The following is an 85582-nucleotide window of genomic DNA, read 5'->3' on the forward strand; positions in this document are numbered from 1 at the left end:
TAAAAGACATGGGAGTGTCCATCAGTATTGACGATTTCGGCACCGAGTTTTCATCGCTCAGCCGGATTAAGGACCTGCCGGTGGATCGCCTCAAAATCGATATGCAGTTCATCAAAGGCATTGGCGTTAACACCAGAGATGAATCCATCATTTCGGTGATGATCTATCTGGCCAAACGGCTGGGTCTCAAGATTATTGCCGAAGGCGTTGAAACCGCTGAGCAGATGGCATTTCTTCGCGATGAAAACTGTGATGAAATCCAGGGCTATTACTATTTTAAACCGCTATCAGCAGATGAAATTGCAAGAGAAATTTTCTACTGATTAGCTAGTCAATACAGCTAACGGTCATTGCGAAGCGCACAATCGTTTCGCAAAACCTGGCAAAAATAATTCTGGAAAGGAAGTGGGGTACTGTGAAAACTAGTGTTTTAGATGATGTTATTGCAAATAAGTATAATTTTGATTTGGATATGCTAAAAATCATTCTCGAATCGATTCCTGCCTGAATCTATTAAAAATGGGCCCTTTCATTTATAATACTGGCTTCTGCATCATCCCGGTACTGTTGATACAATGCCTGGATTGAAGCATTGGGCGGTTGGTCCAGTTCTTTTAGGAGCAGAGCCTTCAAATCTTCATAATGCCGGGTAAAAGAAACATAATCATCATCAAAACGAAAGACATTTAACAGGAGTTCATGAAATCTTTCGTTAAGATTATCCATTTCAATCAGTTTGTATAAGACGCGTTTTGTTGACAGGTAATCCCGTTTGAAAAAATAATGTCTGGCCAGCGCAAATACATACTTTTCAAACTGGTGTCGGTAAAAGGTGGACTGGGATGCCGCCCAGGGATAATCATTTTCGGCCAGAAGATCCCCTTCATATAACAATATCGCCCGTTCGATGTTTCGGGCTGACGCTGCATCAACCTCATCATAGGGATTCACAGCAGTATTTATCAAATTTTTAAATTCACCGAGATCAGAATAAAAACGATGCTTTTCATAAAAATATAAGCCATTGATGACTTCCAGGTTGAAGGTGATATTAGCAGTTTTTAAATTATTTTTGAGATTATAGATGGTGGTGTGAAGATATCTTGTGGCTTTCTCCAGCTCCACATCCGGCCATAGGGCTTCCAACAGTTCGTCTTTTGAAATGAACTGGTTTTCATTCTGCAGTAAAAATGCAAACAGTTCTTCAGTTTTAGTGGTTCGCCATTTTATGGGTTTTTCCTTGAGACTGGTCAATACCCTGTATTTTCCAAATAAATATACATAAAGTTCGGGTTCTGATTTCCTTGGCGATTTTTTCTTGTTTATGATTTTATACTGATTTCGAATGGTTTCAACCAGTTTTTTCTCATGTAGTTTTCGTTTATTGATGTCTCTGGATACACCAATACCCAGAATGTGATTGGTAGTCTCATCTATTTCCAGGCGTGTCGATATTTCAATATATTTAATGGAACCATCTTTACAGTATTGTTGAAATTCGCTGAGATTATAAACAATGTTGTCACTGCGGTCACCGTCCAGAAACCGCTGATAACGGCGAAGGAACCCGTTTTTCAGTTTCTGCAGAGATTCGGGGGTCAAACAATCTTCCAGTTTTTCCTGCATGGCCTCTTCCACGGTTAAACCTCTTAACTGGTAAATGGACGGGCTGATATACAAAAATTTCTTTGTGTTTAGATCGTAGACCCAAACGCATTCATTGAGTTTTTCTACCAGTATTTTAAAATCAATTGTCGAATGATTTGTCAGTTTATTTTGCATTGTGACTACCTCCATATATCATTGAATTGCTCTATACTTGTTGAGAAGTTGTTGAGTTGATTATAGTATAATCTTTAGGATTGCGGCTTACAAGATTAAATGTGAATAAATCCTGATAAATTTCTCTTCTTCTTAGATAGAAACAAGCTCAAATTAAGTTGGTTTAAATTTCGGGGACATAAAGAGTAAACATTACAAGGGAAAACAAAAAAATCATGGTACTGCATCCGAAAAAAACGAAAGGAATCAAAGAAATGAAAGCGGAAAGAAATGATTTACAAAAAAATCAGAATGGAGGCGAGTCGTTTACCATAAAAATGCATTTAACCACAAAGCTCATCCTTTTAACGGTGCTGACGCTGGCAGCTGCGATCATCGCCATGGGGAGTCTCATGGTCAATAGCGGGGCTGCCATTATTGATCAGTCAACAAAAGCTGATGCGCTGGAATATGTGGAGGAATCAGCCAACCACGTCGGAGCTGTCATCACAGGCAATCTGGATAAGCTCAACGAAGTGGCCCTCCGGGATCGAACCACCGGCATGGATTTTGCCATCCAGATGGCTTCTATTTCCGTAGATGTGCAACGGCTGGGGTATGAGGATATGGCGGTGATCGGCACCAATGGGCATGGGCAGTATGTCCTCAGCGGTGGTGCCTTTGATGTACCCAATGAAGTCTGGTATCAGGAAGCGCTGAAGGGAAATGGTTGTGTTTCGGACGTTGCCATCAGTCAGACAACCAAACAACCCGCAGTTTTTGAAGTGGTACCCATCAAAAAAGACAATCAGGTGGTGGGTGTCCTCCTAGGAAGACGAAATGCCAATTTCTTGAGCGCGATCACCAATACACTGGGTGATGGTGAAATTAAATACGGCTACGTGATCAATGCCAACGGCGAAATGATGGCGCATCCCAGTGAAGAGATTGTCCTGAGTCAGACCAATGTCTTTGAAAATATCGAAAAAGATGGTCCCAACGGATTTGGCGCTAGCTTCAAAAAACTGGGTTCAAATGATGTTGCCACTCTGGATTATCAATACAATAACGATACCAAAGTGGCCTATGTGGCACCGATCCCGGAAACCGACTGGACTCTGGTCATTACCGAATCCAAAACAGTCATGCTGGCCCCGATTATGCAGCTGCGCAATACCATCATCATATTTGCACTGATCATTCTGCTAGTCGGCGGCGTCATCTCTTATATCATTTCAAAACGCATCGCCAAGCCCGTGGTTTCGGCCGACGCGATGATCAAAGAAATCAATGCCGGGCATCTGAGCGAACGTCTGGAAATTACATCCAAGGATGAGGTGGGCGAAATGACCCAGTCACTCAATCAATTGGCAGATACGTTGGAATATGGAATTATCGGTTTGATGAGAAATATTTCTGACGGCGATGTTTCATCTGACATTGAAGTGGTGGATCCGACGAATGAAGTGACCCCGGTCTTAAAACAAACCGTAGAAACCATTCGGCGCTTAATTGCCGAAACCACCATGCTTTCTGATGCGGCACTGGCCGGTGAGTGGCAGGACCGGGGCGATGCGGATGCCTTTAACGGTGGATTTAAAGAAATTGTTAATGGGATTAACGCCACCCTCGATACCGTGGTGGATAAGATGGTCTGGTATGAGGCCATTATTGACTCCGTGCCATTTCCGTTGCACGTTACCGATAATGACATGAAATGGGCATTTATGAATAAGGCCTTTGAAGCTCTGATGGTAAAAAATAGTGTCATCAAAAATCGAACATCTGCCGTCGGCATGGATTGCTGCAATGCCGGTGCAACTATTTGCAAGAGCGAAAACTGCGGCATCAAACGCCTGGTTGATCAGGGCATCGGTGAAACCTACTTTGAATGGTGCGGCCTGAGCAATAAGCAGGACACAGCCTATCTGAAAAATGCCAAAGGTGAAAATGTCGGCTTTGTGGAAATTGTGACGGATCTGACGCCGATGATTCGGGTGAGCGATTACACAAAAAATGAAGTAACCCGACTGGCCAATAATCTGATTCAGCTGTCGGAAGGAAATCTGGATTTCGATCTGATGATCGGTGAGGCGGATGAATATACCACTGAAGTCAGTGCCGAGTTTTCTGAAATCCGCAACAGTCTATCTGCGGTGAAGGACTCGGTTGACAACCTGATCAGTGATGCCACCATGCTGGCCCAGGCCGGTATTGAAGGGCAACTGGATACCAGAGCGGATACCAGTCGCCATCAAGGAGACTTTGCCAAGATTGTGGACGGCGTCAATGCCACCCTGGACGCGGTCGTCGCACCGATCCAGGAAGCTTCGGCAACGCTGAAAGAACTGGCTCAGGGTAATCTCAGCACCGGTATGGTGGGGAATTACAACGGCGATTATACCCAGATCAAAGAGGATATGAACCAGACCGCCGCCTTCCTCAAACGCTATGTGGATGAAATCACACAGACACTTAATGAAATGGGACAGGGCAACCTGGATCAGGAAATCACCACTTATTATATGGGCGACTTCCAGGCCATTAAGATAGCACTCAATGAAATCACCGCCAATCTCAGCACCACCATGTCGGACATCAATGAATCGGCCGGTCAGGTGGAAGCCGGTGCCATCCAGATTTCTGACGGTGGACAGGCACTTGCTCAGGGAACCACGGAACAGGCCAGTTCCATTCAGGAACTGACGGCATCCATTGAAGAAGTGGCAGGGGAAACCAAACAAAACGCTAAAAATGCTAATGCTGCTAACGAACTGGCCATGGATGTCCGCAAAAATGCGGAAGTGGGCAATGCTCAAATGGCTCAGATGGTAACCGCCATGATTGACATTAATGAGGCATCCGGTAATATTTCAAAAATCATCAAGGTCATTGATGATATTGCCTTCCAGACTAATATTCTGGCTCTTAATGCGGCCGTGGAAGCAGCCCGGGCTGGTCAGCATGGCAAAGGTTTTGCGGTTGTCGCTGAAGAAGTCCGCACCCTGGCAGCCCGAAGCGCCGAGGCAGCCAAAGAAACGACAGCGATGATTGAAGGCTCCATTGCCAAAGCGGAAGCTGGAACAAAAATAGCCGGCCAGACAGCCGAAAGCCTCAAAGAAATTCTGGATGAAATTGGAAAAGTGACCGGTTTGGTAGGGAATATTGCCTTGGCATCCAACGATCAGGCCTCTGAAATTGCCCAGATCAATCAGGGGATTGAACAGGTTTCCCAGGTGGTGCAGACCAATTCTGCCACCGCCGAGGAAAGCGCCGCTGCCAGCGAGGAACTCTCCGGACAGGCGGAAATCCTCAAACACATGGTTGGGGCCTTCCGGCTCAAAGGAAAAAACACGGGAAGCAGCATGAAACCCGCTGCCAAACAGCCGGCACCAAAGCAGGCGAAAGCCCCGTCACCTCGAATTGACATCATCCTGGATGATGATGAGATGGATAAGTATTAATTGATTTGCAGGAAATTGTCATATCTTAAACCTGGAAGTATCAAGCTTCCAGGTTTTTTTACGGTAGAATAGTGTAGCTATATTATTGAAATTAAGGCAAAAGGAACTGACGGAAAAATATCTCAGTCCGAATATGCGATAGACAGCGGAAAACGGGTATAAAAAGATCAGACGCGTTGCTGTTTTTGAAGGGCTGGTTTATGTTTGAACGTGCAGTGCGAAAAATAACGTTATATTTTGTATTGAGGAGAAGGAGACGCCATGGATCAAACAACGATTAATGACAAGATTATGCTTGTAAATGCTGATGGCCTTGTACTTGGAGCTAGTGCTTCCTGTGCCGATTTACTAGAGAAAGACATTGAACAATTAACCGGTGTTTGTATTCTTGATTTGAATTTCGGATTGACTTTAACCCAATTTTTGGCCTATTTTGAGAAGATTAAAAAAGACAAATAATTCGAGTTCAAGACCTATTTTTCAAACAAAGCAAACCGTTTGATCAATATCGACGTGAGTGCTGTCTATGTGGATTCCCAGGAGTTGGCGTTGCTACATATTAATTTGGGCGCACCCGAGGAAGTGAAAAGTTTTTATGGGAATTCCAGACATCTGTTACTGGAAAACCCGACAGCACCCATCAACTTCAGCCTTGGGGAAGTAATGGACTCCGCTTTATTCCAGAATATCATGGATTATTTCTATAAATTGACGGGAATTCCGGTTGGGATTATCGATATGAATGGAACTATCATCGTGAAAGAGGGCTGGCAGGATATCTGCGTCAATTTTCATAGAGTCAATCCGGCCGCCTGCAAGAACTGTTTAGAAAGCGACTATGAAATTACCAGAGGCATTGCCGTGGGGGAATACCGACAGTACAAATGCAAAAATAATCTGTGGGATATTGCGACCCCGATTTATGTCGGAAATCAGCGGATGGGTCATATTTATTTAGGACAATTTTTTTACCAGGATGAGCCCATCGATTACGACTACTTCCGGGAACAGGCAAGGTCTTTCGGTTTTGATGAAGAAGCTTATCTGGACGCATTGTCCCAGGTGCCGCGATTTACTCATCTTCAGGTTGAAACGGCCATGAATTTCTATGCCGGAATGGCGAGTTACGTCTCTCAGCTCAGCTTCACCAACATCAAGATTCATGAAACCATGGATGAACTTTATAATGTGATGAACTTTCAAAATGCCTTGTTGAATGCCGTGCCTTCGCCAATTTTTTATAAGGATAAGGATTTGCGCTACCTCGGCGGCAATAAAGCGTTTGATGAAGCAAGCGGACTCTGTCCCTCTGAGTATATTGGCAAAACTGCGTTTGATATTTTTACGGATGAACAGGCTTGTGTTTATCATCAAACCGATTTGGAACTCCTTGAGAAGAAGGAAAAACAGGTCTATGAGTTTCATGTGAGGACCGTGTCCGGAAAAAAAAAGGATGTTATTTTCAATAAGGCCCTGTTCACCGATCTGACGGGAGAACCCGCCGGCATCATCGGCGTCATTCAGGACATTACGGATATCAAACACGCTGAGCAACGGCTGCTGAAGGCCAATGAAGAAATCATAGAGACTCAGAAAGAAGTCATTTATACCCTCGGTCAGATCATTGAAACCCGATCCAAAGAGGCCGCAAAACATGTCGTTCGAGTGGCTGAATATTCCTATCTTATTGGGCTCAAATATGGATTAAACAAGGAAGATACCACGTTGCTGAAAATTGCCGCCCCGATGCATGACGTCGGAAAAATCGGCATTCGTTAAAACAATGGCTTTTTTTTACTGCAGAAAAGTGCTGGTATTGGGACTCAGTCTGGCATTGATGCTGATGGTATTGTCGGGGTGCACCACAAAAGCAGCGTCCAAAAGTTATGAATAAACCATGGCGACGGCACGTTTGAAACTCAGGGCACCTTCTCTTATTTGAACGATCCCCACAAAGTTGTACCGGAAAAGATGAAAACGATCGTCCATCATCCAATCAGTCGATAAATAAAACGAGGAAAGAAATGAATAAATATATTGCTTTGCTCCGCAACGTCAATGTTGGCGGCAAAAACAGATCAGAAGTAATTAAGTCTTTTACATCTAATTGCTTAAATGTTCGATAGACGCCAGTACATCGTTAAGAATTGGCATCAGGTTGCGACCAGTTAAATCTGAGTGCGGCCAGAGAATGGCTTTAATTTGTTCCCAGGCCACTTAATAATCAGCTAGCGGACGTTTTTTTTTCAATATCGACGAAGTTTTTCTTCTCAAGTCGCGCCAAAATGGTATAAACTGTTCCATCCACAACATCAGCGAAACCGAGTGTATTTAAACGTCGTGTGATTTTATAGCCATAGGTTTCGCCAGCGGTAATAATTTCAAGGAAACAGCCCTCAAGCAGGCCTTTAAACATTTCTGTCAGGTTTTTTTCTTTACTTTAAGAACATGACAGGATAAAATATTACGTAGCAAATTCAAAGCGAACATATAAAAAAAGAAAAATATAACTACATATTGGATAGGCAATTGCGAAAATGCTGTACGCTGCGCTGCCCGGTTGCGCCTAACCATTAAAATTATTTGGAGGATATTGTGATGGAGAAAAAATATGAGTTTTCCTGGGATTTATTGGGTGATATTGAAGCAGGACGACCCAATATGGGTAACACAACTCGGGTTGAAATATATCGTTTAATGCAATTTACCTTTAGAGACATCATTGAAAAACATGTTGGCTGGGAAAAAACAAATGAAATATTTTATGATGCGGGACAATTGGCGGGAAAAGAATTCTATCTCCATATGTTAGAAAAAACGGACAATCTTAATGCTTTTATCAATCAGCTTCAAGATGTCTTAAAAGAACTGGGGATGGGTATTCTAAGAATCGAAGAAGCAGATATGGAAAAAGGTGAACTCACTCTAACTATATCGGAAGACCTTGACTGTTCCGGGCTGCCGGAAACTGGGTATGAAATCTGTACCTACGATGAAGGCTTTATTTCGGCATTACTTGAAAGCTTTGCCGGGATACCATTTATTGTTAAAGAAATTGACTGCTGGTGTACCGGTGATCGAACCTGTCGGTTTAGTGCAAAAGCTAAAAATGAAGGGAACCAAAGTGAAAAATGATCAGTAATGAGGCCAGATTATTATTGGATTATCTCGAAGCGCAGCTGTATGATGTCAAAACAAATCAGGATATTCCAACCAGTTTGGCAAATGATGAGGGCTTTTTACAGCTGGATAAAACTATAAAAATCATTAGAGCATCAGTGGTAGAACTGGGTAACGGCAATCTTTCCTATCAGATAAATGGGAAAGGTTATGTTTTGGGTTCGCTGAAATCCTTACAGGCGTCCCTCAGAAATTTAACCTGGAAAACAAAGGCCATTGCGGCGGGAGATTTTTCCCAGAGTGTTCATTGTCTCGGTGATTTTTCGGATTCTTTTAACAGCATGACCAAAAAGTTAGAAGTCTCCATTCATGAAATCAAGGAGATTCAGGAACACTTTAAAATGATTTTTGATACTATTCCGGACATGACCATTATTTCTAACATTGAAGATGGAACAGTGATTGCCTACAATCAGGCGTTTTTGGAAACCATGAAATTCACAAAAGAAGAATTAGAGAACAAAACGATCTTGATTACAGATTACTGCAATGATTTGGGTGAACACGCAAAATTTATTGAAAGGCTTAAGAAAGATAGTTTTATTAAAAATGCTGAGATGAATTTTCATGGTAAAAGTGATCAAATCATAACCGGTCTCGTTTCATCAAGAATCATTAAAATAAAAGGGGCTCCACATACTTTAAGTGTAATCCGGGACATCACCGAGTTAAAAGCAATTGAGAAAAAACTTCGGGAAAGTGAAGAACTGCATCGGCTTCTGGCAGATAATGCAGCAGATGTCATCTGGACCATGGGTCTGGATGGCAAATTTACCTACGTTAGCCCTTCCGTTGAAAAACTTCGGGGATATACAGTTGCGGAAGTCTTGGCACAATCACCGGAAGAAGTTCTCTGTCCTAGTTCATTAATCCATCTGCAGAAAGGCCTGGAAAATGCCATTCGATTGATACAGAACAATCTGCCGTTTAAAGTGTTCCGCGGCGAATTGGAACAGCCCTGTAAGAATGGCACCACTGTTTGGACAGAAGCAACCGTTTCGGGTATTTACAGCGAAGATGGAAGATTCATCGGAATGCTTGGGGTAACTCGGGATATTTCAGATCGGAAAATCATGGAAGAGGAAATCGTAAGGCTGTCTGTTACGGACAAACTGACCCAAAGTTACAACCGCTTGAAGCTGGATGAAACCATGGATGAACAATTAAAGTTGGCAAAAATTGCAACGGTGCCTTTTTCGATTCTAATTTTGGATATTGATCATTTTAAACGGGTCAACGATAACTATGGTCACCAGGTGGGGGATCGGGTCCTCGTGGAACTGGTGGCGATTCTGCAGAAACATGTCAGAAGCGATGATGTGGTCGGTCGTTGGGGTGGTGAAGAATTTCTTATCATCCTGCCGAATACCGACCTGGAAGGCGGCGTCGGGTTGGCAGAAAAGTTGCAAAAATTAGTTGGTGCCAATATATTTACCCGGGCCGGTCGGGTAACCATCAGCATCGGCGTTGCCGCTTATCAGGGTGATTTATCTCAGGAAAGCATTGTATCCAGAGCTGATTCCGCTCTTTATCTGGCCAAGAAAAATGGCCGCAATCGGGTTGAATATTTGAAATAATTGCGATAATCAGGAATCAGATCCAGGGGAGATAAAGCATCAACAATGGCAATAGCAGCCAAAATTTTGACAACCAGCGGGAGGTACCATTGAGTAACTACAATATCCATAGCGATTTTAAAAAATATCAAAATATGAAAACACCTTTAGTTCCGATACTTTTACCGTTGATGAATGGAGTGATCGAGAAAAGTTTCAATAACAGGAAGTCGGATCAAGGTGTGCGTGAGATCAGAAGAAGGATTCCCGGTTATCATGACGAACCGATTGAATTAAGAATTTATGAACCGGAGGCTGTTGAAGGGGAATTACCCTGTCTTATTTATTTGCATGGCGGGGCGTTTGTCCTGAAGTCAGCAGCATTCCATAAACATTTAGTCTGTCAATATGCATTAAGAACGCCATGCAAAGTGGTTTTTGTTGATTATCGGCTGGCACCGAAACAGCCATTCCCGGTTGGGGTTGAAGATTGTTTTGCAGCTTTGAAGTGGATTGATCAAAATGCGGCAGGAATCGGCATCGATCCCAATAAAATCGCCATTGGTGGCGATAGCGCCGGTGGGGCACTGGCGGCGGCTGTCTGCCTGATGGCTCGTGACCGAATTGCGCCGAAAATCTGTTTTCAGATGCTCATCTATCCGGTCACTGATGCCCGGCAGATGACCGAGTCAGTTAAAGAATTTACCGATACCCCGCTCTGGAACGCCAAACTGAATCAGAAAATGTGGAAGCTCTATCTCAGGCAGGGGTTCCATTCAAACAAAGAATATGCGTCCCCCATGGAAGCCACTTCATTAGAGAACCTGCCGGATGCCTATATTGAAGTCGCCGAATTTGACTGTTTGCGGGATGAAGGGATAAATTTTGCTGAAGCGTTAAAAAAAAGCGGGATTCAAGTTGAATTGAATCGGACTACCGGAACCATTCATGGTTTTGAAATCGCCGAAGACAGCGAAATCGTGCACCAGAGCGTCATAAAACGAGTTGTGGCATTGAAAAATGCTTTTGCTGACTAAGTTTAAGCGTGGCAGCGGAACGATTGGAATCTATATACATTGTTGACGGTTGTAATTCATACGATAGATGATTTTTGCAAAGCCCAAGCTCAAAATCATAACTAAAATATAAATGCCAATTAATCCGGAGCTCAGCTTGTCATAGAGCTGGCCGAACAGAACCTGCCCAATGGGCATGAAAGCGGTGGATAAAGCCGAGGTCAGCGCCATGGTTTTACCCATTAAATTCGGGGGAACCTGCTGCTGAATGAACGTCAAGGATTGGATATTGACATTGGCGACAAAAAACATCAGAATAAATCCGAAAAAGGTGAACAATCCGTATGCGGTTATTGTGCTGCCCAGTATCCAGGGAGTTAAGCACAGGCCCATCCCAAGAATGCCGAGTCCCATAAAAACAAAGAGTCGATGAAGCTTTTCAAAGGGATTGTACTTGGCAATGGTTGTCGATAGCATTGCGCCGACAATCATGCCAATCCCCAATATGGCTTCAGAGGTACCGTAGAGCTGGTTGGAAACACCCAGGACGATCTTTTCCACATAGGGAACGCCAACCGTGTAAAGTGGAGTCATGAAAAGATTGATTCCGGCGGCAATAAACAGAAGGTATAAAACGAAGGGCTTATCCCGGGAAAGAAATACTAGGGTTGATTTGATATCGCTGATATAAGTCACAATGGGTGAGGCTTCCATTTTTGTTTTTTTAAAGGGGATCAGTAGGAATAACTCCATGACGCCGGCCACAAAAAAACTGACCATATTGATAACGAGAATAACCTGCAGCCCAAAGAAGCCGTATAAAAATCCGGCTGAGATCGGTCCCAGCAACATCGTCAGGGCGCTGATCTGGCTGACCATGCTGTTGCCGGCATTGTAGTGCTCTTTCGGAATAACACTGGGAATACTGGCCCGAACGGTGGGCTCATAAATACTGTTGACGGTGGACAAGGCGAAGATTAACATTCCAATCCACAAGATTTGGTTATTATGGCCGTAAATAAAGACGGTAAAAAAACCGATGATCATGGCGCAGCAAAAATCCAGCACCACCATAATTCTTTTCTTACTCATCCGATCGGCAATCGCACCGCCGATCGGTGCCAGAATAATGGTAGGCAGGATGGCCAGGGATATAATCAGCGAAAACAAGGCGGCTGAGCCGGTGAGATCGAGAATATACAAGGAGAAGGCAAAGCGCTGTAGTGAATTGCCAAACATGCTGATGAGTTGTCCGATGCCGATCAGGGTGAAATTCTTATTAAAAAGTTTTGTAGCTTCCATACTACCTCCTAAAATGAACTTTAGTTCATTTCTTTAATCGAGTATATAACTCTGAAAAGATATTGTCAATAAAAACATGAACTAAAGTTCAATATTTATTGAGACCTTGCAAAAAAAACGGTTTCAGACTATCCTTAACATATGTTTAGATAGCAAACGTTTTTAGAGAGAAGATCGGAGTTGAAAATGGAGAAAGATAAAAAAATTCAAGAGCGGACCATTGTCAATCGAAAAAAAATCCTTGACTCCGCCCAGCAATTGTTTAATACCAAGGGCTATTACAATACCAATACCAAGGAAATTGCCAAACTGGCCGGTGTCTCAACCGGCAGCTTCTATAATTATTTTCCGGATAAATTGAGTATTTTTCAGGAGATTATGATTATTTTCCTTAATAGAAGTTATTTGGATTTATGTGAGCTGGCAAAAAAACTCGATCAACAACCGCAAATTGCCAAAGCCACGATCTTAAGGTTTGTCCAAAATGGAATGGATCATGCCTATGAAGATGTGGTTATGTTTCAGGATTTTGACAGCATTGTCATGGCGAATCCGGAATTAAACGATATTCAAGGCGAATTTTACGACAAAATCTTAAATGAAATTTATACTTTCTGCAATGAAAGTCCATATGTAAAACAGCGGACCGAAAATCCCCTGGTGATGTCTCGAATGGCTTATTTTCTGGTTCAGGGTACTTCCGCATTTGTCGCAAAATTACCGGATGATACTGATAAAAGTGAATATCAAGAACAATTGGTAGAAATTGTCTATTGGTATTTATTTGGCAGCTGAAAACTGCTTGCGGTCAGCCGAATCTGCACCTTTAAGCGATTGCACAGTCGGTGAATAGGGGGTATAATTTTGTTTGTTTTGGCAACAGTTTGACTTTTGGGTATAATGTTGCCCACAAAGAAAAATGGCATGTGATTGTAGAAAAGAAGACCGGGATCCGAATGCAAAACAGCGGAATTAACGGGGATACCACTAATGGGATGCTTGCCTGTATCCAACAACAGGTGTTTGCGGCAAAACCCGATGGGTTTATAGGGGTTATTTTATGAACACGTTGATTTCTCGGTATCTATTAGTTTTCAGATGAATAACCTGTTCTTAAATCATCGGATAAACTGTTATTTTCAGAAGTTGGGTGAGTTGGATATCGATTATATGAATACCCTGCGTAATAAGAACCCGAATTTTTGTCCTGAGGCCATTAATTAGCAGGAATTGGCAATATCAATGGCAAATAATTAAGGATTGAAGACATGAATCTAACATTCAAAATTATTTGGTGGATATCGCAATGGAGAGAAAATATAAGTTTCCATGGGATTTGTTGGGTGACATAGAAGAAGGATGTCCCCATATGGGTGACACAACTCGGGTTGAATATTTGAAATAATTTAAGTAATTGCAAAAAAGCGTACTATTGACAGTACGTTTTTATTATGATAAATTAGTTAATAATATTTAATTAAAATTTGTTAACTAATTTAGAAACGGTAATTGGAGGTTAGTTATGGAAGAGAAATTTGCTGCGCTTGTAAATTTATTATGGGAAGAATGTATACGAAATCTTAATACTACACTAACTGAGGAGGAAGCAGAAAAATTTTCTAATAATGACTATTACCATTTGCTAGTAATCCATTCATTACAGAGACCGAATTTCTCCCAAATAGCAGAAAAATTATCTTTGACTAAACCAGCGGTTTCTGCAATTATAAGAAAAATGATTAATATGAAACTAGTTGAAAAAATGCAATCGGCAGAGGATAAAAGAATTTTTTATGTTGAACTCACCACAAAGGGAAGCTCCATTTTGCAGGGAGATAAAGCAGTTTATAAATGGGTTACAGATACCATTAAAAGTATTGCAGCCAATGAAAAAGAAGTTATAATTGTTGAGCAGATTATTTCTTCTTTGGTAGAAAAATTGGAGAAAAAGAACATATGAAATATATGAAAACGAAAGAAGGAAAGTAAGATGATTTTTTGTTTTAGTGGAACAGGAAATTCTATGCATGTTGCTAATAAAATAGCGGAAAGAACAGGTGAAAGGCTAGTCGATATTTCGGAAAGCATCATTGAGAAAAATGAGACATATGAAATCGAAAAAAATGAAAAAATGGGATTTGTTTTTCCTGTTTATTGGTATTGTATGCCAAAAATAGTTGAGAAGTTTATAGTACAGTTAAAATTATCAGGATATCGGAAGCAATATGTTTATGCAATAACAACTTATGGGATAGCTGCGGGAAATGTGATGGACAGATTAATCCAAACCTTAAGAAATAAGCAAGTGCAATTAAATGGAATATTCGGCGTACAGATGATTGACAATTATGTGGTGGGATATAATATTATTAATGTAGAGAAACAAAGCACTATTTTGAAAAAGGCTGAGGTGGAAATAGATAAAATTATGTTGATGATCGAGTGTCGAGAAGATATTGAATATATAAAAAAGGGACGTATCCGGTTTGTTACTCCAATTACTGGATATGGCTATAGAAAAGCCAATCATATTAAGAAGTTTTTTGTTACACAAAAATGTAATGGTTGTAAACAGTGTGAAAATAGTTGTCCATGCAATACAATACATATGATGGATGGAAAACCTATGTGGTTAGGGGAATGTACATTCTGTCTAAAATGTATTAATGGATGCAAACAATCAGCAATTCAGTATGGTAAATTCACTGAGAAGAGAGATAGATATCAGTATAAATGAAAAAGGAATCTTATGTTTAAAAACGAATTGGTCAGCAAAGCCATCGATTATATTGTAGAAAATTTAAATGAGGAAATCTCCATTGAAGATGTAGCAGCTTATTGTCATCTTTCCAAGTATTATTTTTGCAGAGTTTTTAAGTCAGAAACAGGTGAAAGCATTTATGGGTTTATCAAACGTTTGAAAATGGAACAAAGCGCCATCGAAATGAAGCTGATAAAAAATAAATCCATTACCGATATCGGCGTTACCTACGGATACAGTTCATCGAATTACAGTTCAGCATTTAAGAAGCACCATCATGTTTCACCTGCGGCATTTCGAAAAAATGTGAATATGAACAGTGCTCCCCATCCTTTTATTCTGGAAAAGAAGGCGACGTTTCAATCATTTGATGAATACAACCAACAGATTCAAATAAAGGATTTGGATAATTTTAAGGTCATCTATGAACGGTATCTGGGAAATTACCTTGATCTGGGAAAAAACTGGTCTGAATTCACCGAAAAAAATCAGAATTATTTCAGAGAAGAGACCCTTTTGATTGAACGGTTCTTTGATGATCCTTCCATCACAAATGTTGGGCAATGTTTATATGACATCTGTATGACGGTCGACACAACCTCTCCCCTTGAAAATGTTATGACGATTCAGGGCGGAAAATTTGCCGTTTACAGCTTTGATGGGTTGATACCAGATATCTTTGAAGCTTTTCAAGGCGTATTTAATATCTGGATGCCAAACAGTGGTTATGAAATGGACGAAAGATATGGACTTAATATTTATCGCAAGATTGACAGAGATGAGCAGCATGTTGTCATGGATTTATGCATACCAGTTAAATAGAGCAAGAATTCAGAAGTATAAAATCAGGCTTTCTTATATAATCAGAACAGTCATCAAGACCGTGTTCGATTTTATAGAAGTCTGTTTTATGCTTTTTTGCAATTAAAAGGTGCATAAACGAATTTGTATTAACAACAGTCGATCACAATAAAGTGAAAAAATGGAGGATTGAAAATGTTCGATATCCGAAAAATTCAGGAGCAGGTTATTTATGAGGCGGTTAAAGATAGGAGTAATGAAGAAACGGCAAGAGAAATCGTATATGGATCGGATGAACAAGGGAACCCGGAAGATAATCCGACATGGGTAAAATCGACAATGAAGCGACTGGAAAACAAATTTGATCAATCGATTGTTCATCAGATTAGAAGGAATTGTCAGTGTGGGTACGGAATGGACGAGAAATTGGGACTTGTAAAAGAGCTGGTAGATGTATCTTCGAGCATGGAAGAATTCGGCAATCAGGACAAAGCAAAAGCCGCGGGACTGTTTTGTAATAATGGGGAACTCTATCTTCAGTTTAATTTTTGCACATGCCCAATGCTTGAAGGGGTTGACCGATTGGAGACAGATACCTGGTGTCAATGCACGACTGGCTACAGTAAAGTTCTTTTCGAAAAAGCGTTTATGTGTCAAGTTGAGGTGGAGTTGTTAAAAAGCATAAAAATGGGTGATGACAAATGTCTAATGAAAATCATCCCAGAAAATAATATCTGGAAATAAGCGTGGCATAGAAATGTTTGGATCTGGAAACATTGATTTGGTTATATTCTTTATTATCAGTGATCAAAAAACGATGAATAACACTTCACCGTTTGAATCCCGGCTCCAATGCCATGTTTTCTCTTGTTTTCACTACCTTGCTCAAAACAAGGTTTAATTTGATTGCTTTTGGGTATTAAGCAATTATATGGTTCATACTTGATGAGAGAGGATAACCTGAAAATTAAATATTTTAGAAAAAAAACAATTTTCAATAGCTAATAATAAAAGGAGGATATAATGAAAAAGATATATCAGGAAGCAGATGATCAACTGAAATCTCAGATTCTTGACCAAATTCCAACTCCAGTCATGGCAGTTAACAGAGAGCTTAAAGTGATCTATATGAATGAGGCGGGGAAAAAACTGCTGAAGAAATCTGCGGACAATATTATTGGTTTAGCCTGTAAGGATTTAATTGCTACTGAGCAGTGTGGTACTGAAGAGTGTGGTATGCTGAGAGCAATCAGTGACGGAAAATCTTTTAGCGGCCGGACTGAAATCAATACTGGAGAGAACAGGACCCCGGTTGAATATTCGGTTGTACCGCTGCAGGATGACAGCGGTGAAATTATCGGCGGCGTTGAATTTATCATGGATATCACCGAACGCGTTTTATATGAGAATCGGCTCAAAGAACAGAGTCATACCATCCGGGAAATGTCAACACCGACGATTAAACTCTGGGAAGGCGTTCTGGTTCTGCCGGTTGTCGGTGTAGTCGACTCCCTGCGGGCTCAGCATATGATGGAAAGCATGTTGAATAAAATTGCGGAAACTTATTCAAAAGTGATTATTCTGGATATCCACGGTGTTGCAGCGGTGGATACGGCCGTTGCCAACCATCTGATTAAAATCACCAAGGCAACCAAACTCATGGGTTGTGAATGCATCCTGTCAGGAATATCCCCGGCAGTCGCTCAGACTATCATACAGTTGGGAATTGATATGGCAGCTATCAATACCCAGGCAACGCTCAGTGATGCTCTTTCAGAAGCGTTCATCATACTGAGTCTGAAAGTCATCACAAAAGAATAATGAAGAAGATAGGATTGTGATGCGTATGTTTAAAGAAGGTAATAACACATTCATAACGGTAATCAATAATAATTTTATTGTGGCACTTCCGGAAGAAATGACCAACGAGACGATCAGAAAAATTGAAAATATGGTGACGGAGAAAGCCTACCGAAATGATATCAACGGTGCCATCCTCAATTTTTCGATGGTCTCTGTCATGGACACCTATACCTATCTTGCTTTTGTGCGAATAACCAATGTTTTTTCACTGATGGGGATTCATACCGTTTGGGTCGGCTTGCGCCCGGGAGTTGTTTCCGGACTGATGGATTTAGATGTTACAGTCAATTTAAAAATAAAAATGGCAATGAATCTTGAACTTGGTTTAGCATTGATTGATAATAACAAATACTGAAACGGCTGGTGACAGAAGATGAACCGAATTAATGATCCGTTTGAAACAGAATCCGATGAAAAAAACAAGCCTATCGAAACAAAAAAATTAGACCTTGTTTTGAGTCACGATAATGAGAACGTCGTGTTCTCAGTTCGTCAAATCGCAAAAAAAGCAGGATTCGGTTTGATTGATGAAGTAATGATCGCTGTGGCAGCATCAGAGTTATCCACGAATATTCTGCGTTATGCTGAAAAGGGTTTTATCGAAATAAATATTATCTGCGATACTGTCACCGGAATAACTGGCATTGAGCTTCTGGCAAATGATGCCGGACCGGGAATTAATAACATTGAACAGGCCCTGCAGGAAAATTACAGCACACAGATCAACAGCCTGGGGCAGGGTCTCCCCAGTGTAATCAAAATTATGGATGATTTCCATATCAAATCTGAACCGGGCAAAGGAACTCGTGTTCTCGCCCGCAAATGGCTGAAAAATGAAGAAAATTAAGTATATATTGGAATGGAAACATCGCTGAGGATGATGATTTAATCGCGGAAGGAATTCTTTGTTAACGAAAGAAGCAATATGTTCCCTTTATTCACATGAAATAGATAGTATAAGGGCAAAATGGAGGTCGTGTAATGATCGAACTGGGCCGAATTAAAGTTGACTCCAATAATTCCATGATTGAGGCCAGAAAAAAGGCACGCTCAATTGCTTTGAAACTGGGCTGTACAGAAGTGACCGCCACTCGGATCGAAGCAGCATTGTCAGATACAATCCGACAGCTTCTTGACAGTATGAGTGTGATTGATTTCTCCGTTTCAGTTAAAGAATCTGTTGGAGAAATTCCGATCAGAAATGGTATCAATATCGTTTTTGACAATCTGGATTATCTCCTCAATCCGAATTTCGAAGCGCAGCATTTTGAAAATTTTGTTTCTTCTGAAACGGTGAATGAAAAATATACATTCACGATCTTTTTGCCTTTTATCACAATCGATCCGGATTTCAGCTATTCTCTGGTCGAAGAACTGAAGAATGAAATTGAATCGCCTTCCAGAGCGGAATTGTTAAAAGAAATTGAGCAAAAAAACATTGAACTCGCAAATAGCAGACAGTTTATGGAATCGGTGCTGGAAAATCTTCAGGCTGCCGTTTATGCAAAAGATTTAAATGGCAACTACACCTATATCAACCGGCACTGGGAAGAAGCGACAGGTCACAAGCGGGATGAATGTATTGGCCGAACCGCAAAAGAAGTTTTTTCGTCAGACGGAGAGGCGTATGACCAAAACGATCAGGATGTTATCACGTTACAGGAAAACCAGGTAACCGAGGAATATTCCATAAAGGACAATCAGAAACGGACCTACCAATCAACAAAGGTGCCAATGAAACAAAACGGAGATATCGTCGGGCTATGCAGTATTTCCACGGATATTACACAAAGAAAGAAAATGGAGGAGGAATTATTTGAAGCCAAAATTCTTGCTGAAGAAGCGGCGAAATCCAAATCTTATTTTCTGGCCAATATGAGTCATGAGATACGCACACCGATGAATGCTATATTGGGAATGAGTTATCTCATCCAGAAAACCGATCTGTCGGTAAAACAGCAGGACTATGTCAATAAAATACAGCAGTCAGGACAGCACCTACTGGGTATTATCAATGATATTCTGGACTTTTCGAAAATCGAAGCTGGCAAACTAAATATCGAATCCATTAATTTCAAGCTCTACGAAGTGCTGGATAACCTCTCCAATTGTAACAGCGAGAAATGCCTTGCAAAAAATCTAGAGCTTGTGTTTGACGTCGGTCAGGATGTACCAAATGAATTATGCGGCGATCCGCTGAGAATCGGACAAATCCTGATCAACTATGTAAACAATGCCATCAAATTTACTGATCGGGGAAGAATTACGGTTAGAATCAGAAAAGATAAAGAATTCTCAGATGGATTTCAGTTGAAATTTGAAGTTCAGGATACCGGAATCGGTTTGAAAGAAGAGCAACAGTCAAAACTCTTTCAGTCATTTCAACAGGCTGATATATCCACAACCCGGAAATATGGCGGAACTGGTCTGGGCCTTGCCATTTCCAGGAAACTGGCAACTTTAATGGGTGGTGAAGTTGGTGTGAAATCTGAATTTGGGAAAGGCAGCATTTTCTGGTTTACTACCCATTTTTACGGCACAGAAAAAGCTTTGAAATCAAACGATAGTCAGGTGCTTTCTGGTCACGACAATCCCTGGGTTATGTATGAAACCGAACTCGGAATTCCTCAAAAAGGCATGAAGCATGAACCAGAAAAAAAAATTCCGGATTCCGTTACAGATCAGAAAAAACCGCAGGGCATTTACAATGCGAAAATCCTGCTGGTGGAAGATAATGAACTTAATCAGGAAGTCGCCGTCGAAATCCTCAGGGATGTAGGATTACAGGTTGATATAGCCGTCAATGGCGAAATTGCAGTTGCAATGGTTGAACAGAAAAAATATGATCTGGTCTTGATGGATATGCAGATGCCAGTTTTAGATGGGCTTGAAGCCACAAAAAAAATCCGTTCCCTCAATCGGTTCAGGGATTTGCCGATTGTTGCGATGACTGCCAATGCGATGGTCGGTGATCGGGAACAATGTCTTGCCGCCGGAATGAATGATCATTTACCGAAACCGATTGAACCTGTAGAGCTTTTCAAAATGTTGGTACGATGGATACCGCCATTCAATCATACTCCGGATTTTTGTGAACGCCGTATCGACATCGTCCATGAGGTGCCATTGGATCAGGAATCGGACATCAGAATAAGCGGACTGGATATCGAACTGGGTCTTGGTCGCGTCATGGGAAAGAAAAAATCCTACATGAATCTCCTGCGAAAATTTGTTTCAGGTCAAAAAAACGTACCGGATGACATTAAAAAAGCAATCAGTAATGGAGATTTTAACACGGCGGAACGGCTTGTACATACACTGAAGGGTGTTACTGCCAATATTGGAGCTATGGAAATAAATAAAAATGCCGAAATCCTTGAAACAGCTATCAGAGAAGAACCTGCCAGTGAAGCATTAAAACCGTTAATTCAGAATATTGATCTGCCACTAAAAAAAATGATCACTGCTCTGATAAATCAGTTGTCGGAAAAAGAAAATACCATTAAGACCAACTTTTCCGTAACCTCAAACGCGGCTCTGATTTCTTTTCTGGAAGAACTCAGGCAGTATATTCGAGCCCGAAAGCCAAAAAGATGTTCAGAAGTAATTGAATCCCACTATGAAATTTGCTGGCCGGATGAACTCAAAGACGAAGCAGCTGATCTCTTTCAATTTGTTGCCAAATATAAATTTAAGGAAGCGGATGAAAAGTTGGAGTCCTTATTAATCAGATTAAGTGAGGCTTGATGATATGAAGGCATTATCGGAATGCACTATTTTAATTGTGGATGATACGGAAATCAATATTGATATTCTGGTGGAAACGCTAGGCGATGATTATGAACTGTCCGTAGCCATGGATGGGGAATCCGCGCTCGAAATTGTGAATATGGAATGGCCGGATTTAATTCTGCTGGATATCATGATGCCGGGAATGAGCGGATATGAGGTTTGTGAAAAGCTGAAAAAGAATCCCGCAACAGCCGCGATACCGATTATTTTCCTGACTGCCATGACGGATATCGAAAGCAAAACAAGAGGATTTGAAGCAGGTGCGGTGGACTACATCACCAAACCGTTTGAAATTCTCGAAGTGAAGGCCCGTGTCCAGACCCATCTGTACATCACAATAGCCAGAAATGAACTGGCTAGGCAGAATGAGATCTTGGAAAAACGGGTTGCCGAACGAACTAGAGAATTATGTCTGACCCAGGAAATCACCATTGAAGCCATGGCTTCGCTTGCCGAGTATCGAGATCCCGATATGGGTGGGCACATCGAGCGGACTAAGAATTATGTGCGAATTCTTGCCGAAAAGCTGAGTACCTATGAAAAATACAAAACGATTCTGAATGACGAGATCATTCAGATTTTTTACAAATCTGCGCCTCTTCATGATATCGGTAAAATTGGGATAAAAGATGATATCCTGCTTAAACCGGGAAAGCTGACCCATGAAGAATTTGCAGAAATGAAACAGCATACTATCATCGGTTACGAGGCACTCCGCATCGCATCATTAAAGCTTGGCGAAAATTCGTTTCTTAAACATGCCATGGAATTTTCGAAATACCATCATGAAAAATGGGATGGTTCCGGTTATCCGGATGGTCTTTCGGGGTATGACATCCCCCTCGCTGGGAGAATCATGGCGATTGCGGATGTTTATGATGCCCTCATCAGTAAAAGAGTCTACAAACCGCCTTTTACCCATAAAAAAGCAGTGGAAATTATCAAGGAAGGCAGTGATAGTCATTTTGAGCCATTGATGGTGGCGGCATTTGAAGAAGTGCAAGAATTGTTGCGGCAAATCGCAATTAAATACGCAGATTATCCTGAGGAATTAGTATCCTTGAATGAAAAATAGTCTGTGAAAAACGATGCTACGCGATCTTTATCAAATTTCATAAGCGTTTCATCCGCGCTGTACCCCGGAATTTCTCTATAAACACTAGACAGGGTTGGCAACATATAATATTATATGTTGCCAATTTTTGGGTTTGTAATAGAAATTATATTTATTTGAGATTAAATTTTGTGCATAAAGATGTAAAAACGATCGCAATGTATTATAATAAAAGTCAAGCGAAACGGGTAGTCATCAAGGATGCTTCGTTGGTCATATTATCAGTCAGTAGTTGAGGACGGGTAGTCAAAAATCTCCCCGTTTCATTTTTATTACCAACTGAAAAGTGAGTGAACTATTGAAAATATAAGATAAAAAGAGCGCTGTATCTTGAATAATGGTTGCTTATTCTGGGACTGACTGACCAAACTAGGCTCAATTCATATGATACAGAGACTTTTAGAAAAAAGGAGATAATTGTGAAAATTGTTTGTTTTGGCGACAGTTTGACTTTTGGGTATAATGTCGCCCACAAAGAAAAATGGCATGTTCTCGCTGAAAAAGAGACTGGGATTAGATTGCAAAACAGCGGAATTAACGGGGATACCACTGATGGAATGCTTGTCCGTATCCAACAACAGGTGTTTGCGGCAAAAACCGATGGGGTTATTCTGATGGGCGGTTATAACGATATTTTCTTCAACCATTCCTGGCAGAGAGCCGCTCAAAACATGAAAATCATGGTTGACCGCTGCCGCGAACAAAAACTGCTGGTAGTTGTGGCGATTCCGCCTCCGATTCTGCTGCCGGTGGCCTTCAAAGACGGCGGCGAAGCCATCGATTTTAAAAAATCTGCGGTGATGGTCGAAGCGTATTGCCTGTGGCTAAGGGATTATACCGCAGCAGCGCAATTACCTGTCCTGGATTTCCGAAGCACTATCGATTGGACCGATCAAGATCTCTATCTCGACGGGATTCATCAAAGCCCGGCCGGCCATCAACGGATGGCCGATCGACTGATTGAGTTTATGGGAAAACAGTCCTGGTTATGAATTTTTTATTAAATCATCTAATTCTTTAGCTTTTTTTACAGCATCCATCTTTGCGTAAACAAAAAAAGCAATCGTGTGTAGTGTGATTGATAGAATCACCATGCCTGGAATCCATGGTGCAATTAAATAAAACATTTCTGAAGAGAGCAGCCAGACGGCTGTTAAGCCTCCCACAATATTTAAAATTGAAGAAATCAGAATATTGGTGATTGGTTTTAAAGTAAGGTAGTTCCACAAACCGCTGTAAATCACACCAAATAAAAGTGCGAAAATAGCGGAAATTCCAATTAAATTCCAAAGATAACTCAAGGCAATGGTTTGTCCGTTGAAAAAAATAGTGAGTAGCAGTGTTATCCATACCGATGTAACTGCGAATACTTGAAAGAATGATTGTTTCAAATCTTTTATCATGATAAAGCCCTCCTGAAATTTTTAATGTAATGTCTGCTTATAAAATATGTGGAACCGTCACTTAACGTTATTTCAATTCTGGCATTAGTTGTGGGTGCAAATTGTTGTACTTCCTTGATATTGACGATCGTTTGATTGTTTATCCGTATAAAGCCATTGTTAATGAAGTCTGCTTCCGCGTATTTTAGCCGTTTGGGGTATAAATACATCGCACCGGTAGTTAATCGCAAATTGCACATTCGTTCCTCTGATTCTACAATCAGGATTGCCTGAATCGGCACTTGGATATTCCGGTTATTCAACGTATTAAGTGCCGTTATTGTTTTTTCGTTTTTTTGTATAGCAATCTCAATCTGTTGTTTTACATCCTGTTCATTCGGATGAGTAAAAATAAGCGCGGTTTCTATCGCCATGTTTCTATCGGTTTTAAATATGAGTTTCATTCGTTTCCCTCCTACAAGCTACATACTATAGCATTTTTTTACTAAAAACCAGTTTTTTTCGTTTTGTTGCATTTTGGGTACAGTTTCCTGCAAAATATGAATGATATACGGGGATGATGATTTGGAGGTGAATATGTCAACAAAAGTAAAAATTAAGATCCAGGACGATACGTGGTTAAGAGAAATAATTGATACTGTATATGAAGAGTCTGATCAAATTATTTTAGCACGCTGGTCATTGGCGATGGCAAAACATATTTTAGAGCTGGTGAATATACCTTATGAAAATAACGATATTATTTTAGGCGGTTTTGATACAAATGTACAGTGGCAGAATGGGAAAGCCAGAATGCATGATGTGCGTCAGGCGGGTTTTAGAATTCACCAATTGGCAAGAAACAGTGAGAATGAAATTGAAAAAACTGCATTGAGAGTTGTGGGACAGGCTATCGGAAGCGGTCATATGCGAGAGCATGCAATGGTAGCAAGTGATTATTCGGTAAAAGTAATAAACCTTATCAAACCTGATTGTATCGAAGCTGTTTCCAATGAAAGACAGTGGCAATTGAATAAATTGATGGAATGTAAAGGATAATCTCAATGATTCCAGCATGAGTAAACTCTTTTAATGGATAATGATCAGTGGGTCTGTAAAAGATGCAGCCCCGTTGATTCTCCCTGGAGGGGATGTTTTTATGCAGTTAATCTTTTATTAGTAGCGATAAAATGATACAATGACTTCATTCAATCCGACTGAACTGTAAACCAAATGATGCCAAAATGGGAGTAAAAATATGCAAATAGTAAAAAATGTTTATCAACTTGATTGTTCCAGGCGCGGTCATGTGTTGTTGATTAAATCATCAGATGAAAGTATTTTGATTGACACCGGCATGCCGGGGCCGGAAAAAAAGATTATTTCGGAAATTGAGAGCCTTGATGTGCCAATTCAAACGATTCAAAAGATTCTTTTGACACACCATGATGTGGATCACATCGGTAATACTAAAGAATTACAGGAGGCTACTCAAGCCGAGCTTTGGGCTCCTAAAGAGGATCCCTTATATTGTCGGGACCCAAAATCGTCCGGGAATCAAGCGAATCATTCAAGCTGTCGCTCATCCTCAAAAGCCGGCCGTTTTTTAATTGGAAATACCCTTTTGCGTATGTTCAAGAAAACGGTTTGCTAAATAATGTGTTATGATCGAGCGTGTAATGATACCGACTACTTTACCTCCAGCAACTACCGGTGCCTTCTTGACACCTGCTTCACTTAACAGTTTGCACACATCTTCAATGGAGGCGTTTGCTGATATGGTGATCGGTTTATTGGTGCCAATTTCAAGCACATTTAAATCCATTATAGAATTCAACTTTTGTTCGAATTCTGTGTCAGGGTTCCAAAAACCCATGAATGATGCCGAACTGTCAATCGCAAATAAAGGACGATCATCCTCTCGCAAATAACGCATGATATCACCATCACTGATAAATCCGACCGCCGTGCCGTTTGCGGAAACAATGGGTGCACCATTGATATATTTATTTGAGAAACAGGCGATTATATCACGAACGGTTGCGTCTTCCTGTAATGAATATACCTCATGTTTCATATACTGTGACAAAAAATTAGAAGGATCACTATGAATACTGGAATTGCTGCTCAGCTTACAATAATAACGATCCACATAAGCGGCATAAACGATTCCTCCGATTACATATGAAACGGCAGTTAAAGCGAATCCTACCGACAGTCCAATAGTTTCCTGAATGTAGCCCATCAGGAGGGAACCGATGCCAATGCCAATATCGTAAGAAAGCAAATAGGTGGCATTCGCCACGCCTCGTTTTGGGGCCGGGGTTGTTCCGGTAACAAAAGATTGAAAAAGCGGCTGCAAAATACCGTACCCAAGTCCAAAAAAGAAACCGGCAATAAGCAAATGTATTCCGGTTGTCAAAAAAGCATAGCTGGCCATGGTAACAATTAAAATCGCCAAACTGACATAGACCAGAATGCGATGCTTGCCGTCATCAATCATTTTCTGTGTTGATAATTTGGAGACCAGCATACCGGCGACAAGGAAGATATAAAAGTATGGGATAACAGATGTTAGTTGCTTTTCCTGTGCCAACATGGAAGAATATGCGATTACAGCGCCGTATGGAATCATGAGAAACATCATATTGAACATAAATGGAAGCGCCGGATTGTATATCGCTTCCCTGAGTACGAACTTCTTTCGCTCCACCTTGGGATAACTGATTTTGCAGAAAGATACACAAATTAAGGCAGCTAACGTAATAGCAAAAATCACGAGGAAAGAGGCTTTGCTGCTCATGTGGTTCTGCACTTGAATGCCCACAAAAGGTCCAACGGCCATACCGATTGATATGGTAAAGGCAAATCGACTGATGCCCGGTGTAATTTTAGTACGAGGCAGAACATCGCTGGCTAATGTCATTGTTGCCGAGCCACACACAGAATACACGGCACCCATGAACAGACGGATCAAAATTAACAGTCCAAATACCGGGAATAAAATAAAGCTTGGAAAGGCAAGACAAAACAAACCTAAAAACAGTAAGTACACACGATAACGATTGAAATTATCCAGTAAGTATCCGGCAACTGGGCGAAACAGGACGGTTGTAACGGACATTGCCGTCAGTACGATTCCTATTTTGGATCCGGTGATTCCAATCTGCTGACAGTAAATAGGGATAATTGGAATCGATGCGTAAAACGCTGCGAGCACCAGCAGGTTGGTGATAAAGAGAAGAACAAAATTTTTGTTCCAAATTTTCTCCGTTTTTTCCATGAAAATGACACTCCTTTATACAGATGAATTTAGTGGCAAATGCCACCATTAAAATATAGCACATGAATTCGCGTGTGTCAACAACTGGTTGCAAGCGCCACCAAATAGGAGTAGAATAATCTCATAATATAAAGGAGGATCAAGCGATGTCAAACATTATGGATAATGCCTTTAAATCCATTTCAATTTTGTATCGGAAATCGCACATCTGGTTCAACGACGGTTGCGTACAATATGCCCTTACCGGTGCACAGGCTGTTGTAATTTTAATGGTTTGCGATTTCGAAGTGCTGACACAGGATGCTATTACAAAGCGGCTCGGACTTGACAAAAGTGTCATTGCAAAGACTGTGACAAAACTGGTGAAAATCGGATTTTTAGTTCGTACTACCAATGCCAAGGACAAACGAACCTATGATATCCGCCCCACCCAAAAGGCTTGGGACGTCTATTCGCTTGTGAAAGAGCAAGTGGATGTGTGTTTCAAGCGGATGACTCAGCAAATGACGGATATCGAACGAGCAGAATTTGCACGACTTCTGCTATTGGCGGCAGAAGGAGCGATCGCACTGGATGATTAATCAGCCGCTCCAGACTGGGAATTCCCTGGGATAATCCGGAAATGACTAAACCGGAAGACTGTCGGTACGATGTCTGCTTGATCGTGGCGAAAGATCAATTGATAAATCATAATGATATGAAAAAAGGTAAGCTCTGTAAAGGTGAATATGCTGTTTTTGAGATTGCGCATACGGCTGAAGCAGTTGCAGCGGCATGGAGTAAACTTATCACGGAACTCAGCATCCACAGTTATAAGATGGATGATTCGAGGCCGATTATCGAAAGATATGCAAATAAAATGGTTTAAAACCACCGCTGTAAAATCTGTGCGCCAATCTCCTGATGGTGTTCAAGACGCAAATTGAAAAACAGCGGTTGGACCAAATGAGAAAATTCTATAAACAAATATGAGAGGGAATGCCATGAATAACGAATATAAAACAAAAATCGAAACATTGGTTAACAATATTTCAGAGAGTTATAAAAAAGAGTCCTATATTGAACCGCATGATTGCGGCTTTTCACCAAATCGAAATGCGATTATAGATACCACCAAAGCATTGCGACAATTGGTTTTTCCCAGCTATTTTGGAAAAACTAATTTCCGCAGAGAAATTCAGGACTATCACATAGGTGATTTGTTGATTTGTATCATCGAAAGCTTGACGAAACAAATTACGTTGGCGTTGAAACATCAGGCAGCTGAAATGGAAAATTTTGGTGAAGAACATTATCACAAAGAAGCGCAACGAATCTGTTATGAATTTATGAGCAAGATCCCCCAAATCAGAGAGTTCCTGGCAACCGATGTTATTGCCGCTTTTGATGGGGATCCTGCGGCAAAGAGCAGAGATGAAATTATTTTCTGTTATCCCGGTGTTTTTGCCATCAGTGTTCACCGCTTGGCTCATGAACTGTATGACCTTTCAGTTCCGCTGATTCCAAGGATCATGAGCGAATATGCCCATAATATTACTGGAATCGATATTCACCCCGGTGCCACTATCGGGAAATACTTCTTCATCGATCATGGTACCGGCGTGGTTATCGGGGAAACCGCCGTCATTGGCGAGCATGTGAAAATATATCAGGGGGTAACATTAGGCGCTTTATCCACCAGAGGCGGTCAGAAGCTCAGAGGCGTGAGAAGACATCCTTGTTTGGAAGATGAGGTAACGGTTTATTCCGGGGCTTCAATTTTAGGCGGCGATACAATTGTTGGAAAAGGTTCTGTCATCGGCAGTAACGTTTTTATTACAAAATCAGTGCCAGAAGGAACCACGGTAAGCATCAAAACACCAGAGCTCCATTTCTCAGGTCAGGAGATAAAGAAAATTACGATGGAATCCTTTGACTGGGTGATATAAATGGAATTATTGTATCGGTGATCGCATTGGGATATGGTACCCAGGAATCTAAAATGCCAACCAAAAAAGCTACTGCGGATATTGTGAAGTTTTTCTAGGATATCAGTCAGCGAAAAAGTCGAGTGCATGTCAGGAGGATGAGGATGAAAAGAATATTTACACTGTTTTTAATTGTTAGTTTGATATTTATGTCTACGCCCATCGCATGGGCAGCGGAAATTGCCCATGAGCCCATCACACAAGAATTGGTTCTCATGGTGGAGCATAACCCTGAGCTGAAAACTCTGTTGATCAAATCGATTGAACAAGCCAAAGCGGCGAATCCGGATAAGAACAGCAATCCGGTGCAGTCTTTGGATGAATTTTATGACTTTGTTGACTGGGCAGATCATGCCTTGCCCTGGAGCATCTTGCCCAATGTTGAAAGTTCGTATCCTGGTCTCTATGATCAGATCGATCAAAGCCTGGATTATTTTTATTTCATTACTGATCAGCCTTTGGAAGAGCTGGAAGGTATGGGGTTTTACAATAATTCATTGCAATACTACGAACCCTATCGATCCTGGATGATTAAATTTACTAAACAATGGGGAGAATACCTGAGCACTCCCGAATCCTGGAATGAAGCATATTATCAGACTGCCTATAATAATCAGGATTTTGGATTGAAGAATGGGTGGTATGAAGATCCATCCAATTGGCACAGCTTTAATGATTTTTTCAGTCGCTTTCTCATTTCGCCTGCAGCTCGACCAATTGCCTCCCCAGACGACAATTCGGTCGTTGCCGCTCCGGCTGATTCAGTACCACAGGGTGTGTGGCAGATCGACAGTGACTCGCGGGTAGTTGGGGATGGCGTAAAAATAAAATCTCTGACTTTTGATTCAATACCCGCTCTCCTCGGTGAGGGAACCAGCTATGGTGATGCATTCGCCGGCGGAATATTGACCCATACCTTCCTTAATGTCCAAGATTATCATCGTTTCCACTTTCCGGTTAGCGGAACAATATTAGAGGTAAGAACTATTTATCAGGATGACGCAGTTGGCGGCATTACCTATTGGGACAAGGAAGCAAACCGATATATGCTCAATGCGGAAGATTATGGCTGGCAGGCAGTAGAAACACGGGGCTGTGTGATTATGAAGACTGAAGATTATGGTCTGGTGGCTTTGATGCCGGTTGGTATGTCACAGGTTTCCGCAGTTATGTTTGAGGATAACATAAAGCCGGGTACCGTTGTGAAAAAGGGCGATATGCTCGGATATTTCCTGTTCGGTGGATCGGATTATGTGATGATTTTTCAGAATGGTGCTGGCTTTGAAATGACAGCCTCTAAAAATGCCGATGGTGAAGGATACACGCACTTGTTAATGGGCGAATCTTATGGTATATTGACAGGCATTCCTACAGTGGTTGCCGATTCAAAAAGTAATACAGTTTGGGATGGCACAATGGCTATCATTTTAACGATTGTGCTGATTGGAGGCGTTGCATTCGCAGTAAGGAAAGGTAAACGCTAATAGATAAACAACAGGAATTTTTTTCTGGCCTTTAAAGATGATTGAAAATTTGATTTTAATGTTTAATAGCTGTGAAAAAAGGGTAAAATAATATCTACTAATGCATTAAAGAAAGGAATATATAATGAAAAAGATACTTGTACCGGTCGACGGTTCTGAAATTTCATTAAAAGGAGCCGACAAAGCTGTTGAATTGGCAAAGAAATTTGAGAGTGAAGTGACTTTTCTTTCTGTCATTGAAACAAAACCACTATTTTACGGGACTGGAGTAATTCCGACAAATTCATTAGAGTTGATAAAGCAAATTGAAGACAATCAGTCAGAAGAATTTGAAAAACTGTTGGGTTCTCTTTTGGAAAAATATAAAAGCTCGGGGCTGGTTCTTAAGAAAAAAGTGATAGCTGGCGCTGTGGATGCGGAAATTGAAGAGTTTGCTAAAGAAGAATATTTTGATTTGATCGTCATGGGAAAAAGGGGAATGAGTGCGGCAAAGCGTTTCTTTGTTGGTTCAAACACTCGAAAAATTATTGAAATTGCACCTTGCTCTGTTTTAGTTGTAAAAGATTAATCACACCATTTAATCTAATAAAAAGCGGTGCAAATCGACTGAAAGCGGTATAATGAATAAAAACCATATTCGGGAAATGCTGCCCATCAGCGATGATGAAATGATTATGTCAGTGATCGCCTTAGAATATGACACCCAAGAACCTAAAATGCCAAAAAGAAAAGCAGCGGAAGATATTGTCAAATTTTTCTAGCATCCCGGGGATGGGGCGAAATTCCACCCATACGTCGCATCAGCCACTTATTATTTAAATAAAAGCATCTTGCTAATTAACGAGGTGCTTTTATTTTTGATAAATAACGTTCGGCAAGCTGATGGGATGATGGATTTATTTCGATGAGTTTGTTTTAATCGAATTTAAAAATTGACTGACATCGTTGCTCATCGTTTCATAATTTGTCCAGTGCAAATAATGATGCCCTTCAAGAATGACAATCTGGCTGTTGTCCAATCCCGCCAGAGCCATTTCATAAAAGCTCTGGGTTGTTTTTCCATCTTCTCTGGGGGTGGTGCCTTCTTTTGCGAAAATCAGCACGGGTAGATCTTTGACAAATTTCATCGTTGAGGTTTTTTCAATATTTTTTTCAATTTCGTTTCCTTCGGCAACAACGTTTTTATTATAGGCCTGCCATGCCGATAATACTTTTGTGGTTTTTAAATTTTCATCAGAATAGATATGGGTCGGATCAATGGGCAGGAATCCATTCGGCATCATCAGGACAAGGAGTCTGGCGATGCCGGTGGGTACCAAAGCACTCAAATAAGATGGCATTGACGGGATACTTTCCCCGAAATAGGCACTCATTTCTGGCAGGGTACAGTCGATTCCAATGATCGCTTTAACTTCTTCCGGATAGGTATTGGCGTAATACATGGCATAAATTCCGGAAATTGAATGAGGCATTAAGACATAAGGGCCATTGATACCGGCAACACTTAATGCTGTTCTTAACTCTTCAGTGATATTTTCGACTGTCCGTTCATTATCGGTCAAGTCGCTCCAACCATAACCAAAGGGCTCAACCACCACGACTTTGTTTGTTTTAGCCAATTCGTCAATCAGCGGTTGAAAGTCCAGAACGGGAGCGGTTGTTCCAAGCCCCGGGGTTAAGACAATCGTATTTTCTCCTTCGCCCTGGGTATAGACATGCATTTGTCGGCCGGATACAGTGACCATTTCTCCAGGCGCAGGATAAATAGATTTTTCATAGGCAGTTAAAACCTGACTGATGATTACCCACAGTATCGATAGCAGTAAAATTCCAGCAATAAACGCTAAAAATACGTTTAAAACTTTATGAGTTCTTTTGGTGCTTTTTTTCATTTTTTCTCTCTTTCTCCATTTTGTTAGTAGGATGAAGTCACGCGCGGGTTTCGCGGTGAATTCACGTTCTTATTTATTATAGTTTTAGAAAGTTAATGAAGCCATCGATCGGGCTTACAAGAACGGAAGTATCCTTACATTTCTGTAAGACCAGGGTTATTGACAATAAAAGATAAATAACAGCAAGCAGAAAAGTCAAATAACTATCGACAAGATGATGCTAAGGATTAAACCAATCCTAAGGGCCGATCTTAATGCGATTGATCTTTTATTACCAGCAATAAAATGATACAATAAGTTTATTCGAAACGATTGTCTGGCGAGCTTGTCACTTTAATTAATGATCAGGATAAAAAATGAGGAGGAAAAGAAATGAAGTTTGAAGCACCTCTGCTGGTGGTGGACGACATCAATCGTTCACGGGCTTTTTATTGCGATGTTTTTGATTTAGAAGTGGTGATGGATTTTGGCGAAAATATCACCTTTAATGCGGGATTTTCTCTTCAGGATAAGGCCCTTTGGGCGAAATTTATCGATGCAAAAGAAAAGGAAATTGTCTATCGTGGAAACGATATGGAATTGTACTTTGAAGAAGATAATCTTGATGATTTTTTAGAGCACTTGAAAAAATTTGAGCATATTGAATATTTGCACGGCGTAAAAGAATATGCCTGGGGCCAGCGGGTTATCCGGTTTTATGACCTGGATTATCATATCATTGAAGTTGGAGAAAGTCTGACGATGGTTTGCCGGCGTTTCAACGCCCAGGGAATGACGGTGGCAGAAATAGTCGCGCGAACGATGCTGCCGGTTGAAGTTGTTAAGAGTTATTTTTAAAACAAAGCTGAATTTAATTGCCTTTGCGAATACTTTCAAACAGAAATTTGGAGGTATCAGCGCAGGTGTAAATAAGACAAATTTTTTTATTCAGAGGAATTCGCAAAAGAAGAAAGTGATGCTTTCATAAATGAGGAAAAGAAATGAAATCGACTGAGCCTGCTTCCATCGAATTAAAACTGCTGAAAAGCATTTTATGGGTCTATATTGTTCTCTGTATCATCATTGCCGGGCTGAATTTTGGCTATGTCAGCCGGGCGACACCCGCGGTTGCGGCATTTATTACCTGGCTTTGGGGTTTTTATGAAAACTGGGTCAAGACCCTATTTATTGTAATCGGCAGTTTTCTCACCTTGCGAATTATTGGTTCATCCCAACGAACGGCGATGCGCAAGCGGAATCTGATCGGATTCATGTCAATGGCTTTGGTCGTCCATATTTTGGGGCCACTCCTCTTAAACAACAAGGAATTGTACTTCTTCGCGATGCCTTTGCCCTGGAGCACCATCCCTTTACAGCTTTTGGATACGGGGTCGGCCTTTTACCTGAAATATCTGCCGATTTTTGGACTCACAGGTATTTCACTGGCATTAATCTTTTATTTAATCATTACCATTGTCGTTTTTGCTGGTACACTTCTTTTCGGCCGCCGATGGCAATGTTCGACGCTATGTTTATTTAATGGTTTTGCGGCAGAGGTTTTTGATCCAGTGATTCCCCTGATTGGAAAAAAGAAAAAAGTTACAGCTAAAGGTCTAAAAATCTTTGCGATCCTGCGATGGCTTTTTTTTGCCTTGGCCTTGTGCTTCACCTTTTATTGGATATTAATCCTCCTGGGAATGCCAATGGCTTACAGTGATGCGATTGCAAAAATTGAAAACTATAAATATCTGACGGCGGAACTGCTGATGGCCATGTTTTTCTGGATTGCGTTTGTTGGGCGGGGATATTGTTACTATTGTCCCTTGGGAACGGTCCTTGGTTTAGTTGGCAAAATTGCCGGCCAGCGAATTAACACCAATCTGACAAACTGTATCCAATGCGGTCGGTGCAACGCGGCTTGTCCCATGTCCATCGATATAAAAAGTTCGGCTAAAAAGGGCAGCGACGTTTCGGAGCTCCGCTGCGTGGGCTGCGGGCACTGTGTCGATAGTTGTCCCCAAAAAACGCTTGCCTATGCAACTCATTTTTTAGAGAAAGAAAAACACCAGCCTTAAATCAAAAGCATTGGAAGCCCCTGAGCTTTTGCTGATTCTCACGAAATATGAGTTGGAGATTCCGAATCCGGACCGCTTGCAACAAAGGTTAGTAGGGTAGTGGCACCTTCAAATGTGGTGACTACACCGGACACGATGGCGGGATTAACGGTGATCACAATAAAATCCCTTAATACTGAATAATATTGAGCGACGAGATTACAATTCATAATCGCAACTTTTCATTGTCCACAATGATGCTTTTCTGATGCCACAAAACACCGGGCCAGGAATAAACAACATGGACACCGTTAGCCGTCAGATTGTCATAGGCCGGTTGATTCATGCCAACGGTACCGCCATCTGAAGCATTTGAATTAAAAAGAACCCGAACATTTACGCCTCTTTGCGCGGCTACAATGAGGGCGGCTTCGGCATTTGCGTCGACCAATGATTACATGGTCATATCGATGGTTTTAGTGGCCGATCCAATGAAGTCATAGACGGGTTGATAGCCATCTTCAGGTAATTTGATTAAAGTATCCGAATGCGTTGCAGTCTTTGCTTCCGGGGCTGAGGTGCTGCATCCGAATAAGGTCGCAGCCATAAAAGCACCTAATAGAATTAACACGGACCTGGTCATTTTCTTAGGGCGAGTGCTGTGCTGGCCAGATTGCGTCTTAAAAATAAGAGCTTTGATAACTTTGTTTTTGTGGTTTTCCATAATACTCCTCTTTTCTTTAAATTTTTACTTTGATATAGTATGTAATAATATCAATAAAATTTGCGGATCCTTTAATTGAACTTTCATTACCAGTAATAAAATGATACAATATTTCCAGTCAAAAAGACTGTCTGGCGAGCCATCACCGGCATTTAACCTTAATGTTCATTGGGATATTAAAAGATAAATAACGGGATCTGCTAGAATAAAGGAGACATTAGCTATGAAATTTTATTTCGCACCGATGGAAGGGTTGACCGGGTACATTTATAGAAATGCCCATCATGCTTTTTTCAATAATATCGATAAATACTTTTCACCTTTTATTGTTGCAAATCAAAGTAAAAGTTTTAAAACTCGGGAATTAAATGATATTTTGCCTGAAAACAACCAGGGACTGGTTTTGATTCCACAGTTGCTGACCAATAATGCAAAAGATTTTATTCAGACTGCAAAGAAAATTCAGGTAATGGGCTATGATGAGATCAATTTAAATTTGGGATGTCCTTGCGGAACGGTCGTTTCAAAAAACAGAGGATCGGGATTCCTTTCAAAAAGAGCAGAACTTGACGCATTTTTAGATGAAGTATTTTCTCAAACGGCAATAAAAATCTCGCTAAAAACGAGAATCGGAAAAGACCAGCCGGAAGAATTTTATGATCTAATCGAAATATTTAACAAGTACCCTTTGGAAGAGCTGATTATTCATCCCCGGATTCAAACAGATTTTTATAAAAACAAACCGAATATGAAAATTTTTAAGGAAGCCGTGGTTTTAAGTAAAAATCCCGTCTGCTATAATGGTGATATCTTTACAATAAATGATTATAAGGCATTTTTGAATGATTTCGCCTCTGCCGATACGTTAATGCTCGGCAGAGGCTTATTAGCGCATCCCGGACTGAAAAGTGATGTTACCAGTAATGTTAAACTTGAAAAAAAACTACTAAAAGACTTTCATGATAAAATTTATGAAGATTATAAAAGCATTCTCTCTGGAGAAAAAAATGTCTTGTTTAAAATGAAAGAATTGTGGTTTTATATGATTCCGGTTTTTTCTGACAATGCCAAATATGCAAAAAAAATTAAGAAATCAAAAGGATTTTGGGATTATGATGAAGCGGTCGCAAGCTTATTCAGTGAACAGGACATTTTATCGGAGAGCTAAAATTCCAAAAATACAAACGGTTGTAAACGGTGGGTCATTAGCAAAAGAAAGGGGAGGTTTTATGATGTATTTCCGTAACTTCAACGCTGAACTTTGGGGGATATTTGTCGGCCATCTGCTGCTCTTATTTTGCTGCATCTTTTATCTGGCCTGGTGGATTGTCACCTTTCGTCCCAATGCCTCTGTTGGGCCGACTGGAGTGTGCTACATTACGGCGGCTTTTATCACAGGCATCGCCGCGGTGGCCCTTTTATGCTGGGGGATTGCCGCACTTTCAAAGCATTCTGAAAGCATACCGGTATGGTTGATTCTGGTGGGAGTTGCCGCTTTATTTGTGGTTCTGCTTCTGCTTACCACCATGGTCTTTCAGCGGATTGTGACCTCGGAACTGCTGATCATACTGGTCTGGACCGGGTTGGAGTTGTCGGCGATCACGGTGCTGTTTGGTACCGGGCGCTTTGGCCCGGAAACCGGGGTGATCCTCGCTGTTCTGGTGGGAATTGTCACCGTTGTCAGTTTGATTTGTTACGTGCTTTATTACCATCTGGATGAAACCCTAAGTTACTGGATCGGGATGGTTCCCCTTACATTTTCCGGACTTTTTTGCGCAGCTTTTCTGGGTGTATTAGCGTTTTTATAAATAAAGCAGATTAAATTAAAATTATTTACATTTGAAATATTAATGAAGTTTTAATAATTAATTGAGATAATGTCTGGGTAAATAAAGAATGACACACTGTTTGAGTGAAAGCTTGAATAGAATAAAATTAAAAGTAGAGGTGAGGAGACATGACACTTTATATCATGGCTGGAATAGTTATATTTTCGATTTATATTCTGATGCTCCTTCCGGGCCGGATACCGAAGGATGTTGATGATCAGCTTTGGATGAGTTATTATGCTCATCGGGGATTGCACAATAAGGATAAGTCGATTCCTGAAAATTCCATGACCGCCTTTAAAAAAGCCGTGCATGCCGGTTATGGCATTGAGATGGATTTAAATCTCACCGCAGATGGAAAAATCATAGTATTTCACGATGATAATTTGTTTCGACTATGCGGAGTGGATAAATTAATAACCGACTGTACCCTTGATGAACTAGAAAAATATAATCTTGAAAACACCGAAGAAAAAATTCCCTTGTTTGAAGATGTACTTAGACTGGTGAATGGGCAGGTGCCCTTGATTGTGGAACTAAAAAGTACCAAGAATATCGAAGAACTGTGTTCAAAGACGGCTGAAATGCTTGATGCGTATAAGGGGTTGTACTGTGTAGAGTCCTTCCATCCGCTGATTGTCAGATGGTTTTATAAAAACCGTCCGGATGTGGTTCGGGGACAGCTTTCAGTTGGGAGAAAAAGTCTTAAGGATATTGATGTCAAATTGTGGCAATGGCTCTTAATCATTTCATTTGGTACAAATTTTGTCACACGCCCCCATTTCATGGCCTTTTACCATGGCGATGCCCATCGCAAACTGGGCCTCAGCCTGTTTCATTTATTAACAGGGCGACTGGTGGGATGGACCGTTCAGGATACCGACGATATCGAATATTGCAAGAAGAAATTTGATGTGATCATCTTCGAATATTTTGAGCCGTGAAAAAGGCTTGTTGAGTAAAGATAAGGTGATGGTGTCAGCAATAGCATAAAAAAGAAGAAACCCTGCATTTTCACATGGTTTCTTCTTTTTTTATCCAGAAAATATTATTTTGGCGGTGCGTTTAATAGAGGGCGTCTTTAATCTCGATACCGGCCGCTGCTGCCAGTCGCTGAACGCCTTCAACGGCGATAGTGACGGTGCTTTCGACATGGATAAAATCCGTCGCGCTGTCATCAAAAAGAATATTGGCCTGAGCGGGGAATTCATCATCGCCATCCCAAAAAAGAAACTGCATCGGCATGCATTCAAAGGCCTTGATCTGACAGCCGGCATCGGAGTGGGGGAGTTTGACACCGCCAAGGGCGATACATGCCATCGACAACTTTTCGGTCTGGCCGGAAAAGATTTGGGCAAAAGGAACAAGAACATGTTTTTCAAAAGCTGTTGTAAAGGGGGAAGCACCTTTTAACTCTCTGAAGGGAACCCATTTATTCTTTAATACCGCCTGGGGCGATGCATACCAGAGCAATGTGTAAATAATTAATTGATTATTTCGATCCGCCGCCAGAGAATTTTCAAGAGAGATGATTTTCCCGGTTTCAGAATGGATCCCGAATTTTTGACCGAAGAGCTTTAATGTGAGGTATCCCTCCTCCGGTTTGATTTCCGGCAGTTTTTCAAGTAGCTGTTGATGGTCCATTTTCAGAAATTTCAGGCGCCATGCCTCACAGGCTTTTTCATAGTTGTTAGTTATTTCAATCTCCATATGTTTGCTCCTAAAAAATAAATTTGGTGAGACTGGTTTGTTTCACCCTGTAGATATTTTAGTTTACCAGAGATGTTGAATTCTTACAACTGATGATGCTTGCTTATCACAATAATATTTCAGAACATAATTCTTGCAATTAAATGCATTTAATATTTATCGGTGTAAAAAATATAAAACTATGATAGAATGTAAAATAACAAGTAATGGATTGTGAGCGAAACATACCGTACTTTCGTGATATTCAAAAACATCTGATTAAAGGAGGCGTATTTTGAAAATCAGTATCAATATGATTGAAAAGTATTTTGATAAACACATTCGAATGAAAACGATTAGAGCGGATGCTAATCTGACAATTGAGTCTTTTGAGGTAATTGATCTTACCAGGTGTTCGTTTGAAAAATCAAATCTGTATTTAATGAAAGCCGAAGAAATACCTGATTCTGAAGAAGTTCCACCTGATGTGAATTTTCTTTGCTATAGTTTGCCGATGGATTTTGAACTGAAAAAATATCAACACATCAATCTGCTAATCCTCGAAGGTCTAAGTGAACAAAAGATATTAAACGGGATTATCGCGATTTTTCACAAATACAATACCCTGGATGAACAGCTTAATTCATTAATATACCGAAATTTTTCTTTGCAGAAAATTATCGATTTGGCCACTGAAATGATGGATATGCCCCTTAATGTGTTGGATTTAAATCACAATGTGCTGGCCATCAGTTCGCATATGGATGCTCAGGATGATCCGATTTGGGAATCCATGAAAGCCGGGTCGAATACGTCCGATTATGATATGGTTTTAGCAGGAAAACCAAAAATGAGTGACATTATTCATGCCCCCGGGTCTTCGGTTGAGATGATGTCGAATATCAGCGGCCATTATATTAAGGTATCGATGCTTTCCAATAAGGGCCATGCTGTGGCGACGTTTGGCATGCACAAAACCAATGACTTTGATAAGCCCTTCGAAAAACACACCATTCAGATTTATGATTATGTTGCAGAAAAATTGAACCGTAATTTTAATCTTTTTTTCGAGTCAAAGGCCGATCGCGGATTATTGTATGAAGAATTTTTGCATGATCTGTTTAATCGCAAATTCGAGAGTCAAAATGAAATTGAAGAGCTTTCATCAAAACTCGGCTTCAACCTGGGAACCAGATATATCATGGGACTGATTTCGGTCAGGGACAGTCAGGTAAGAACCGATTATTATTTTACCATGATGAAATCTTTAGAAAGAAGCATCACGGATTCAAAATGCATTGCCATGGATTCTTATATTTACATCATTATTCCCATCGCAGACGATGTGTATTTGTCCAATGATGGACAGAATCGGTTATCGGAATTTATGCCCATTCATAATTGTCTTTGTCTCCTCAGCCCGGTCTTTATATCCTTTGAGGAATTGTATAAAATTAACACCATGTTCAAAGTGGTTTTAACATTTATTGATAATCAGGGCAGGCGAGATCGGATTTATCATTTTTATGAATTTGCCAGTCAATACAGCATGTGGCTGTTGGCCGAGAACTTGCCCAACAATATGATCACCCATCCGATGATTCAAAAGATCATCGATTATGATCAGAAACATCATTCAGATTATCTGGAAACCCTAAAGTGCTATTTTAGAAATGAAAGCAGCATCGTCACCACGTCGAATTTTCTCCATATGCATCGTAATTCGCTTTTGTATCGAATCAATCGAATCGAAAAGCTGCTGGGGGTCAGTCTGGATGACTGGAAACTAAAAGAACAGTTACTTTTTTTTATGTCTTGCCTGGAAAATAGGGATGGTTTTAAAAAATAATAACGGCATAAAAAGTCTGCAGGAATTGGCGTGAAGCTGATTTCCGCAGGCTTCTTTGATTGTCAATGCCATCATCAACATTACTTTTGCTTAAGTCTTCTGTGCATTTTAACCATTAGATGTTATTTTAATTTGTGCAGAAACAACGTTGCTTTGAAGCAGTCAAAAATCTAAGATAAAGATAATAAAACTTGAATGCGTGTAATATTATTTGATGCCGAGCACCAGAATGTGATGACAGAGCAGAAAAATTTGTTGCGTATTTAATTTCAATTTACCTATTTGAAAACGATTAAAAACTCAATTGAATCAGGAGGAATTTAAAAATGTACAAATTTAAACCTGCAACTGAACGCATTATCAAAATGCATCAGCTCATTCGCGATCGGGTCATTCAGACTGACGCAGAGAGAGCGCTGATCACGACGGAGTCCTACAAGAGAAATGAACATGTGCTGCCGATGATTAAGCGGCCTCGGGCAATTTATGATGTCTGTGCAAATATGACAGTTCGGGTGGAGGATTTTGAAATTATTGTCGGGAACAGAGCAAAAAACTTCTGTGGTTCCGGTGTTGAACCAGAATGGGAAGGAGAGGGATGGATTCCATCAATGATTGAGAATGGGATCTGGACGATTCAGGCTGATGGATTGTATCACAATCCCGAAGGAGAAGAACTCAAACTTGCTATTAGTCCGGAAGATGTGGAAGCCTTGGTTTCCATTCGTGATTATTGGAAAGACAGAACCATTACAACGACAGCTAATGCATGGCAGCCGGAAGGCTATGATGAGCTCTGCAAGCTTGAAGTCTGTGCCAATGCTTCGGGAGCTCCATTGATGATGATGACAGCCGGTCATCTTACTCCTGGTTTTCAGAAGATCATTAACATTGGTTATGGTGCCATCCGAAAGGAAGCATTGGATTTTATGGATGCCCATCGAAACAACCTTATGGGGGAGGATCTGAATAAATATATGTTCTACAATGCCGCTTCCATTGTCTGCGATGCAGCCATAATTATGATTCAGCGCTATAGTGAAGCATGTCTGGAAAAAGCAAAAGCGTGTCAGGATGAATCCCGAAGGGATGAGCTGCTAAAAATGGCCGATGGACTTTTGTGGATTTCAAAAAATCCTGCCCGAAATTTCTGGGAAGCCTGTCAAGCAGCTATTATGTATCAGCTTTTTCTGGCTTTGGAATCGAAGTATCCAGCGTGCTCCTTTGGACGATTTGATCAGTACACCTGGCCATTCCTTAAGGCAGATCTGGAAGCAGAACGTTTGACAATGGATGAAGCTCAGGAAATCGTGGATGCTTTTTTCCTGAAATCAAACTGCTTCTACGGCGCAGCGCCTGAATTTGTGGCCCAGATCACAGGTATCGGTAATACCTATCAGCATACCACAGTTGGTGGGGTTGATCCGGAAACTGGCGAGGATGCAACCAATCCGGTAACCTATATGGCTCTTGAAACCATTGGCCGATTGAAGCTACATGATCCCACTATTTCTCTTCGCGTTAATAAAAATACACCGGACAAACTGTGGGAATGTGCTCTTGAAACCTCAAAGCTTGTGGGCGGTCTGCCACTGTTTCAGAATGATGAAATTATTATCCCGGGCCTAATGGAGGAACTCGGCTTTAGTCTGGTAGATGCACGGAACTATGCCTTGATCGGATGTCAGGAAATCACTGGCTCCGGAAATGATTATTCTGCCTGTAATGGGATTGCTCCACCCTATGCCAGCATTCACTATGGGGTTGTTCTCAATATGGTCATCAATAACGGAGTCAATGCCTTTAATGGCCAGGAATGCAGTGTAAAAAAGGGATATCTCTATGAGATGAAAAGTTTCGAAGAAGTAAAGGAAGCATTTAAGGCAGTTGCGCGTTACATCACCAAGGCACAAGTCAGCATCAATAATTATACCGAGTATCTGACCACTCAATATGCACCTCTTGCTGGACTTTCCATTTCCATGGAAGGCTGTATGGAATCTGGAAAGGATGCAACCTGGGGCGGTTGCAAGTATAACTCCTATGGCGGTACTGCAACAGGTCTTGCTACCGTGGCCGACTCGTTAACCACGATTAAATATATGGTATTTGATAAAAAGCTCTGTACTGCCAGAGAACTTTACGATGCAGTGATGGCCAACTGGGAGGGATTCGAAGACCTGCGCCAACAGATTCTTCACGAAGTTCCCCATTATGGAAATGCTGATCCGTATGCGGATGAACAAATGAAATGGGTTTGCGATAGTTATTATGATATTTGCAGTGAGTGTTACAGTACTCGAACCCGACATTTTAAAGCAGGGCTTTACAGTGCATCTGACCATGTTTTTCAGGGGTATCATACTTGGGCAACACCAGATGGAAGAAAAACCGGTGAAGCCTTGGCTGATGCCACATCCCCTGCACAGGGAAGAGATATAAACGGACCTACCGCTGTGTGTACCTCTGCGTGTTGTTATGACCAGAGCAAATTCATGGACGGACTGGCGTTGAATATTCGTATTCATCCGTCTGCATTAAGCCGAGATGACGGCGTTGAAAAGCTTCGAGATATGACCAAAACCTATCTGAACAATGGCGGAATGGAAATTCAATACAATGTTGTTAGCACCGAAACCATGCGTGCCGCCCAGGCAGATCCGCAGTCCTATCGTGATCTTGTTGTGCGCATTGCTGGCTACTCGGCTTATTTTGTGGAGTTGAATGCAGATTGCCAGAACGATATCATCCGAAGAACAGAAAATACACTTTAACGATTTCAAATAATAATATCAATTGGAGGAAACTAATGATTAGTACCTATACACAAGCAAGCCCGGTGGTTTTTGGAGTGGATGCAATCAATCAGATTGCGGAAAAAGCAAAAGATTTGGGTGGAAGCAGAGCATTATGCATTTATGATCAGGGAGTCAAAATAACAGGCATGGCTGATCGAATTATCAAGCTTTTAAATGATGCCGGAATCGAAACGGTTGTTTATGAAGGGGTTAAACCAGATCCCACCAATGAAGCGGTTGATGCTGCCGGTCTATTTGCACGAGACAGTCATGTTGATATAATTATTGGTATTGGGGGCGGAAGCACCTTGGATACGGCAAAATGCGTGGCGGTTTTAAACGACAATCCGCTTCCGATTACTCAATACTGGGCATCATTAGGTAAAAAATATGAAATGAAAACACCGTTGATTTTAGTGCCGACCTCATCTGGCACGGGTAGCGAAGTAACGATGATTGCGGCTATTATTGATCTCAAGACACATATCAAGGAAGCTGTTGTTAAACCAGGAAATCTAGCTATTGTCGATCCGGCATTAACATTAACAGTTCCACCCCATATCACAGCTGCAACTGGGATGGATGCTCTTTCCCATGCGGTTGAATCTTACACCACTAACTGCACCAATCCGCGATCCGATGTGTTGGCGCTGGAGGCGATCAAGCTGATCGCCCAGAATTTGGAAAAAGCAACGCGCAATGGCAGTGATTTGGAAGCCCGGACGCAGTTATCACTGGCCAGCAATTTCGCCGGGATTTCTTTTGGAGACGCCAGTGTCCATTTTGGTCATGCCCTAGGACATGAATTCGGCGGAGTTTTTCATTTGCCTCATGGCGCGGCCTGTGCACTGACCATTCCGGAAGTGCTTGTATTTGCCGCTGATACGATTCCTGAACGGATCATCAACATTGGTAAAGCATTTGGCCTGGATTTTCCGGCAAACACGACGAGCCTTCAGGCCGCGGAACTGATAGCTGAAAAAGTGAGAAAATTGCTGAAAGCGGTTGGCATCAAGTCCCTCAAAGAACTCGGTATCAGCAGAGCAGATGCCGTCTCCTGTGCCAAAGGAGCGGTGGAAAATAACTGGTTTGTAAGCTGCGCCGTCAAAGAAGTCAACGTAGATGTAATGGCCGGATTGATTGAAAAAATTTATGATAATTTTCAATAAAAATAGAACTGGAAAGGAAGAAATATGTTTACCTTAAAACCCATTACCACCCGCGTTTTAAAAATGCGGAAGAATTATCGCGAGACCATGCCGAAAGTCTGCACGGCCCGGCTGAAAATCGTCACCGATTTTTATCAGGAAAATCCCAACCTCACTGGAATTTTAAAACGGGCACTGGTATTTAAAGAACTGGCGGAAAAAATGCCGGTTTTGATCAGCGCGAATGAGATCATCGTCGGGAGTATGGCTTCCACTTATCGCGGTTCCGCGCTTTTCCCAGAGAATGATATTGTCTGGATGAAGGCTGACAACGATGCCGGACAATTATTTGACCGAGAGCTGGATCCCTACATTATTGATGATGAGGACTGGGCGTATATTTCCAGCGTTATTCCTTACTGGTCCAAAAATTCCCTCAGTGCCATGACCGATGCCTATATTCCGGAAGGATATTTTGCCGCAGTCGGCAACCAGGTTACCGTTTATGGGGACAAGGGAATCTGTGCGGCACCGGTCGGTCATTTCTGTACCAATTATGACAAGGCCATTCGGGTGGGATTTGGGTCTGTTAGGGAGGAAGCCAAAGGTAAAATGGCAGCTTTAGAAGGAAAAATGGAAGCGGATACCATCAAAAAGTACAATTTTTACCGCTCCGTGGTGATTGTCTGCGATGGCATGATTACCCTGTCCAAGCGGTACGGAGCAGAAGCTGCCCGCCAGGCGGAAGCATGTTCGGATCCCCGACGAAAGGCTGAGCTGGAAAAAATGGCGGAATCACTGAACTGGATTATGGCAAACCCGGCCCGTAACTTTCAGGATGCCGTTCAAATCATGTTTCTATATCAGATTGGCATGTGTCTGCACAACAATATGCATGCCCCGACTTTCGGACGGGTTGACCAGTATCTGGGCAGCTTTTACGAAGCGGATCTGGCAGCCGGACGGACGACACCGAAAGAAGCTCAGGAAATCTATGATCTGTTTTCACTAAAAGTCGCTGAAATGAATAAGATCTGGTCATCCGGAACCACTCTTGCGGTTTCCGGGTATACGGTTGGCCAGCTCATGACGCTCGGCGGTGTTGACAAGAACAATCAGGATGCCACCAATGCGGTTACCTACATGATGCTTCAGACCGCAGCCCGGCTGGAACTCCATGATCCGCCTTTATCCCTCCGGATTCATAAAAATACGCCGGAATTATTATGGGAGGCAGCTCTGGAAACCACGAAAATCTGTGGCGGCGTACCGACTTTTGAAAATGATGAGCTCATTATTCCGGCCTTAATGAAAAACAATCGCATGAATCTGGAAAGTGCCCGGAATTACTGCCTCATTGGCTGTGTTGAACCGGCCGGCTGCGGAGATGAATGGCCGGCCTGCGGCGGGTCCGGGGGAGAAGCCTACTGGAATATGCCGATGGCCATTGTTCACGCCATCAATGACGGTCACAACCCGATGCCGGACTTTTTTGGAAACGTCAACGAAAACAGAACCGGGGCCCATACCGGCTATCTCTATGAAATGGAAACCTTTGATGAGGTGCTCGATGCCGTTTCTGTTCAATACCAATATTTTCTGGAATGGCAGATGTCGATGGTCAATATGTTTGAAGTGGTGGCGGCCGAGCATATGGCCCAACCACTAGTATCCTGCATGATGGATGGCTGTATGGAATCCGGGAAGGACGTCATGAAGGGCGGCGCTAAAAACAACAGCTGCGGCGTTCCGGGGGTTGGAATCGGGAATGCCGTGGACAGTCTGGCTGTAATGAAGCATATGATTTATGACAAAAAAATCTGCACGGCTAGGGAATTCTATGATGCTATTATGTCCAATTGGGAAGACCGGGAAGATTTACGACAGTATATTCTTAACGAGGTGCCACACTACGGAAATGATGCCGATTACGCCGATGAATGGGCCACCTGGCTACTTAATCTTTTTGCCGATATTGTGACGAACTTTACCAATGTTCGGGGTTGTAAATTTGCACCGGGTTTGTACCCGGTGGCCACCAATGTTTTATGGGGATTGATGACACCGGCCACTCCAGATGGACGAAGAGGCGGTGATCCTCTTGCCGACGGCATCTCGCCGGTTCAGCAGCTTGATAAAAACGGACCCACCGCTATTTTAAAATCGGTGAGCCGTATTCCCCAGGAACGTTTTTCAAATGGAACCCTGCTGAACATGAAATTCCATCCCTCAGCGCTGAGTAATGAAAGCGGCAGAGACAAGCTGGAAGCATTGATGAAAGCCTATTTTAATATGGGCGGGATGGAAATGCAGCTCAATATTGTCAGCGTAAACACCCTGCGAAAAGCACAGCAGCATCCGGAAGACTATCAGAATCTGGTTGTTCGGGTGGCCGGATTCAGCGCCTATTTTGTGGAACTGTTTAAAAACTGTCAGGATGATCTGATCCGTCGGACAGAATTAGCCCTATAAGGCAGTGAGAGGTTACCGACGATGAAAGAATCAGACTTAACAGGAAAAGTATATGACATTCAGGGATTCTCGGTTCAGGATGGACCGGGAATCCGAACCACTGTATTTTTAAAGGGCTGTCCGCTCCGCTGCCCATGGTGTCACAGTCCGGAATCCCAATCCTTTGCGGCCCAGCTGAGCTGGATGGCGATGCGATGTATCGGGGTGGAAAAATGCGGAAAATGTTTGACTGCCTGTACAAAAGGCGCCATTACAAGCGGCGAGATCACTAAAAGCATCGGAATCGGCGAAGCAATCAAGCTGATTCACGTCAACCGTTTACTTTGTGACGATTGCGGTGATTGCGCCAGGGCATGTCATCCGGGCGGATTATCCATGTGTGGAGCCGACTATCAAGTGGATGACTTGCTGAAACAGCTCTGTCGAGACATTCCCTTTTATGAACAATCCGGCGGCGGGGTCACCGTTTCCGGAGGCGAGGCTCTTTCCCAACCAGAATTTACCCTGAAACTTTTACAGGGACTGAAAGCACAAGGGGTTCATACCGCGCTGGACACCACCGGTTTTTCAGACTACAAAAACATTGATGCGGTTTTACCCTATGTGGATTTATTTTTATATGATTTGAAACACATGGATAGCGAACAGCATAAAAAAGCCATTGGCGTTCCTAATGAACGGATCCTGGAGAATGCGCAAAAAATTGCCGCGGCAGGCGGAAAACTGCAGATCCGCATTCCCGTGATCCCAAGTTTCAATGATTCCGAAAAAAATATAAAATCAACCGGAAAATTCTGCAAATCCCTTGGAAAAGCAGTGACTCTTGTTCAAATTCTTCCTTACCATAATATGGGTGTGGCAAAATATTTGCGAATCTGCGATGATCCGAAGGTATTGGAAGCGGAGCCGCCATCGGAAGAAAAAATTCAGAACCTGAAGAAAATTCTTGAATGTTTTGCCTTAAAGGTAACGGTCCATTGAGATTATAAAATGAACGAAAACCACAAGAAATGCCATTGCGTATTTCTTGTGGTTTTTCTTAATTTCTGTTATATTAAATATATAGCTAAACTAAACTCAATTTAATAGAAGTGAGGCGAAAAATTTTGATTTCCAGAATACTGATCTTCATAAAAAACATTTTTTTTATCCCGCTGGCGGAGAAATACCGAAAAGAGTTGACAATAAAGATAAACAGAACCAACGCGGCGAATTTAAGTATTATTTCACGAACTTTTATTATTCTGCAACTCATAACAATCGCTTTTTTAATAATTAATCAAGGGAAACCTCTGTTTATACCGTCGAATATCATTTCTTTTGAGCGGTACGTAGTCCTGGGATTTGGGGCCTTGGTTATTTTTCTGCTGATTACTAAACTGGAAAAAGATATTCCCAAGAATGGAACGGGGATCGTGGCGGCGGGGATTATCTTCATTGTATTTGTCTTAGCATGGTGTGCTGCAATTTCCTTACTGGATCAGGTATCCTATGGTCAGATCATCGTTTATGTCGCAGCCATGATTTCGATTGCGGTTGTGCCTATTTTTCAGCCTTATATTATATTCCCAATTTATGTTGCGGTGCAATCCGTTTTTATCCTTTTGATACCAATGTTTCAGCCATCTCCGGATATTGTCTCAGGAGATATTATTTACAGTACTATGGTTATGATATTGGCTGTGGTCATATCACGTATGCGGTACCAAAATTGGGTGAAAGTTTTTGAAAATGAGAAGAACATTGAGGAAAAAAACGATGAATTGGAAAAAGTTAATACAGAATTCGGAAAAATTAATGAGAAACTGAAGAAAGCTAATGAAAAATTGAAACACCTTTCTCAACGAGATGGTTTAACGAATATTTTCAACCGTTCCATGTTCGATAAAACAATGAATTTGGAATGGAACAAGTGTCAACGTCATCAATTGCCATTGTCGTTAGTGATGATTGACATCGATTTATTTAAAAAATTAAATGACAATTTTGGGCATCAGATCGGGGACTATTGCTTAAAGCAGGTTGCCGATGTGTTGGTGTTCTGTGCCAACCGTTCTGCTGATGTTGTGTCTCGATATGGCGGCGATGAATTTGCTGTCATCTTACCCCAAACCAATAAAGAAGGTGCGCTAACTATTGCCAAAAGACTTCAGGAAAATGTTTCTGAACTGAACATTCCAGAGATTGATTCTCAGTTGAGTCAATCTCTTACAATCAGCGTTGGTGTCAGCAGTGTTGTTCCATCAGAAAATTCATCCATTGAAGAATTAATAAAAAATGCTGATCAAGCGCTTTATGAGGCAAAAAAAACAAGAAATGATATTCAATTTCAGAGTATCGATAAACATTTGAATTCAGTGCTTGTTACTGATGATCTCAACTCATATAGCTTATGAAATCACAAACATTTTATGGTACTAATTTGGAATGATAATGAACCATAAGAAATGCATGCGCGAATTTCTTGTGGCTTTTCTAAATATCTGTTATATTGAAATAAATAAATTTTATCAGAATAGAGGTGTGGAATTTTGATTTCCAAAATACTGCTATCGATCAAAAAATTTTTTTATATCCCCATTACAGAGAATTATCAAAAAGAGTTGACATTGAAGATAAACAATACCAATGTGGCAAATATGATTATTGTTTCACGCTCATTTGTAATTTTGGAACTGTTAATGATTGCTTTTTCTGTAATCGATAAGGGAAAAGCTTTGTTTGCACAGCCAAAGATCATTTTTTTTGTGATGTATGTTGTGATGGCATTAGCAGCATTAGTAAATTCTTTAATATTCAGTAATTTTCAAAAAAATATTTCTGAACACGAAATTGGTATCAGGAATGCAGGGATTATTTTTACAACCTTTATATTATTATGGTGCGCTGGAATTTCTTTACTGGATCAATTTTCATATGGCCAAATTATTGTTTATATCTCTGCAGTTATTGCGATAGCAGTAGTGCCCATCTTTCAACCTTATGTTTTATTTTCCATCTATTTGCTGGTGCAATCCATTTTTATTTTGCTGATGTTTATGTTCGTGTCATCCGATGGTGGGATATTTGGAAATATGGTTAACAGTACCTTGCTGATGTTATTATTTCTAGTTATCTCACGCATGCGCTATAAAAATTGCGTAAAAACTTTTGAAAATGAAAAAAATATTGAGGAAAAAAGTCGTGAATTAAAAAAGGTTAATGATGAGTTAAAGGCGGTCAATGAAAAATTGAAATACCTTTCACAGCGAGATGGGTTAACGAATATTTTCAACCGCTCCATGTTTGACAAAACAATGAATCTGGAATGGAACAAGTGTCTACGGAATCAATTGCCGCTGTCTTTAGTGATGATTGACATCGATTTATTTAAAACATTGAACGATACTTTCGGTCACCAGATTGGGGACTGTTGCTTAAGGCAGGTTGCGGATGTTTTGGTGTTCTGCGCCAACCGTGCGGCCGATGTTGTATCCCGCTATGGCGGAGATGAATTTGCTGTCATTTTACCCCAAACAGATAAAGACGGTGCCCTGACCATTGCCAAGAAACTTCAGGAAAAGGTTGCCGAGTTGACGATTCCCGAAATTGATTGTCAGGCGTGCCAATCCCTTACAATCAGTATCGGGGTCAGCTGCATTGTTCCGTCGGAGAATTCATCCATCGAAGAATTGCTTAAAAATGCTGATCAAGCGCTTTACGAGGCGAAAAAGGTCCGAGATGATATACAATTTCAGAGTGCTGATAAAATTCAAGTCAGTGCTTGAAAAAGATGAAAAATATAGCTACAGATTTAATAAAGCTAGCATCTGCTTTTGAATTTTGTCAGCTAGTGCGAAGACACTTTCTGCCGCTGCTTCTTAATCCATCTCGGAGTTTGCATAATTTTGTCCCCATTGCCCTAAATTAGCTAAAATCGGTAAAATGCTTTTTCCTGAATCGGTGAGGGAATATTCTACTTTGGGCGGTATTTGTGCATAGGCAAATCGTTTTACTAATCCATATCCTTCTAATTCACGGAGTTGTTGAGTCAACATTTTTTGAGTAATATTCGGTAAAGTTCTTCGTAGCTCATTGAATCTGATCGTTTTATCACCTAGATACCATAAAATGAGCACTTTCCATTTTCCACCGATGATAGCCAACGTTAATTCCATCGAACAATGATACTCTTTATCTTTAAATTTAATCAATATTTCTCACTCCTTAAATTAGTCAAAGTATTATTTTACGGTATACAAGTATATACTATCCCACTAATAAGTGCCTACTTGTTAATTATTACCTGACAGTCTATTATTATAGCATAATAGAATTTCAAAATAACAACTATTGAAGTGAGGAACGTAAAAATGAATATTATTCAGGTTGATCATGAAAAATGTACCAAATGTGGGATATGTGTAGAACTGTGTCCAACAAGAACTTTACATATGGGAGAGAACGGGCCAGAAGAAGTTAAACCGGAAGGATGCATCGCCTGCGGTCATTGTGTTGCTATATGTCCCAATACGGCGATCGATAATGCCAAGACACCATTATCGGATCAAGTGGTTTTGGAAAATTTTCCAGTTATTGATAGTGATACTGCTTACCATTTTATGCGATCACGTCGATCAATTCGTTGTTATAAAAGTGAAAGTGTTCCTAGAAAACAGTTATTAAAATTAGCCGATATTGCCCGATTTGCGCCTACTGCAAGCAATAAACAGGGGATCTCATATATTATTATAGAAAATAGAAAAACACTTGAAAAAGCTACAGCAGTTGTTATTCAATGGATGGAAGAAAACCAGTCTCGTTGGTGGAGCTTTCCGTTGCATATTAAAGCTTATAGAGAAAAAGGGATTGATGGAATTTTTCGTTCTGCTCCAAATCTAATTATCGCGACGGCACCAAAAGATTTTAAAAACGGTCGGGAAAATACTATTTTATCACTTGCCTATTTAGAACTGTATGCAAATACGTTAGGAATTGGTTCTGCTTGGGCAGGTCTTTTTGAGATGTGTGCATTTTCAAACTATGTTCCCTTACTGGACTTGTTAAAAATTCCAGAGACTAAGTCAATAACAGGAGCCGTCATGATTGGTTATCCGAAATATCATTTTGAAAGACTCGTGGATAGGAATCCGATTGATGTCATCTGGTTAAGTGATGATGGGAGATCGGATAAGTTAAACAAAGATTTTGACAACATTTCCAGATAACCCAAAATATATTTTTTCCAATCTAAACCAGCCAAAAAAGTTAAGTGGCATCAGACTCAACTTAACTTTTCTGGGACCTCTTTTAGCATTGGCACGATCGCATCGATGTTTTCCTGGTTAACTCCTTTATCCGATCGCTGAAACAGTGCTGCCAGCACTGATTTTACAACGACGCGCGTTTGCTTATCCCCGGTTTCACATAATTCTACGGTAACGATTTCACCAGCCGACCTTGAACTGGGGGTTGTTTGCAAAATAATCACATAGTTATTTTCTTTCAGCTCTTTTTCGATAATGGAAAAACGGCGTGTTTCATCTAAATTTGATAAAAATCTTTCTTTTAGCGCTTCAAGCGATGCGCCAATGATCACTTCTTTGGTTTCTGATTTACTCATATCATATTTTTAGCAGCAGACTGTACAAATTAAAAGCCTGATGCATTCCCCTTTCTTTTTTTGTAATACAAAACGATTTTACCTTCCGCCCGGTAAATGAACGAATTAAGAAAAGCAACAGGCGGTGCTTTAATTATATTGCGAATAAGAAAGATTTTCAAGTTAAAAACCGTTGTCACCTTGTATTTGCAATTGATTACTGATGGCATTCTTGACAAATACCAGTATTTGGATAATAATACTGGCAAAATAGCTTTTCAATTAACGAGGAGGAAACAGAGTAATGAAAAAATCGATAGGCGCTAAAACATTTGCAATGCCCAGTCCAGTTTGGGTTGTGGGAACTTATGGAGAAAATAGTGTTCCAAATATAATGACCGCTGCATGGGGAGGAATTTGCTGTTCTGTTCCACCATGTGTGACGGTATCTTTGCAAAAACCACGAGCTTCTTATGATAATATCATGAAGCGAAAAGCATTTACGATTAGTATACCTTCCAGCAAACAAGCAGTTGAGGCTGATTATGTGGGTATTGTCAGTGGCAAAAATGCGGATAAATTTGCAGTGACCGGCTTAACTCCGGTTAAAAGCGAGCTTGTTGATGCCCCTTATGTCGGTGAATTTCCTTTGATTTTAGAATGTCGGCTGGTACAGACAGTAGAACTTGGCATACATACTCAGTTTATTGGTGAAATCGTCGATGTAAAGGCGGACAGTGATGTCCTCGACGAAAAGGGCATTCCCACTTTGCAAAAAGTATCGCCATTTGTCTTTAGTGCATCCGATAAAGGGTATTATCAAATGGGGGATAAACTTGGAGAGGCCTTCTCAATTGGAATGAAGTTTAAAGTTAAGTAGTTTCTACATCCCTGTAAAATAGAAGTGACAGAATCTTTTAAGGAATCTGATATTGTTGTCGAATCGTCAGCAATATCAGGTTGACTATTTAGTCATTCTAAATTATAATCGATGACAGAAAGATAAGGAGGCAATGGTGGATAAAAGAGAACAGATATTAAAAGCAGCGTTGACGCTTTTCAATAGGTATGGTTTCGACAATACCCCTACGGCCCGAATTTCAAAAGAGGCGGGTGTTGCAACCGGAACACTGTTTAACTATTTTAACAGTAAGGAAGAACTGATCAATGTCCTTTATCTAAATTGCAAGGATTCATTGACAAGGCAGTTATCCGATGGTCTTGATCAAGAAAAGACCTATCGAAGCAAATTGAAAAGAATTTATATCAATTATCTCCGATGGAGTCTTGAGAATACCGATGAATTCCTATTTTTTCAGCAGTTCTGCAATGCATCCTGCATCGGCGAAACAACTCGCAAAGAAGGTTTAAGCAAGTGCAATAGCATCTTAGAGTTGATTACTGAAGGGATGGAAAAAGAAATTATTAAAAATGTCAATCTGGATTATATCAGTACGGTGCTTGTAGGTATATTGAATTCAAGTACCTATTACTATATCGCAAATCCTAATTTGGCTGGAGATGAAGAGTTTTTAGAAATGTCTTTTGATTTTCTCTGGGATAGTATAAAAAAATGATTTTTTTTATACTAGAATGACTAAACAGTCATTCAGCTGGAGGTCATGTAATTATAAATTTATCACATCGATTTTAATAACCATTGCTTGTTCTTCGGCAAACAGAAAAAATAAAGCAACGAAAAAAAATAAGGAGTATTACAAAATGAATTATCGGACCAACCCTAAAAATGGAGACAAACTTTCAGCCCTTGGTTTTGGCTGTATGCGATTTGCTAAAGATGAAAAAGAAGTAGAAAAACAGATAATTTATGCAATTGAAAATGGTGTCAACTATTTTGACACAGCCTATATTTATCCCAAGAGTGAAGCAATATTAGGAAGAGTGTTGGCAAAAGGTTATCGCGACCGCGTGAAAATTGCAACTAAGATGCCCCCTTATTTAATTAAAAAATATGAAGATCTTGACAAGATCTTCAACGCTGAATTAGAAAGACTGCAAACAGACCATATCGATTATTACTTCTTACATATGCTGACCGATGTCACGATCTGGATAAGACTTGTGAAACTCGGCATCCTGAAATGGATTGAAGAAAAAAAACAAGCAGGCCAAATTATTAATATCGGATTTTCATACCATGGCGGCAGAGATGAATTTAAAAAACTGGTGGACTCTTTTGATTGGGAATTCTGTATGATTCAATTTAATTTTCTTGACGAAAATAAACAGGCCGGAAAAGAAGGGCTGGAATATGCCGCGGCTAAAGGATTTCCGGTTATGATAATGGAACCGTTAAGAGGCGGGAAACTGGTTACAAATCTCCCCAAGGAAGTTTATAAGGTCTGGGATCAGGCATATGTACAGCGTTCTCCAGCGGAATGGGCATTTCGCTGGATTTGGAATCACCCGGAAGTAACCGTTGTATTGTCTGGAATGAATTCTCAGGCAATGGTGGAAGAAAATATAAAAACAGCCTCACAAGCTGAAGCAAATGCTTTTACAGCCGCCGATTTTGAATTATTTAATAATGTCAGTCAAATATTGAGTGAAAAAATTAAAATACCCTGTACCGGATGCAATTATTGCATTCCATGTCCAATGGGGGTCGATATTCCGACCTGTTTTTCATGCTACAATGATCGGGAAATCGAAGGTAAAACGTCTGCTCTGAGCAAATACATTATGCAAACCAGCGTGAAGAGTAAAACCAGCAATGCTTCCCTCTGTTCGAAATGTGGAAAATGCGAAAAACATTGCCCTCAAAATATTAAGATAAGAGACGAACTGATCAATGTTACAAAAGCGATGGAGGGTTTTTACTATAAGCCAACCCGGTTTATAATTAAAAAATTCATGAAATTATAAAAAGTCTTCCTGCCCGACAGGATCGACCCGAAAACTATTTTGGAGGATAATTATGGAAAATTTAGAATTGATGAAAGCGCGTCATTCGGTACGTGCCTATAACGAGAGAAAACTCGAGGGGGAACCTGCCCATATTCTGAATTCGCTTATTGACGAGTGCAATAAGGAGAGCGGACTTCATATTCAGTTATGCCTGAATGAACCACAAGCATTTGACGGCTTGCTGTCGCACTATGGAAAATTCAGCAATGTCAATAATTACATTGCCTTAGTTGGAAAAAAATCAAAAGAACTTGATGAACAGTTAGGTTATTATGGCGAGAAGATCGTGTTAAAAGCCACCGAACTCGGTATGGGCTCATGCTGGGTTGCGGGGACATACAGCAAGAGCAAGTGCCGCTGCACAATAGAAAAAGGGGAAAAACTTGTCTGTGTTATCGCCATCGGGTACTTCGATAAAGATGGCATCCCTCACAAGACAAAATCTATTGAAGAACTCAGCCACGTAAATGCCAATATGCCGGAATGGTTCCGCCGGGCGATGGAAGCAGCACAATTAGCGCCGACTGCTATGAATCAGCAGAAGTTTTTAATTTCCCTTAATGGCAATACGGTGATAGCAAAAGCGGGCAAAGGATTTCTCACCAAACTAGACCTTGGCATCGTTAAATATCATTTTGAACTCGGTGCGGGACACGCAAACTGGAGATATCATAAATAATCAGATACTGAAGCAATTGACTCGTGAGGATAGCTAAGTGGGGTCAAGATCAACGGCTATTTAACATTGCACGGTAAGACACGTTTGTCGACAACCTGAAAAAAGACACTTTACAGTGCCCTCTTTCCAGGATATATCATTCAGAAATTTCGAACGGCATTGTTACTGCCTGTTTTCTGGAGCAGACATTTCTTTTCATACAAAGGATGATTTATCCCCAGCTCTGATCTAAAGTTAAGAAAATCTAGTTTGCCAATACATTCAGTGGGTTTCTGTTGTGATTTTAAATATTGAAACAGATCATTTGTTGCCAGGCAATCGGAAAGTGCTCTATGGGTAGTGGTGTTTCGAATCGCACATTTTTCACATAAAGCCAGCAAGTCCCGGTTTTGAAGCAGTGTTGTTTTTTCTCGGAACAGACCCACGATATCAATGAAATCATTGGTCAAATATTGTCCCAGCTGTTCTTCACAATGATCATATAAAAAATTGATATTAGAATTAATGTTATGACCAATTAGAACATTGTCGACTGAAAAAGACAGAAAGGAATCCAGTACCTCGTTAACCTGAGCGGCATCCGCAACCATTTGATTGGTGATGCCGGTTAAATTGGAAATATAATCATTAATGGGGTTCTTCGGCCGGATTAATGATTGAAAGATGGATGTAATTTCATTTTTGTATACTTTTACTGCTCCAATTTCAATGATTTCATTGTTTTTAGGGTTGAACCCTGTTGTTTCAATGTCAATAATCACATAATCATCAGGAAATTCAATAAGGTTTTTGCCTTTATAATCTCTGATTATTGGAATAATGTTCATAATTAATTCTCCTTACTATACGTTGTTAATTTGACCTAAACGGTCGATAAGATCCATAGTTCATTTATGACCAAATTTATTATTTTTATTCATCATATTTAAATGTTTTATAAAATAAAGTTATGATATATTAAATTAAGACAATAAAATCAGCTGATTTTTAAGTTAAATCAGTGAATGGTGGACGATTAAAGATCGAAATAAAAAAATATTGAAACTCAAATAAATAATCAGGAGGCAAAATTTGAACCCAAAAATAATTTTGGCCAGCCAGTCACCGAGAAGACGGGAGCTGCTTGAATTGGCCGTTAAGGACTTTGAAATAAAAGTGGCAGATATTGATGAAAAGAAAATTGAAATGGCTATTCTAAAAAACCGAGACGGCGATTTTCTGGCTGTAGCCAAAAAACTTGTTCTTGAACTATCATCCCGGAAAGCTCAAGAAATACAAAAGGATAATCAGGAGGCTTTGGTGATCGGGGCTGATACTGTTGTGGTTTTAAATAATCAGATCCTGGGTAAACCGATGGATGAAGACGATGCATATCGGATGATCAAAAATCTTTCCGGTAACACCCATCGGGTATTAACCGGGGTCAGTATAAAATTTGGCAATCTAGAGGAACGATTTGTATCGGTATCAAAAATAAAGTTTTTTAGCTGGAACAAACAGATGAAACTAGAGGTCAGAGCATATGTGGCATCCGGCAAGGCCATGGATAAAGCCGGTGCCTATGGCATACAAGAAGAAGCTGGGCTTTGGGTCAAGTGGATAAAAGGGGATTATAATAATATTGTCGGTCTTCCGATAGCCCAACTCAACAAAAGACTGAATAAGTTGATGAATAAAAAAGTTAATTAATTTCAAGAAAAATATAAAGCTGTCAATAATTTTGAAAAATCTTACCATCAATAGATCGCTCTTCTTTATTTTTGTGATGCATGTATCAGATCTGTGAGAATTCGGAATTATTTCGTTTTATCCTGCAGTTTTTTTAAAGCTGAAATGAAAAAGTCTGGATGTTCATTTCGGAAAGTCTCAACAGTCTGCACCAACTTCTTTTTTAAACCTCAGGAAAGGGAAACCAAGTGCTATAATGAAATCCTAAAAAACATGACATAACAAATTTATGAACGCATCATGCAGTAGCAGGTTAAATTCATTTCGTCAGAAGAATGGGATTCCTTTAGTTGAAATCCAAAATGCTCATAAAGAGGTACATTATCTGGATTGAAGGTCTCTAAAACCATTGGCATTTTTTTTAACTCGCACATTTCAATGATAGGTGTGATCAAGGCTCTGAAAGCACCTGTTCCCTTCAGAGATTTATCAGTGGCCGCAATCAGCAGATGATACACATCCCCATCAAAATAGGCGGTATGCCAGTTTTGATGTATGATTTCGACTTGTTTTACGGCCCGGTCCTGGAGTATTTGAAGTTCTGCTTCTGTGACTACTTCCATCAATTTTCGGGATGAACGCTGCATGACTGGAATCAGTTTGTCTTCAGGCAACGCGTTTGTTGAGTAGCCAATCAGCAATCCTTTACCACCATCCAGTACATTTACCGCATTTTCTTCCATAAAAGCCTGGATCTGCCCCTCAAACTGCAATCCGGCACGCTCCAAATCTTTTATCTGAAACAGGACCCCCGGATCTTCCATAAACCTTATTTTCATCAGTTGTGTATACGCTTTTAATTCATTTTCTTTCATCATTAACCTACTTTCGTCATTAAATGACCTGCTTCTTTCTTTCGAATTTTTCCAGGTTTTGGCACTTGCTTTTCTATACAGTGTTTAGTGTTTTATTTATTGGCTCTTATCTCAGAAATGACTAACACTGACTGTAAATTTAAAAATATTATACCATACATGGAAAAGACCATGGATAGTCATGAAAAATATTTTCCAGGCAGATCCTACTATGTCAGAAAAATGCTTTTTATGATAAAATTATAATATAAAAATACTAACCCCAAAACAGGAGCAAAGCCAATGGAGATACAGGATTTAATCATTTACCAGAGAACCATCGAGAAAAGAGAAGCTGAGAATGTCGATTTTCCGGAGGCATTGTTGCCGGAATTAGCAGCATTTCTTTCTCAAAAAGGAATTGGAAAACTGTACTGCCATCAGGCGGAAATGTTTGAGCTTGGAATGGAACAGAAGCACATCGTGATCACCACATCGACTGCCAGCGGTAAAACCCTCAGCTTTTTGCTACCGGTGCTTCAGGAAATTCTGGCCAATCCCCTGGCCAGAGCCATTTTCATTTATCCCACCAAAGCCCTGGCCAGCGATCAGTACCGCGCAATCCGGCCCTATCTGGAATATTTCGGAGAAAACAGAGTGTCGGCCGGAGTTTATGATGGCGATACGCCGGTCAACGAACGCAGCCGGATCCGGAAAAGCGCGAACATCATTTTAACCAACCCGGAAATGTTGAATAGCGCGTTCCTGCCGAATCACAGCAAGTTTGGCTTTGATTTCATCTTTTCTAATCTGAAGTTTGTGGTCATCGACGAACTGCATACTTACCGTGGTGCATTCGGTTCCCATCTGGCCAATGTTTTTCGAAGACTCAGAAGAGTGTGCCGCTATTATAATGCCTCTCCGCAGTATCTGTGCAGTTCGGCAACAATCGCCAATCCTGTCGAGCTGGCTGAAGAAATCTGCGGACAGCAATTTATCCAGATCGACAAGGATGGCTCACCGGCGGCACAACGACGATACGTGCTGGTCCAGCCGCCAAAGATGGTGGGGGCGGACAAACAATATATCGGACAGGTTCAGACCACTGTTATTGCAGCGGAGCTGATCCCGGAGCTGGTGGAAAATGAACACAGCTTTATCGCTTTTGCAAAATCCCGAAAAAACGTTGAAGTCGTTCTGAAAGAATCCCGGGATAAACTGGAAACCGAACATTTCTTTGGCGCCTCCTTAACAGATAAAATATCCGGCTACCGGGGCGGCTATACCCCCCTGGAACGCAAGGAAATTGAAAGCAAAATGATCACTGGCGCCTTGTGGGGCCTAGTATCGACCAATGCCTTGGAACTGGGGATCGATATCGGTAAAATTGACACCACGGTTCTGGTGGGATATCCGGGAACCCGGGCATCCTTCTGGCAACAGACTGGAAGAGCCGGCAGAAGCGGCAAAGAATGCACGAATTATCTGATTCTGGATAATCTGCCCTTTGATCAGTACATCGCCATCAATCCGGACTGGCTTTTTGAAAACAGTTGTGAGAATGCCGTCATCGACAAGAATAATCTATTGATCCAGCTGGCCCACATTCGGGCGGCGGCAGCCGAAATACCTTTAACCCTGGATGATATTTCGCTTTTCCCGGATTTGGGAGAAACCATTCCGGTGCTGATCCGGGCTAACGAATTAACCAATATGAACGGGAAGTTTGCCTGGACCGGAAATATTTTCCCGGCCGGGGACTTCAGCCTGAGAAACATCGATAAAGCCCGCTACAAACTGATCAACCAGGAGAACAATAAAGAAATCACTGAAATGGATGAAATGCAGGCATTCCGTGAAATTCACAATGGCGCGATTTATCTGCATGACGGCGTCCAGTATCAGGTGCTCAAACTGGATCTGGAAAGCAAAACAGCAGTTGCCATTCCCATTAACGGCAACTACTATACCATGCCGGGAAGCCTTACCAATATCCGGATCATCAATGGCAGTAAGATGAAGGATTATCAGCGTCTCAGTGTTGTATTTGGCGATGTGAACGTCAATGAAATGGTTCTGATGTATAAAAAGCTACAGTTTCACAACCATCAGAATTTAGGCTTTGAACAACTGGAGCAACCGTTGGCAAAGGATTATGATACCGAAAGCACCTGGTTAAAGATTCCGGATAATGTGGTAAACGTCTATCGCAGACTGCTGCAGCGGAGTCAAAATGGCCAGCTGATCCGGAACAACCATTTCGAGGGCTTGTGCTATGCAATTAAAAATGTGGCCATGATGGTGACCATGACAGAACGGGAAGACATTGGCGTGGCTATGTCGAACAACGCCATTGAAATCGGCGAAAACTTGGGGGATGCGGTCTATCTCTTCATTTATGACAAGTACATCGGCGGCTTGGGTTATGGTGAAAAAGTGTTTGATCTGACTGCACCGATATTTGAAAATGCCATTAAAATGGTCAGTGGCTGCCAATGCGAAGATGGCTGCGCGGCCTGCATCGGCGATTATAAATTGGACAAAGCGATGATTCTCTGGGGACTGCGGAATTTTCTGGAAGAAATTAAGGCGCCGAAAGGCATCAAACTGGTGGAATATACACCGTCCGTATTCATTGAAAAACCGTTTCAATTTAACGAACTCCAGGAAAAATGGAAAGCATTCGGTGCCTACATGCTGGAAAAGGGTGACCCGTTTGCCGCCTTTTTAAGCACTGTTCCGGAAGTGGAAGTATGCGACCGGGTGCTGACCCTGGTTCTGCATCATGATTTTTACAGGGACTGGATCATGGAAAAAACCAACAAACACAGCCTGATCAACATGATCACTTTTTATACCAAAGCTCCCGCTGAGATCGAATTGAAAATCAGAATTGATCCCATTGATGATGCGAGATCTGATGTGAAAAATAAATTACAGAAAAGATATGAAAATCTTGTGGAATAGGAGGCGTCAATGCAGCAGGTCAAAGAGTTGGAGAAACTGAATGATTATCAGAAGGCAGCCGTACTGGATGAGAGCGAGGTCTGCATTGTCAACGCCCAGGTCGGCAGCGGAAAAACCACCGTCCTGATTTCAAAGATTATCTATCTTCATCATGTGAAAAAGATTAGCTATCGGGATATGATCGTATTAACCTTCACCAATAAAGCAGCCAATGAAATAAAAGAACGGCTGATCGGTGCTGATGATGGCATTCAAAAGGAAGATCTGGCTGGGTTTGGCACCTTTCACAGTGTGGCGCTTCATTTTCTCAAAGATGTTTTTCCGGTCGAAAAAATGGGCTATAAAAAGGATTTTCTGGTCATCGCCCCCGATGAAGAATTGGATATTGCGCTGCCAATCATCCGGGAAAAGAAGCTGCGCATTAAGTATAAAAACCGGCTGAAAAAAAGGCTGGAGCAGGCAATCGCCATTCAGGACGAAGCGCAGAAAATTTCACCTTATCAGGATGACATCTTTGAACTGATTGCCTTGCTGACAGAAGAAAAAACAAGACAGAACAAAATGTCGTTTTCAGATTTAATCCAGAATGCCACAGCTTTATTGACGGATGATCAACCCGCGCCTAAGTGGATCATCATCGACGAGGTTCAGGACAGTGACCAGCTGCAGTTGGCATTCATTGATCGGTTAAAAGGAACGGATACCAAACTATTTGCGGTGGGCGACCCCAACCAGATCATCTACAGCTGGCGGGGCAGCACCTTGAATGTGTTTGAGACACTCGTTCAGAAATACGATGCCAGCGAACGGACCCTGCCAATCAACTACCGGTCCAGCCGTTCGATTCTGGAGGCGGCGAAGTGCTTTCTGAAAGACGGCAGCGATTTGACCGGCATCCGGGAAACGGGCAGCAAAATCGTGGTCAAAAACCAGTATAATCCCTTCAATGAAGCATGCTATCTGGCCGATCGGATTGAAGCAATCCATCAGCAGGGGACACCATACCAAGAGATCGCCATCTTTTACCGAATCCAGAACCAGTCCCGGGTTTTTGAAGACGTGTTTTTGAAAAACAACATTCCCTATGAAGTATCCCTGAAAAAGACGATCCGGGATATCCCGGTGTTGAACTGGCTAATAAAACTCTTACGCTTTTCGATTAATCACAATGACTGGTCATCAGGCATCGATGTCCTCTGCAATAAGGTGTACGGGGAAAAACGGACCGAAAAAGCAGCCCTAAAAATACTGAAGGAACAGGCGGCCGACCAGTCCGTGCTGTTCGCAAAAATGAGCGGGTTTGTTAGTCACTGTTCGGAAGTGAAGAAACCGGAGGAGATTTACAATTATTATGAACTGGACCGCTATATCCGGCCAACGGCTTCGACCTATGGGGAAGACAAGGCGTCCATTGAACGTCTGCTGAAGATCATTATCGACTACGTGGTGGAAAATCAGATGCCGTTTCTGGAAGGTCTGACGGATTTTATTAATTCCTCAGCCCTTTATGGCATTAACATTCAGAAGAAAGACATCGACATCCAGGCCGATTCGGTTAAACTGATGACCCTGCATGCTTCAAAGGGACTGGAGTTTTCATATGTGTTCATTACCGGCATCAATTACGGGCTGATTCCGCTGCATATGAAAAGTCCGGAAGAGGAAGCGGAAGAACGGCGCTTGTTCTTTGTCGGCATGACCCGGGCGAAGGATGTGCTGGAGCTTTCCTTTTATACCAATCCGGATGATTACCGGGTCATCCCCGGGGAAAGCCGATACATCAACATGATTCCGCCCCAGCTCGTTGAGAATCAGCTGGCCAAACCGGCGGCAGCGGTCAATCTGCAGGAACTGAAAAAACAGATTCAGGCGGCTAAAGTCGAAGATGAACAAGAGCGGAGCTCAACCGAAACCAAAACTGTCATCGAAGAGCCTGAAAGACAGGTGCGGCATCAGAAATATGGCATCGGAAAAGTCATAAGAGAGGATGAATTGATGATCGAAGCGGAATTCGAACATTACGGCATCAAAGAATTCATCAAAGCGTTCAGTGAGCTGGAATATCTGTAAGAAGGTAATAAAAGGCTGTAGCAGTGATCCAGTTTGGAAAAAATTGTTAAATCATGTTATGATTTTCATATTTTGGCTATAATTAAAGAAAAATCTGTTATGGAGGTGTCATTATGTCAGGAATTATTCATTTCGAATTGTGTGCCGATCAGCCGGAAAGAGCTGTGAAATTTTACAGTGAGGTCTTTGACTGGCAGATTTCCACTTGGGGAGGACCGATGGATTACTGGCTTGTCAGCACCCACGGAGAAAACGAGCCCGGTATTAACGGAGCTATCAAGAAACGAGAGCATCCATCTGAAACGACCATTAACACCATTGAGGTCGCCTCATTTGAACAATTTGCAGATAAGATCAGAAAAGCCGGTGGAACCGTCATGACTCCCAAGCAGACCATTACCGGCGTGGGCTACTTTGCCTACTGCAAGGACACTGAAGGCAACATCTTCGGGATCATGGAAACGGACCTCGAAGCAAAAGTATAAAAGGATGTTCGGATAACCAAAAATGAGCAAGTTAAAATAACGCTTGACATTCACATCAATTTTATTTATTATAGCAGTATCGACCAACGGTCGATAGAAGCGGGGTGAAATATGAAAACAGTCAAGGAAGGTGAAATACGAAGACGGGAAATTCTGGATGTAGCACGAGAATTATTCGTTACAAAAGGTTATGACCATACTTCTGTTAATGATATTTTGAAGATAGTGGATATCGCCAAAGGCACCTTTTACTATTATTTTGCTTCAAAAGAAGAAGTACTGGAAGCAATCATTCTTGATATTGTCGAAGAAGGTGCACGGAGGGCAGAAATAATCGTCAAGGATCAATCCATTCCTTTGCTGAATCGCATTATGATGGCGATCATGGCACAGACTCCGGAGTTTGAGGGATCGGAGGAGATAAAGGAAGAATTACATAAAGTTGAGAATGCCAAGCTGGAACGGCTATATTTAAAAGCGATGCTTAAGCGGATGACACCGGTTTTACAGGAACCGGTGCTGGAATGCATAAAAGAAGGGATTGCTCATATGGAGTATCCAACGGAATGCATTGAAACGATTCTACTGCTGGGCCATATGATGTTTGACTGCGATACGTTTGAATGGAAAATGGAAGAGTATCCCCAAAAGATCCAGGCATTTTTATGTCATGCTGAAAGAATGCTGGGAACAAAAGAGGGAGAACTGAGTGGCTTTTTACAGATGTTTGGGCAAATGCCGTAAAACGACTGGACATCTGTAAAGCTATTTTTTTTACACCGCTACCGACCGATGGTCGATAGTAATATGAAGCAAAGACGTTATTTTAAGGAGGATCACAATGAATCAACAAAATAAAATACAAAAACTACAAACAAAAAGACCGGAAAAAGGAATGAAGAAGTTCATGATACTGGTTGCCGGGGAGTTCATATCCAGTATCGGCAGCGGATTAACAGACTTTGGTCTGGCAATCTATGTACTGGCGATGACAGGCTCGGTTGCCGCAACTGGTATATTTAGCATTTGTGCTTTTCTGCCATCCATTCTCCTCGCTCCGGTGGGAGGTGTTCTGGCGGATCGCTATGATCGAAGGCTGATGATGATTCTCGGGGAATTGTTATCCGGTCTTGGATTGCTAATCTGTTTGTTCTCGGTGATGAGCAGCAGCCCTTCCATCGTGGTCATCTGTATGGGCGTCGGGGTCAGCTCAATTTTTACATCGTTATCGGAACCGGCTTTTAAAGCGACCGTCACCGATCTATTGTCGGATGAAGATTTTGCCAGAGCGGGTGGAATGGTTCAGATTGCAAACAGCGCCAAACTTATCATATCCCCTGCACTGGCCGGGCTGCTGCTGCAGGTTACAGGCGTCAGCACGCTGATCATTATTGATATTCTTACTTTCTTTACAACGGTATTGGTGATCGTTGCGGTCAGAAAAGGCATGGCGATAAAACATAACGGTGATGCTTCATTACGTATTGGCCGGGAATTAAAGGAAGGGATTGCGGCCATACGAGGGGAAAGCGGCATCATGACAATGATTGTGATTATGACTATTTCGGTTTTCTGCCTTGGTTTTGTACAGATTTTGAGTAAACCCCTTGTGCTGGCTTTGGCTGGAGAAACCGAATTGGGCATTCTGACCACGATCATTGCATTGGGCATGCTGGTCGGCAGCATCGTCATCAGTTGTCTGAAGCATACAAAATCTTATGGCCAGATGCTTTCGATTGGATTATTCGGCTGCGGACTCTTTTTTGCCCTGATTGGCGTCAGTGAAAATCTGTTCTTGATAGCAGCTTTCGGATTCATGATGTTTGTCTTCATGCCGGCTGTTCAGATCGGGGCGGAAGTTCTGATCCGCAGAAATCTTGCCAATGAGGTCCAGGGACGGGCTTTCGGATTGATCGGCCTGATTACTCAGATGGGCTACATATTGGCATTTATTGCCTCTGGCATTCTTTCGGACTATGTGTTTGAGCCGTTTATGAAGGGAAATAGTTTGCTCGCCATAAAAATCGGAGCCGTAATTGGTGCCGGTGCAGGAAGAGGAAATGCATTGCTGATCGTGATCACCGGGGTAGTGTTGGCCGGTGTTGGCATTGTTGTTTCCCGACTGAAAAGTGTGAAGTCGTTGGAAGAGGAGAATTTATATGAAGCTGTTGCTGAATCTTGTTCGGAAGGACTTTAAAAGAAACAAAGTGATTACAACGGCCCTGGCGGTATTTCTGATCCTTTCCGCTCTTTTGATGGCCGGCGGACTAAGAGTGACCGGTGCGATGATATCTTCAGTGAAGGGGTTAACTGAAATGGCTGTTTCGCCCGAATATATTCAGATGCACAAGGGCACGTATGCTGAGGAAGCACTTGATCATTTTGTTGAAACTCATGATTATATCAAGGATTCGCTGACCGTCAAAATGCTGGATATCCGGAATGCAGATCTCATTTATCAGGGGGAAACGCTTGAAAAAAGTCTAATGGATAACGGATTCGTTGTTCAGAATAACGGATTTGATTTTCTGCTTAATATGGATAATGAAATTGCCGTTGTTCAGGATGGGGAAATCGGCGTGCCTGTCTTTTATGCCCAGGCACTGGGGATTAAAACCGGCGATGTCATTACCGTACATGAAGGTGATTACCGTAAGGAACTGACGGTATCAACCATCATTCGGGACGCATCGATGAACTCTGCACTGGCATCTTCAAAGCGTTTCTTAATCAGTCAGTCAGACATGGCTGAAATCAGTTCCCATATGGGAGAATGGGAATACTGTTTTGAATTCCTGTTAAAGGATGGCACATCGACGTCGGTTTTGGAGAAGGATTATATGGATGCGGGTATGCCTTCCAACGGCGTGGGAATAACCGGCAGCCTGCTGATGCTGATGAATACTTTTTCTTATGGTCTGGTGGCATTCATTATTATTGCAATCAGTCTGCTTTTAATCATCATCTCAGTCCTGTGTTTATCTTATATTATTCGGGCAACCATGTCAGAAGAGCATGCTGCTATCGGAGCGATGAAAGCAATTGGCTTTCCGGTCAAATCAATTGAGCAGCTGTATCTGATAAAATATTCAATATTGGTGCTGGCGGCAGCAGTCATCGGCTATTCGGCAGCCATCCCATTTGGTGATTTCTTTTCCTTCTCGGTTATTCGGTACTGCGGCTCTGGCAGCGGCGAATGGATGAAATGGGTGTTTCCATTCATCGGGGTCATTCTGCTCAGTCTGATGATACTGCTGGAATGCCGCAGAATCATCCGCAGAAATCTCAAGAGTACGGTTGTGGAGCTGATGCGCGAGGAAGAGCAGATCAAGAAACAAGGCCATTATTCTTTGCCTTCCAGAGGGTTGAAATATCGAAACCTGACGATCGCAATCGGTGAACTGAAATGCAGATGGAAGGAATATGTCGTTATCTTTTTAGTCTTTGTCTTCTCGTCATTTTTGATGCTGCTTCCGCTGAACATGAAGAGTACCGTTGAAAATCCGTCTTTCATTACTTATATGGGGGTGGGACAAAGCGATATCCGTATTGATATTCAGTATACGGATAATCTGACCAAACAAAAAGACGCCGTGACATCCTATCTGGAGAATGATTCTGAAATTGAGAAGGTGGTCATTTATAAAAATGGCTATGTACAGTCTCAGAATGGATCAGGAGAATGGGAATACATACGCGTGGAAAATGGTGATGAATCGGTTTTCCCATTGGAATACCTTGAGGGAAGCGCCCCGGTTGGCAGTAAAGAAATGGCGCTCTCTTATCTAAATGCTTCCGAATTAGGAAAAAAGGTTGGCGATTCGATAACGGTAAAATATAAAGGGGCCGATCTTATCTTTACGGTCAGCGGAATCTATCAGGATATTACATACGGTGGTAAGACAGCCAAAGCAGCCATCGATTTTGACGAAAATGATGTGCAAGTATATATTATCTATTTGGATGTCAGAAATGGTGTCTCGATTGCTAAAAAGACGGATGAACTGCGAACAATTCTGACCGTCGGTAAAATAACGACGGTTAATGAATTCGTTGCGCAGACACTCAGCGGCATTATGGATGACATGAGCCTGATAGAAGGTACCGCCATCGTTATAGCGCTGCTGCTAATTATGCTGATTACCGTGATGTTCTTGCAGCTAGTCACAGCGAAAGAACACAGTGCCATCGCAATCAAGAAAGCAATCGGCTTTTCAAACCGGGACATCCGGATACAGTTCGGAATACGGATTTTTGTAATTCAGTTCGTGGCAATTGTTATCGGAACGATTTTGGCAAATTCTTTAGGCGGCGTTATTTTCGGACTCATGCTTTCTTCCTTGGGAGCATCAAAAATAACAATGCTGGTCGATCCGCTTACGGCCTATCTGCTCTGCCCGGCAGCTCAGTTGCTGGTCGTCTTCATCACTGTGATTGTGGGAACTAAAGCAGTTGAAAAATATCATATTAGAGATCAAATAATGGAATAAGGAGTCAAGTCATGATAAAAGTTGAACAGATCAGTAAATCATTGAATAACTTAGAGATATTGAATAACGTGTCGTTTGAAATAAAAAGAGGGGATTTCGTCGGGGTTATGGGGCCTTCCGGTTCGGGTAAATCGACGCTTCTCTACAGTGTCAGCCAAATGGACAGCGTAAGCGCCGGCAGGATATTGTTTGAAGGCCGAAACATATCCGAAATGCCGGAGGCTGAATTATCCGAATTCCGGCTGACTAAAATGGGATTTGTCTTTCAGAATGCCCAGATGTTGAAGAATCTTTCGATCTTCGATAATATTATCCTCCCTGGTCTTGTCGCAGCAAAAGAAACGGTGCATATCATTAGACAGCGGGCATCAAAATTAATGAAACGCATGGAAATTGAAGGACTCGAAGAGCGCGATGTCCGGGAAGTTTCCGGCGGACAGCTGCAACGGGCTTCCATTTGCCGCGCCATGATCAATAATCCTGAAATTCTGTTTTTGGATGAACCCACCGGCGCTCTGAATTCTGCTGCCACGGATCAGGTATTGGCAATTCTTGAAGATTTGAATCATGAGGGAATAACCATCATGACCGTTACTCATGAACCCCGGGTGGCGGCCAAAGCAAAGAAGGTATTCTATATTCAAGATGGGCAGATAGCAGCCTGTAAGCAATTCCTGACTGATACAGACCATGAAAGGGAACTGGATCAATGGCTAATGGAATTAACACAATAATTTGTCTGTTGTTGAATAGAAACGAAGGCTACCAATATTGGCAGCCTTCGTTTCATGTTATGGCAAATTTGATCATATTCCAAAGTAAAACTTATCAAAGTTTTATTTAGTAAGCATGTGATGATAAACCAGTTCCTGTAAAACGTCTTTAACAAGCATGATCTCGTGCTTTTGTTTAGGCAGATTGTCGGAATAATAATAATCGATAATCGGGTGATAGTTGTTGCTCACCGCTTTTCTTTTGCGAATAACCTTCAATGTGTCGTTTGGCGAAATTATGCCAGCGTCAATATCCTCATTGATATCTCCAATAAGTTCTTCATAATCATATGAGTACTTCATTGTACTTCCACTCCTAAAACTTTTTAAAAAATATTTAATGAATAAAATTTCATCGAAATTAAATATATACCAAAATACCCGCTATTACCATAAAAATTTCTTCAGACAGTCCATTTTATTATTTATCGATCGAAAAATATATAAAGACTCTAATTCTAAGCGAAATTGGTGTATAATATGAAATAATTTATTGATCAAAATATGTGTGGAACAAAGGAGACTGTTATGTATGATGTGGCTATTATTGGAGCTGGAATAATTGGAACATCCATTGCCCGGGCCTTAAGTCGTTATCAATTATCGGTTGTTATTTTTGACAAAGAAAATGATGTGTCAATGGGTGCAACCAAGGCTAATTCTGCTATTGTTCATGGCGGATTTGCTGAATCCCACTCAAAAGTTAAGGGTGGTTTGTGTTATCAGGGAAGAAAGCAATTTGATCAGCTTGATAAAGAGCTGAACTTTGGATTTGAAAAAATCGGTTCTTTGGTTCTCGCCTTTGAGGAAGATCAACTGGCGGAACTGAAAAAACTTTATGAAAACGGCTTGGCCAATGGCTTGGATGACCTTGAAATGCTTAATCATGATCAAATTATGGCATTAGAGCCAAATGTCAACCCAGATGTCAAGTATGCTCTTTATTGTAAAGGGGCGGGCGTATGTTCCCCCTATGAAATGGCCATCGCGCTAGCCGAAAATGCCGTGGCGAATGGTGTAAAGCTCATTCTTAATACCGAAATTACGGCTATTCATCAGACCGAAGATGGGTTCGAGCTGGTTGATCAAACGAACAAAAATTATGCTGCTAAATATGTGATTAATGCCGGGGGCGTTTCATCGGCCACCGTATCCAAAATGGTTGGGATTGATTACTTTACAATCACCCCTCGCAGCGGTGAATATATCCTCATGGTTCGGGGATCAGGAAGTATCATCAATACGGTTTTATTCCAGATGCCGACAAAAATGGGTAAAGGAATCCTGGTAACGCCAACTTATTATGGCAATCTTCTGATCGGACCGGATGCAGTCAATGAAGATACTGCTGATAAATCCACCCATGCCGACCGTCTGCTCAAGATTTTTAAGGAAGCCAGACATACGACGGCAAAATTGGATATCAAACAATTCATCCGCAGCTTTACCGGGGTCCGCGCAGTCAGCTCGACGGATGATTTTATTATTGAAGCTACTCCCGTTAAAGGGTTTATTAACTGCGCCGGAATTCAATCCCCTGGGATCACCTCTTCACCGGCCATTGCCGATAGGGTCGTCAATCTGCTAAAAGAATTGAACTGTCCGCTGGAAGAAGACCCCAACTTCAATCCTTACCGCAAACCCATTATTACCCGAAAAGAACTGAAACCTTTAAAAGAAATTCAACCGCTTGTCGATCTGGAATCCAGTCCTGAAAAAATAATCTGCCGCTGTGAACAGGTAACTGAGGCAACCATTATCGACGCTATGAATCGCGGTATTCCGGTCACAACGATCGACGGTATCAAACGACGTACCCGGGCTGGCTGCGGTTGGTGTCAGGGTACTTTCTGCCGTCCTCGAGTCGCCGCAGTGATGGAACGTCAGCTAGGACAACCAATTGATCCAAGTTTTGATGTGGAACACAGCGGGGTCAATCGGGTCGGTAAAAATGAAATCGTTGATTATATTCAAAAAAATATGGGTTGATAGATAGAAATTTTCGGTCATTCAATTAATACCATGAGGAATTTGAATGATGATCAAATAAAAAAATGCAAATTTAAAAAACGGCAGCAAAAAAATGCTCGGTATGAATTTATCAGAGAGGAGAAAGCATGAAACCAAATTATATTGAAGAAACCATTGCCATTAACGGCATCAAAGAATATATGATTCACTATCAGGGAGAAAAGGATGCTCCTGTTGTTCTGTTTCTCCACGGCGGACCGGGTAGTTCAGAATCTGTTTTTGCCTATTATATAGAAAGTGGTTGGAGTGGAAACTATACCAGTGTGTATTACGATCAGCGGGGTTCCGGAAAAACTTATTATCAAAACAAAAACGCCATCCCGACCATGGATAATCTGAAGGAAGATCTTCTGCAGACAGTGCTTTATGTTAAAGAAAAATATCAGACTGAAAAAATCGTTATTCTGGGACATTCTTTTGGAACCGTGCTGGGATCAATGTTTGCAATCGAACATCCCGAACATGTGTTGTGTTATATTGGTGTTGGCCAGGTCATCGACATCATCGAGAATGAGAAAGTCTGTTACAGCAAATTGGCAGGTGCCATTGACGGCGCTGAAAATGAAAAAGACAAGGAAAAACTCTCCGCAATCGGTGTTTATCCGCCAAAGTCGGATGACCAAAATTTGCTCAAGAAAATGAATGCGCTTCGAAAAATGCAGGGAAAATATAACCTTGGCATGAAAATAGACTGGCATTTAATCAAACTGATTCTGAAAAGTCCGGTTGTCGGATGGTCTGAGATATCGGGACAGATCAATGGCATGAAGGTAAATGATGGCGTGTTTCGAGAACTCTGGGATTACAGCCTTTACGCCTATAATCGACAGTATGCTGTTCCGGTTTACTATATTTTAGGAGAAAATGACAATGAGACGCCAACTGAGATTGCGGTGAAATATTTTGAAACTATCATCGCTCCAGAAAAACAATTGTATCTTATAAAGAATGCCGGACACATGACCATGCTGGACAATTTAAAGGATTATCAGATCGCCCTGAACGATGTTTTGGAGCGGAACTCATAACCTCGATTGATAGTCAATTTTTTTGAAAGGAGGTGACAAAATTCATCTGAAATTGTCACCCCGATGAAAAATTCTGCTGGAAAGCTTAATCCGTTTTGGAACGAAAAATATTAATGACTGAATCGATCAATGATAAGAAACGAATCGGATTATTTATGGTTCAACAGATAATTTTGAACTCGCAGGGCGGCATTTGCCTGAATATCATAGTAGTAAAAAGGAAAATCAAAGGAATGAAAAACTCCTTTGCCAAACATCGCACTTCCCGGCGCATATTTGTCTACGTCAACGGTACTGCAAATGATAACACCTTTGGCGGTATCAACCTGAGCATCGGCAAAGTTCTTCACCACTATATTGGTTCCATCCTCATTTTTAGCCACTGATCCGTCCGAATTTAATTGGAGTGACCCCAGATTATCGGAAGCAGGTGCGACTGTTTCATCAGTGGTCCAGCTGATCGGGTTGATCGCCTTGGCGCCGGGTGTCACAACACCATCGGTTCCTTCAATGGTTGGGGCCTGAGTATTATATGAAATGATGACGCCGGTATCGCCAGCGCCGGTGGCAAATTTAAGGTTGGGATTCTGGGCCAGATAATCATCGGTTACCGAATAGCCAATGACGTAGGCAGCGATCATGCGGTTATTTACCTCAGGGTGTGCTTTCATATATTCCGACAAGATATAGATCATGACGTTGGATCCCTGGGAATGGCTTGCTAAAATAAAGGGCCGGCCATTATTATAATTTTTTATATAATAGTCAAAAGCGGCCAGTGCATCAGTCAGCGGAACACCTTTGACGATATCCTGTTGTTCATCAACCGACATGGAAAGAGTTGAACCGGCATCATCCTGGCGATAGTAGGGGGCATAAATATTGGCAATGTCTGAAAAAGCTGTCGCCTGTCGCTCATAGGCTAATTTTGATTGTTGGAGCATGACCGGATTATCAATGTCGCAGATAATCGGATCGTCAGCATTTACCTTTGCCCATGCTGATGGATATAGGTAAAAAACATCCACGTCTTTGTTGTTTTCTGTGGGAAGGTTCAACCAGTGGTTGCTTTGACTGTAATCCGTAGCCTGAATGGCTGTGGAAGATTCCGTCTGTGCCGCATCTTTTTTTGTATCGGCTGTTTTAGCGCTGCATCCGGCAATAGCCAAACAGCAAAGTAATACAGTGAGGGATAAAAACAGGCGTTTTTCGATCTTCATTTTCATTTCTCCTTTTAATCGTTTTCACGTTTTCATTATACTTTTATATTTTCGACAAATTTTTAAAAAAGTTTAGGCATTATTTTGTCATGGTGACATCTTTTTTAATTTCATAAGTAACCTGAACAAGAAGCAAGAGATATAGCCAGACTGAAGATAATAGAGTGCTTCTTTATCTTCGTTGCCATTTATCATAATGTTAAATTTATACCCATCTAATACTACTTTATGCAGGCATTAAATAACTGAATTTTTTATTTAGCTGTAGTTAGAAAAAAAGGTTAGAAATACCCTCGACTAAATCATTCAAAAATAACGGATAATTGAAATCAATAGAAAGGTGTGCTTCGGTTGATAACGAACAGTGCTTTCTAGCTATTTCCCCAAAACTCCTTTAAAATATTTCCCAGCTCTTTAGAATTACCGACTCTGGTATGAGGAAACCATTCCATCGGAAATAACTGCTGATAACTCTGATTGCTGAATCGATCGTCAATAAGTAGGATGACGCCTTTGTCCGTTTCTGTTCGGATGACTCTTCCTGCCGCCTGTAAAACTTTATTCATTCCCGGATACTGATAGGAGAATTCAAATCCGCGCTGGTTCTTTTTATTAAAATAGTCTCGAATGATATTTCGTTCAAAACAAATTTGCGGCAGACCGACCCCGACGATCATTACCCCGATCAATTCTTCATGTTTTAAGTCCACCCCTTCAGAAAAGATGCCGCCCAGGACACAGAAGCCTAAAACCCCATCGCGGGCATTGGGCTTAAATAAGCTTAGAAAGTGTTCCCGTTCTTTTTCATTCATTTCAGTTGATTGTTTGATGGTATAGACATCCGGATAGTTTTCGCTAAACGCGTCATAAACGTCATTCATGTATTGATAGGATGGGAAATAGGCAATATAGTTGCCGAATTTTTGATCATAGACCGTTTTTATGCATTCGGCAATGGCTAAATAGGATTCCTCCCGATTCCGGTATTTTGTCGAAATGCGATCGGCGATCAGCAGCGCTCGGTTGTTTACATCAAAAGGTGAGGGCAGGATGATTTTATAACAATCCTCTCCGCCACCCAGAATTTCCGAAAAATAGTCAATGGGTGACAAGGTGGCAGAAAAGAATACCGCTGACTTGCCGCGCTTAATTGCTTCGCTCAGCAGGTAGGATGGATCGAGACAGAATAATTTTATTCTGCTATCACCGTAGCTATTTTCTACATAAGTGATGTACCGTTCGTCGTAGAACTCGGCTGTCCGCATAAAGGTCAAGGCAGTGAAGTACAGTTCAAGCAACTGTTCATGGCCATCCCGGCCTTCATTCTGCGCCAGCCATTCTTCGGATTCGCTGATGAACCGCATGATGAGCGGATAGATCTCCTTGGGTTCGTCCTTTTGAAGATAGTGGTGATCAGCAGCTGCTAATTTTCGCATGGTGATCATGTAGGCATTCAATTTATCCAGGGACTTGGCAATCCCCGGTACTTTATCTTTAAAAACTCTTTTCAGCTCCAGAATGGGCTTTTTATAGAGTTCTGCCGAAAACATGGATCGGGCCCGATCCACTAAATTATGGGCTTCATCGATGAGAAAGGTATAGTCACCGCCATTATCCATAAAAAATCGTTTAAGATAAACTCTCGGATCAAACACATAATTATAATCGCAGATCACACAATCCGACCAGAGTGTTAAATCCAGGGAAAATTCAAACGGACAGATTTGATGCTTTCTTGCATAGTTTTCAATAACCGGACGGGTGAAATAATTTTCCTGCTGCAAACAATCAAGAAGGGCATGATTGACCCGGTCAAAGTGGCCTTTGGCAAATTCACAATGATCGGGATCGCAAATTGTTTCCGTCTGAAAACAGAGTTTATCCTTGGCAGTCAGGGTGACGGTCTTGAATTCAAGGCCTTTCTCTTTCATTTTGGAAAAAGCTTCTTCCACCACTTCCCGGACAATGGTTTTGGCGGTTAGGTAAAACAGTTTGGAGGTATGGCCTTCGGCGACGGCTTTTATTGCCGGAAACAAGGTTGAGATGGTTTTGCCGATGCCGGTTGGAGCCTGTATAAATATTTTCTTATTTTTAGAAATAGTGCGGTATACAGAAACAGCCAGCTTCCGTTGACCTTTCCGATAGTCTTCAAAAGGAAAATCCAGCGCCTTGATGGAGTCATCTCTTTTTATCACCCAATCGCTGGTCAGACTTGCCCAGATGAGATATTGATCGATGAGCTTATAAAAAAATTCGGTTAATTCATTTTGCGATAAAACTTCCAAAAATTGTTTGATTTCCTCGCTTTCCAGCTGGTAATAGGTGAGCTGCACACCAATCTGTTCAATATTATTTTGCACAGAATAAATAAAGGCATAGCATTTTGCTTGTGCCCAATGGGTTTCATTGTAATTTTCTTCGAGATATTCCAGGGGCCGATTCGTCGATTTTATTTCGTCGACGATCAGCAAATCATCCTTGATGATAATGCCGTCGGCACGGCCTTCAATCTTAAAGGTAAAGCCCTGGTAGTCCACCGTATGTTTTAGCGACACTTCTGGCTCATATCCTTTGTTTTTATTATCTTTTTGAATTTTCTGATGGGCTCTGGTTCCTTCCAACGCCCTTGAATTGCTCATGAATTGCGAATCAATATTGCCTGAACGCAAAATGAATTCGACCAGGTTTCGAACAGACAGTTTTATTTCGGGTTGTTTAGTCATTTTATTACCTTTAGAATCGTATATTTTATTTATCGAACTTTATTCTATTTTACCATTAAAGTATTGGCCTTGGGTATTATTTCATATTCTTAAAGTAATAATGACAAAGTTAATTTTAGAATAGGATTAAATGGATTTTAGATCAATTGATAAGCCCGGTTAACTGGTTCTTTATAAAAATCCGCTAACTTAGCTTGTAATTAAACCATTAAATTGATAAAATTAACATAAATGAGCGATCGAAAATTTTAGGGTAATACATGAAACCAAATTATATTAGAAAGCATTGCTAGCAACGGCATCAATGAATTTATGATTCACTACCAGTGTGTACGGCATCGACTATTTTTAAGTTTCAAAAAAAGTGAAAAGAAAAACTGGTTTGCTGATAAAAACATGCGAAAATATAAAGGAGAAACTTATGGATAAGATGTATCAGGCTTTGTTTGAGCCGTTTATGATTAACAATCTTGAGATTAAAAATAAATTCTTTATGGCCTCAATGGCAATTCCCGTCATCGATGAACACGGTGCCTATACAAACGACGCCGTCGAGTATTATGTTACCAGGGCAAAGGGCGGTATCGGACTTATTATCACTGGTGCCAACCGGGTGGCAGACAACATTGAAAAACATGAAAACCACATTTTTCCATCTCCGACTACTGACCCGGATGCTTATAAAAATACAGCAATCGAAATGACCGATCGAATTCATGCATTCGGCTGTAAAATATTTGTCCAACTAACTGCTGGTTTAAGTCACTCGGCGGTACCTCATTGGATCGACGAAACGGATTCGGTGGCCCTGGCAGCAATTAAAAATCGAAGGGATCAGCGTAAATCCTACCAGGAATTGAAAACTGAGGAAGTCGAACATCTTGTCGCCGGATTTGTCGAAGCGGCTAAAATCGTTCAGGCCTGTGGCTTTGATGGAATTGAAGTTCATGAAGGCGAATTATTGGATGGTTTCACAACGACGCATATAAATCAAAGAACGGATAAATACGGCGGAGATTTACGCCGAAGACTCCGCTTTGCCATAGAAATTGTCCGAGCCATAAAAGAATCCTGTGGTCAGAATTTTCCGGTTATCTTGCGCTTCAGCATCAAGAGTTATATCAAAGCATTATCTCACGGTGCTTTGCCAGGAGAAGACTTTAAAGAATCGGGACGCGATATTGATGAAGCCTTGGAAGCCGCTAAAATTTTAGAAGCCGCTGGATATGATGGCTTCGATGCGAATGCCGGCACCTGTGATTCAGGGTATTGGACACATCCGCCAATGTATTTTGAGAAAGGTCTGTATTTACCACTGACCGAGCAGCTCAAAAAAGTTGTCGGGGTACCGGTGCTGGTGGCCGGAAGAATGGATGATCCCGACATGGCAGCAGAAGCGCTTGCCGAAGGTAAGCTTGATGCTGTTGGCTTGGGAAGGCCGATGCTGGCCGATCCTGATTATCCAAATAAATTGAAAAATGGCGATGTCAAGAACATCAGACCATGCCTGGGCTGTCATGATGGCTGCATTGAAAGAAAATTAATGGGCGGCCGTGGTTCCTGCTCGGTCAATCCGGAGTGCAACCGTGAATTGATTGTCAGTATTGAATTGGCAAAAGAGCGTAAAAAGATTGTCGTTGTGGGCGGCGGCCCGGCCGGCTTGGAAGCCGCCAGAGTAAGCGCACTACGCGGTTATCAGGTTACGCTGTTTGAAACAGCAGATCGTCTTGGCGGCAATCTTAAGTTTGGGGGTATACCGGTTTTTAAAAAAGACGTTCGAGCACTGATTGTCTGGTATGAGACCCAGCTGAATGAACTTAAAGTTGATGTTAAACTGAGTACAGAAGCTACAAAAGCGAACATCGCTGTCCTCAAACCGGATATTGTATATACTGCTGAAGGTTCGAAATCAAATGAATTAAAACTGCCGGGCATCGACGGCGAAAATGTTACTAATGCCATCGATGTGCTTACCGGGAAAACGTATGTCGGACCAAAATGCATTGTGATCGGCGGCGGTCTGGTCGGCTGCGAAGTGGCACTTCATCTAACCAAACATCGCCATAAGATTACAATCGTCGAAGCGTCGGCTGATATTCTGAAATCCGGAGTACCAATGGCACCGCCCAATGAGGAGATGCTTCGGGATCTGCTTGCCTTCTACAAGGTTGATATTGTGACAAATGCTCATCTCACAGAAGTGACCCCGACCGGTGCGGTCATTACTGCAGATGGCCAGGATAGAAGCATTACTGCCCACCACATCATTGTTGCTGTCGGCAGCAAATCAAGCAGTTTACTGTATAACGAACTGAAGAATAATTATACTCAAATCTATAACCTTGGAGACAGTCAAAACGCAAGAAATATCAGAGGGGCAATTTGGGATGCCTTTGAAGTGGCCCGCACAATTTAATTAAAAAAAGCAAAGAAGTCTGCCATGATAGTTGGCAGGCTTCTTTGCTTTTTCTGCAAGATCATTCCGGAGAATGATCTTGGATTACCTTAAGCATAAGTGTCTAAAACATTTGTGCTGGGAATATTTTGAGTGGCTGTGACTTGTTGAGTAGTGGTTTGTTGGTCGGCTGTTTGGGTAGCCTGTTTTTCAGTAGCCTGTTGTTGAATTTGCTGAATCTGAGCCTGTAGTTGTTGAATCTGAGATTGAATCAATTGAACTTGGGTTTGTTTCGTTTTAGCATCGCCATCACCGGAGTTGATTGTTGTGATTTGTTCCTGAAGATTTTTAACCTGACTCTCAAGATTTTTAACCGATGCTTGGGCGGAAGTAGTCGTGCTGCTGCTGGCTGTGGATGAAACAGATGAAATATTCATTGGTTGGGACTCCTTTCAAAATAGAATAAATATAATAAATCAATGACTCTTTTCACTGATTTAAAACCATTGAACGAGATGAAAACAATTAGTATTTATCTGAATTATTTTATCATAAACTGCTCCATGAAATGTGTCGGTTGTGTGAAGAAAACCTGTTGTTATTGTGATAAGGCCTTTTATCACTTCATACGGAATTATGGAAATACCAATGGAATGCAGGTCAAAAGTAGGCTGTTTTGTTGTTGATCGCGTTTTGGGCAAGATCATGAAACTGATTGTACATCCTTTGAATTGAGGCATTGGGGGAAACATCCAGCTCATTCATCAGCAATGCTTTTAAATGATTGTAGTGTTCAATAAATGATGCATAATCATTTTCGTATATATACACTTTAAGAAATAATCACGATAAAAAAAAGATTTTGCTTAATTGCTTGGCGGCTATTTCGCAAAATCTTTTTTAGTGTGATTATTATTTTTCAAAAGGGAATGAGTATTGGTTCAAACCAAGTTCAGCTTTAATAGCCAGAATATCTTTGATCAAAGCGTCATTGACAGGAACGCCGGTATCTTTTCGTTCCAGCCATTTGTCGTATTCTTTTTCGCCGGCGGTGTAAATTCGATCCTGACCCGGCATTTTATCTGAATTGCGAAGGTCCCTCAAAATGTCACCGGTGGTCTTTTTAAAAGCATCCGGTTCGATGAAATTGTCGATGTTGATGGCAATGAAGAAATGGCCCAAATGGTAAGGCTGAGCATTTCCGTTAGGATCAAAGCCTAAAAGACCTTTCAGGAAAGATCCGCCTTGAAGAGCTGCCGATAAAATTTCAACGACGGTTGCATAGCCGTAACCCTTGTATCCGCCAGTGTCTTCGCCGATTCCGCCAAGGGGAGTCAAAGCGGCTTCGCCTTTAACCAAATCGATTAAGATCTGTTTGGTATCTGTACGGCTGTTTCCCTGGCGGTCAATAACCCATCCTTCAGGAAGCTCTTTGTTTTCCCGGTCGTAAACTTCGATTTTACCGCGCTGGGAAACGGATGTGGCGCAGTCGATGACGAATGGGAAAGGTTCGTCACTTGGCATCCCAAAGGTAATCGGATTGGTGCCGAGCATATTTTCAACCCCAAATGTTGGGGCGATGGATGGTCGGGCGTTGGTTCCGGTTATCCCGATCATATTGTTTTCAATGGCCATTAAAGGATAATAGCCGGCAAATCCGTAATGTGTTGAATTTCTGACGACTGTCATCCCCATGCCATAGATTTTGGCTTTATCAATGGCCATCTGCATGGCTCGCTTGGCGATGACATGGCCCATGCCGTCGTGCCCATCAATAACGGCCGTGGTGAAGGTCTCTTTGACGATTTCAAATTCTGTCACCGGGTGCTGAATGCCTTTTTTGATACGGTCATAGTAGATGGGCTTTAATCGCCCAATTCCGTGGGAATCAATGCCTCGTTTATCGGCATTGATTAGGATGTCGGCACAGACTTTTGCATCTTCTTCCGGAACGCCAACGCCTTTAAGGGCGTCTGCCATGAAAGCTTCCATGGTGTCAAAGGGAACGGTGTAGGGGGCTTCGTTTTTCATTAATGATTCTCCTCTTGTAATTAATTTTCTATTTCAAATTTATTGGCTTATCACAATTTTATCAACATATGATGAGGTCGCGGCATGAAGCGCTCCAACGTAGTCACATCGAAGGCTGATGATATCGCCGACATCATAGGCAGTTTCCGCATCCGTCACATCGATGATCAAATGATCGGAACTGGAACCTTCGATTGTTAAACCTGGCAATATGGGGAACAGGTGATCAGGATCGGTGTCCTGCCGGCCCAGTCCGCAAACCGCCCGGTGGCGAATTCCCCGGTCTTTAAAATCCGGAATTTCACCGAAGGCATTTCTGCCGATTTCACCGATGGGGTAGGTGGGTTTATCCTGAAGCTCGATGATCTCAACATCCAGAATAAACGCATCCTGATGAAGGTAAGCATAGCACTTATAATAAGCGGATTCACGCCCAAAGAGAATAACGTCTCCGCAACGAAGATTATTAATTTCATCGGGAATGGTTTTGTTTTCAATAAGATAATAGGCACTGGAATTTCCGCCGGAAATGATTTCGCAGGGAAGTTTGTATTGTTCTTCCAGTAGCTGTTTTACTTCGAAAAAAGCTTTAAATGTAGCTGGCGTAGGAATGGTTGCTCCGACGCAGGTGGCGTTGGTTGCAATCCCCCGGAGTTTGACGTGCTTCATGGATAAAATTTCCTGAAGCGTCTGATCGAGCGTCGTGAAAGATTCAGCGATCAGTTTTTCGATTTCAGGGCTTGTCGGGTGACCGTCTCCGATGAAAAGGCCTTCCCGGAGGTCGCCAAGATCGAGCATGTATAGAATTCCATGGGTTCTTCCCTGAGCTTTTGCAGCGTCATTTAAACGGCGTATGGTTTTAATTTCGCTGTTTAGGGACAGATTGGAATATGCAACAGTTTGATTGATCTCACTGGGCAGGGGAATGCGGATGAGCCATTTTTCACAGGGTAATGCCGCCAGTTCCTTTAAATTCTTTATCCGTGAATCACCAATGGCGGTGGCGCCGCCATCCAAAAAAGCTTGGGCTATTTCCACATTACCGCCAACACATTTGGTAACGGCGGTAATCGTGACTCCCTGTTTTTTTGCACGGGCGGCAATGGCTTTGGTATTTTCAATAATCTTTTGTTTGTTTATTTTTAAAAGGGGATACATGAAAGGCTCCTTTGCAGTTTTCTGGGGTATAGTATACCATAAAAAATAGGCTGTTTCATAAAAAAACATTTCTTAAAGGAATCTAAGTGATAAAAAGGGCACAAATCATTGACAGTTTTGGCCCCCTTCTTTATAATTAGTGATGAAGATCGTTAGGAGACAAGATAAAGTTCGTCCTTATTGGGTACGGATTTTTTTGTTTTGAATAAATTTAGTATTTTAAAGCGAGCAAATGGAGGAAATATGTCAGCATATGATCATAAAAAGATAGAGGAATATTGGCAAAAGTATTGGGAAGCGAATGATACCTTTCGTACCGAAGACAATTCAAAAAAAGAAAAATTTTACGGGTTGGTTGAATTCCCATATCCATCGGGGGTTGGGCTGCATGTCGGTCATGTCCGAGCCTATACCTCGCTTGAGGTGATTGCCAGAAAACGCCGTTTAGAGGGTTTTAATGTTCTTTTCCCAATTGGCTGGGATGCATTTGGCTTGCCGACGGAAAATTATGCAATCAAGACCGGAAGACATCCAAGAGAAGTAACCGATGAAAACATCGCAGTTTTTACCGATCAGTTAAAACGGATTGGTTATTCTTTTGACTGGAGCAAGGAAATTGATACTACGGATCCTAAATATTATAAATGGACTCAATGGATATTCCTGCAATTATTCAAACATGGTTTAGCATTCAGAGATCGCACCTATGTTAATTTTTGTAATGGCTGCAAGGTTGTTCTCGCCAATGAAGATTTCAGAGATGGAAAATGTGATCGCTGCGGCAGTGAAGTGGTTCAAATGGAAAAAGATGTGTGGTTTCTTAAAATTAGAAACTATGCCGAAAGACTCCTTGACGGCCTGGACGAGGTTGATTATTTACCTCGAATTCGTCTGGAACAGGAAAACTGGATTGGAAAATCAGTCGGCGCGGAAGTGGAGTTTGCTATTGCCGGACATGATAAGGCCCTTCGGGTATTCACGACGCGACCGGATACTTTGTTTGGAGCAACTTTTATGGTTATCGCTCCAGAGCATCCGCTGATTCAGGAACTGGCTGAAGAAATAACCAATATGAATGAACTGGTTGATTATCAGGATAAAGCAAAACGGAAAACCGAGTTTGAACGGGTGCAGTTAGCCAAAGACAAAACCGGGGTAAGGATTCAGGGTGTTCAGGCGATTAATCCGGTTACACATACAGAAATCCCTATTTTTCTTGCGGACTATGTCATGATGGGTTACGGAACCGGTGCCATTATGGCGGTACCGGGACATGACAACCGGGACTGGGAATTTGCAAAGAAATTTGATTTGCCAATCATCGAGGTTATCAAAGGGGGCGACGTTACTGAGGCGGCCTATACTAATACCGATTCGGGAGAGATGGTGAACTCCGGATTTTTAAATGGTTTAGAAGTCAAAGATGCCATTAAAAAAACGATTGAATACCTTGAAAAAGAGAACCTTGGTAAAAAGACCATTAATTATAAAATGAAGGATTGGGCTTTCAATAGACAGCGTTATTGGGGAGAACCGATTCCGATTATTCATTGTCCAAAATGCGGAATGGTGCCGGTGCCTGAAAATGAACTGCCATTGGAATTGCCCATAGTGGAGAGCTATGAGCCGACAGATAATGGAAAATCGCCACTGGCAAATATTCCAGAATGGTATGAAACGACCTGCCCTGTTTGCGGCGGACCGGCGGAGCGGGAAACCGATACCATGCCTCAATGGGCTGGTTCCAGCTGGTACTTTTTAAGATACTTTGACAATGAAAATGATGAAGCGTTTGCATCTGAAGAAAAAATGAAATACTGGCTTCCGGTAGACTGGTATAACGGCGGGATGGAGCATGTTACACGACATCTGCTTTATTCGCGTTTCTGGCACCAATTCCTTTACGATATTGGTTGTGTTCCGACACGAGAACCTTATGCCAAAAGAACAGCTCAGGGTTTGATTTTGGGAAATGACGGCGATAAAATGTCAAAATCAAAAGGGAATGTGGTTAATCCCAATGAGATTATTGACGCTTTTGGAGCTGACACTCTGAGAACTTACATTTTATTTATCGGTGACTATGAAAAATCGGCACCTTGGTCTGATAATGGCGCAAAAGGCTGTCGACGTTTTCTTGATCGGGTCTGGAAACTTCAGGACATGGTTTCAGAAGAAGAAGGCTACGGTAAAGTTTTAGAGACCGCCATTCATAAAACAATAAAAAAAGTCAATAATGACTATGAGGAAATGAAATACAATACTGCCATTGCCGCTTTAATGACATTGCTGAATGATTTTAACAAAGCAGGCATCATTACGAAAGCGGGCTTAAAAACTTTTATTTTACTTCTTTATCCGGTTGCCCCCCATATCACGTCGGAAATATGGCAAAATATGAAAATGGGCGGAACCTTAGATGAGGCCGCATGGCCGCAGTATGACGAGTCAAAAACAGTGGACAACGTCATCGAAATGGCGGTGCAGATTAATGGAAAAGTCAGAGGCACGATCACTTTACCGGTAGATGCTGATACGGAAACCGCCAGAGAAATTGCCCTTAATCAGGAAAATATCCTGGCCTATACCCAAGGGAAAACCATTGTTAAAGAGATTTACGTACCAGGAAAGATTTTTAATATTGTTGTGAAATAGGAAAAATTATGAAAATCATTCACTTATATACTGATGGCGGTTGCCGCGGTAATGGAAAAGAAGGGGAAAATATGGGCGCTATTGGTGGAGTGCTCATGTATCCGGACAAGAATATTAGAAAAGAATACAAGCGTGCTTATGAAAATACTACCAATAATAAAATGGAGCTGTTAGCAGTTATCGAAGGGCTTAAGATGTTGAAAGAACCCTGCGAAGTCCATATTTTCAGCGATTCGGCCTATGTTGTCAATGCCTATCTGCAAAACTGGATTGGCGGATGGAAGAATAAAAACTGGACAAGAGGAAAAGCTGGGGAACTGAAAAACAAAGAACTCTGGATGGAACTGGATGAGCTGGTTAATGCCAACAAAGTTACCTTTCACAAGGTCAAAGGCCATGCAACGAATCCTTACAACAATCAGGCTGATTTGCTTGTGAATCAGGCGATGGATGAATACATTCTATCTAAATAAAGATTACGGTCAATAAAAAAGCAGATTTCATTAATGAAATCTGCTCAGACTGAAGACAAAGGTCAGGGAAACCTGGCCTTTTTTAGTTTTTTGAAATCAAAAAAGCTTATTCCAAGGTTCATGGTTTATCATAAAATTAGAAAACAAATGGAGGAAAACCTTATGTTAACCAAACGGGAACAGGATATCAGAGAACAGGTACAGATCGTCACA

Annotated in this window: 78 protein-coding genes and 2 pseudogenes; 58 read left to right on the top strand and 22 right to left on the bottom strand. The window is 41.5% G+C overall.

The window, feature by feature from the left end:
• Positions 1–323, top strand: a 323-nt coding sequence (locus FZC41_RS15475) for an EAL domain-containing protein (RefSeq protein WP_148568357.1), incomplete at its 5' end; no start/stop codon positions are given.
• Between the two features lie 190 nt (positions 324–513).
• Here FZC41_RS15475 and FZC41_RS15480 read toward each other — a convergent pair.
• A complete protein-coding gene (locus FZC41_RS15480; protein WP_170254017.1) occupies positions 514–1782 on the bottom strand; it encodes a BTAD domain-containing putative transcriptional regulator in 1269 nt (422 codons plus the stop codon).
• A gap of 254 nt (positions 1783–2036) precedes the next feature.
• Here FZC41_RS15480 and FZC41_RS15485 point away from each other — a divergent pair, with 254 nt between their 5' ends.
• From FZC41_RS15485 to FZC41_RS15495, 3 genes are all read left to right on the top strand, one after another.
• The gene (locus FZC41_RS15485; RefSeq protein WP_148568359.1) at positions 2037–5225 is read left to right on the top strand and encodes a methyl-accepting chemotaxis protein; all 3189 of its coding nucleotides are present in this window, start codon (positions 2037–2039) and stop codon (positions 5223–5225) included.
• A gap of 261 nt (positions 5226–5486) precedes the next feature.
• Positions 5487–5684, top strand: coding sequence for a hypothetical protein (locus tag FZC41_RS15490; RefSeq protein WP_148568360.1), 198 nt, complete (start codon positions 5487–5489; stop codon positions 5682–5684).
• 90 nt (positions 5685–5774) lie between these two features.
• Positions 5775–7004, top strand: a complete 1230-nt coding sequence (locus FZC41_RS15495; RefSeq protein ID WP_148568361.1) for a PocR ligand-binding domain-containing protein — start codon at positions 5775–5777, stop codon at positions 7002–7004.
• Positions 7005–7343: 339 nt separating this feature from the next.
• On the opposite strand, the pseudogene FZC41_RS17945 reads toward FZC41_RS15495, so the two are convergent.
• Positions 7344–7439, bottom strand: a pseudogene (locus FZC41_RS17945) (DUF1048 domain-containing protein); the annotation flags it as partial.
• 19 nt (positions 7440–7458) lie between these two features.
• Positions 7459–7641: pseudogene (locus tag FZC41_RS15500) on the bottom strand (PadR family transcriptional regulator); the annotation flags it as partial.
• Positions 7642–7823: 182 nt separating this feature from the next.
• Here FZC41_RS15500 and FZC41_RS15505 point away from each other — a divergent pair.
• The 3 genes from FZC41_RS15505 (at position 7824) to FZC41_RS15515 (ending at position 10998) form a co-directional block, all read left to right on the top strand.
• Positions 7824–8360, top strand: a complete 537-nt coding sequence (locus FZC41_RS15505) for a V4R domain-containing protein (protein WP_148568363.1) — start codon at positions 7824–7826, stop codon at positions 8358–8360.
• Complete coding sequence (locus FZC41_RS15510) at positions 8357–9982, top strand: sensor domain-containing diguanylate cyclase (RefSeq protein WP_148568364.1); 1626 nt, start codon at positions 8357–8359, stop codon at positions 9980–9982. Before FZC41_RS15505 ends, FZC41_RS15510 begins: the two co-directional genes overlap by 4 nt.
• Positions 9983–10071: 89 nt before the next feature.
• Positions 10072–10998, top strand: coding sequence for an alpha/beta hydrolase (locus FZC41_RS15515; RefSeq protein ID WP_243136746.1), 927 nt, complete (start codon positions 10072–10074; stop codon positions 10996–10998).
• A gap of 30 nt (positions 10999–11028) precedes the next feature.
• Here FZC41_RS15515 and FZC41_RS15520 read toward each other — a convergent pair whose 3' ends face one another.
• Positions 11029–12279 carry an MFS transporter gene (locus FZC41_RS15520; RefSeq protein WP_148568365.1) on the bottom strand — a complete coding sequence of 417 codons (1251 nt, stop codon included), beginning with the start codon at positions 12277–12279 and terminating at the stop codon, positions 11029–11031.
• A 186-nt stretch (positions 12280–12465) separates the two neighbouring features.
• Here FZC41_RS15520 and FZC41_RS15525 point away from each other — a divergent pair, with 186 nt between their 5' ends.
• The 12 genes from FZC41_RS15525 (at position 12466) to FZC41_RS15590 (ending at position 23602) form a co-directional block, all read left to right on the top strand.
• Positions 12466–13074: a TetR/AcrR family transcriptional regulator gene (locus FZC41_RS15525; protein WP_148568366.1), complete on the top strand. Its 609-nt coding sequence runs from the start codon at positions 12466–12468 to the stop codon at positions 13072–13074.
• Between the two features lie 50 nt (positions 13075–13124).
• Complete coding sequence (locus FZC41_RS15530) at positions 13125–13343, top strand: SGNH/GDSL hydrolase family protein (protein WP_148568367.1); 219 nt, start codon at positions 13125–13127, stop codon at positions 13341–13343.
• A 458-nt stretch (positions 13344–13801) separates the two neighbouring features.
• On the top strand, positions 13802–14239 hold the full coding sequence (locus FZC41_RS15545) for a MarR family transcriptional regulator (protein WP_148568368.1): 438 nt from the start codon (positions 13802–13804) through the stop codon (positions 14237–14239).
• Positions 14240–14269: 30 nt separating this feature from the next.
• On the top strand, positions 14270–15016 hold the full coding sequence (locus FZC41_RS15550) for an EFR1 family ferrodoxin (RefSeq protein ID WP_148568369.1): 747 nt from the start codon (positions 14270–14272) through the stop codon (positions 15014–15016).
• Positions 15017–15028: 12 nt separating this feature from the next.
• Complete coding sequence (locus tag FZC41_RS15555; protein ID WP_148568370.1) at positions 15029–15862, top strand: AraC family transcriptional regulator; 834 nt, start codon at positions 15029–15031, stop codon at positions 15860–15862.
• A gap of 174 nt (positions 15863–16036) precedes the next feature.
• The gene (locus FZC41_RS15560) at positions 16037–16585 is read left to right on the top strand and encodes a DUF6144 family protein (RefSeq protein ID WP_148568371.1); all 549 of its coding nucleotides are present in this window, start codon (positions 16037–16039) and stop codon (positions 16583–16585) included.
• A 279-nt stretch (positions 16586–16864) separates the two neighbouring features.
• Complete coding sequence (locus FZC41_RS15565; protein WP_207725068.1) at positions 16865–17662, top strand: PAS domain-containing protein; 798 nt, start codon at positions 16865–16867, stop codon at positions 17660–17662.
• 19 nt (positions 17663–17681) lie between these two features.
• Entirely contained in the window at positions 17682–18059 is a 378-nt protein-coding gene (locus FZC41_RS15570; RefSeq protein WP_148568373.1) for an STAS domain-containing protein, read from the top strand.
• Between the two features lie 18 nt (positions 18060–18077).
• Positions 18078–18551, top strand: coding sequence for an anti-sigma regulatory factor (locus FZC41_RS15575; RefSeq protein ID WP_205737087.1), 474 nt, complete (start codon positions 18078–18080; stop codon positions 18549–18551).
• A 134-nt stretch (positions 18552–18685) separates the two neighbouring features.
• Positions 18686–21451 carry a PAS domain-containing hybrid sensor histidine kinase/response regulator gene (locus FZC41_RS15580; RefSeq protein ID WP_148568374.1) on the top strand — a complete coding sequence of 922 codons (2766 nt, stop codon included), beginning with the start codon at positions 18686–18688 and terminating at the stop codon, positions 21449–21451.
• Between the two features lie 4 nt (positions 21452–21455).
• Positions 21456–22571, top strand: a complete 1116-nt coding sequence (locus FZC41_RS15585; protein WP_148568375.1) for a response regulator — start codon at positions 21456–21458, stop codon at positions 22569–22571.
• Between the two features lie 458 nt (positions 22572–23029).
• Positions 23030–23602 carry a GDSL-type esterase/lipase family protein gene (locus tag FZC41_RS15590; protein ID WP_170254020.1) on the top strand — a complete coding sequence of 191 codons (573 nt, stop codon included), beginning with the start codon at positions 23030–23032 and terminating at the stop codon, positions 23600–23602.
• On the opposite strand, the gene FZC41_RS15595 is transcribed toward FZC41_RS15590, so the two are convergent.
• Positions 23597–24013 carry a hypothetical protein gene (locus FZC41_RS15595; protein WP_148568377.1) on the bottom strand — a complete coding sequence of 139 codons (417 nt, stop codon included), beginning with the start codon at positions 24011–24013 and terminating at the stop codon, positions 23597–23599. The two genes, FZC41_RS15590 and FZC41_RS15595, sit on opposite strands and share 6 nt — an antisense overlap.
• Positions 24010–24456: a LytTR family DNA-binding domain-containing protein gene (locus tag FZC41_RS15600; RefSeq protein ID WP_148568378.1), complete on the bottom strand. Its 447-nt coding sequence runs from the start codon at positions 24454–24456 to the stop codon at positions 24010–24012. Before FZC41_RS15600 ends, FZC41_RS15595 begins: the two co-directional genes overlap by 4 nt.
• 133 nt (positions 24457–24589) lie before the next feature.
• On the opposite strand from FZC41_RS15600, the gene FZC41_RS15605 reads away from it, so the two are divergent.
• Complete coding sequence (locus tag FZC41_RS15605) at positions 24590–25051, top strand: putative immunity protein (RefSeq protein WP_148568379.1); 462 nt, start codon at positions 24590–24592, stop codon at positions 25049–25051.
• A 199-nt stretch (positions 25052–25250) separates the two neighbouring features.
• Positions 25251–25646: an MBL fold metallo-hydrolase gene (locus tag FZC41_RS15610; protein WP_148568380.1), complete on the top strand. Its 396-nt coding sequence runs from the start codon at positions 25251–25253 to the stop codon at positions 25644–25646.
• Here the strand turns inward: FZC41_RS15610 and FZC41_RS15615 are convergent.
• Positions 25599–27275 carry an MFS transporter gene (locus FZC41_RS15615; protein WP_148568381.1) on the bottom strand — a complete coding sequence of 559 codons (1677 nt, stop codon included), beginning with the start codon at positions 27273–27275 and terminating at the stop codon, positions 25599–25601. The two genes, FZC41_RS15610 and FZC41_RS15615, sit on opposite strands and share 48 nt — an antisense overlap.
• 146 nt (positions 27276–27421) lie before the next feature.
• Between FZC41_RS15615 and FZC41_RS15620 the strand changes: the two genes are divergently transcribed.
• From FZC41_RS15620 to FZC41_RS17390, 6 genes are all read left to right on the top strand, one after another.
• Positions 27422–27856: a MarR family winged helix-turn-helix transcriptional regulator gene (locus tag FZC41_RS15620; protein ID WP_148568382.1), complete on the top strand. Its 435-nt coding sequence runs from the start codon at positions 27422–27424 to the stop codon at positions 27854–27856.
• 20 nt (positions 27857–27876) lie between these two features.
• Positions 27877–28143, top strand: coding sequence for a GyrI-like domain-containing protein (locus FZC41_RS15625; protein WP_279235193.1), 267 nt, complete (start codon positions 27877–27879; stop codon positions 28141–28143).
• A 115-nt stretch (positions 28144–28258) separates the two neighbouring features.
• Positions 28259–29203 carry a serine O-acetyltransferase EpsC gene (epsC, locus tag FZC41_RS15630; RefSeq protein ID WP_148568384.1) on the top strand — a complete coding sequence of 315 codons (945 nt, stop codon included), beginning with the start codon at positions 28259–28261 and terminating at the stop codon, positions 29201–29203.
• A gap of 143 nt (positions 29204–29346) precedes the next feature.
• Complete coding sequence (locus FZC41_RS15635) at positions 29347–30726, top strand: phosphatidylserine decarboxylase (protein ID WP_148568385.1); 1380 nt, start codon at positions 29347–29349, stop codon at positions 30724–30726.
• Between the two features lie 124 nt (positions 30727–30850).
• On the top strand, positions 30851–31294 hold the full coding sequence (locus FZC41_RS15640; protein ID WP_148568386.1) for a universal stress protein: 444 nt from the start codon (positions 30851–30853) through the stop codon (positions 31292–31294).
• 52 nt (positions 31295–31346) lie between these two features.
• Positions 31347–31487, top strand: coding sequence for a nitroreductase family protein (locus tag FZC41_RS17390; protein WP_170254021.1), 141 nt, complete (start codon positions 31347–31349; stop codon positions 31485–31487).
• A gap of 135 nt (positions 31488–31622) precedes the next feature.
• On the opposite strand, the gene FZC41_RS15645 is transcribed toward FZC41_RS17390, so the two are convergent.
• Positions 31623–32618, bottom strand: a complete 996-nt coding sequence (locus FZC41_RS15645; protein WP_205737088.1) for an alpha/beta fold hydrolase — start codon at positions 32616–32618, stop codon at positions 31623–31625.
• Between the two features lie 372 nt (positions 32619–32990).
• On the opposite strand from FZC41_RS15645, the gene FZC41_RS15650 reads away from it, so the two are divergent.
• Both FZC41_RS15650 and FZC41_RS15655 read left to right on the top strand, forming a co-directional pair.
• Positions 32991–33455 carry a VOC family protein gene (locus FZC41_RS15650; protein WP_148568387.1) on the top strand — a complete coding sequence of 155 codons (465 nt, stop codon included), beginning with the start codon at positions 32991–32993 and terminating at the stop codon, positions 33453–33455.
• A 143-nt stretch (positions 33456–33598) separates the two neighbouring features.
• Positions 33599–34672, top strand: a complete 1074-nt coding sequence (locus tag FZC41_RS15655; RefSeq protein WP_148568388.1) for a 4Fe-4S binding protein — start codon at positions 33599–33601, stop codon at positions 34670–34672.
• A gap of 38 nt (positions 34673–34710) precedes the next feature.
• Here FZC41_RS15655 and FZC41_RS17395 read toward each other — a convergent pair whose 3' ends face one another.
• From FZC41_RS17395 to FZC41_RS17400, 3 genes are read right to left on the bottom strand one after another with little or no spacing between them, the layout of a single operon-like run.
• Positions 34711–34881, bottom strand: a complete 171-nt coding sequence (locus tag FZC41_RS17395) for a hypothetical protein (RefSeq protein ID WP_170254022.1) — start codon at positions 34879–34881, stop codon at positions 34711–34713.
• A complete protein-coding gene (locus tag FZC41_RS15660) occupies positions 34878–35102 on the bottom strand; it encodes a phospholipase D-like domain-containing protein (RefSeq protein ID WP_148568389.1) in 225 nt (74 codons plus the stop codon). The genes FZC41_RS17395 and FZC41_RS15660 overlap by 4 nt, the downstream gene beginning before the upstream one ends.
• A 3-nt stretch (positions 35103–35105) precedes the next feature.
• The gene (locus tag FZC41_RS17400; protein ID WP_170254023.1) at positions 35106–35258 is read right to left on the bottom strand and encodes a hypothetical protein; all 153 of its coding nucleotides are present in this window, start codon (positions 35256–35258) and stop codon (positions 35106–35108) included.
• A 340-nt stretch (positions 35259–35598) separates the two neighbouring features.
• Here FZC41_RS17400 and FZC41_RS15665 point away from each other — a divergent pair, with 340 nt between their 5' ends.
• From FZC41_RS15665 to FZC41_RS15675, 3 genes are all read left to right on the top strand, one after another.
• A complete protein-coding gene (locus FZC41_RS15665) occupies positions 35599–36543 on the top strand; it encodes a tRNA dihydrouridine synthase (RefSeq protein WP_148568390.1) in 945 nt (314 codons plus the stop codon).
• 61 nt (positions 36544–36604) lie between these two features.
• Entirely contained in the window at positions 36605–37183 is a 579-nt protein-coding gene (locus tag FZC41_RS15670) for a hypothetical protein (RefSeq protein WP_148568391.1), read from the top strand.
• 149 nt (positions 37184–37332) lie between these two features.
• Complete coding sequence (locus tag FZC41_RS15675) at positions 37333–38148, top strand: glycerophosphodiester phosphodiesterase family protein (RefSeq protein WP_148568392.1); 816 nt, start codon at positions 37333–37335, stop codon at positions 38146–38148.
• 121 nt (positions 38149–38269) lie between these two features.
• Here FZC41_RS15675 and FZC41_RS15680 read toward each other — a convergent pair whose 3' ends face one another.
• Positions 38270–38914 carry a DUF3786 domain-containing protein gene (locus FZC41_RS15680; RefSeq protein ID WP_148568393.1) on the bottom strand — a complete coding sequence of 215 codons (645 nt, stop codon included), beginning with the start codon at positions 38912–38914 and terminating at the stop codon, positions 38270–38272.
• A 274-nt stretch (positions 38915–39188) separates the two neighbouring features.
• On the opposite strand from FZC41_RS15680, the gene FZC41_RS15685 reads away from it, so the two are divergent.
• The 7 genes from FZC41_RS15685 (at position 39189) to FZC41_RS15715 (ending at position 50927) form a co-directional block, all read left to right on the top strand.
• Positions 39189–40742 carry a PucR family transcriptional regulator gene (locus FZC41_RS15685; protein ID WP_148568394.1) on the top strand — a complete coding sequence of 518 codons (1554 nt, stop codon included), beginning with the start codon at positions 39189–39191 and terminating at the stop codon, positions 40740–40742.
• A 326-nt stretch (positions 40743–41068) separates the two neighbouring features.
• Entirely contained in the window at positions 41069–43516 is a 2448-nt protein-coding gene (locus FZC41_RS15690) for a pyruvate formate lyase family protein (RefSeq protein ID WP_148568395.1), read from the top strand.
• A gap of 35 nt (positions 43517–43551) precedes the next feature.
• Positions 43552–44709, top strand: coding sequence for an iron-containing alcohol dehydrogenase (locus tag FZC41_RS15695; RefSeq protein ID WP_148568396.1), 1158 nt, complete (start codon positions 43552–43554; stop codon positions 44707–44709).
• Positions 44710–44733: 24 nt separating this feature from the next.
• Entirely contained in the window at positions 44734–47160 is a 2427-nt protein-coding gene (locus tag FZC41_RS15700; protein WP_148568397.1) for a glycyl radical protein, read from the top strand.
• 21 nt (positions 47161–47181) lie between these two features.
• Positions 47182–48141, top strand: a complete 960-nt coding sequence (locus FZC41_RS15705; RefSeq protein WP_148568398.1) for a glycyl-radical enzyme activating protein — start codon at positions 47182–47184, stop codon at positions 48139–48141.
• A gap of 125 nt (positions 48142–48266) precedes the next feature.
• Positions 48267–49556, top strand: a complete 1290-nt coding sequence (locus FZC41_RS15710; protein ID WP_148568399.1) for a GGDEF domain-containing protein — start codon at positions 48267–48269, stop codon at positions 49554–49556.
• 213 nt (positions 49557–49769) lie between these two features.
• Positions 49770–50927 (top strand): GGDEF domain-containing protein, encoded by a 1158-nt coding sequence (locus FZC41_RS15715; protein WP_148568400.1) that lies wholly within the window; start codon positions 49770–49772, stop codon positions 50925–50927.
• A gap of 93 nt (positions 50928–51020) precedes the next feature.
• On the opposite strand, the gene FZC41_RS15720 is transcribed toward FZC41_RS15715, so the two are convergent.
• Positions 51021–51353, bottom strand: a complete 333-nt coding sequence (locus tag FZC41_RS15720) for a winged helix-turn-helix transcriptional regulator (protein WP_148568401.1) — start codon at positions 51351–51353, stop codon at positions 51021–51023.
• 159 nt (positions 51354–51512) lie between these two features.
• On the opposite strand from FZC41_RS15720, the gene FZC41_RS15725 reads away from it, so the two are divergent.
• The gene (locus FZC41_RS15725) at positions 51513–52367 is read left to right on the top strand and encodes a nitroreductase family protein (RefSeq protein WP_148568402.1); all 855 of its coding nucleotides are present in this window, start codon (positions 51513–51515) and stop codon (positions 52365–52367) included.
• Positions 52368–52423: 56 nt separating this feature from the next.
• Here the strand turns inward: FZC41_RS15725 and FZC41_RS15730 are convergent, their stop codons facing one another.
• Positions 52424–52762, bottom strand: coding sequence for a hypothetical protein (locus FZC41_RS15730; RefSeq protein WP_148568403.1), 339 nt, complete (start codon positions 52760–52762; stop codon positions 52424–52426).
• A gap of 283 nt (positions 52763–53045) precedes the next feature.
• Between FZC41_RS15730 and FZC41_RS15735 the strand changes: the two genes are divergently transcribed.
• The 4 genes from FZC41_RS15735 to FZC41_RS15750 all read left to right on the top strand — a co-directional run bounded on the left by FZC41_RS15735 (position 53046) and on the right by FZC41_RS15750 (position 56348).
• Positions 53046–53621 (top strand): flavin reductase family protein, encoded by a 576-nt coding sequence (locus FZC41_RS15735; protein ID WP_148568404.1) that lies wholly within the window; start codon positions 53046–53048, stop codon positions 53619–53621.
• A gap of 133 nt (positions 53622–53754) precedes the next feature.
• Complete coding sequence (locus FZC41_RS15740; RefSeq protein WP_148568405.1) at positions 53755–54318, top strand: TetR/AcrR family transcriptional regulator; 564 nt, start codon at positions 53755–53757, stop codon at positions 54316–54318.
• A 145-nt stretch (positions 54319–54463) separates the two neighbouring features.
• Positions 54464–55627, top strand: coding sequence for an aldo/keto reductase (locus FZC41_RS15745; RefSeq protein WP_148568406.1), 1164 nt, complete (start codon positions 54464–54466; stop codon positions 55625–55627).
• A gap of 52 nt (positions 55628–55679) precedes the next feature.
• Positions 55680–56348 (top strand): nitroreductase family protein, encoded by a 669-nt coding sequence (locus FZC41_RS15750; RefSeq protein WP_148568407.1) that lies wholly within the window; start codon positions 55680–55682, stop codon positions 56346–56348.
• A gap of 140 nt (positions 56349–56488) precedes the next feature.
• Here the strand turns inward: FZC41_RS15750 and FZC41_RS15755 are convergent, their stop codons facing one another.
• Positions 56489–57175 (bottom strand): 3'-5' exonuclease, encoded by a 687-nt coding sequence (locus FZC41_RS15755; RefSeq protein ID WP_148568408.1) that lies wholly within the window; start codon positions 57173–57175, stop codon positions 56489–56491.
• Positions 57176–57419: 244 nt separating this feature from the next.
• On the opposite strand from FZC41_RS15755, the gene FZC41_RS15760 reads away from it, so the two are divergent.
• Entirely contained in the window at positions 57420–58037 is a 618-nt protein-coding gene (locus tag FZC41_RS15760) for a Maf family protein (RefSeq protein WP_205737089.1), read from the top strand.
• 266 nt (positions 58038–58303) lie between these two features.
• Here FZC41_RS15760 and FZC41_RS15765 read toward each other — a convergent pair whose 3' ends face one another.
• On the bottom strand, positions 58304–58894 hold the full coding sequence (locus FZC41_RS15765; RefSeq protein WP_148568409.1) for a hypothetical protein: 591 nt from the start codon (positions 58892–58894) through the stop codon (positions 58304–58306).
• Positions 58895–59173: 279 nt separating this feature from the next.
• On the opposite strand from FZC41_RS15765, the gene FZC41_RS15770 reads away from it, so the two are divergent.
• From FZC41_RS15770 to FZC41_RS15800, 7 genes are all read left to right on the top strand, one after another.
• On the top strand, positions 59174–61837 hold the full coding sequence (locus FZC41_RS15770; protein WP_148568410.1) for a DEAD/DEAH box helicase: 2664 nt from the start codon (positions 59174–59176) through the stop codon (positions 61835–61837).
• A 9-nt stretch (positions 61838–61846) separates the two neighbouring features.
• Positions 61847–63907 (top strand): ATP-dependent helicase, encoded by a 2061-nt coding sequence (locus FZC41_RS15775; protein WP_148568411.1) that lies wholly within the window; start codon positions 61847–61849, stop codon positions 63905–63907.
• 113 nt (positions 63908–64020) lie between these two features.
• Positions 64021–64392 (top strand): VOC family protein, encoded by a 372-nt coding sequence (locus tag FZC41_RS15780; RefSeq protein ID WP_148568412.1) that lies wholly within the window; start codon positions 64021–64023, stop codon positions 64390–64392.
• A gap of 111 nt (positions 64393–64503) precedes the next feature.
• Positions 64504–65136: a TetR/AcrR family transcriptional regulator gene (locus FZC41_RS15785; protein WP_148568413.1), complete on the top strand. Its 633-nt coding sequence runs from the start codon at positions 64504–64506 to the stop codon at positions 65134–65136.
• 97 nt (positions 65137–65233) lie between these two features.
• Positions 65234–66589 (top strand): MFS transporter, encoded by a 1356-nt coding sequence (locus FZC41_RS15790; protein WP_148568414.1) that lies wholly within the window; start codon positions 65234–65236, stop codon positions 66587–66589.
• Positions 66552–68882, top strand: coding sequence for an ABC transporter permease (locus tag FZC41_RS15795; RefSeq protein WP_148568415.1), 2331 nt, complete (start codon positions 66552–66554; stop codon positions 68880–68882). The genes FZC41_RS15790 and FZC41_RS15795 overlap by 38 nt, the downstream gene beginning before the upstream one ends.
• Positions 68883–68893: 11 nt before the next feature.
• Positions 68894–69616 carry an ABC transporter ATP-binding protein gene (locus tag FZC41_RS15800; protein WP_148568416.1) on the top strand — a complete coding sequence of 241 codons (723 nt, stop codon included), beginning with the start codon at positions 68894–68896 and terminating at the stop codon, positions 69614–69616.
• A gap of 102 nt (positions 69617–69718) precedes the next feature.
• On the opposite strand, the gene FZC41_RS15805 is transcribed toward FZC41_RS15800, so the two are convergent.
• A complete protein-coding gene (locus FZC41_RS15805; RefSeq protein ID WP_148568417.1) occupies positions 69719–69958 on the bottom strand; it encodes a hypothetical protein in 240 nt (79 codons plus the stop codon).
• A 225-nt stretch (positions 69959–70183) separates the two neighbouring features.
• Between FZC41_RS15805 and FZC41_RS15810 the strand changes: the two genes are divergently transcribed.
• Both FZC41_RS15810 and FZC41_RS15815 read left to right on the top strand, forming a co-directional pair.
• Positions 70184–71644 (top strand): NAD(P)/FAD-dependent oxidoreductase, encoded by a 1461-nt coding sequence (locus FZC41_RS15810; protein WP_148568418.1) that lies wholly within the window; start codon positions 70184–70186, stop codon positions 71642–71644.
• 128 nt (positions 71645–71772) lie between these two features.
• Complete coding sequence (locus FZC41_RS15815) at positions 71773–72714, top strand: alpha/beta fold hydrolase (RefSeq protein WP_148568419.1); 942 nt, start codon at positions 71773–71775, stop codon at positions 72712–72714.
• A gap of 149 nt (positions 72715–72863) precedes the next feature.
• Here the strand turns inward: FZC41_RS15815 and FZC41_RS15820 are convergent, their stop codons facing one another.
• The gene (locus tag FZC41_RS15820; protein ID WP_243136747.1) at positions 72864–73934 is read right to left on the bottom strand and encodes a DUF3089 domain-containing protein; all 1071 of its coding nucleotides are present in this window, start codon (positions 73932–73934) and stop codon (positions 72864–72866) included.
• A 371-nt stretch (positions 73935–74305) separates the two neighbouring features.
• Complete coding sequence (locus FZC41_RS15825; protein ID WP_148568421.1) at positions 74306–76657, bottom strand: ATP-dependent DNA helicase; 2352 nt, start codon at positions 76655–76657, stop codon at positions 74306–74308.
• Positions 76658–77078: 421 nt separating this feature from the next.
• Between FZC41_RS15825 and FZC41_RS15830 the strand changes: the two genes are divergently transcribed.
• A complete protein-coding gene (locus FZC41_RS15830) occupies positions 77079–79073 on the top strand; it encodes an oxidoreductase (RefSeq protein ID WP_148568422.1) in 1995 nt (664 codons plus the stop codon).
• An 89-nt stretch (positions 79074–79162) separates the two neighbouring features.
• On the opposite strand, the gene FZC41_RS15835 is transcribed toward FZC41_RS15830, so the two are convergent.
• The 3 genes from FZC41_RS15835 to FZC41_RS15845 all read right to left on the bottom strand — a co-directional run bounded on the left by FZC41_RS15835 (position 79163) and on the right by FZC41_RS15845 (position 82241).
• A complete protein-coding gene (locus FZC41_RS15835; protein WP_148568423.1) occupies positions 79163–79489 on the bottom strand; it encodes a FlxA-like family protein in 327 nt (108 codons plus the stop codon).
• Between the two features lie 475 nt (positions 79490–79964).
• Positions 79965–81083 (bottom strand): Ldh family oxidoreductase, encoded by a 1119-nt coding sequence (locus tag FZC41_RS15840; protein ID WP_148568424.1) that lies wholly within the window; start codon positions 81081–81083, stop codon positions 79965–79967.
• Between the two features lie 39 nt (positions 81084–81122).
• Positions 81123–82241, bottom strand: a complete 1119-nt coding sequence (locus tag FZC41_RS15845; RefSeq protein WP_148568425.1) for an alanine racemase — start codon at positions 82239–82241, stop codon at positions 81123–81125.
• Positions 82242–82484: 243 nt separating this feature from the next.
• Between FZC41_RS15845 and leuS the strand changes: the two genes are divergently transcribed.
• From leuS to FZC41_RS17525, 3 genes are all read left to right on the top strand, one after another.
• On the top strand, positions 82485–84896 hold the full coding sequence (leuS, locus tag FZC41_RS15850) for a leucine--tRNA ligase (RefSeq protein ID WP_148568426.1): 2412 nt from the start codon (positions 82485–82487) through the stop codon (positions 84894–84896).
• A gap of 8 nt (positions 84897–84904) precedes the next feature.
• Entirely contained in the window at positions 84905–85369 is a 465-nt protein-coding gene (locus tag FZC41_RS15855) for a ribonuclease H family protein (RefSeq protein WP_148568427.1), read from the top strand.
• Positions 85370–85402: 33 nt separating this feature from the next.
• Positions 85403–85582: hypothetical protein (locus FZC41_RS17525; protein WP_205737090.1), on the top strand; the 180-nt coding region annotated here is incomplete at its 3' end.

Origin of the sequence: Acetobacterium paludosum (assembly GCF_008086595.1) — a bacterium.
Taxonomy (GTDB): Bacteria; Bacillota; Clostridia; order Eubacteriales; family Eubacteriaceae; genus Acetobacterium; species Acetobacterium paludosum.

Bases quoted from the DNA above. Each gene is read 5' to 3' on its own strand.
- FZC41_RS15565 (WP_207725068.1), top strand. From the start codon at position 16,865: ATGAAAAAGATATATCAGGAAGCAGATGATCAACTGAAATCTCAGATT.
- FZC41_RS15525 (WP_148568366.1), top strand. From the start codon at position 12,466: ATGGAGAAAGATAAAAAAATTCAAGAGCGGACCATTGTCAATCGAAAA.
- FZC41_RS15645 (WP_205737088.1), bottom strand. From the start codon at position 32,618: ATGAAAAAAAGCACCAAAAGAACTCATAAAGTTTTAAACGTATTTTTA.
- FZC41_RS15790 (WP_148568414.1), top strand. From the start codon at position 65,234: ATGAATCAACAAAATAAAATACAAAAACTACAAACAAAAAGACCGGAA.
- FZC41_RS15675 (WP_148568392.1), top strand. From the start codon at position 37,333: ATGACACTTTATATCATGGCTGGAATAGTTATATTTTCGATTTATATT.
- FZC41_RS15520 (WP_148568365.1), bottom strand. From the start codon at position 12,279: ATGGAAGCTACAAAACTTTTTAATAAGAATTTCACCCTGATCGGCATC.
- FZC41_RS15695 (WP_148568396.1), top strand. From the start codon at position 43,552: ATGATTAGTACCTATACACAAGCAAGCCCGGTGGTTTTTGGAGTGGAT.
- FZC41_RS15730 (WP_148568403.1), bottom strand. From the start codon at position 52,762: ATGAGTAAATCAGAAACCAAAGAAGTGATCATTGGCGCATCGCTTGAA.
- FZC41_RS15480 (WP_170254017.1), bottom strand. From the start codon at position 1,782: ATGCAAAATAAACTGACAAATCATTCGACAATTGATTTTAAAATACTG.
- FZC41_RS15815 (WP_148568419.1), top strand. From the start codon at position 71,773: ATGAAACCAAATTATATTGAAGAAACCATTGCCATTAACGGCATCAAA.
- FZC41_RS15800 (WP_148568416.1), top strand. From the start codon at position 68,894: ATGATAAAAGTTGAACAGATCAGTAAATCATTGAATAACTTAGAGATA.
- FZC41_RS15845 (WP_148568425.1), bottom strand. From the start codon at position 82,241: ATGTATCCCCTTTTAAAAATAAACAAACAAAAGATTATTGAAAATACC.
- FZC41_RS15735 (WP_148568404.1), top strand. From the start codon at position 53,046: ATGAAAAAATCGATAGGCGCTAAAACATTTGCAATGCCCAGTCCAGTT.
- FZC41_RS15705 (WP_148568398.1), top strand. From the start codon at position 47,182: ATGAAAGAATCAGACTTAACAGGAAAAGTATATGACATTCAGGGATTC.
- FZC41_RS15810 (WP_148568418.1), top strand. From the start codon at position 70,184: ATGTATGATGTGGCTATTATTGGAGCTGGAATAATTGGAACATCCATT.
- leuS (WP_148568426.1), top strand. From the start codon at position 82,485: ATGTCAGCATATGATCATAAAAAGATAGAGGAATATTGGCAAAAGTAT.
- FZC41_RS15855 (WP_148568427.1), top strand. From the start codon at position 84,905: ATGAAAATCATTCACTTATATACTGATGGCGGTTGCCGCGGTAATGGA.
- FZC41_RS15755 (WP_148568408.1), bottom strand. From the start codon at position 57,175: ATGAACATTATTCCAATAATCAGAGATTATAAAGGCAAAAACCTTATT.
- FZC41_RS15610 (WP_148568380.1), top strand. From the start codon at position 25,251: ATGCAAATAGTAAAAAATGTTTATCAACTTGATTGTTCCAGGCGCGGT.
- FZC41_RS15665 (WP_148568390.1), top strand. From the start codon at position 35,599: ATGAAATTTTATTTCGCACCGATGGAAGGGTTGACCGGGTACATTTAT.
- FZC41_RS15830 (WP_148568422.1), top strand. From the start codon at position 77,079: ATGGATAAGATGTATCAGGCTTTGTTTGAGCCGTTTATGATTAACAAT.
- epsC (WP_148568384.1), top strand. From the start codon at position 28,259: ATGAATAACGAATATAAAACAAAAATCGAAACATTGGTTAACAATATT.
- FZC41_RS15605 (WP_148568379.1), top strand. From the start codon at position 24,590: ATGTCAACAAAAGTAAAAATTAAGATCCAGGACGATACGTGGTTAAGA.
- FZC41_RS15750 (WP_148568407.1), top strand. From the start codon at position 55,680: ATGGAAAATTTAGAATTGATGAAAGCGCGTCATTCGGTACGTGCCTAT.
- FZC41_RS15560 (WP_148568371.1), top strand. From the start codon at position 16,037: ATGTTCGATATCCGAAAAATTCAGGAGCAGGTTATTTATGAGGCGGTT.
- FZC41_RS15595 (WP_148568377.1), bottom strand. From the start codon at position 24,013: ATGATAAAAGATTTGAAACAATCATTCTTTCAAGTATTCGCAGTTACA.
- FZC41_RS15780 (WP_148568412.1), top strand. From the start codon at position 64,021: ATGTCAGGAATTATTCATTTCGAATTGTGTGCCGATCAGCCGGAAAGA.
- FZC41_RS15620 (WP_148568382.1), top strand. From the start codon at position 27,422: ATGTCAAACATTATGGATAATGCCTTTAAATCCATTTCAATTTTGTAT.
- FZC41_RS15795 (WP_148568415.1), top strand. From the start codon at position 66,552: ATGAAGCTGTTGCTGAATCTTGTTCGGAAGGACTTTAAAAGAAACAAA.
- FZC41_RS15840 (WP_148568424.1), bottom strand. From the start codon at position 81,083: ATGAAAAACGAAGCCCCCTACACCGTTCCCTTTGACACCATGGAAGCT.
- FZC41_RS15555 (WP_148568370.1), top strand. From the start codon at position 15,029: ATGTTTAAAAACGAATTGGTCAGCAAAGCCATCGATTATATTGTAGAA.
- FZC41_RS15600 (WP_148568378.1), bottom strand. From the start codon at position 24,456: ATGAAACTCATATTTAAAACCGATAGAAACATGGCGATAGAAACCGCG.
- FZC41_RS15575 (WP_205737087.1), top strand. From the start codon at position 18,078: ATGAACCGAATTAATGATCCGTTTGAAACAGAATCCGATGAAAAAAAC.
- FZC41_RS15570 (WP_148568373.1), top strand. From the start codon at position 17,682: ATGCGTATGTTTAAAGAAGGTAATAACACATTCATAACGGTAATCAAT.
- FZC41_RS15835 (WP_148568423.1), bottom strand. From the start codon at position 79,489: ATGAATATTTCATCTGTTTCATCCACAGCCAGCAGCAGCACGACTACT.
- FZC41_RS15505 (WP_148568363.1), top strand. From the start codon at position 7,824: ATGGAGAAAAAATATGAGTTTTCCTGGGATTTATTGGGTGATATTGAA.
- FZC41_RS15580 (WP_148568374.1), top strand. From the start codon at position 18,686: ATGATCGAACTGGGCCGAATTAAAGTTGACTCCAATAATTCCATGATT.
- FZC41_RS15745 (WP_148568406.1), top strand. From the start codon at position 54,464: ATGAATTATCGGACCAACCCTAAAAATGGAGACAAACTTTCAGCCCTT.
- FZC41_RS15725 (WP_148568402.1), top strand. From the start codon at position 51,513: ATGAATATTATTCAGGTTGATCATGAAAAATGTACCAAATGTGGGATA.
- FZC41_RS15490 (WP_148568360.1), top strand. From the start codon at position 5,487: ATGGATCAAACAACGATTAATGACAAGATTATGCTTGTAAATGCTGAT.
- FZC41_RS15615 (WP_148568381.1), bottom strand. From the start codon at position 27,275: ATGGAAAAAACGGAGAAAATTTGGAACAAAAATTTTGTTCTTCTCTTT.
- FZC41_RS15820 (WP_243136747.1), bottom strand. From the start codon at position 73,934: ATGAAGATCGAAAAACGCCTGTTTTTATCCCTCACTGTATTACTTTGC.
- FZC41_RS15545 (WP_148568368.1), top strand. From the start codon at position 13,802: ATGGAAGAGAAATTTGCTGCGCTTGTAAATTTATTATGGGAAGAATGT.
- FZC41_RS17395 (WP_170254022.1), bottom strand. From the start codon at position 34,881: ATGAATTGTAATCTCGTCGCTCAATATTATTCAGTATTAAGGGATTTT.
- FZC41_RS17400 (WP_170254023.1), bottom strand. From the start codon at position 35,258: ATGGCTGCGACCTTATTCGGATGCAGCACCTCAGCCCCGGAAGCAAAG.
- FZC41_RS15510 (WP_148568364.1), top strand. From the start codon at position 8,357: ATGATCAGTAATGAGGCCAGATTATTATTGGATTATCTCGAAGCGCAG.
- FZC41_RS15825 (WP_148568421.1), bottom strand. From the start codon at position 76,657: ATGACTAAACAACCCGAAATAAAACTGTCTGTTCGAAACCTGGTCGAA.
- FZC41_RS15765 (WP_148568409.1), bottom strand. From the start codon at position 58,894: ATGATGAAAGAAAATGAATTAAAAGCGTATACACAACTGATGAAAATA.
- FZC41_RS15700 (WP_148568397.1), top strand. From the start codon at position 44,734: ATGTTTACCTTAAAACCCATTACCACCCGCGTTTTAAAAATGCGGAAG.
- FZC41_RS15770 (WP_148568410.1), top strand. From the start codon at position 59,174: ATGGAGATACAGGATTTAATCATTTACCAGAGAACCATCGAGAAAAGA.
- FZC41_RS15655 (WP_148568388.1), top strand. From the start codon at position 33,599: ATGAAATCGACTGAGCCTGCTTCCATCGAATTAAAACTGCTGAAAAGC.
- FZC41_RS15550 (WP_148568369.1), top strand. From the start codon at position 14,270: ATGATTTTTTGTTTTAGTGGAACAGGAAATTCTATGCATGTTGCTAAT.
- FZC41_RS17390 (WP_170254021.1), top strand. From the start codon at position 31,347: ATGAATAAAAACCATATTCGGGAAATGCTGCCCATCAGCGATGATGAA.
- FZC41_RS15775 (WP_148568411.1), top strand. From the start codon at position 61,847: ATGCAGCAGGTCAAAGAGTTGGAGAAACTGAATGATTATCAGAAGGCA.
- FZC41_RS15485 (WP_148568359.1), top strand. From the start codon at position 2,037: ATGAAAGCGGAAAGAAATGATTTACAAAAAAATCAGAATGGAGGCGAG.
- FZC41_RS15690 (WP_148568395.1), top strand. From the start codon at position 41,069: ATGTACAAATTTAAACCTGCAACTGAACGCATTATCAAAATGCATCAG.
- FZC41_RS15670 (WP_148568391.1), top strand. From the start codon at position 36,605: ATGATGTATTTCCGTAACTTCAACGCTGAACTTTGGGGGATATTTGTC.
- FZC41_RS15640 (WP_148568386.1), top strand. From the start codon at position 30,851: ATGAAAAAGATACTTGTACCGGTCGACGGTTCTGAAATTTCATTAAAA.
- FZC41_RS15650 (WP_148568387.1), top strand. From the start codon at position 32,991: ATGAAGTTTGAAGCACCTCTGCTGGTGGTGGACGACATCAATCGTTCA.
- FZC41_RS15785 (WP_148568413.1), top strand. From the start codon at position 64,504: ATGAAAACAGTCAAGGAAGGTGAAATACGAAGACGGGAAATTCTGGAT.
- FZC41_RS15585 (WP_148568375.1), top strand. From the start codon at position 21,456: ATGAAGGCATTATCGGAATGCACTATTTTAATTGTGGATGATACGGAA.
- FZC41_RS15805 (WP_148568417.1), bottom strand. From the start codon at position 69,958: ATGAAGTACTCATATGATTATGAAGAACTTATTGGAGATATCAATGAG.
- FZC41_RS15680 (WP_148568393.1), bottom strand. From the start codon at position 38,914: ATGGAGATTGAAATAACTAACAACTATGAAAAAGCCTGTGAGGCATGG.
- FZC41_RS15740 (WP_148568405.1), top strand. From the start codon at position 53,755: ATGGTGGATAAAAGAGAACAGATATTAAAAGCAGCGTTGACGCTTTTC.
- FZC41_RS15635 (WP_148568385.1), top strand. From the start codon at position 29,347: ATGAAAAGAATATTTACACTGTTTTTAATTGTTAGTTTGATATTTATG.